This window comes from Rania fehmarnensis, from assembly GCF_056494185.1.
Genome location: NZ_CM151398.1, coordinates 7,340,891 through 7,456,233, shown reverse-complemented (window position 1 = coordinate 7,456,233; position 115,343 = coordinate 7,340,891). Strand labels below are relative to the sequence as shown.

80 protein-coding genes and 1 pseudogene (1 of these 81 cut by a window edge) are annotated in these 115,343 nt (G+C 55.4%); 41 read left to right on the top strand and 40 right to left on the bottom strand.

Going from position 1 to position 115,343, the window contains the following annotated elements:
• A protein-coding gene (locus SH573x_RS25355) for a hypothetical protein (protein WP_479350844.1) crosses the window boundary here: on the bottom strand, positions 1–1,558 show its 5' portion. 158 nt of this gene lie to the left of the window's left edge; 1,558 of the gene's 1,716 nt are visible here — the first part of the coding sequence; its start codon is at positions 1,556–1,558; its stop codon lies off the left edge, out of view.
• The gene (locus tag SH573x_RS25350; RefSeq protein WP_479350843.1) at positions 1,543–2,298 is read right to left on the bottom strand and encodes a glycosyltransferase family 2 protein; all 756 of its coding nucleotides are present in this window, start codon (positions 2,296–2,298) and stop codon (positions 1,543–1,545) included. The genes SH573x_RS25355 and SH573x_RS25350 overlap by 16 nt, the downstream gene beginning before the upstream one ends.
• 671 nt (positions 2,299–2,969) lie before the next feature.
• Between SH573x_RS25350 and SH573x_RS25345 the strand changes: the two genes are divergently transcribed.
• Positions 2,970–4,337 (top strand): Gfo/Idh/MocA family protein, encoded by a 1,368-nt coding sequence (locus SH573x_RS25345; protein WP_479350842.1) that lies wholly within the window; start codon positions 2,970–2,972, stop codon positions 4,335–4,337.
• Between the two features lie 247 nt (positions 4,338–4,584).
• Here SH573x_RS25345 and SH573x_RS25340 read toward each other — a convergent pair whose 3' ends face one another.
• Together SH573x_RS25340 and SH573x_RS25335 are read right to left on the bottom strand one after the other, a co-directional pair.
• Positions 4,585–6,177: a hypothetical protein gene (locus tag SH573x_RS25340; protein ID WP_479350841.1), complete on the bottom strand. Its 1,593-nt coding sequence runs from the start codon at positions 6,175–6,177 to the stop codon at positions 4,585–4,587.
• A 567-nt stretch (positions 6,178–6,744) separates the two neighbouring features.
• Entirely contained in the window at positions 6,745–7,146 is a 402-nt protein-coding gene (locus tag SH573x_RS25335) for a hypothetical protein (protein ID WP_479350840.1), read from the bottom strand.
• A 162-nt stretch (positions 7,147–7,308) separates the two neighbouring features.
• Between SH573x_RS25335 and eutB the strand changes: the two genes are divergently transcribed.
• Both eutB and SH573x_RS25325 read left to right on the top strand, forming a co-directional pair.
• Entirely contained in the window at positions 7,309–9,579 is a 2,271-nt protein-coding gene (eutB, locus tag SH573x_RS25330) for an ethanolamine ammonia-lyase subunit EutB (protein ID WP_479350839.1), read from the top strand.
• A gap of 49 nt (positions 9,580–9,628) precedes the next feature.
• Positions 9,629–10,765: a cellulase family glycosylhydrolase gene (locus SH573x_RS25325; RefSeq protein ID WP_479350838.1), complete on the top strand. Its 1,137-nt coding sequence runs from the start codon at positions 9,629–9,631 to the stop codon at positions 10,763–10,765.
• A gap of 426 nt (positions 10,766–11,191) precedes the next feature.
• Here the strand turns inward: SH573x_RS25325 and SH573x_RS25320 are convergent, their stop codons facing one another.
• Positions 11,192–11,905, bottom strand: a complete 714-nt coding sequence (locus SH573x_RS25320; protein WP_479350837.1) for an SRPBCC family protein — start codon at positions 11,903–11,905, stop codon at positions 11,192–11,194.
• Positions 11,906–12,229: 324 nt separating this feature from the next.
• Here SH573x_RS25320 and SH573x_RS25315 point away from each other — a divergent pair, with 324 nt between their 5' ends.
• From SH573x_RS25315 to SH573x_RS25295, 5 genes are all read left to right on the top strand, one after another.
• Complete coding sequence (locus tag SH573x_RS25315; RefSeq protein WP_479350836.1) at positions 12,230–13,564, top strand: outer membrane protein assembly factor BamB family protein; 1,335 nt, start codon at positions 12,230–12,232, stop codon at positions 13,562–13,564.
• A 168-nt stretch (positions 13,565–13,732) separates the two neighbouring features.
• Positions 13,733–14,770: a DUF3500 domain-containing protein gene (locus tag SH573x_RS25310; RefSeq protein ID WP_479350835.1), complete on the top strand. Its 1,038-nt coding sequence runs from the start codon at positions 13,733–13,735 to the stop codon at positions 14,768–14,770.
• A gap of 564 nt (positions 14,771–15,334) precedes the next feature.
• Complete coding sequence (locus tag SH573x_RS25305) at positions 15,335–16,441, top strand: hypothetical protein (RefSeq protein WP_479350834.1); 1,107 nt, start codon at positions 15,335–15,337, stop codon at positions 16,439–16,441.
• 23 nt (positions 16,442–16,464) lie between these two features.
• A complete protein-coding gene (locus tag SH573x_RS25300; protein ID WP_479350833.1) occupies positions 16,465–20,145 on the top strand; it encodes a cytochrome c biogenesis protein in 3,681 nt (1,226 codons plus the stop codon).
• Between the two features lie 446 nt (positions 20,146–20,591).
• Complete coding sequence (locus SH573x_RS25295; RefSeq protein WP_479350832.1) at positions 20,592–20,897, top strand: hypothetical protein; 306 nt, start codon at positions 20,592–20,594, stop codon at positions 20,895–20,897.
• Between the two features lie 166 nt (positions 20,898–21,063).
• Here SH573x_RS25295 and SH573x_RS25290 read toward each other — a convergent pair whose 3' ends face one another.
• The 11 genes from SH573x_RS25290 to SH573x_RS25240 form a co-directional block, all read right to left on the bottom strand.
• Positions 21,064–22,251: a 3-dehydroquinate synthase gene (locus tag SH573x_RS25290; protein WP_479350831.1), complete on the bottom strand. Its 1,188-nt coding sequence runs from the start codon at positions 22,249–22,251 to the stop codon at positions 21,064–21,066.
• A gap of 93 nt (positions 22,252–22,344) precedes the next feature.
• Positions 22,345–24,003: a M28 family peptidase gene (locus SH573x_RS25285; protein WP_479350830.1), complete on the bottom strand. Its 1,659-nt coding sequence runs from the start codon at positions 24,001–24,003 to the stop codon at positions 22,345–22,347.
• Positions 24,004–24,475: 472 nt separating this feature from the next.
• Positions 24,476–25,465 carry a hypothetical protein gene (locus tag SH573x_RS25280; protein WP_479350829.1) on the bottom strand — a complete coding sequence of 330 codons (990 nt, stop codon included), beginning with the start codon at positions 25,463–25,465 and terminating at the stop codon, positions 24,476–24,478.
• Between the two features lie 87 nt (positions 25,466–25,552).
• Positions 25,553–26,056 carry an ExbD/TolR family protein gene (locus SH573x_RS25275; protein WP_479350828.1) on the bottom strand — a complete coding sequence of 168 codons (504 nt, stop codon included), beginning with the start codon at positions 26,054–26,056 and terminating at the stop codon, positions 25,553–25,555.
• Positions 26,057–26,061: 5 nt separating this feature from the next.
• Positions 26,062–26,514: an ExbD/TolR family protein gene (locus tag SH573x_RS25270; protein ID WP_479350827.1), complete on the bottom strand. Its 453-nt coding sequence runs from the start codon at positions 26,512–26,514 to the stop codon at positions 26,062–26,064.
• A gap of 44 nt (positions 26,515–26,558) precedes the next feature.
• Positions 26,559–27,383, bottom strand: a complete 825-nt coding sequence (locus tag SH573x_RS25265) for a MotA/TolQ/ExbB proton channel family protein (RefSeq protein WP_479350826.1) — start codon at positions 27,381–27,383, stop codon at positions 26,559–26,561.
• 237 nt (positions 27,384–27,620) lie between these two features.
• Positions 27,621–29,072: an exonuclease/endonuclease/phosphatase family protein gene (locus SH573x_RS25260; protein WP_479350825.1), complete on the bottom strand. Its 1,452-nt coding sequence runs from the start codon at positions 29,070–29,072 to the stop codon at positions 27,621–27,623.
• 380 nt (positions 29,073–29,452) lie between these two features.
• Complete coding sequence (locus tag SH573x_RS25255) at positions 29,453–31,984, bottom strand: DUF1549 and DUF1553 domain-containing protein (protein WP_479350824.1); 2,532 nt, start codon at positions 31,982–31,984, stop codon at positions 29,453–29,455.
• A gap of 217 nt (positions 31,985–32,201) precedes the next feature.
• Positions 32,202–33,578: a DUF1501 domain-containing protein gene (locus SH573x_RS25250; RefSeq protein ID WP_479350823.1), complete on the bottom strand. Its 1,377-nt coding sequence runs from the start codon at positions 33,576–33,578 to the stop codon at positions 32,202–32,204.
• A gap of 168 nt (positions 33,579–33,746) precedes the next feature.
• Positions 33,747–35,222 (bottom strand): AAA-type ATPase lid domain-containing protein, encoded by a 1,476-nt coding sequence (locus SH573x_RS25245; RefSeq protein ID WP_479350822.1) that lies wholly within the window; start codon positions 35,220–35,222, stop codon positions 33,747–33,749.
• A gap of 218 nt (positions 35,223–35,440) precedes the next feature.
• Positions 35,441–36,748 (bottom strand): citrate synthase, encoded by a 1,308-nt coding sequence (locus SH573x_RS25240; RefSeq protein WP_479350821.1) that lies wholly within the window; start codon positions 36,746–36,748, stop codon positions 35,441–35,443.
• Positions 36,749–36,934: 186 nt separating this feature from the next.
• Here SH573x_RS25240 and SH573x_RS25235 point away from each other — a divergent pair, with 186 nt between their 5' ends.
• Positions 36,935–37,303, top strand: coding sequence for a hypothetical protein (locus tag SH573x_RS25235; RefSeq protein WP_479350820.1), 369 nt, complete (start codon positions 36,935–36,937; stop codon positions 37,301–37,303).
• 131 nt (positions 37,304–37,434) lie between these two features.
• Here the strand turns inward: SH573x_RS25235 and secD are convergent, their stop codons facing one another.
• From secD to SH573x_RS25205, 6 genes are all read right to left on the bottom strand, one after another.
• The gene (gene secD, locus SH573x_RS25230; RefSeq protein WP_479350819.1) at positions 37,435–40,824 is read right to left on the bottom strand and encodes a protein translocase subunit SecD; all 3,390 of its coding nucleotides are present in this window, start codon (positions 40,822–40,824) and stop codon (positions 37,435–37,437) included.
• Between the two features lie 71 nt (positions 40,825–40,895).
• On the bottom strand, positions 40,896–41,336 hold the full coding sequence (gene yajC / locus SH573x_RS25225; protein ID WP_479350818.1) for a preprotein translocase subunit YajC: 441 nt from the start codon (positions 41,334–41,336) through the stop codon (positions 40,896–40,898).
• A gap of 500 nt (positions 41,337–41,836) precedes the next feature.
• On the bottom strand, positions 41,837–43,540 hold the full coding sequence (locus SH573x_RS25220; RefSeq protein WP_479350817.1) for a vWA domain-containing protein: 1,704 nt from the start codon (positions 43,538–43,540) through the stop codon (positions 41,837–41,839).
• Between the two features lie 28 nt (positions 43,541–43,568).
• On the bottom strand, positions 43,569–45,002 hold the full coding sequence (locus SH573x_RS25215; RefSeq protein WP_479350816.1) for a magnesium chelatase ATPase subunit I: 1,434 nt from the start codon (positions 45,000–45,002) through the stop codon (positions 43,569–43,571).
• A 605-nt stretch (positions 45,003–45,607) separates the two neighbouring features.
• Positions 45,608–45,919, bottom strand: coding sequence for a hypothetical protein (locus SH573x_RS25210; RefSeq protein ID WP_479350815.1), 312 nt, complete (start codon positions 45,917–45,919; stop codon positions 45,608–45,610).
• 78 nt (positions 45,920–45,997) lie between these two features.
• Positions 45,998–47,956, bottom strand: coding sequence for a redoxin domain-containing protein (locus SH573x_RS25205; RefSeq protein WP_479350814.1), 1,959 nt, complete (start codon positions 47,954–47,956; stop codon positions 45,998–46,000).
• Between the two features lie 646 nt (positions 47,957–48,602).
• On the opposite strand from SH573x_RS25205, the gene SH573x_RS25200 reads away from it, so the two are divergent.
• The 3 genes from SH573x_RS25200 (at position 48,603) to SH573x_RS25190 (ending at position 54,441) form a co-directional block, all read left to right on the top strand.
• Positions 48,603–49,616, top strand: a complete 1,014-nt coding sequence (locus tag SH573x_RS25200) for a dockerin type I domain-containing protein (protein ID WP_479350813.1) — start codon at positions 48,603–48,605, stop codon at positions 49,614–49,616.
• Positions 49,617–49,708: 92 nt separating this feature from the next.
• Positions 49,709–52,135, top strand: a complete 2,427-nt coding sequence (locus SH573x_RS25195) for a BatA domain-containing protein (protein ID WP_479350812.1) — start codon at positions 49,709–49,711, stop codon at positions 52,133–52,135.
• Complete coding sequence (locus SH573x_RS25190) at positions 52,132–54,441, top strand: glutamine amidotransferase (RefSeq protein ID WP_479350811.1); 2,310 nt, start codon at positions 52,132–52,134, stop codon at positions 54,439–54,441. Before SH573x_RS25195 ends, SH573x_RS25190 begins: the two co-directional genes overlap by 4 nt.
• 31 nt (positions 54,442–54,472) lie before the next feature.
• Here SH573x_RS25190 and SH573x_RS25185 read toward each other — a convergent pair whose 3' ends face one another.
• The gene (locus SH573x_RS25185; RefSeq protein WP_479350810.1) at positions 54,473–56,173 is read right to left on the bottom strand and encodes a DUF6798 domain-containing protein; all 1,701 of its coding nucleotides are present in this window, start codon (positions 56,171–56,173) and stop codon (positions 54,473–54,475) included.
• Between the two features lie 333 nt (positions 56,174–56,506).
• On the opposite strand from SH573x_RS25185, the gene csrA reads away from it, so the two are divergent.
• Complete coding sequence (gene csrA, locus SH573x_RS25180) at positions 56,507–56,707, top strand: carbon storage regulator CsrA (protein ID WP_479350809.1); 201 nt, start codon at positions 56,507–56,509, stop codon at positions 56,705–56,707.
• Positions 56,708–57,019: 312 nt separating this feature from the next.
• Here the strand turns inward: csrA and SH573x_RS25175 are convergent, their stop codons facing one another.
• Together SH573x_RS25175 and glgA are read right to left on the bottom strand one after the other, a co-directional pair.
• Complete coding sequence (locus SH573x_RS25175; protein WP_479350808.1) at positions 57,020–58,270, bottom strand: galactose-1-phosphate uridylyltransferase; 1,251 nt, start codon at positions 58,268–58,270, stop codon at positions 57,020–57,022.
• Positions 58,267–59,778 (bottom strand): glycogen synthase GlgA, encoded by a 1,512-nt coding sequence (gene glgA / locus SH573x_RS25170; RefSeq protein WP_479350807.1) that lies wholly within the window; start codon positions 59,776–59,778, stop codon positions 58,267–58,269. The genes SH573x_RS25175 and glgA overlap by 4 nt, the downstream gene beginning before the upstream one ends.
• 284 nt (positions 59,779–60,062) lie before the next feature.
• Between glgA and SH573x_RS25165 the strand changes: the two genes are divergently transcribed.
• The 12 genes and pseudogenes from SH573x_RS25165 to SH573x_RS25110 form a co-directional block, all read left to right on the top strand.
• Complete coding sequence (locus tag SH573x_RS25165; RefSeq protein WP_479350806.1) at positions 60,063–60,626, top strand: DUF2617 family protein; 564 nt, start codon at positions 60,063–60,065, stop codon at positions 60,624–60,626.
• A 332-nt stretch (positions 60,627–60,958) separates the two neighbouring features.
• Positions 60,959–62,533, top strand: a complete 1,575-nt coding sequence (locus SH573x_RS25160; protein WP_479350805.1) for a GAF domain-containing SpoIIE family protein phosphatase — start codon at positions 60,959–60,961, stop codon at positions 62,531–62,533.
• A gap of 215 nt (positions 62,534–62,748) precedes the next feature.
• Positions 62,749–63,441 carry a ribulose-phosphate 3-epimerase gene (rpe, locus tag SH573x_RS25155; protein ID WP_479350804.1) on the top strand — a complete coding sequence of 231 codons (693 nt, stop codon included), beginning with the start codon at positions 62,749–62,751 and terminating at the stop codon, positions 63,439–63,441.
• Between the two features lie 26 nt (positions 63,442–63,467).
• Positions 63,468–64,046 carry a histidine phosphatase family protein gene (locus tag SH573x_RS25150; protein ID WP_479350803.1) on the top strand — a complete coding sequence of 193 codons (579 nt, stop codon included), beginning with the start codon at positions 63,468–63,470 and terminating at the stop codon, positions 64,044–64,046.
• 42 nt (positions 64,047–64,088) lie between these two features.
• Positions 64,089–64,946, top strand: coding sequence for an acetyl-CoA carboxylase, carboxyltransferase subunit beta (accD, locus tag SH573x_RS25145; protein WP_479350802.1), 858 nt, complete (start codon positions 64,089–64,091; stop codon positions 64,944–64,946).
• Positions 64,947–65,087: 141 nt separating this feature from the next.
• Positions 65,088–65,984 (top strand): serine/threonine protein kinase, encoded by an 897-nt coding sequence (locus tag SH573x_RS25140; protein ID WP_479350801.1) that lies wholly within the window; start codon positions 65,088–65,090, stop codon positions 65,982–65,984.
• 141 nt (positions 65,985–66,125) lie between these two features.
• On the top strand, positions 66,126–66,926 hold the full coding sequence (locus tag SH573x_RS25135; protein ID WP_479350800.1) for a class I SAM-dependent DNA methyltransferase: 801 nt from the start codon (positions 66,126–66,128) through the stop codon (positions 66,924–66,926).
• Positions 66,927–67,034: 108 nt separating this feature from the next.
• Entirely contained in the window at positions 67,035–67,496 is a 462-nt protein-coding gene (locus tag SH573x_RS25130) for a response regulator (protein WP_479350799.1), read from the top strand.
• A 34-nt stretch (positions 67,497–67,530) separates the two neighbouring features.
• Positions 67,531–68,790, top strand: coding sequence for a putative sugar nucleotidyl transferase (locus SH573x_RS25125; RefSeq protein WP_479350798.1), 1,260 nt, complete (start codon positions 67,531–67,533; stop codon positions 68,788–68,790).
• Positions 68,791–69,278: 488 nt separating this feature from the next.
• Positions 69,279–69,497, top strand: coding sequence for a hypothetical protein (locus SH573x_RS25120; protein ID WP_479350797.1), 219 nt, complete (start codon positions 69,279–69,281; stop codon positions 69,495–69,497).
• 140 nt (positions 69,498–69,637) lie between these two features.
• Positions 69,638–80,032, top strand: coding sequence for an RHS repeat-associated core domain-containing protein (locus tag SH573x_RS25115; RefSeq protein WP_479350796.1), 10,395 nt, complete (start codon positions 69,638–69,640; stop codon positions 80,030–80,032).
• A 53-nt stretch (positions 80,033–80,085) separates the two neighbouring features.
• Positions 80,086–80,394: pseudogene (locus tag SH573x_RS25110) on the top strand (ISKra4-like element ISRma1 family transposase); the annotation flags it as partial.
• Between the two features lie 199 nt (positions 80,395–80,593).
• On the opposite strand, the gene SH573x_RS25105 reads toward SH573x_RS25110, so the two are convergent.
• Positions 80,594–82,420: a phosphatase PAP2 family protein gene (locus SH573x_RS25105; protein ID WP_479350795.1), complete on the bottom strand. Its 1,827-nt coding sequence runs from the start codon at positions 82,418–82,420 to the stop codon at positions 80,594–80,596.
• A 750-nt stretch (positions 82,421–83,170) separates the two neighbouring features.
• Here SH573x_RS25105 and SH573x_RS25100 point away from each other — a divergent pair.
• Entirely contained in the window at positions 83,171–83,368 is a 198-nt protein-coding gene (locus tag SH573x_RS25100; protein WP_479350794.1) for a YgaP family membrane protein, read from the top strand.
• A gap of 53 nt (positions 83,369–83,421) precedes the next feature.
• Here the strand turns inward: SH573x_RS25100 and SH573x_RS25095 are convergent, their stop codons facing one another.
• The 3 genes from SH573x_RS25095 to SH573x_RS25085 are packed head-to-tail and all read right to left on the bottom strand — an operon-like array spanning position 83,422 to position 85,456.
• The gene (locus SH573x_RS25095; RefSeq protein WP_479350793.1) at positions 83,422–83,913 is read right to left on the bottom strand and encodes a TadE/TadG family type IV pilus assembly protein; all 492 of its coding nucleotides are present in this window, start codon (positions 83,911–83,913) and stop codon (positions 83,422–83,424) included.
• 11 nt (positions 83,914–83,924) lie between these two features.
• A complete protein-coding gene (locus SH573x_RS25090) occupies positions 83,925–85,022 on the bottom strand; it encodes a vWA domain-containing protein (protein ID WP_479350792.1) in 1,098 nt (365 codons plus the stop codon).
• Entirely contained in the window at positions 85,019–85,456 is a 438-nt protein-coding gene (locus SH573x_RS25085) for a TadE/TadG family type IV pilus assembly protein (RefSeq protein WP_479350791.1), read from the bottom strand. The genes SH573x_RS25090 and SH573x_RS25085 overlap by 4 nt, the downstream gene beginning before the upstream one ends.
• Before the next feature lie 367 nt (positions 85,457–85,823).
• Here SH573x_RS25085 and SH573x_RS25080 point away from each other — a divergent pair, with 367 nt between their 5' ends.
• On the top strand, positions 85,824–87,011 hold the full coding sequence (locus SH573x_RS25080; protein WP_479350790.1) for a BRcat domain-containing protein: 1,188 nt from the start codon (positions 85,824–85,826) through the stop codon (positions 87,009–87,011).
• A 16-nt stretch (positions 87,012–87,027) separates the two neighbouring features.
• Here SH573x_RS25080 and SH573x_RS25075 read toward each other — a convergent pair whose 3' ends face one another.
• On the bottom strand, positions 87,028–88,236 hold the full coding sequence (locus tag SH573x_RS25075; RefSeq protein ID WP_479350789.1) for a thiolase family protein: 1,209 nt from the start codon (positions 88,234–88,236) through the stop codon (positions 87,028–87,030).
• Positions 88,237–88,325: 89 nt separating this feature from the next.
• Between SH573x_RS25075 and SH573x_RS25070 the strand changes: the two genes are divergently transcribed.
• Positions 88,326–88,625, top strand: coding sequence for a putative quinol monooxygenase (locus SH573x_RS25070; protein WP_479350788.1), 300 nt, complete (start codon positions 88,326–88,328; stop codon positions 88,623–88,625).
• Positions 88,626–88,702: 77 nt separating this feature from the next.
• On the opposite strand, the gene SH573x_RS25065 is transcribed toward SH573x_RS25070, so the two are convergent.
• The 3 genes from SH573x_RS25065 to SH573x_RS25055 form a co-directional block, all read right to left on the bottom strand.
• A complete protein-coding gene (locus SH573x_RS25065) occupies positions 88,703–89,956 on the bottom strand; it encodes a competence/damage-inducible protein A (RefSeq protein ID WP_479350786.1) in 1,254 nt (417 codons plus the stop codon).
• An 11-nt stretch (positions 89,957–89,967) separates the two neighbouring features.
• Positions 89,968–91,284: an SMI1/KNR4 family protein gene (locus SH573x_RS25060; protein WP_479350784.1), complete on the bottom strand. Its 1,317-nt coding sequence runs from the start codon at positions 91,282–91,284 to the stop codon at positions 89,968–89,970.
• A 68-nt stretch (positions 91,285–91,352) separates the two neighbouring features.
• Positions 91,353–92,144, bottom strand: a complete 792-nt coding sequence (locus tag SH573x_RS25055) for a (Fe-S)-binding protein (RefSeq protein WP_479350783.1) — start codon at positions 92,142–92,144, stop codon at positions 91,353–91,355.
• Between the two features lie 175 nt (positions 92,145–92,319).
• Here SH573x_RS25055 and folD point away from each other — a divergent pair, with 175 nt between their 5' ends.
• Complete coding sequence (folD, locus tag SH573x_RS25050) at positions 92,320–93,198, top strand: bifunctional methylenetetrahydrofolate dehydrogenase/methenyltetrahydrofolate cyclohydrolase FolD (protein ID WP_479350781.1); 879 nt, start codon at positions 92,320–92,322, stop codon at positions 93,196–93,198.
• A 72-nt stretch (positions 93,199–93,270) separates the two neighbouring features.
• On the opposite strand, the gene SH573x_RS25045 is transcribed toward folD, so the two are convergent.
• Positions 93,271–94,122 (bottom strand): endonuclease/exonuclease/phosphatase family protein, encoded by an 852-nt coding sequence (locus tag SH573x_RS25045; protein WP_479350780.1) that lies wholly within the window; start codon positions 94,120–94,122, stop codon positions 93,271–93,273.
• A 114-nt stretch (positions 94,123–94,236) separates the two neighbouring features.
• Here SH573x_RS25045 and SH573x_RS25040 point away from each other — a divergent pair, with 114 nt between their 5' ends.
• The 3 genes from SH573x_RS25040 to SH573x_RS25030 all read left to right on the top strand — a co-directional run bounded on the left by SH573x_RS25040 (position 94,237) and on the right by SH573x_RS25030 (position 99,268).
• Complete coding sequence (locus SH573x_RS25040) at positions 94,237–97,227, top strand: hypothetical protein (protein WP_479350779.1); 2,991 nt, start codon at positions 94,237–94,239, stop codon at positions 97,225–97,227.
• Between the two features lie 168 nt (positions 97,228–97,395).
• Complete coding sequence (locus SH573x_RS25035) at positions 97,396–98,721, top strand: M48 family metalloprotease (RefSeq protein WP_479350777.1); 1,326 nt, start codon at positions 97,396–97,398, stop codon at positions 98,719–98,721.
• A 307-nt stretch (positions 98,722–99,028) separates the two neighbouring features.
• Positions 99,029–99,268: a BON domain-containing protein gene (locus SH573x_RS25030; protein ID WP_479350775.1), complete on the top strand. Its 240-nt coding sequence runs from the start codon at positions 99,029–99,031 to the stop codon at positions 99,266–99,268.
• 131 nt (positions 99,269–99,399) lie between these two features.
• On the opposite strand, the gene SH573x_RS25025 is transcribed toward SH573x_RS25030, so the two are convergent.
• Both SH573x_RS25025 and SH573x_RS25020 read right to left on the bottom strand, forming a co-directional pair.
• Positions 99,400–101,358, bottom strand: coding sequence for a hypothetical protein (locus SH573x_RS25025; RefSeq protein ID WP_479350773.1), 1,959 nt, complete (start codon positions 101,356–101,358; stop codon positions 99,400–99,402).
• 131 nt (positions 101,359–101,489) lie between these two features.
• The gene (locus SH573x_RS25020; protein ID WP_479350771.1) at positions 101,490–102,284 is read right to left on the bottom strand and encodes a TrmH family RNA methyltransferase; all 795 of its coding nucleotides are present in this window, start codon (positions 102,282–102,284) and stop codon (positions 101,490–101,492) included.
• 171 nt (positions 102,285–102,455) lie between these two features.
• Between SH573x_RS25020 and SH573x_RS25015 the strand changes: the two genes are divergently transcribed.
• On the top strand, positions 102,456–102,911 hold the full coding sequence (locus tag SH573x_RS25015; protein ID WP_479350769.1) for a flagellar protein FliS: 456 nt from the start codon (positions 102,456–102,458) through the stop codon (positions 102,909–102,911).
• 241 nt (positions 102,912–103,152) lie between these two features.
• Here the strand turns inward: SH573x_RS25015 and SH573x_RS25010 are convergent, their stop codons facing one another.
• Positions 103,153–103,605, bottom strand: a complete 453-nt coding sequence (locus SH573x_RS25010; RefSeq protein WP_479350768.1) for a thiol-disulfide oxidoreductase DCC family protein — start codon at positions 103,603–103,605, stop codon at positions 103,153–103,155.
• 11 nt (positions 103,606–103,616) lie between these two features.
• Complete coding sequence (locus tag SH573x_RS25005; protein ID WP_479350767.1) at positions 103,617–104,225, bottom strand: DUF4254 domain-containing protein; 609 nt, start codon at positions 104,223–104,225, stop codon at positions 103,617–103,619.
• 249 nt (positions 104,226–104,474) lie between these two features.
• On the opposite strand from SH573x_RS25005, the gene SH573x_RS25000 reads away from it, so the two are divergent.
• The 4 genes from SH573x_RS25000 to SH573x_RS24985 are packed head-to-tail and all read left to right on the top strand — an operon-like array spanning position 104,475 to position 108,334.
• On the top strand, positions 104,475–105,473 hold the full coding sequence (locus tag SH573x_RS25000) for a hypothetical protein (protein WP_479350765.1): 999 nt from the start codon (positions 104,475–104,477) through the stop codon (positions 105,471–105,473).
• A gap of 44 nt (positions 105,474–105,517) precedes the next feature.
• Positions 105,518–106,084, top strand: coding sequence for a DUF447 domain-containing protein (locus tag SH573x_RS24995; protein WP_479350764.1), 567 nt, complete (start codon positions 105,518–105,520; stop codon positions 106,082–106,084).
• Between the two features lie 56 nt (positions 106,085–106,140).
• Positions 106,141–107,406, top strand: coding sequence for a PQQ-binding-like beta-propeller repeat protein (locus SH573x_RS24990; RefSeq protein WP_479350763.1), 1,266 nt, complete (start codon positions 106,141–106,143; stop codon positions 107,404–107,406).
• Positions 107,407–107,419: 13 nt separating this feature from the next.
• Entirely contained in the window at positions 107,420–108,334 is a 915-nt protein-coding gene (locus tag SH573x_RS24985) for a peroxiredoxin family protein (RefSeq protein WP_479350762.1), read from the top strand.
• A 1,189-nt stretch (positions 108,335–109,523) separates the two neighbouring features.
• Here the strand turns inward: SH573x_RS24985 and SH573x_RS24980 are convergent.
• Positions 109,524–110,141, bottom strand: a complete 618-nt coding sequence (locus SH573x_RS24980; RefSeq protein ID WP_479350760.1) for a hypothetical protein — start codon at positions 110,139–110,141, stop codon at positions 109,524–109,526.
• Between the two features lie 206 nt (positions 110,142–110,347).
• Between SH573x_RS24980 and SH573x_RS24975 the strand changes: the two genes are divergently transcribed.
• Both SH573x_RS24975 and SH573x_RS24970 read left to right on the top strand, forming a co-directional pair.
• The gene (locus tag SH573x_RS24975) at positions 110,348–111,727 is read left to right on the top strand and encodes a DUF1800 domain-containing protein (protein ID WP_479350758.1); all 1,380 of its coding nucleotides are present in this window, start codon (positions 110,348–110,350) and stop codon (positions 111,725–111,727) included.
• Between the two features lie 2 nt (positions 111,728–111,729).
• Complete coding sequence (locus SH573x_RS24970; protein ID WP_479350756.1) at positions 111,730–113,037, top strand: DUF1501 domain-containing protein; 1,308 nt, start codon at positions 111,730–111,732, stop codon at positions 113,035–113,037.
• A gap of 51 nt (positions 113,038–113,088) precedes the next feature.
• On the opposite strand, the gene SH573x_RS24965 is transcribed toward SH573x_RS24970, so the two are convergent.
• Complete coding sequence (locus tag SH573x_RS24965) at positions 113,089–113,802, bottom strand: NUDIX hydrolase (RefSeq protein ID WP_479350754.1); 714 nt, start codon at positions 113,800–113,802, stop codon at positions 113,089–113,091.
• A gap of 62 nt (positions 113,803–113,864) precedes the next feature.
• Between SH573x_RS24965 and SH573x_RS24960 the strand changes: the two genes are divergently transcribed.
• Both SH573x_RS24960 and SH573x_RS24955 read left to right on the top strand, forming a co-directional pair.
• Positions 113,865–114,767 carry a hypothetical protein gene (locus tag SH573x_RS24960; RefSeq protein ID WP_479350753.1) on the top strand — a complete coding sequence of 301 codons (903 nt, stop codon included), beginning with the start codon at positions 113,865–113,867 and terminating at the stop codon, positions 114,765–114,767.
• Positions 114,764–115,342: a dual specificity protein phosphatase family protein gene (locus SH573x_RS24955; protein WP_479350751.1), complete on the top strand. Its 579-nt coding sequence runs from the start codon at positions 114,764–114,766 to the stop codon at positions 115,340–115,342. The genes SH573x_RS24960 and SH573x_RS24955 overlap by 4 nt, the downstream gene beginning before the upstream one ends.
• The last annotated feature ends 1 nt before the right edge of the window (position 115,343 follow it).

The window sequence follows — 115,343 nt, the reverse complement described above, 5'->3', positions numbered from 1 at the left end:
GTTGCTGTGCTCCCTGGTTTAGTTCCGCTAATCGCTTGTTGACACGCGTAATCTCGTGATGCCACTGCCACTTCTCGCCCCGCGGTGGAATATTGGCGAGCAATTCACGTTTCGCGTTCAGCAATTCTTCAATCTCACTGCTACTGGCATCGACAAACGCTTCGGGGTGATACCGCAGGTTCCAGGCGGTGGCTTGTTGCTGCTGGGTGGTGGCCCGATTGTCGTTGATCGATTCGCTCGGGCGATGCGCGCCCAATTGCATGTGCAACGTCGCAGTGGCCACGACCATCTGCGGCGGTGCGATTCCAAAGTATTGCGAAATAAGTGCGTCGGTCAGTTGGTCATATTTGCCGCCACCGATGCCATGCATGAAGAGATCGCTGATGACCAGTCGTGCAAACATGGTCGTGATCAAGGCCCGCGGGCGCAGCATTACATCATCGATCGCAAAGTTTTGCCAATCAGATACTGCATCAGCGCTATCGAGTGGGCCTTCAATTGTTGCTTGCCAGCCGGCTTGATCGCTCAGCAGCAGGTCATCGCCCTCCAAACGCACAAACAATCGTCGCCGCGTTGGTTCCGATTGCCGGTAAACCCACCAGGGTGCCTCCAGCCAACCGTGCCTGGAGGACAACACGGGCACTGGATGCGACAGACTGCGAATGTGATTGAGTTGGCGATAGCTGGCCAGTTGCTGGTTGTAAACCTGTTGAAAGCGGGCGATATCGGCAAGGATCGCCAGAGAAAACTTGGCAAAACCCGGCTGGCTGCAAAGTTGACTTAGTGGCAGTTCCAGCGACTTGAGTCCCAGTTCGCCTTCAAATGCATGTCGGCCTTGCGCAATGGCCAGTCCCAAGCGGCCTGTACGTTTGGCGGCTGTCATTACATGCGGCCATAGTTTGCCAACTAGTGGGGCAGGCAGATCGGCCATCAACCCGCGACCAATTCGCTGGGGGAAAGATGCCAACAGATCATGATTGAGGATCGATCGACATTCCCAGGCTATTGCCGGCGAGGGCGCGTCAAACGCAATGCTCTCCGTGCGAAACTGCTCTTGATAGGAATCGGATGCTGCTTGACTGCTTAGAACTCGAATAGCGGGCGAGCGACACAGGTCATTATCGATCACCAGATTCAGCGGTACGACGCCAGCATCGCCTGCCGCCTGGCTGAGCAAAAAATTCTTAAACCACACTCCGGGATGAAATAACTCCGGTTGATGTCCAGCCACTAACCAAGTTGCCGTAGCCATGGCATCGGACTTCTGGTCCTGCAACCACAGATCGCGATAACTCCGCGTGTACCGGAGGGCTGCCTGCCAGGCATCACGTCGCGCAAGTGCGCGCAAGTCGGCCAGCGCAGTACCAGCGATCTGCACACGCGCCATATCACGTTCAAACTCTAGCGGCTGTGGTGCAAACCCACGCCGGGCTCTCAGCATTGCTGCTAGAGAGGGCGTGATGAGTGACTGGCGATTGTCGCTGGGAGCGCGGTACTGAGGTGAGTGGCTTCGTTCAGGCGTGGACGATTTGGGCTTGGCCATTACGGACATTGACATTCTTTGCAAACTCGGTCGTGCGCAGGCAATTGGTATCCACGAGCTTGCATGGCGGCAATGCTGCGTTCCAGGCATTCATTGTAATATCGCAAACGCGTCTCAGCCTCGTCCAGGGCTCCGCCGAACGAACGATTCAGATCCAAGTAGATCAGTGGTACCGGCACTTCGATGATGCGCATGCCAAGCATCGAGGCTTGGACCCACAGTTCCAGTGGCATCGCATAGCCGAAGTCCGTGATATTTAACTGAGCCAAAGCCGATACGCGATAGGCTTTGAAGCCACAAAAGGCATCGGTCAGGCACAATCCCAATCGCTGATTGATCTGGCGCGTGATCTGACGATTGATAAACAACCGCTGAGCCGGCGGTTGGCTATCGCCTGGATATTTCTTCAGGTAACGACTACCCGAAACAATATCAGCGTTTTGACAAGCCGCCACAAATCGCGGAATGCGTTTGGGCTGATGCTGGCCGTCGCAGTCAAGCGTCACCAGGAACTCAAAGTCATGCTCGATAGCATACTGAAACGCGGATACTAGAGCCGCGCCATAGCCGCGATTCTGTGGATGATGAACCACGCGCAGCTGTGGGACCGCTTCCAGTTTTTCAGCCGTACCATCACTGGAACCATCGTTGATAGCTAGCACATTGTCCGCGTACTCGAAGACTTGCTGCAGAACGTCGGTGACGGTGTTCGCTTCGTTGTAGACCGGCAAGGCGGCCAGCCAATTACTTGCCATGACAGTTTCGTCCTCTACCCGATGGATGATTCAGGCGTGCGGTTCTTATATCTTCGGTGCACAGACTGAACAGCCCGCGCCACAGGACATTCTAGGTGACTGCCCCTGGCGGTCAACGAAAAACCACCTGGCACCGGGAGCAGAATCCCAACGGAGGGTGAGGCGACCCGTTTTTGGCCGAGAGTCACTGCAACTGGCAAAGTCAATCTTTGCTCTAATGTTAAGAATTGTTCCCTTGGGCGAATGTTGTCGCGAAAGGCGTCTCCGCTAGTTGCGAAAGGATCGCGATTGGGTTATCCTTTGGCAGAGTTGGCGGACGTGTTCCCTTGGTTGTTATTCGCGACGGTACCCATTCAGCGACTGACAGTTGGTATCGGTATCGTTGATTGTTCCCATTTCGAGCTGTCCCACCGACGTGCGAAGCTGGTATTGCCAACTAAAACTCTCTCTTATCACTCAGTGCAGCACCCCCGTTGCACGCTATCGGCTTCGCACGTCCTGTTTCCTCTGCCGCAACCCAGTGTGGCATTGGCTTCCATGTGGCATAGGCTTCCAGCCTGTGTCCATTAAAGTGGCATAGGCTTCCAGCCTGTGTCCGTTAAAGTAATACAACAAGACACCTCCGTCCGGAAAAATTTGACGTACTTGCCAGTTAGTTGAAGGTAAAAAAGATGACCGACCAAGCACCTCAAGCACCTGCCAGCGACAATAATTCCCAACCCGCTCAGGACAGCGCTTCGCGCCGCAGTTTCATTAAGGGTTCCTCCATGCTGCTAGCCGGTGGAGCGATGGTCGGTAGTTTGCCGATCGCGCGGGCCGCCCATGCGTATGGCTCTGACGTAATCAAGATCGGCCTGATTGGCTCGGGCGGTCGGGGTTCGGGAGCCGCCGAGCAAGCGATGAACACCACGGGCGGCGATGTGCGTTTGGTGGCGATGGGTGATGTTTTCGAAGATCGCTTGCAACAGGGCTATCGCGCACTGCAAGGCAATCACAAAGACAAAATCGATGTAACCGATGACACGCGGTTCGTCGGCTTGGATGCTTACAAGCGCGTGCTGGATACCGACTGCGATTTGGTGATTCTGGCCACGCCTCCAGGCTTCCGTCCGCTACACTTCGAAGCCGCCGTCGAAGCCGGCAAGAACATTTTTGCTGAAAAGCCGATCGCTACGGATGCTCCAGGCGTGCGTCGATTCTTGGCTGCCAACGAGAAGGCCAAAGAAAAGGGCCTGGCGGTTGCCATTGGTCTGCAAAGGCATCACGAAGTCGCTTACAAAGAAACGATTGACCAACTGAAGAATGGTGCAATCGGCGATATCATCTTCTGTCGTTGCTATTGGAACCAGGCTGAGTTGTGGGTGCGCAACCGACAAGAAGGTCAATCGGAACTCGCTTACCAAATGCGCAACTGGTATTACTTCAACTGGTTGTGCGGTGATCATATCGTCGAACAGCACATCCACAACATCGATGTGATCAACTGGTTGATGGACGGCCCACCTGAAAAGGCCGAAGGCATGGGTGGTCGCCAGGTTCGCACCGGCAAAGACTATGGTCAGATCTATGACCATCATGCCGTCGAATTCACCTACCCCAACGGTGTGAAGATGCTCAGCATGTGCCGCCACATACCGAACTGCTGGAATTCGGTCAGCGAGTTTGCTCACGGCACCAAAGGCTGGTGCGACATCAGCGGCGCCAAGATCTATGACAACAATAACAAGTTGGTGTGGAAGAGCGAAGGCAATCGCAACGGACACCAAGAAGAGCATCACGATCTGTTCCGTGAGCTTCGCGCCGGCAATAAGCCGCAGGAAGGCAAATACGGTGCAGAGAGCACGATGACCGCCATCATGGGCCGCATGGCCACCTACAGCGGTCGTGAATTGACTTGGAAGCAAGTGCTCAACAGCGATCTGAAGTTAGCCGACTTCGATGCCATCAAATCGCTCGACGATCCAGCACCGATCATGCCCGATGCCGATGGCTTCTACGAAGTCATCCAGCCGGGCGGCGACATCAAGAAAGTGCTGTAAGTCACTAGCCGCCAGCTAGGTACTTTTAGCTAATTGCCGCACACCCAACCCCAAACGCAAGTAGCCGAATCGCAAGATTCGGCTACTTGTGTTTGTAGCGGAAGCCGTCAAGGCTTTCGATGATACAGAGCGGTCGTCGCCAGCCATTTTGAACTCCAAAGCAATGGAGTCTTGTTTCGCAGACGGCAGGATTAATGCCTGCAAAAGTTTAGTAGCGACGAAAGCCTTGACGGCTTCCGCTACGATATTATTTGCTGGTGCGCGACTTGATGTATTCTTCTAGCGTGATGACTCCGTCGCCGTCGGCATCTTTGGGTTTAACGGTCATGGCAGACCATTCGTCGACGGTCAAGCGTCCGTCGTTGTTCTTGTCATACTTGGACATCATGCGTTGTCCCCACTTGCGCGTGGCTTCATCGGTGGAGGTGCCGGGCCCGCTGACGATCGAAGCCCCAGAGCCGCTGCTGGACGCCGGGCTGCCAGCTGCACTGCTCGAAGAGCTCGAAGCGATGGCTGGTACCGAGCTGCTGCCGTTCTTGAGCGATGTCAAACATTCGCGACTAGTGACGATGCCATCGTCATTGAGATCGAACTTGGCGAACTCGGCAACTTTATCGGCGTTCCAAGTAGGACTGTATTCGCTCATCAGGACTTGTCCATCGCCATCGGCATCGCTGCGCGCAAACCAATCGGGCAGTCCCTTGGTCGAGTCGGACTTGTCGCGGACACTCGCATTACGATAGCTCTTGGGCAGATCCTTCTTCTCCTCTTTGGCCTGGTCGCCGCCGGCATCGCGTGAGCCCCAGCCGCCGGCGTCGCCGCCAGCACCACGACCGCCCCAGCCGCCGCTGTCGCCACCCAAACCACCGCGGCCACCCCAGGGACTAGCTCCGCCACCGCCGCCCCAAGGACTCATTCCGGCAAATCGTGAGCGTGGATCATTGTTGTTGCCGCCTTGTGCGCCTTGTTCACCCAAACGGCGTTTGGCATAGCGCACGGCCAGTTCGTTCTTAGTTAGTTTGCCATCTTTGTTTCGATCATAGGTCAACGGATCCTCTGGCCAACGACCGCGCTGCAGCTCCTCAGTGGAGAGCATCCCGTCTCTGTCGGAATCGTAACGGCGAATGCGCTCTTCGGCTTCGCGCAGATCGCGTTCCTCGGTTTTGATCATGGCACTTTCGTCGGGAATGCCAAAGCCCGGCACGCCGACTTTCTCTTCGACTTTATCAAAGCCAGGTACCAGCGGTTCAGGTTCGGTCGGTTCATCGCTCTCGCCGCCCGGTGCCATTCCTGGAACGCCACCCATGCGGTCTGAACGCATGCGATCCATTTCTCCAGCTAGTCGATCCAGCGAAATGGGTTTGGATAGATCAATGCGTGGGTTGTTCTGAGCCATGCGGCTGAGAAAGAAACTAGCGGGTCCTTCTTGTTCTTCGGGGTCGAGCATGCCGTTGGCATTGCGATCAAAGCGACGCAGCATGTCGACTGGCGAGAAGCCTCCGCCGCCCATGGGTCCACCAAAACCACCGCCACCAAAACCACCACCGCCAAAACCACCGCCGCCAAAACCACCGCCGCCAAAACCACCGCCAGGAGGGCCGCCGAAACCGCCTCCGCCGAATCCACCGCCCGGGCCGCCAAAGCCGCCTCCGCCAAAGCCACCGCCGCGAAAACCGCCACGGTCCCCACCGCGATCGCCGCCACGTTCACCCCGGCCCCCCCGCTCACCACCGCGGTCCCCACCACGGTCGTCGCCCCGTTGCGCCCACAGATCAGGCGTGCCCAGTACTGTGCTCAGCGTCAGAACTAGCGTGCTTAGCAGGGTTGCTTTGGATTTCACCGTACCAGCCTCAAAATGCGAGAATGCCCGAAAAATTGTCGATCGGGCCTGTAGCCCATCTTACTCTCTAATGCTCCTAACACCACAAGAGCTAAATAGTTCCGGCGGCAGATCGCCCGTTTTGGCGTAGAGCAGCTGTCCTCAGCTGCTCAGCACCCTCTAACCAAAGTTTCTTCACACCGTGTGTCCGTGATGGCGATGCTGCGAGCCCTAAGATTCCCCGGGACTTTGTCCGTTTTCGTAGAGCAGCTGTCCTCAGCTGCTCAGCACCCTCTAACCAACGTTTCGTCACACCGCGTGTCGGTGGTGGCGATGGCGCGTGGGTCCCCGGGACTTTGTCCGTTGGCGTAGAGCAGCTGTCCTCAGCTGCTCAGCACCCTCTAATAAAGTTTCGTCACACCGCGTGACGCAATGGCGATGGTGCGAGCCCTAAGATTCCCCGGTACGTTGTCCGTCGTTTTGGGCGGTGTTGGGCTCAGGAGGACCTTCGCCCTCCCGGCGGCTATCGGTCGGTGGAGAATTTGGTTAGAAGGTGCTGAGCGGCTGGGGACAGCCGCTCTACTGCTGTCAGCGTACGCGCTGCATTTGTATTTGACCGGTGTCGCCGGCGGCGCTAAAGGAGCCGGACAGGGTCGAACTTTCCATGGTGGCCGACATCTGGTAGCCACCCAGCAGCGGTCCCAATTGCTTGTTAGCCGATAGACCCTGAACGGCGCCCGGATGGCCTTGAGCTTGCATCGAGACTTTGTAAGTAAACGGGACCACCAATAAGAAGCGGCCGCTGAAGCGCGCGTCGTAACTGCCGTCGGCTTGCGGTGTTATCCGCACCCGCATCGGTCCGCTATGGCCAGTCGACTGACTCTGCCAACGACCGCGATACACGCGCGGCTGGTCGCCCTGGGCCGCTGGCAACCACCAGCTCACTACGCACAAGAAACATACGCTTACCAACAATCGAGAGAACAACATGGGTAGCCTGATCTTACGTCAAAAAAGTGCAAACGGGATTTCAGTCAGCGTGGGGCGTTTTGATTGGAACGTTTACATTATGATTACAAGCGGCGGATTTGTCTGGTGGTCCAGCAAAGTACTTGATGTATAAACTATTTGATGGATGCGAGTTTAAATCTCATGGGCCTTCATCGTCGCCGTTTCTTGAAGAGTTCTGCGGCCACCACGGTTGGGCTGGCCGGTTGGCTCCATCTTAGTACCAACCTTCCGGCTGCTGGAGTGACGGTCGAAAAACCGCTGCCGGGTGAGGATGTGGAAAGTTACATTCGCCGGCTCCGCGGCGCCTGGGATGAAACTCTCTACAAACAATTACTGGGGGCCGCCAACGAGTTCAAAGAAGGCGATGCCACAGTCGGCGTAGCAGCCGCCGATCAGGAGTCCCGCGAGCATGCACGGCGATTGTTGGCAGCCACGCGTCTGAGAGTTTTCGACCAGCGCACGCCGCATCGCGACCAGGTGGCCACGACCATTGATCGCAGCCGCCCCGCACCCCAGCAAGCCTTGCCCGAGTCGATGACGCTGGGCGAACTAAAGCAATTCTTGCTTACTCAAAGTGAAGAACACATTCATGCGATCAAGCCGGGACTAGCGAGCGATTGTATCGCCGCAGTCGTCAAGCTGATGAGTAATGACGAACTGATTGCGGTTAGCGCAAAAGTTTTCAACGCGTTGCCCGGCAGCCAAATCGGAGCTCGTGGTTACCTGGGCGCGCGCATTCAACCCAATTCGCCCACCGACAATGTCGATGATATTCGCTGGCAGGTCTTCGATGGTTTTGCCTATGCCGTGGGTGATGTGCTGCTGGGTACCAATCCTGTGTCGAGCAATCCGGAAGCGGTGCTGGCTGTTGAGCGCACGCTGCAGGATGTGCTCAAGACGTTTGGCATCGATCAATTGATGCCGCACTGTGTGCTCGCACACATCGATGTGCAAGCCGAGGTTGAACTCAATGCCCCGGGTTCAACGGCGCTGTGGTTTCAGAGCATCGCCGGCAACGATGCGGCTAACGCAACCTTCGATGTGTCCGTGGACAAGCTGGTCAACTATGCTCGCGGTCGCACCGGTCCTTTTGGACTCTACTTCGAAACCGGGCAAGGAGCCGACTTCACCAACGGCCATGCGGATGGTTGTGATATGGTTTTGCTGGAATCCCGCAAATACGGCCTGGCCCGTTCGCTGACTTATGAAGTAGCCAAGGTTCGTGGTGGGGAGGCTTGGGTACACGTCAACGATGTGGCGGGCTTTATTGGCCCCGAGGTATTTCGCACGCGTGAACAATTGGTGCGGTGTTGTTTGGAAGACCTGGTGATGGGCAAGCTACATGGCTTGACCATTGGTCTGGATGTGTGTTCGACATTGCACATGGACGTGACGTTGGCGGATCTCGATTGGTGCTTGAATGAAATCGCACCTGCTTGTCCTGCTTACTTGATGGCCTTGCCTACCAAGATCGATCCCATGCTGGGCTACTTGACCACTGGCTATCAAGACCATGTTCGCTTGCGCGAAAAGTTTGGTACGCGGGTCAACGATGCCATGGCCAGGTTCTTCCAAGAGTTAGAAGTTATCGACGATCAAGGTCATCCGACTCAACATTTTGGCGATCCCATTTGGGTCTACGAAAAGTATCTGCGCAAGCAGGGCGACCAGCGCCCCTCCAGTGAGATTCGCGCCGAAGCCGAGCAACAATTAACCGCCGTGCGCGAGCGTGGAGTATTCATCGCCCGTGGTTCGGGCGCGCGGCCCTCGGAGTTGGCACCGCAGTTGGCCGCTGAGATCAACCGTATCTACACCGACGCCAAGCAGTGCATCTGGGAAGAGTGGCGCGAGGAGTTCGTCAAATCGATTCCAACGGCGATGCCGCTGGCGACCAATTCCAAAGATCGTACCGACTATATCTGGCACCCTGAATCTGGTGAACGACTGTCAGCTGATTCGGTTAACGCCCTGTTGTCACTGAAGAACCAGTACGCAGGCAAGTACGATACGCAGATTGTAATTTCTGAGGGACTGAACGCGTTGGCCTTGATGGATGCAGGCAATCTGCTGCCCCTGCTAACAGCGATTACCAAGGTAGCCGACGAAGTCGGTTTACAACTGGCGCCACATCATCTGGTGGTAACCAGTGGTCGTGTACGCGCAGGGTACCGCACAGGCGAAACACTCTTCGGGGGATTGGCTGGTCCGCGAACGATCGTGCATATCATTGGTGAACGACCCGGTAGCGGTCATCACACGATGTCTGTCTACCTTACCAAGGCTGAGGGCGCTGCCTGGTCCCAACCTAACCAAGTCGATCACAACATCACCCGCGTGGTCAGCGGCATTGCCACAACAGCACTAAAACCTGTCGAGGCGGCCAAGGAAATCAAGCGGCTGTTTGAAGTTTGAACGGCGAAAACAAACTTGGAACTGGCAGGCGGTCGACTATACTTCGTGCATGGACACAAACACCCTTGCCTTTTTGATTACGTTGGCCAGTTTCGCACTGCCTGGCCAAGTTGACTTACCTGCTTCTCCTGAGCAGGCCATTGCCGAAGCGGTGGCATCGATCACCGATCCTCCGCGGGTAAAAGTTTCACGCACGGGACTAACGCGAACCGTGCGGCATGGTAACGGCCAGTTGCTGCGCGGTATCTCGGTATCCAGTTATAAGTTTCAGCGGGATCAAGGTCTTTCGACGCATTTAAGCGACCCGAAATATTGGGCTGACATGAAGGCGGTTGGTATCAATGCGGTACGGCTGGTGGCCTTTGATGCTTGGCAACGTTCACATGGCGATCCCGGTACCAAACAGCCTTATCCGTATACGGATTTGTATGACGCCAGGCAAACAGCCGAGATGCTGGCCGAGTTCGATTTGATTGTCAATCAAGCAGCCGCGCATGGCATGGCTGTGATGATCAATTATCACGATGTCGGCAACTATCATGACCCTGATTACACGCAACCGGCTGATGAGGATGGTCAATTTCCGCCAGCTGCAACGTGGCAATACATCAATCGATTTTGGAATCTAGTCGCACCGCGCTACGCGCATCGCCCGCACGTGTTTTATGAATTGGCCAACGAGCCCGTAAAGTGGAGCTCCGATGATTATGATGCGACCGATATTCGCTATTTGAAGGTGTTGTTCCAAAAGGTGCGAGCCATGGCGCCGCGCACACATATCGTCGTGTGCTCGTTTGCAACGCATTACACCACCAGGGGCCGCACCATGTTCGACGTGGCTATGGAAATGAAGAGCGCCGGCATCGATTTTGGTAATGCATCGCTGGGTGTTCATCCATACAACTGGAACTACCCCGAAGACAACCAAAGCAAAACCATCTATCAATTGATGCGGAACTTTACCGTCATCAACACCGAGCAAAACTTTCCTGCCGGTTTGATCAACGGCAGCTACGATCCCGATGGTAGAGGTCTGGACGGCGATCGCTTTGGGGTTCAATCGATGGAACGCATGCATACCAGTTGGTTCCACTGGAATTCCGATTCGCCCACAGAATTCCGATTCAATTTCAGAGCCTACATCATTCGCGACGCCAAGGCCAAAGGCTATTACTGGGTAAGGTAACCTTCACTCTTGCGTTACAGGACTCGCCCCTCTCGAATCTCGCAAAGCCTCGATTCGACCTCCCCATGCTGCTCATGGAGAGATGAACGTCACCTCTCCCGCGAAGCGGGGGAGGTCGCTGACGCGGCGTTCAGCCGTCGTCGGCGGGAGGGGGCATAGCGCTACGGTTGACTCTTGTGTCACAGGACTCGCCCCTCCCGAATCTCGCAAAGCCTCGATTCGACCTCCCCATGCTGCTCATGGAGAGATGAACGTCACCTCTCCCGCGAAGCGGGGGAGGTCGCTGACGCGGCGTTCAGCCGTCGTCGGCGGGAGGGGGCATAGCGCTACGGTTGACTCTTGTGCCACAGGACTCGCCCCTCCCGAATCTCGCAGAGCCTCGATTCGACCTCCCCAAGGCGAAGCCTTGGAGAGGTGACTGGCGACTTAAGCGCCGCGCGATTCCAGACGTTTCTTGAACTGTTGCAAATCTTCGCGTATACGTTGGTCCAGGCCCATGTTAAAGAACTCGGCGACGGCCGCCACGGTTTTACCGCCGGGTGGATCGTATTGCATGGAGACTTTCATCTCAGTTTGCTTTTCACCCTTGGATTGGAAGTGGACGGAGCCGGCGGTGGCCACGTCGCCGTTGGTGCTCTTCCAGGAGACCATGCGATCAGCCTCTTGCTTGATGATCTCCGCATCCCAGGTCAAGGTCATGCCCAGGGGAGCACTAGCAGTCCAGCGCGTCTTCTTCTCACCGATGTTTTCTATCTTCTTGATATGCGGCAAGAATTCGGGCAACTTTTCCCATTGCGTCCAGATGTCGTACAGTTCATGGGCTGAACGATCGATGGTAAAGGTTTCTTCAACCTTGATACCGTGAACGCCTTTGTGCTCGGGCATAAATGCGGCCAGCGGACCACTAGCTGAGCTGCTGGGTGACTGGTCGTCCTCCAATTCGCACGTATTCATGCCAAGCTTTTGGTACAGCGCGCAATAGCCACTTAGGCCACGGTATAGCAGCGATGCACCGACAGCAGTCAATACCAGGCCTGGCAAACGACCACGCACAATGCCGCTGGCTACCAGTAGACCACCTAGCCCAGCTGAGACAACCCGCTCGGTTGAGCCGACGTTTTCACAAGTATTCGACCACATCGAGCTGTCACTAGAATGCGTTTCGTTACTGCGGCGCTGCTGAACCTGATTGCGTTCTGCGTTTGCTTGTCGACGGTTAGTCTGTGTGGAACCTGATCTGCTGGCGGATTGTGAGCGGCTAGACCCTTGACCTGAAGTGGAAGATGACTGACCAAACGACATGGTACTGGTGCTCCTTGCGGTGCGAAGAATTTGTGAAAAACCGACGTTTCTTTGCGAGATAGAGAAGCAATTCGAGGGCCCAACTTCGCTAAGTGCGACCTTTTTTCTATAATCGGAGGTCCAAGCCAGTTGTTTGTTACTAGTTATTGATCGGAGTGCAGCATGAAATCCAGCTTCTTCCTTGCCCTGTGCGCGGCGACTGCGCTGGTAGGTTCAGCTCCCGCTACGCATGCCGAAGATTGGCCGGGCTGGTTGGGCGCCAAGCGAGACAGCGTCATTCGCGAGACGGGTTATGTCACTTCGATACCCGCCGCTGGATTGCCCACGACATGGCGCGCACCGATCGGCGGTGGCTATGCTGGACCCGCTGTAGCCAACGGTCGAGTCTACGTGACCGACTACGTCGCGACTTCGGGCAAGAACACCAACAACCCAGGTGGTCGCGATATGCGCGAAGGCACCGAACGCGTTCTCTGTTTCGATGCCAAGACCGGCAAAGAAATTTGGAAACACGAATACAAACGCCCTTACAACATCTCGTACAGCAATGGTCCACGCGCGACACCTACTGTCGATGGTGACCTGGTGTTCAGCTTGGGCGCCGAAGGTGACTTGGTTTGCTTGGGAGCCAGTGACGGTCAAGTTAAATGGAGCAAGTCGCTGCCCACGGAATACAAGTCGGAAACGCCCATTTGGGGACATTCGGCTGCGCCATTGGTTTACGGCGACTTGGTCATTAGCCTGGCGGGCGGCGAAGGCAGCGTGGTAGTTGCTTTCGATAAACGCACTGGTAAAGAAAAATGGCGTGCTTTGTCGGCTAGCGAAATCGGTTATTGTGCACCCTCGATCATTGAAGTTGGTGGCAAAGAAGAGCTGCTCATTTGGCACGCTGATTCGATCAATGCTCTGGATCCCACTACCGGCAAAGTCTATTGGAGTGCGCCGCTGAAACCCAGTTACGCCATGGCGATCGCCGTGCCGCGGTTGGAAGGCAATCGACTCTACGCTAGCGGTATCGGCGAAGTAGGAGCGATGTTTGAAATCGGGGCTGACGGACAATCGATCAAAGAACTTTGGCGCGGCAAGGCCAAGTCGGCCATCTATTCGGCCAACGCGCCGACCATGTTTGTGGATAACACAATTTATGGAGCGGACTGTGGTAGTGGTCTATTCATTGCAGCCAGCGCTGCCGATGGTACGCGATTGTGGGAAACCTATGACCTAACGTCCAAAGGTGCAACGCGCCGCGTCAATCACGGTACCGCTTTCGTCGCTAAGCAAGCTGACAAGTATTGGATCTTTGCCGAGACCGGTGACTTGATCTTGGCCGACCTGAGTCCGAAAGGATTTAAAGAACTTGGTCGAGCGCATGTGATTGAACCTACCAGCGACGGCTTTGGCCGGCCCGTGGTTTGGACTCACCCGGCCTACGCCGACAAGCATGCCTTCATTCGCAACGACAAAGAAATAGTTTGCATTGATTTGTCTGCCAAGTAATGTGGCATGCACGTAGCGGAATGCGTCAAGCATTTCGTAGTTTACCCGTAGCGGAATGCGTCAAGCATTTCGTAGATTACGTATTCGACCTACCCGCCCTTCCCTGTTCGAAAGCCTTGACGGCTTCCGCTACACTCCTGACCCCATCCCTCCTTGGAGAACTCAACCGTGCGTACTTGGATTTCGATAGCCATTTGCTGTTTGGCGTTAGTAACTCTTTCACGCAGTGTGATAACCACCGCGCTGGCACCTCAAGAGGCCAGCCTGGTAGGCGCGGCGCAAACATTTGCACAATCGCTCAGCGGCGAAGCCAAACAGAAAGCCATGTTGCCATATAGCAACAAAGAACGCACCAATTGGCAATTTGTGCCCCTGCCCACCCGCAAAGGTTTGCCGATGATGGAGATGAACGAAGCGCAGCAAGCCGCCGCTCGCAATCTCTTGAAAGCTGCCGTTAGTCAAGCAGGTTTTGACAAGGCAACCAAGATCATGTCGTTGGAGGGGGTCCTGCGCCAGCTGGAAGGCCCCGACAGTCACGAGCGTCGCAATCCGCTCAAGTATTATGTCACCGTCTATGGAATGCCGGGCGAAAAAGAGCATTGGGGACTCAGCATCGAAGGCCATCACCTTTCGCTCAACTTCTCGATGCAAGGCAACAAGATCGTCGATTCCACACCACAATTCTTCGCCACCAATCCCGCTGAACTCAAGGCCAGCTATGGCGAAGGCTTTGAAAAGGGCTTGCAAGTCTTGCGTGAAGAAGAGACGCTCGCCTTTGATTTGCTAGGCAAGCTCAACGAAGAACAACGCAAACTCGTAATGCTCCCAGGCAAGACGCCCACAGAAATTCGTGGTGCTGCTGAACCGCAGCCACCCAAGACTGCTCCCGAAGGTCTGTCCGTCGCCAAGATGGAGGCCAGTCAAAAAGAGTTGCTCAAAGGTTTGCTGAAAGCGTACAGCGACAAGATGCGTAGCGAAGTCGCCGAGAACCGCTGGTCGCTGATCGAAGAAGCCGGCTTCGACAAGTTAACCTTCGCCTGGTCAGGGGCTGATAAGCCGGGCACAGGTCATTACTATCGAGTCCAAGGCCCAACGTTCTTGGTCGAGTTCATCAACGTGCAAGCCGATGCAGCTGGCAACCCCGCCAATCACATCCACTGCGTATGGCGGGACCTAACCGGCGACTTTGATTTGCCCATTCAATAACTCCTTGGAGTGCTGCGGCGCTAGCCGCAGCTTTGAGGTGATAACCCAACTGTACCGCAGCCTACACGAACCAGGTGACTCCAAACTTTCAGAGCGACTCAGGCGCGGCATGAGACTTCGCTTACATCAAAGCGGTGCCAGGTGGCACCGCACTCCATAGGTGACTCCTTGGAGTGCAGCGCCGCTGCGGCGCTAGCCGTAGCTTTGATGTGATAACCCGACTGTACCGCAGCCTGCACGCAGTAGGTGATTCAAACGTTCAGAGTGACTCAGGCTGCGGCTAGAGACTTTACTTACATCAAAGCGGTGCCAGGTGGCACCGCACTCCAAAGCAAAGCTCGATTTGTGAGTCCATATCCGGTCCTGGTTCGCTCAACTTACATCCCCACCACGTGACCAAGCCTGCCTACCAAAATCAATCACGTGAATCCCACCCCACCAGATCGAACAAATTGGCCACGCCAGCGGCTGAGAAAAGGCGTAGAATAGACGTGCCTTCGGTCGGCTGACTGGAAAGCCGTTTTCGGTCACCACGCCTTTCGATCCTTGCTCAAAAACCCGCTTATGACTCCACACAACGTGCCTGGTTTCGCCAAATACAACTTATGGGTGGCGTGTACGCTGCTTAGTATCATGGCGGTCCTGAATGGCTGTTCACCCGACGATGCCATTCGCCGCTACAAAGTGCCTAAATTAACTGAGCAGCGCGAGATGCTGGCGGCCATCCTGCCGCAGGAAACCACACCTTGGACCTTCAAGCTGACGGCTCAGCCGGAGAAGGTTGAGCAGTACCGCGAGGATTTTCGCAAGCTCGTCGAGTCGCTCAGCTTTGGTCCCGATGGCAAGCCGTCGTGGCAATTGCCTGAGAAGTGGAGTGAAGAAGCTGGCGCTAATGAGTTCGTCTACCGCGCTTTCAGTCCGGCGTCGGACAATCAGATACGCGTTACGCTGTCTCAGCTGAGCTTTCCCTTTGATCCCAAGGACCTCGACCAAAAGCGGTGGCAAGATTACGTGGCTCAGAATGTCAATCGTTGGCGCGGGCAACTGCAGTTAAACGATCAGCCCTGGGAAGAAATGGCCAGCGGGTTTGAACCGATTGAGAGATTGTCTAAACCTGAGCTACCTGCCTATTACGTCACGTTACGCGGACGGGCTGATGGCGGTTCGACCAGTATGGGTGGAGGACCGTTCAGCCGCATGGCCCCAAACGCTCCGCCAGTAGCACCCCAACAAACCAAGAGTCCTACGGCGACTGCTAAAGACAAGCTCAAGGTGAAATTGCCCGCAGGCTGGCAAGAGGTTCCTCCGCTGAACACGATGGCCATGCTCTCGTATGAAGTCACTGGAGCCGACGGCAAGAAAGCGGCCATTACCTTTATCGCTGCCGGAGGTGATCGAGAATCAAACGTGGCTCGCTGGAATGGACAGGTCCGTGGCGATCCCGAGCAAGTAGCCAAAGCGCTGGCTGAATGCGAGCAGCTAACAGTCAATGAGGCTCCTACGGAAATTTATCAACTGAGTGGCGCCGGAGAAGATCCCCAAGCTATCAGTGTGGCCAAAGTCGATTGGAGCAGCCAAGATTCGCTGTTCATAAAAATGATGGGACCAGCGGAACTGGTCAAGTCACAACACGCAGCCTTCGTCTCCATGGTCAAAGAGTTGACCTGGTAACCATACGAGGAAACGAATTTATTATGAGTGCAAGTTCTGTCCCCGGAATGAAGTCCGCCTTGGCCGGCGCGCGAACTGGCGCCCAGCCCATGACGGCTTGGGAAGTTTTAAAACTGGCCGGTTCATTGAAGATCACCGTAGTGATGTTCTTCCTGGCAACCTGGTTAGTACTGTTCGGCACGCTGGCTCAAGACGAACAGAACTTGAGCGAAGTCAAAGCCGAGTACTTCAACAGCTTTTTAGCGATCATACCCTTTGACGTCTTGCTGCCCATTACTGTCTTTCCGCACGATAACCCTATCCCAGGTGCCTTTCCGTTTCCGGGTGGAGCGACCATCGGTTTGATCCTGATGGCCAATCTGATTGCGGCCAAGTTGACGCGCTTTCACATGTCGGCCAAAGGTGGTCGATTGATTGGCGGAGTTCTCATGTCGCTCTTCGGAGCTGGGTTGGTCGTAGCTGTAATCATCGCTGGCAATCAAACCGAAGGGTTGCAAGGCAAGCCGCCCATCGAGTACGCACAACTCTGGGACATGCTGCGTTGGAGTATTGTCGCGCTAACAATCCTGTCGATTGCCGCCGCGCTGTTTCCTCGCAACTTGCCTTCGCTGGCCCGGATTACCCTATGGGTGATCGCTTCGCTCATGGTAGCGCTGACGGTGTTCTTGTTGGCTAGCGGCAATCGCGTGAGATTGGATGACCCAGGCCTGCGCATCGTGTGGCAGTTGTTGCAATCGAGCGTGGCGGCCATGGTCGTGCTGGCTGGACTGTGGATGGTCTTTGGCAATCGCGGTGGCAACGTGCTGATTCACATCGGCGTGGCCCTGATGATGCTGGGACAATTCATCTTCGGTGATCGTCAAGTCGAACAGCGGATGTCATTGTTGGAAGGTCAGGAAACCAATCTAGTTTACAGTCAGAACGAAGTCGAACTGGCCCTGGTCGATACCAGCGATCCAACCGCTGATGATGTTTTGGCGATTCCGGAAAGTCGCTTGAGCCGCGCCGCTCAGAGCGATCGCCCCATCGATGATCCTGCGTTGCCGGTGAAGGTGAAGGTGATCCGGTGGATGCCCAATAGCACCATGGTCAGGGTCGAAGATCCCGACAAGAATCTGGCCACCGCCGGCAATGGTCTGCAGATGCAGGCCGTCGAGGAACGCACCAGCGGCGGCGCGATGAGCAAAGTCAACGTCGCCTCCGCGTATGTCGAACTGATTGACAAGCAGACCGACCAATCGCTCGGGGTGCACCTGGTGACCCAGTTTTTGAACGATCAAAAGCAGATATTCATGGGCGCGCCGGATGATCGCAACGATCGGGTGACCATCGATGGCAAGCCCTATGAGATCGGATTGCGTTTTCGTCGTGAATACAAACCCTATTCGGTATTCTTGAAAGATGTTGAACGCAAAGATTACGAAGTTTCCGATCGCGTGCGTGATTATTCATCGCATGTGGTGATCAAAGATGCTCGCAATGACAATTCGGAGTTCGCTGGCCATATCTGGATGAACAACCCGGTACGTTATCGCAACGAATCGTTCTACCAGAGCGAATACAATTCCATGCGCGGCAATGACGGCCAATTGGTCGAAATGACGGGCTTGCAGGTTGTAGCCAATCAAGGTTGGGTTATTCCGTACGTCTCGTGCATGCTAGTACTCTTTGGCATGATCTCGCACTTCAGCGGTGTGTTCTTGCGTTTTGCCAATCGGTTTGAACGCGGTGCAATTCCGACGGCGCAAAAGCTGGCGAGTGAAAATCCTTATCAACCCAGCCACGATTCCAGGACAACTGCGGGCAACTCGACATCGATGCGGCGCATCGTGGTTGCCATGGCTGGCGTCTTTGTGATCGTCGGACTGACAGTTTTGTATGCGTCACAGCCACCCCGCTATAAAGAGAACCAAACGAACTGGTACACGATTGGCAAGATTCCAGTCATGCATGAAGGTCGGCCTAAGCCGCTGGATACGGTAGCCCGCAATGTGCTGCAAGTTCTGTATGAACCACTGTTTGGTTCCACTCCGCAGCCCAAGGATAGTACCGGTCAGCGAAACTCGGCCACCAGTTGGCTGCTGTCGGTCATGGCAGATAAAGAGTGGGCTGCGGATTCACCCGTCTTCCGCGTCTATTCGCAGGAGGCCCGTGATTACTTCGATTTGAAACCACGACCTGGTTACTTGTACTCGTACAATCAATTGAAGGACAAGGGTGAGCAACTGGGGCAAGAGCTGCAGGCCAAACGCGATGCCAATGCTAAGTTGACTCCCGAAGATGAGAAACTGGCACAGGTCCAGCGCAAGCTGCAACTCTACGACATCATCTCGATCAGCTATCGCATGCCGCCGCTGCCTAACGAGGCGCAGTTCGAAGATACCGAAGAGGGACGTAATCGCTTTGCCAGTCAATTGCGAGGTTTGATGGAGTTCGAGCGCCGCTTGGAACAAGCCAATCCGCCGGCCATTATTCCGCCCCAAGCCAACAAAGATGGGGAACAAGCGCTAGACGATCGCTGGCAAGCCTTCAGTCCCGCTTTCTTCACCAGCTACTTGGCCCTCAAGCTGGGCATGCGCAGCGAGCCCAATCCTGCCATTGAAAAGTTCACTGTCATCCTTGATGCCTATCGCGCGAACGATTCAGCAGCGCTCAACAAGGCATCCAGTGACTACCTGAAGTATGTCAACGAGCTCCCAAGTGTCGATCGCAAGTTTAGCGGTGTGCCCGTGGAAGTGTGGTTGAATCACTTCAATCCAACGGTCTGGGGTGTGTTGTTCTACATCGTTGCCGCGATCACTGCTTTGTGCGGGATCTTGGCTACGTCGCCGACAACGCGCTGGGCGACGTTTGCCTTGATCTTGATGACCTTTATCATTCACACGGTAGCCATCGTTGTACGCATTTGGATTTCGGGTCGGCCGCCGGTGGTCAATCTTTATTCGTCTGCGGTCTTCATCGGCTGGGCAGCGGTTTTTGGTTCGATGATCCTCGAATTGATCTATCCGATCGGTGTATGCAACTTGGCCGCGGCGCTTATCGGGGCTAGTACGCTCAGCATCGCGCGTTCGCTTGACACCAGTGATACCATGCATGTGCTCGAAGCTGTCCTGGACACGCAGTTCTGGCTATCGACGCACGTGATCACCATTACGCTAGGATACGCCGCCACGTTCTTGGCTGGGTTCTTCGGCATCATGGCGCTAGTGCATCGCATCAAGAGCGGCATGGATCGCCGGAGCGTTGATCAGCAATCCGCTTATGACCGCGACTTGCAAAACATCTATACACGCATCATTTACGGCGTGTTGTGTTTTGCGATTCTGCTCAGCTTCATCGGTACGGTTCTCGGGGGGTTGTGGGCCGATGACAGTTGGGGCCGCTTCTGGGGTTGGGATCCCAAAGAGAACGGGGCCCTGATGATCGTGCTCTGGAATGCCTTGGTACTGCATGCCAACTGGGATCGCATCGTCGGTCAACGTGGATTGGCGGTGCTGGCGGTGCTGGGCAACATCGTTACCAGCTGGTCCTGGTTCGGCACCAACCAACTGGGAATTGGTTTGCACAGCTACGGCTTCACTTCGGCCGTGCTCGTGACGCTAGCGGGTGTCGTAATTGGGCACTTGGCTTTTGTGATCGGGGCCCTGGCATTAACCGGAGGCATAGGTGGGAAGACGCCACCGGCCCTCGGGTCGAAAGGTTAAACAGTCACCTCTCCAAGGCTTCGCCTTGGGGAGGTCGAATCGAGCCATAGCGAGATTCGGGAGGGGTCTTGGCAGTGGAGATGATTAGTACCGCAGGAGTCTTACCTAGCGCTGAGCCCCCTCCCGCAGACGAAGGCTAAACGCCTCGTCTGCGACCTCCCCCGCGGCGCGGGGGAGGTGACGCGAGTTCAGCTACAGACAGGTCCTCGCTGCAGCTTTCCTACAATCCGCACTACCAGCCATCTTGCCGCATGCGGTTAAGCTTTTCTACGCAGAAAGGTTCAGCTGACCCGACCAAATCTCCAATTAGCGGTAAAGTTCTGATGCGTCCAGTGACAATCGCAGTTATGCGGGTCATTGCGCAATCACTTTCCCAATCATTACAGCACAATGGGGTCAGCATGTCCGTGTCTGAGTTGTCGAATGTAGGAGACACGCTTGTCGAGATGGATCGTCGACGTAAGGAACGCCGTCTGGAAGACAAGAGCACGGAAGTTATCACACCGAAACCTGAGAAGCGGGCCAAGAAGCAACGCCGCCGCCAGATCGACCCAACCACCTGCGAACGCGAATATAGCGACGATGAAATTGCCTTCATGCATGCCATCGACGAATACAAACGCCGCAGCGGTCGTATGTTTCCAACCTGCAGCGAGATTCTCGAAGTCATTCGCGAAATGGGTTACGTTCGCGTGAGCGACGCCACACCGGCTCCGGCAGAAGTCGCCGAAGAAGCCGACACCCCTGCCTAAGCCGCAGGCGTTAGCCTCGGTTGTTTTGCGTTTGAGTAGGAACCCGGGCTAACGCCCTGGGTTCGTGCAGGCTGCGAGATGGTTGGTTAACACATCAAAGCTGTGGCTAGCGCCACAGCATTCCAAAGAACCGTGGCTAGCGCCACCGAATTCCAAAGAACCGAGGCTAACGCCTACGGCTTAGGCTGCGGTTGCGAATGGATAGTTCGCTGATCGCTTCTTTCATCGCGGCGCGATCGATCTCGTGAACGTTGGCTGGCTGACCAATTTGCTCAATCAGCGTGATCGTCAGTTCGCCGCCCAAGTGTTGGCGAAACTCTTCCAGACCGTCGAAGACCGCTTCTTCACTGAGCGCTTCGTCGTAGATCGGCAACTTTAGTCGCTGCAGGATGTCGATGGTCTGATCAGCTACCGTGCGGCTAAGACCTAATCGCAAATGTGAGTAGAGCGTATCAAGCGCTACGCCAATGCCCACAGCTTCGCCGTGGCGCAAGCCATATTCGGTGAGAGCTTCTAATTTGTGTGCTGACCAATGCCCAAAGTCTAGCGGCCTGGCCTCCAGTAACTCAAAGGGATCACCGCCTCGGGTGATGTGCTGCAGATGCAATAGCACGGATTGTCGAATCGCCCATTGGCTGGTGGATGGATCACGCTGGGCAATTGAATCGGCATGTTCGGACATATACTCGAAAAGCGCTGGGCTCTTCAGCAGCGCTACCTTTACCGATTCGGTAAAGCCGCAACGGAAATCGCGATTGGACAGCCCTTCGAGCAATCGGGCATCGTTGATCACAGCCCAAGGACAAGCGAAGGTGCCCTTCCAATTCTTCTTGCCAAACCAATTGACGGCGTTCTTGACGCCAACTCCGGAATCACCCTGAGCCAGCGTGGTGGTCGGAAAACGCACCAGTCGAATACCGCGATGCGCGATGGAGGCCGCGTAGCCGACGGTGTCTAGCAGAGCACCGCCACCGACCGCCAGTACATAACTGCGGCGATCCAGATTGGCGGTGTTGATGGCCTTTAAAATGTAGTCCACATAACGCGGATCGTTCTTGATCTCTTCGCCACCGCTGAGGCTTTCAATCGGACTGGCCAGCAGGACATCGCTGGGATGTTTGGCCAGCAGCGATTCGATCCGCTGAAGCAAGTCCGAGTCGTAATCCACAAGCCCACTATCAACCCACACTTGCACGCGGGCTGGCGTACCTGGCGCGTGTTCCAACAGTTGCAGCACGGCTGCCGCATCGGTGCCAAAACAATCTTGCGTGAACCGCAAGCGATGTACCATCGGCACAGAGAAGTCGACATCGAGCTGATCAGCCGAATTGTCCGGCTGAAACGGGTCAATCATGTGGGGTCAACGGCCGAAGCGGTGGGACTGGCGGAGATGGTACTCAACTATCTTAACCCCAAAGCCGCGAATCACAACCCGCAAGCCATCCGCTTAGCGTGTCTCCAAGGCTTTGAGGCGGGCGGCCTCGAATTCGTCGCCGCGGTTCCAGGCTGGACGCTCCGGTTTGTTGGCGATTACCAGGCCAACATGGGCCAGCAAACGGATGTCGTCCAAGGCACCGGCCAGGTCCCATTTAGGATCGTACTGGTCGCTGGGTTGGTGATAAATCTTGTCGACCCATTCCTCCTGCTGCTGTTTGCCCCAGCCATCAGGTTTGCCGATAACGTTGATACCCGCATGCAAATAAATGCCCGGTACGCCAACTTTAGCCAGCGAGAATTGATCCGAGCGATAGTAGTAGCCGCGATCGGGGAAGTAGTCAGGGGTGACCACGCGGCCCTGCCACTTAGCCACGGCCTCGATAAGTGGATCCAGGTTGGACTTGCCATTACCAATCAAGTTCAAATCGCGTGTCTTGCCCAAGTGATTGATACCGTCGATGTTAATAACCGCAGCCATGTAACCAGCGTGAATGGGTGGATGAGCCGCCAGGTAACGCGAGCCTAACAGTCCTTGTTCCTCTGCACCCACGGCAGCCAACATGATGGATCGCTTGGGGGCGATGGGCAAACTGGCGACAGCTCGCGCAATGGACAGCAGGGCTGCTGTGCCCGACGCGTTGTCGATAGCGCCGTTATAGATGTTGTCGCCTCGTGCATCGCGACGCTCGGCCAGACCCAGGTGATCATGATGAGCCATGAAGATCACGGCCTCTTTCTTGAGCTCGGGATCACTACCGGGCAAAATGGCTAGAACGTTAGCCGTATTCTGCTCGCGCACTTTACACTTGATGTCGATCGACATCTTCACACCCAGCGGCACGGGTTTAAAGTCACGTGTTTCGGCCGCTGCCCGCAAATCGTCGAGCGACTTGCCGGCCAGCTCAGCGATCTTCTTGGCACTATCGTCGGTTACCCAACCGCGCAAGTCCATGCGCGGACCCGTTTCTTCTTTCAGCTCAAACTCTTCGCCACTCCACGAAGTTTGAATGACCTGGTAGGGATACCCGGCCGATTCGGTGGTGTGAATGATGATGGCTCCGGCTGCGCCTTGACGCGCGGCCGATTCGTACTTGTAATCCCATCGGCCGTAATACAGACGGCGCCTGCCAGCAAACAACTCTGGATCTTTGGCTGGGTCATTGTTCATCATGACCAGGATCTTGCCTTTGAGGTCGGCATCTTTATAGTCATCCCAAGCGTATTCGGGAGCTTGAATGCCGTACCCGACGAACACCAGTTCAGCGTCCTTGACCGAAATCTGCTCAGCTGGTCGGCCAGCGGTGAACATGGTTTCGTCATGATGCTTCAAGGTCAGCGACTTGTCTCCCAATCGAAACTCTGTGGTAGCCGGTGCGCTAGAAGTGACACCCACCAACGGCACAGCTTGCGACCACTGGCCATCGGGCATGAGCGGTTGAAACCCGAGCGATTCAAATTGTGTGGATAGGTAGAGCTGCGTTATCTCATCGCCCCGCGAACCTGGCCCGCGACCTTCCAATAAATCGTCAGCCAGAAAGCGAATGTGGGCTCGCAGTGACTCTTCCGTGACTAAGTCAATCGCCGTGGCATGTTCTTTGATTGGTCGCCACGCATCTTGAGCTCGAGCGGTTGAGATCAAGGCAACCATCGCAATTAGAAAGTACTTCATCGTTTAACTCGTAGCCGCAAACAGGGAAAGACACCAATGCCCACAGTGTAGCAAATCTGCTCAGCGCCTGTCCCGTGAGGGCGAAGCTCCTCCTGAGCCAAACAGGTGGTCTTGTGCTGTAGCCGAAGTCGCCAGACTTTGGATGCATGGCCATCAGTTTTAAAACGCAGAGTTCGCAGAGGCCGCAGAGAAGACCGTTCAAGTGAATCATTCAAATTTGGGATTCTCTGCGACCCTCCGCTTCTCTGCGTTTCTAAATTGGAATCTGCTAACCAAAATCTCAACCGACCGTGCGCTCGGGAGGGCGAAGGTGTTGTAGCCGAAGTCGCCAGACTTTGGACGCCTGGCCATCAGTTTTAAAACGCAGAGTTCGCAGAGGCCCGTCACATCAGAACGACTTGCCGGGTGCTGAGCGGCTGGGGACAGCCGCTCTACGTCTTCACCGGGTGCTGAGCGGCTGGGGACAGCCGCTCTACTCGCCGGCGTTGCGAATTTTGATGCCGCGGTCAATGTCGCTGAGGTTATCGGCCATGGTTTCGGGGTCGATTGGAGCCAGCGAACGACGTCGATAGTTGCGGTGAGTGGGCGTGGAACGCGTCATACCGCGCAGGTGCATCATCAACCGCAGCATGACAATGGTGCCAAAGCCAATGATCAAAACGATTGGCCAGTGGCCCAGCGGATCATTGGCGCGTTTGACAATCGGGCTGGAATCAGTGATGCGCCCCATAATTAGCGGAGCTACCAGATTGCGTTGATTGGGCTCCGCGTTGCCCGGTTGATAGGCTTGCATCTTTAAAAAGTAGCCAACCAAGTCGATGCGCTTGGATACATCACCTTCTCGAGGAAAGCCGGCAGGCAACTCGGGTACGACACAGCAATACATGTGCGCCTTGGCCTCTTCAGTCCAGCCCCATATCTCAAACACTTCTGTCAGATTGGCAACGTTGCTGACCTTTATCTGGATGGGAATGATTCGTCGCGCATTCAGATTCACATGCACCAATTGGCCACGATACTTGTCGGGATGCGCGTAGAGATCATTGAATCGCGGATTGGCTTCGACCTGGCTGATGAGCTGTTCGTTGGACCGATCGATGGCTTTCTTCAGCAATCCAAAGTACGCAGGGTTCTCACGCTTGTGAATCCCCAACGTGTTGTCCTTTACCAGGCTCAGCAGGTCATTTAGTCGAGCTTCCTCAGCTGAAACATCTGCACTGGCCGTCGTGTTTTCTGCAGGCTCTTGATCGACCGCCGCAGTTTCAGGTGCGGGAGTTTCAGGTGCAGGAGTTTCAGGTGCAGGAGTTTCAGGTGCAGGAGTTTCAGGTGGCAAAGCTTCGGCCGTCGATGGGGCCTGTGTGACGCTGGGCTCTTGTGGCGCTTCTGCCGTGGTGATGGTTGGCGAGGGTGCGCAGGCCGAGAGTGTGATGAGCATCAATGCTGGGAGGATAAGTTTATGCATGATGGCTCCTGGTGGTAGATTTCTCCGAACTCAAGCTGCTGGTATCAAAGTAATCGCGCGTGGCCATCGACCGGACACAGCGTTTGATTACTTGATACTCTCAATGGAAATCTTTGTCATCGGCTCGCCGTTGGGCAATGTCTGCTTGGAACACACGTCGAGCACCTGCATCATGCGTTCGTAATTCAAGTCATCGGCCACTTGCAACGAGATGCCTTCGAACTCGGCTTGTGTCAGTGCATCTTTCAATGTTGCTCGCAGAGCTCCGACGGCTTCCGCCACACCCTGGCCGGTGCCGAGCGTTTGTGGACCGACTTCGATTCCCGCGATATCACCGTCTTGGTTGGCATGGACCATGACCGTTAGTGTCAGCCCAGGTGCTTCCGACGTAGCCGAATCGCTGGTTTGGCCGGCGGACTGAGTCGCCGCTTTGTCGGGCATGCGTAGCGAGATCTGCGATTCAACCGGCGAAGGACGAAACGTCAAAATGAAAAACGCCAGCAACTGGAACGCCATGTCGAGCATGGCGGCCATGTTCAGTTCCACCTCGGCCGGTGTATTGGAGCGTCGTCTTCTTCTTCGTCTACGCATTGGGCTTACCCGCTCTGCTGCTGGCCGCCGCGCAGCACCATAAAGTCAAATCGCTTGAGGCCTTTATCTTTGCACGCGTTGACGACGCGCATCAAGAAGTCACAACGCAGAGCGCGGTCGGCGCGAATCACTACGATGATCTCTTCGCCACTTTCCGGCTTGATCGTCTGCAGCAAACGTTTGGCCTCGAATGCCAGAAAGCCTTCGACGTTCGGTTCTTCTTTGCCTTGGACTACTAACTTGCCACCGGTGCGCAAGTTCAGGACTAGGAACTGACCATTGACTTCGTCTTCTGCGGGAGCGGCCGAACCGACCACGGGCAGCACAAGCGAGTTGTCAAAGTCGGCAGCTCGAAAACTGATAACCATCATAAAGAACGTGATTAGCTGAAACACCATATCCAAGATGGGCGTCAGGTTGGGGTCCACTCGATCACCAGCATGCATTGCGCCCGACATGGTATACGGATTCCGCTAAAGGACTTCAATGGCCAACTGGACACTTACTGAGCTGGCTTGGGAGCTGAAGGCGCGGCCGGAGCCGTGGGAGCAGCAGGTGTAGCGGTGCGGGGACGCTTGAGCATCCGCACAATCGCGCGGAAGTAGTCGTCGGCCAGCATCGTGGTCTCAATCGAAATCTTGGCGATGCGACTGCGGAACATCGCATAGAAGTAAATCGCCGGAATGCTCAAGAGCACGCCCTCGAACGTCAGCACCAGAGCTTCCGAAATACCTTTGGCAACTTCGGCTGCATCCAGATTCTTGCCGCTCATCGCGATCGACATAAACGAGCGAATCATACCTTTGAGCGTACCAAGCAATCCAATCATCGGACCGAGCGTGCCGATGGTGGCCAGGATGCTGATCTTCTTTTCCATGTTGACGGTGCTGGCGTCAGCAGTCCGCTCGAGTTTATCGCGAGCTTCATCAACGCTATATTCCAGTTCCGATAGTCCAGCATGTAGCGAACGCGAAAAGAACGAATCGTCCTGCTCAACCAGCTTCACTACATCGCGAGCATTGCCTTCTTGAATCAGGCGATCGCATTCTTCCAAGACTTCAGGCGGGGCTGCCACGCTTGAACGCAACTCGAGAAACTGTTGGACCACCACGGCCACAAAATAAAACGACAAGCACAGTATGAACAGACCGATCCAGCCTGATACTTCGATCAACCAACCGAGGACATCGGTACCATCGGCCTCTTTTGTTTGCCCGCCAGCCTCTTGAGCCCACAGCATCTCGGGCTGTAGCGCGAAGTAAACAGCAACCAGCACGGTCGCTGCAAGACTCCAAACGAGGCTTCTTGAAGTGGCTGAGCGAATCATCAAGACTTCCTTTTTCAGTTCAGGCCCCAAAGAGACTAGTCCTTGGCCAGCGGCGCCAAGGGGTTCGGGCATCATCAGCCCCAACGATATTTTCAGACGAGAAGAGCACTAACTATCAATATGTCTGCCATTTCCCAGCCTCGCAAGTAGCAAGCCCGCGCCGAGTGTGGATTATTCACTAAGGGCGACTTGGCAGGTCGGATGATACGACGCACCCGAGTTGTTTTTTCGCTCCCCTTAGTTGCGACCAGCTATTTGGCCAGGCCGACCTCCCTCAATTGTCGAGAATTCGGCCCACACAGGCAAGTGTTCGCTCACGCTGACGGCTTGCTCTAGCGAAAGATTAAACTGGCGCAGGAAATCCAGCACCCCGGCACGACCGGTAAATTCGGCAGTACTGCTGTGCGGAAAGACGATGTTGTCAGCCAACGCAGTACCGCGCGTCGTAGTGGCAATTCCTTCGATGGCAACTCGAAAAGTACTCAACGGCAAGATCGAAGTAAGTTGCTGGCCGGCGCTAAAATCGCCCGCCAAGATAACGTCATCTTCACCTCGACCATCGCTGTAGATCGCGTCGATCAAATTTGGGAGCGCAGTCAATTCATTGCCCGCCAGATCACCATCGATGTGCATGTTGACCAGGCTAAACGTAAACGCTTCGCGCTCGTCGACCCTCTTGCATCGGAACCAACCAACCAGCGGTTCATGACTGAGCATGTCCTCGGGGTCGGCAACCGTATAGAGTTGAAAGCGATCAGTTTCGACACTGGCGGTATCAAATACAAAAGCTAACTGCGCCGTCCGCTGCCCGCGACCGATACGTGGACCAATCATAAAATCATACTGACGACCGGTCCGATTCAAACGCTCGATCAGATTGGGCATCAGGTCATCACGTGTGGAGCGAATATCTTGCAGAGCAATGATGTCGTACTGATTAAGCATGCGCATGATCAGTTCAGTCGCAGCGGTGTTGTCGCGTGTAGCATCGCCCCAACCGCTCAGATTGAAACTGGCAATGCGGATCGAATTGCTCGTGGGGCGCTGAGCTGTAGGCAATCCAAGGGATGGAGCAGCGCCTGCTATCGCGGTTGGACTACTGGTCATGTTGACCGGTGGTGCCGGCTGACGCGAGTTTTCCAGCATCCCCAGCTTTTCACCTACCGACAACAAACGCTCGAACTCAGGCCCCAGCACCTTAGCAGCGGGTCGCAGTTGATCGATGCTGAAGTTGCCGGGCAGTTGCAGTGGATTGGGCAACTGACTGGGGTTACCTGGCGGTGACGCGATCTGTCCTGGATAGTTGGTTTGATATCCAACCCCAGGCAGATTGGTCGCAGCGCTGGTCGATGGCAACATGGGAGCTGAGTTGGATAAACCGAAATTGCTACCGCCGCTGCCGCCGACATGGCCGCCGAAATTATTGTTGGCACTAGGCCACAACGGAGTTGGTGCCGTCGACGGCAGGTTGGGACCACTTGGAAAACTAGTGGGAAAGCCTAGCGGCGCACTAGCGTAGGGGTCTATGCCAGAGTTGGCGTAGACCGTGGGTTTGGGTTCCAGACGCAGACCGTCCAAGCCCCGAATGCTGTAGTTGTTCAGGAGCCACAACAAACCAGCCACTACCGTGGTCAGAATTGGCCAACGTCGTTTTAGCGCGGCGAAGAACAAGGGGAACCTCACAGGCATCAAACATGCCAAGGTGCTGCAGTGCCACGTTCCATGCACCGCCAGTCACCGAACCTGCTGAGGATCCATCCGCAGAGATAGTCTTTTCAAGCTGTCAGATTCTTCAATCTGATAATGCGGGAAATCTAGCTGGCAGGCTGGAAGGGCTCCCAGCCTTGACCGCACAGACTTCGCGCACATCGGCCTATCGACATACTCACACAGATGACTTTAGAAATTCCAGAGCGAGATTTTTGTTTTTCAATTCGAAGGTAGCGGAAAGCGTCAAGCATTTCGGGCATCACGGATGGTAGCGGAAAGCGTCAAGCATTTCGAAAGCCTTGACGGCTTCCGCTACGGAATTACGGGAGTTCGAAAGCCTTGACGGCTTCCGCTACGGCTTAGTGAGTGAACAAAAACTCTGGACTGGTCATGAGACTCCACAGTAAATCCTCAACCACTAAACGACGCTCGGCGCCGGTGGCCAGCGACTCTTGGGCGACGCTGAGCAGATGCTTGCGTTCGGCGGCTGTGGGTAAGCGCGACAGGGCGAGCAGATAAGACTCTTCGATGATTTCCTCCAGCGGTTTGTCGTTCTTGATCCACTGGGTAACGATCGAACGCGGGTCGCTCAGTTTTTCGTTGAGCGTATCACCATTGCTCAAATGCAGCACTTGCACGACCGTCGGTTGATCGCTGCGTTCACAATCGCAGGTGATGCGCCGCTGGTGACGTCCGAAGGTCTTCAAAAAATAGTTGACGACCGCTGAATCATGCAATTGCAGGGAACTCGTACCTTCTTTGTAAGCCTCCGTTTTTACTTTATCGGCACCATTGAATTCAATTTCGCTGAACTTGGTCGGCACGTCAGTGACCTGGCAGACGGCATCGTGCAGCACTTCGGCCATCAATCGTCGCGGCAAATGTCGGCAATAAAGTCGCGTATCATCTACGTTTGTCGGCAGCGCATCGGCTGAACGTTGATAGGCTTGAGAATTCAGAATCAATCGCATGAGCCCTTTGAGATCGAACTTCGTTTCATTCAAGTGTTCGGCCAGCGCAGCTAACAAGAGTTCACTGCTGGCTGGATTACTGGCGCGCATATCGTCAACCGATTCAACCAATCCGGGACCCATGAAGTTGGCCCATACGCGATTGGCGATCGAGCGTGCGAAGTACGGGTTGTGGCGATCGGTCAACCAATCCGCGAGCGATTCTCGACGATCGGCGGTTGAATTGGCATCGATCGGTTTGGCGTCCAGCGGCGCAGGCGGTTGTGGTTTGCCGCGCGAAGGTTGAATGAGGTCACCTTGATCCAACACCAGCAACGTGCGTTTGCCATCGCCGTTGCGCGCATCGCCCCCCCAGCCTTTGGCGCGGACGCGTGCATACAAGTTGGCCATGCTGTAATACTGATCGTTGGTCCACTTCTCTAGTGGATGATTGTGGCACTTGGCACAGGCGATCGATAAGCCGAGGAACGCTTGACACGTGTTTTCCGTCAGCGATTCAGGATCCTGATGGATCGCATAAAAGTTTGTGGCACCTTGTTCCATACTGTCGCCCTTAGCGAGCACGATTTGACGGACCATCTCGTCCCAGGCTGTATTCTGCTGAACGTTTTGGCGAACCCATTTATAAAACGCGGCCACGGCGTCGGGGCGTAACATCGTGCCGTTAATCAGTAGCAAGTCCGACCATTTGTAGCTCCAGTAGTCGACAAAGGCATCGCTGGCCAGCAGTTCTTCCACCAGCCGTTGTCTGCGATCGGGACTCGCGTCACCCAAAAACTCGCGCACGCGTTGGGGCGTTGGCAAGACACCGACAGTGTCGAGATACGCGCGACGGATGAACGTTTCATCACTGCAACCTGATGAAGGCGCCAACTTGAGACGTTGCCATTCTTCCAGCAAGATCTGGTCGATGAAGTTGGCTGGCCGGAACTCGGCATAGGCCGACGTTGGTATCTCGTTGGGATAGGGTGAGACGATTGCCGAGATGGCGATGCGACTGGCAAACGTGGCCACGATCGCACCTTTGCCATGGCCGACGATTTTCACTTGACCGCCGACGTCGACTTGAGCCATCGTCTCGTTGGCTGAATTAAACTGAGCCCATCGCGTGACATCTTCTACCCGGCCATTGGAATAGTGAGCCAAGACGATCAGCTGTTGCTGTGCATCGCGCGACAAATCAATCTGCGCGGGTAGAAGTTGAATCTTGTCCAGTTGCGGATCAGCGGACTGTCTGGGCGGAGCGCCGGCCGCAATCCAATCCGCCAAGATGCGATAGTCTGGCGATGACTCCTCCAGACGCAGTCCTCCTTTGTGACTGATTAAGCCAGTAGGTTTGGCCAGCAGCAAACTACGCCCAGGTTGTGCGGCATCGATTCGTCGACCGCGATCTTGTCGCGTGATCGCAAAGTGATCGCTCTGCGGATCGTAGGCGCGTAGCGAAAGCTTAAATCCACCTTTGCCAGCCAACGCACCGTGGCAGGCACCGCTGTTGCAGCCGGCTCGCGTCATGACCGATTGCACATGAGCTTCGAATTCCCAGCTGCGCGGACCATCAGCGCCAGTGACCGCGATGGGTACATGCACTTCGACGAGTTGGTTATCAGGCCGATTGATCTTGGCAACCAGATCCGTGGTGCCATTCTTGATCGCATGGACTCGGCCAGCTTCCCAAGTCGCAATGGTTGAATCCGCGATCGATATCTCGAGATTATCGGTGACCTGCGCGCCGACCGTATCGCCGCTGGTCGATTGAAATATGACAAGCGATTGCGCGCCCTGGCCGTCGAGTTTCACTTCGGCCGGGTAAGGGCGAATTTCTTCGCTCTTCACCGCCAAAGGAATCGCAAGTCCAATCGCGCAAGCAAGCAGTGCGATCAATGTGCGCGAGGTGTTGTGGGAGTATGAAAGTAATTGCACGGGAGACATCTCTTAAGTAGCGGAAGCCGTCAAGGCTTTCGGACGGTTACTTGTAGCGGAAGCCGTCAAGGCTTTCGGTCATTGGTTTCCTGGATCAACGAAATGCTTGACGCATTCAGTTACACAGGTTCGATCGGACACAGGCTGGAAGCCTATGCCACACAGGAACAGGCTGGAAGCCTATGCCACACTAAAGCAACTTGAAGCCTATGCCACACTAAAACAATTCGTGGATTTCGCGAAAGCCGGAGTCGACGATGGGAAAGGGGCGGCCGGCAGGACCGGGCAGAATGGTTTCGGGACTGAGTCCCAGGCTATGAAAGATCGTAGCGACAACTTCAGGCGGTTCGACCGGACGTTCGGCGGGCACGGCACCGATGGGGTCACTGGCCCCCACCACGCGTCCACCTTTGACTCCACCGCCAGCAAAGCCGACCGTGAAACACTGTGGCCAGTGATCGCGACCACCGGCAGGATTGACTTTCGGCGTGCGACCAAACTCGGCCAGGTTCACCACTAGCGTATCATCCAACAAACCGCGTTGCGATAGATCTTCGATCAAAGCCGCATAGCCTTGATCATAAGTGGGCGCCACGATGTTCTTCATCCCTTCGATCGAAGTGAACGGTTTGCTGCCGTGAATATCCCAAGTGATCTCATCGAAGACTGTCAAGAATGTATTGACCGTGACAAAACGCACGCCGGCTTCGACCAGGCGTCGTGCCAGCAAGCAACATTGACCGAAGCGATTCATGCCGTACTTTTCGCGGACCTGCACTGGTTCTTTGGAAAGATCGAATGCATCGCGGGCTTGGGGACTGGTCATCAATCGATACGCCGTCTCGAAGTGCTCGTCCATCAGCTTGGCACTTTCGCTGGCTTCGAACTGCGTCATCGATTCTTCGACTGCTTGACGCATGCGTCGACGTCGGTCGAGTCGGGCAGCTGGAATCGAGCTGGGCGGCAACAGATCGGGGACTTTGAAATTCTCTTGCGAAGGATCGGCCATCAAAGCGAACGGATCGTACGCTTTGCCTAAAAATCCGCCGGCCTGACCATTGGGCAAGTTGCCTCCACCGCGGCCCATCGTTTCGGGCAAGACCACGTGCGAAGGCAGATCACCACGCGGACCTTGCAGATACCAAACCGCGGAACCGACGTGCGGCGTATTGATTCCACCGGAAAATAAACGGCCCGTTTGCATGATCTGCCACCCCGCATCGTGCACCGCAGCGCCGCGATGAAAACACGATCGCACCAACGCGATCTTGTCGGCAATGCTGGCCGTGCGTGGCAGGATCTCTGAGATCTGCAGGCCACTTACTTTGGTCGATATCGGTTTGAAGGGCCCACGAATCTCCGCAGGCGCATCGGGCTTCATATCGAAAGTATCGAGTTGGCTGGGTGCGCCGAGATTAAAGATCAGAATGCACGACCGGTTATCTTTGGTGCGATCCGTCATACCGGCGGCCTGCGCTTGCATCAAAGCGGGCAGCCCTAAACCAACAGCGCCCAGCGAACCAACTTGCAAAAAATCGCGTCGCGTAACGCCGTTGCAAGTATGAGCACTACCTTTGCCGAGCAGATCCAGCATCGGAGCAATCCTTGTGAGGTGGGAGGACAGGCGAGTCGAGAGGTCTCCACCCAGTTTAGCTGAAATAGTGCGCGATGGCTAATTGCATCCAACTAAGCCGACGGCGTTAGCCGCGGTTGCGTCCGGCTGAGGCCGACGGCATTAGCCGCGGTTGCAGGCCGCTCCCGGCTATTCTTCTTCATCGTGGGAGGGCGCAGGTTGATCAAGGCCCAGCTGCGCGATGCGGCGGAGGAATCTGGGGCGGCTGATACCCAGCAGTCGGGCGGCGCGAGCGCGGTTGCGGGGAGACAGCTTGATCGCGCGCTGCAGCATGATCCGCTCCAAGTCCAACAGCACATCGTCCAGCAGAATTGGTTCGACCGCCGTCTGAGAGCTGCGATTGACGGTACTGGCAAAGGTGCGAATCTGCAGCGGCAAATGACCGGGCTGAATCGTGGCGGTCAGCACCGCATTGTTAAGCATATCGCTGGCGGCCGTTTGTACTTCTGACGCGTTGCCCGGCCAGGGATAGGCTTGCAGTAGTTCTTCGGTGCTGGCGGCCAGTGCCGGCAGACGCCGGCCGGCCTTGTTGGCCGCGGCAGTCAAATGATGCGCGACCATCGGTGTGACATCTTCACGCCGCGATTCGAGCGGTGGGATATCCAGCTCGATCGTGGCCAGCCGCTCGACTAGTTCGGCCAGAGGCGATCTCTGCTGGCGCAGCTGTTCGGAAGTTCGCTGGCTGGTTGCGATCACGCAGTAGTCACTGCGATGGTTATGCAACCATTCGACTAACATGCTGGCAGCCGTCGAGCTCAGGCAATCCACGCGATCGAGAATCAGGTGCGCCGCTGCAGCGGGCAAACCGACGCGCATGCGTGAGGCAAAGGCCTCTAACTGGCTGGCCAGCGACTCTTGGTCCATCAAGCTGCATTCGATATCGAGTTCGTGCATGGCGCTGGCTGGCAATTCCAACGGCCGCCGTCGCAGAGCGGCAATCGTGCGTGCCAGCCGCGATTTGCCACTGCCCTCGGGCCCCGAGATCAAGAGATGCGACATTGAACCTATCGCTAACTGGGCGCGGCGCATGGCCAACTGGATCGCAGACGATGTGCCCAGTAGTGGCCAGAGGCCGTCGAGCTGATCCCACTGGGCACGCAAACGTATCAGGATTTCATCAGCGGCATTTCCGCGCGGTGCCATCGCTGGAGCCAGCGGCATGAAGCGTTCACGCAGTACTTCAGATTGACCGAACAGAATCAGTATCAGACCTGTCGATGGATCTTCATCAATCAGCGGCAAAAAGGCTTGGACAGCAAACCCGGTAGGTTGTGCCGGGGGCCATGGCACTTGCCGCACGGCCGCCTGGCCATGCAACACAGCCGATGGCGGTGCCAACATCATCCGCAGCTGTGGTGGAATGGGCGTTCGCTGTGACTCGCCCTCGGATACTGCCGCCGCACTGGTCGAGTTCAAATCCTCCGCTAGTTCCGCTTGACAACTCAAGCCCACCAGTCGAGTCGCATCGACTTGCAGTAATTCGCACAAGGCAGCGCTGACGAATACGATTTGCAGCCGTTGATCCAATACCACGATCGGCCAGGATAGCTGATCTAGCTGCCGAGCCAGATTGCGACTGTTACCACCACGAAAAGTCTCCGTCATCGCAGCTAACCTTTCCCCAGTAGCCGAAGTCGCCAGACTTTGGACAACTACATCGCCCCGTAGCCGAAGTCGCAAGACTTTGGACTTCCCCAGTAGCCGAAGTCGCCAGACTTTGGAAAACAACAACGCCCAGTAGCCGAAGTCGCCAGACTTTGGAAAACAAACTGGTGGTCTCACCCCCGGTTAGCAGTCCAATTGGCCGACCTTCGTTGATCGACCTACGAGCGCTGGCTCATGGGCACCAGTTCTCGCACGGGCGAGCCGGTGTAGATTTGTCGAGGTCGGCCAATCTTGGCGGGCGATTGATGCATCTCGACCCAATGCGCGATCCAGCCGGGCAAACGGCCAATGGCAAACAGAACGGTAAACATCTGCACCGGGATCCCCATCGCGCGATAAATCACGCCGGAGTAGAAGTCGACGTTCGGGTAGAGCTTACGTTCAACGAAGTATGGATCGCGCAGCGCGGTCTCTTCCAGTTCTTTGGCCACGTCAAAGAGTGGGTCATCCAGTTGCAAACGAGCCAATAGCTTGTCGCAAGCTTTCTTGATAATCGTGGCCCGCGGATCGTAGTTCTTGTAGACGCGATGGCCAAAACCCATCAAGCGGAAATTGCCCTTCTTGTCTTTAGCCATATCGACGTACTTCTTGACATTGCCACCGTCGTCAGCAATCTGCTTGAGCATATTGACGCAGGCTTCGTTGGCTCCGCCGTGCAATGGTCCCCACAAGGCACAAATGCCTGCGGAAATGGAGGCGAACAAGTTGGCATTGGATGAGCCAACCATGCGCACGGTCGATGTGCTGCAGTTCTGTTCGTGGTCGGCATGCACGATCAGCAGCAGATTGAGGGCTTCGACAAAATCGGGGTCTGGCTCGTAGTGTTCCGTCGGTACGGCAAACATCATCCGCAAGAAATTCTCGCAGTAATTCAGGTTGTTCATCGGATAGATGAGCGGCTGGCCGAACGATTTTTTGTAGCTATACGCAGCGATCGTCGGCAGCTTGGCCAGCAAGCGGTGAATCGAAATCTCGACTTGCCGCGGATCATGGACGTTCAGCGAGTCTTGGTAGAAAGTCGACATCGCTCCCACGACGCTCGACAGAATTGCCATCGGGTGAGCATCGCGGGGGAAGCCATTGTAGAAAGCTCGCATATCTTCGTGAATCATCGTATGCCGACGAATGGATTCGCGAAAATCGGTCAATTCTTTGGTATTGGGCAGTTTGCCGTAGATCAACAAGTAGCTAGTTTCGACAAAGTCGCAATGGGCCGCGATGTCTTCGATGGGGTATCCACGATAGCGCAGAATACCCTGTTCGCCGTCGAGGTACGTAATAGCACTAGTCGTGCTGCCGGTATTGACGTAACCTTCATCCAGCGTGATGTAACCGGTCAGCCTGCGAAGCTGTGAAATATCAACCGCTTTCTCTTGTTCGGTGCCAACCATGGTCGGCAAGTCCACCTCTTGATCATCAAGGATCAATTTGGCGGTGTGGTTGGCTTCAGAAGAGGCGGTAGACATAGGCGTTCACTCCGCGGCGGACGAAATGACAGACTCCAGGAGAGGTGGAGCGTCACGTGATAACAATTTATAAGCAGAAAGAGCAGTTTACCCTTACAAGCACGCCCCGACAATTGACCTGCAGCAGCTATTAACGATCGGCTGAGCCACTAATTGCGAGACCGCACCCCGAAGGCAACCATAACTATGAGCGATTCGAACTCGACCAAACCCCAAGTACTATTTTTTAGCCGCGACATTTTTTTCGCGCCGAACGTCAAAAATGCAGCGTTGGCCGCAGGTTGCGATTTTCAAATTCACGGTGACATTCAGGCACCGCCTCAGATCGACGGGGCTCAAGTGCGAGCTTGCGTGGTCGACCTGACCCCGCTGAACCTGGTGCAAGTCGCTGAGCTGGGAAAAATGTTGACCGCCAATTTTCCTGACGCGCGCCGTATCGCCTTCGGGCCTCATGTCCAAACCGAGCACTTCGCCGCGGCCACCAAAGCCGGCTTCGATCCCGTCCTGGCCAAAGGCCAAGTCGCTATGATGCTCGCCCGATACCTGGGCGAGTAGCGCCTGGGAGGGTGGTGCCCGAAGCACCGCAGCCTGCACGAACTACGTCGTTGGCGTTGAGAGTGACTTGGGTTGCAACTGGAGACGTTACTTACATCAAAGCGGTGGCTGGGCCACCGCACTCCAAAGGTCTACACGGCTCGCGATTCGACGCGGCGAGCCGGGGTGGGGTTGTTGCTGGCCGCTTGTTGACGATTGGCAATCCACAACAGGACTGGGGAGGCAATGAAGATCGAACTATAAGTACCGACCACGATGCCGACAAACAGGGCGAACGAGAAACCGTGTATGCCTTCGCCACCGAAGAAGTACAACAAACCAATCGTTAGCAATGTCGTCGAACTGGTCAACAAGGTACGGCTGAGCGTTTGATTGACGCTGGTGTTAACCATTTGGCTGGTTAGCCGCGGACTCTTACCGCGCACTTCACGTATACGGTCAAATACCACGATCGTATCGTTCAGCGAGTAACCGATGATCGTCAAGAACGCGGCGACCATGATCAAGTCCATCTTGAAATCTTCGATCATCATGAAGCCCAGCGGGCCAGACAGCCAGTGGCACAGAGCCACAATGCCCAGCGTAATCAACACGTCATGCAACAGCGCGATCACCGCCGCCAAACCATAAGACAACTTTTGGAAGCGGAACCAAATGTAAGCGACCACGAAGATCAAGCTGACAAGCAGCGCGGCGATGGCCTTCTGTTGCATATCGCTGGCTACGCGATTGCCGATGTTCGACAGCGACAACCAGACAGGCTCTTTCTCGAGAGTTGACTTAAGTGTGTTGGCCAACTTTTCCGCAGTGGCTTGATCGGACTGCAATTCTACATTCCAAGTAGGCACACCTACGGCAGAATCCTTGTTCCAGTCGGCAGGCACTGGCACGGGAGTGAGAATCAGTTGAGCTGCCGTCAGGTTCATGCCGGCCGTCTTAGCGGCAGTCTCCAAATAGTTGGCCAATTGTTCGTAGTTGACCAAGGCTTGCGAATCGTTGGTATCAGCTGCGTTTTGCTTGCTGAACGTTACGCTGAATTTAGTAAGCGGCTTAGGAGGCTCCGGTTGAGCTGCCTCAGTTGTAGCACCTGGAGTGGTCGCTGCAGCAGCTGGCGTCGTGGCGGCCGGTGCTGGTGCACCGGGCTCCAATGATTCTTGGCCGCTGACTTCGGCGACCGGAGCGGCAGGTGCCGCCGGAGTGGCTGTGTCGGTTGCCGGTGGCGCTGGGTCAGCCGCTGGCGTTTGGACTGCAGGTGTTTCACTGGCAGGAGCTGGAGTTGCTGCATCTGGAGTTGCAGGCGCAACGGCGGGGTCTTGCCAAGCCACCAAGCGGCCGACTCGATTCAGCGGGGAACGCATGCCGGTCTTCTGTGGCATGGTTACATCAACCTTGTAGACCACCATCTTGACTTCGGGGTGCTTGGTGAGCCCCTCGGCCAATTTTTGTTTGAGCGATTCGATGTCGGTAAACGACGTGTCGATCTTGTAGATCGTATCGAGCGGTTCTTGCTCCATACGCTGCAGAGTCCATTCGATCGTTTGGCCTTCGGCATCTTTATCGAAGATGTCGTTCATGATCGGCCTCAGCACGTCAGCGGTCAGTGGTTCAGACAGCTGAACCGTAGCGCTGGTGCCACCGTTGAAGTCGATAGCCAGGAAATTCCGACCGCGCACTACCAGGGCACCCAGGCCGACCAGAATGATCAAGATCGAAACACCCACGTTGATTTTTTGCCAAGACATAAAGTCCAGGTCTTTATCACCGAGCATCGTTTTGCGGGCCCATGCAATTCCGTCGGACATGCTCAAGCTGAGTGCCCCAAGCTTTTCGCTGATGTCGAAGATAATGCGAGCACAGTAGACTGCGGTGAACATGCTGATCAGAATGCCCACGATCAAAGCGACCGCGAAGCCGCGGATCTGGTCGGTACCGATCCAGTACAACACCACCGCTGCAATGAGCGTGGTTAAGTTCGAGTCAACGATTGTGGTGAAGGCTCGATCGAAACCATTGCGAATGGCCATGCGCGGAGTCGAACCCTTGGCACGCTCTTCACGCATGCGCTCGAAGACCAGCACGTTGGCATCGACGGCCATGCCTAACGTCAAAACCACACCAGCCAGGCCCGGTAGCGTGAGTGGTTGCTGAATCAGAATCATCGTGGCCAGAATCATCAGGCCATTGAGCACCAGCGCAAACGTGGCCACCATGCCACTAAAGCGGTAGTACAGCAGCAAACAGCCGATCGTCACAAACACAGACAGAATCGAAGCGTAAGCACCTTTGCGAATCGTTGCAGCACCCAATAGGGCACCAATGCGATTTTCGCTGATCGGTTGAGGACTGAGGGCCGCTGGCAATTTACCAGCGCGCAAAATCGATACCACGAAATCGACTTCTTCGCGGGTAAAGTTACCTTCGATAATACCATTGGAACTAATGGGTGAGTTCAGCTGCGGTGCCGACAGGACTCGCTCGTCCAAAATGATAGCCATGCGGCGATGGAAGTTGCCATCGGGTGCATTGGCAGCAGTCAACTGAAACATGCGGCCCGAACCAACCGTGTTCAAATTAAAGCCTACAGCCGGCATGCCTTGACGATCGAACGTAAAACTGGCACTGGCCAGGTCGTCGCCAGAGACTTCGACATATTTCATGTCAGCATTGCGTTCGAGCGCCATCAGGACGTCGATGTTTTCAATGCCTTCTTTGACCAACCAACGCTCAAAACCATTTTCATCATCCTGCGAGAAGAACGGAGGATTGATGATTTGACCGGTTCGTGAGTTACGCAGAACATCGCCCAGCACAGGTGTGCGAACTTCGCGCAAACCTTCATCGCCAACAGGTTCCTTGCGGCCAACTTCATACCACTGGCCAACCATACGCCCTTCTTCGTTGAAGACATCGCGTTGGTTCGGAGCGGCAGACTGGGCTAGCTTCTGAGCCGCTTGGATGATCAAGCCGTGGTCTTTTTGATTGGCGACAATCCGGAACTTCAGCTGACCAGCTTCGCGAATCGCGCGCTTGATGCTATCAACTTCGGCGGATTCAGTGTTTGGCACGACGACTTCGATTTGCGACTCACCGTAAGGACGAATCGAAATTTCTTTGGTGCCGGACGGATTGAGTCGGTTTTGCAGCGCGGTTACTACCGCGTCGGGTTTGACCGGTTCGCCATCACCCTTGTTGTGGAGTACTTCGTACACCAGAATCGTGCCACCACGAATGTCGATGCCTAGTGGCAACGTCCAGTTGGCTTTGATGCAAATCGCCAAGGTGGCCGCGATCACGAAAGTCGCAAAGCCTACACGACCACCAATGGTCGGCATGCGCAAACGTCGGGCTACGAAGTTGCCAAACAGGAACGGCAATGTGAAGAGAGCCAAGACAACCGCCACGTTGACCAGCCAGACAACCCATGGATTGGGCGCTTCACCGGCGGACTGCACGGTCTGAGCAATTAGATTCAAGTCAAATTCCAACATTGCCGTAGGATTCCATGAAGGTTGCTGTGGCATAGGCTTCTAACCGATGTGGCAGGGGCTTCCAGCCCGTGTCAAACCAATTCTGTCTTATTACAAACAATCGTTTACGTTGTTTTGGCTTCCGGACTCTTACTGTCGCTGGCCACGACGCGAGCAATGGCATCGCGACTGACCGTCAGCTTGGCACCGGTGCCCTCGTCGATCTTGAGCGTGACTGTGGCGGCGTCCCCCGGGGCTTGCATCACGGTTCCGTGAATCCCGCCGGTGGTTACTACGCGATCATTCTTCTTCAGGTTGGCCAGTGCATCAGCCAACGCGCGTTGCTGAGCCTTCATTTGCCTCTGCTGCGGCCACAAGACCAGCAGAAAAAACAACATGAACAGCATCAGCATAAAATTGAGCGGGCTGAGCAGAAATTGAGCGAACGAATCCGGCGGCGCACCGCCTTCAGCTGCACCAGCAGGTGGTGCTTCGCCCCCTTCTGGGGCTACCTGCGCCAGCAGGGTGAAGGGCGTAGTCAGGTCAATGGCGCGCAACCAATTCATGCGAAAACTCAACGATTTGCCGTGAAACCAGCAATGATAGCGAAGCAATGATCGCGCTTACCGCTACCCCCCGAATCAACCCGGACCGGTTGCGAACAGCGCACAAAGTGTCAAATCGCAAATCATAAGGCTGGACAAAAACTGCCACAAGGCCAAGTAGACTCCCGCGGGAAGTCGGGAGATCAAACGTTTTGGGGTTTTGGGTGGCACTGTCAATGCGCAGCATGGAAAGTGCTCCGAACGAAGCGGTGCCCTGGGCGGGCCCCTTCACCGTACCAATGCCAGCGAAGTTTTGGAAACAGCATCCCAGGTTTCTGCCTGTGACGGGTTCGTTCGTTGGCCAATGAACCATCGCAGGGCGCTTTGAAACTTCAGTTTCATTTGCCAGGTCAACTAAAGTCCGAATATCAACCGCTTCGTTTTGAGCCCTGGCTATGCTGCGCATTGCCAGGGCCACTCACAACTCAAAACGCATGGAGAGGTGGGCTTCGAGGGTGGCCCTACAGTATCTCGCGTTTGCGATCGATGTAGTCCCAAATGACATAGCGATCCAGGTCGCGTCCGGCCGTGAAGAACACTCGGCCTTTGGTCTGCTGGGCCAGTCGATGGGCGAAGCGAATATCCTCTTCCGACTGCGACCAACTAGGTACCAAGAACATGTTGATCACAATCCCGTCCCGTTGGCACATGGCACCCTCGCGCATGGTAACCGCTTCGGTGCGTTGGTCCGGTGGATAGAGCAGGAACAACTTTGAATCTTCGAAGTGAGCCGTCGGCAACCCGTCGGTAATCAGAATGATTTGTTTGTTGGGAGTATCGACCGTGGCTAAGTTTTGCCGGGCTAAACGGAGCGCGTGTTGAATGTTGGTGAAGTGCGGCGGAATCTGTTCCTCGCTGATGTCGTCGCGCGATAGATCGGCCTGCAAGCGGACCCACGGATCGTAAATCGTCACTGGCTTGGGCATCATGTCCACGATCTCGCCAGGTTTGCGCATCTTGGCAAAGGTGTACATTTCGATGAAACGCAGGAAGTCTCCGGGATACTCCGATGAGATCAGCCCTTGTAGAGCCAGCCCCATGCGTTTGACATTCATGTACTGGCCGTCGTAGCGCATCGAACCGCTCATATCCATGATTACGACTGTGGCACACTTGGGCGAATTGCGTGTGCGATGCACTTCGATGTCGCCGGTGCGCAGCTGAATCTGCGATGCCGTGGGATCTCGCAATAACGCATTGATGACGGTTTGCGTCGTATCCATGTTGGCTAACGAATCACCAAACTCATACTGTTTGGTTTGAGGCAGTTCGACACTGCCTTCACCCACGATGCGACCGTGATGTCGACCGGAGCGCCCCGGTTGCAGTTTGGCAAAGATGCGTTCGAGCAACTTGCCTTGAAAGATTTTGTAAGCCTTAGGAGTTAATTTGAACGCGCCGCTTTTGTCGTTGCGTTCCAGACCCTGGCGTTCGGCCATCTCGCGGACCATGTTTTCAACTTGACGTTGCAGCTCTTCAAGCCCTTGCATGTCGGCTGGTTCTGCAAACTCGCCGAGGGCTTCCATATCGATCAAGCCGATCTGGGCTGTTTTGGCAGCTTCTTCCAGTTGCTTGAGAAGTTCATCGATCTTCTCGAGCTCTTTCTTGATCTCGATCGCCTGAGGCACGGTCATGGAATCCTGACCGGTAAAGGTGTACTTGGCGACCAGTTCGTCAATCTGATATTTGTCGCTCAGTCGTTCCATGACTTGCACTAGTTCACTAGCGAATGGATGCGTATCGTCGCCCAGGCGATAGTACAGACGCTCGAGCAGATAAATCTGCTTCTCCTGAGTCGCTTGGTTGAACATCTTGCGCAACTCGCCGGGTGGTCGACTGCGCGCGACCCGTTTGTTGTACGTCTTATCAGCCGTTTTCTGGACTGAATCGGTTTCGTACTTTTCGAGAATCTTGCGCTTGCGTTCTTCCAGCATCGCTTTGAGCATATCGAGCGATGGCCCCAGTCCTTTGATCTGGCTGGGGTCCAGACGCACGGCCCGCGCTAACTCTTCCTCGGTCAGCTCGCGATAGCTGCCATACATCAACGCGTGTTCGAACGCGGTCGAAACAAGGTCTGGCGGTGGCTCAGTGGGACTGGGGAACTCGGCAGGGTTATAGCGTTGATAAGTATGTATAACGCCGCCCAGCGTGCGTTTGTTGGCCATGCAATTACCCCAATCCCTTGTAGAGCGATCAGACTTCGTATTGGACCTTGCCGTGCTTCTGAGCCCGGCTGATACGATCCATGGCATAGAGACCGGCCAAGACAAACTCAACGCAAGAAGCCCGCACGGCGGGGCTCTCAGCCGCGTTGACTTCGAAGGCTTTTTCCCAAGCCGGCGGAACGCTCTTGAGACGTTCAGCGTAAACAGCGCTGGGTAACATGTCACCCACTTCAATGCGCACGCCTTTGCTGAAGATGTCGGCGATTTCATTGAGGCCGAATTCTTCGACGTACTGGTCGAAGACCTTCTTAATCGCTCCGGCGACCAGCGCATCGAGCACTTGCCGCTCGGACATTTGATGGCTGCCCATCATGTCCAGCTCGAGCTTGCCCAGCGATGAACTGTACAGATGGCCCAGATCGCTGATGCGCGGGACAGCTGGTGACTCGCCCAAAATGATTGCCCGCTGACGAGCGCTGGCGATCATGGTCCGATAGTTGGCCAGGCTGAAGCGGGCCGATACGCCCGAAGCCTGATCGACATACTTGCTGCGCCGCGCTTGCAGCGTGACCTCTTCAATGATCTCAGCCATGAAGTAGGGCACCTGCACCGGATACTCGCCATCCAGGTCGATGTGAGCCTCCTGCTGCAGGATCTCGATGCCCAAGTTGCGCTCGCGCGGATAATGCGTATGCACAATCGAGCCGATACGATCCTTCAGCTGTGGGATGACCTTGCCACTGCGATTGTAAGTGCTCGGATTGGCCGAGAAGAGAATGAACACATCCAGGTCGAAGCGAATCGGGTAGCCGCGAATCTGCACATCGCGCTCTTCCAGAATATTAAAGAGGCCTACTTGCACCAGTTCGTCCAGTTCCGGCAGTTCGTTCATCGCAAAGATCCCGCGATGCATGCGCGGAATCAGACCGAAGTGCAGGGCTTCTTCAGCGCTCATGCTTACGCCGCCTGTCAGCTTCGATGGATCGATCTCACCGATAATGTCTGCGAACTTGGTACCGGGGCTCAGTCGCTCGGCGTAGCGTTCTTCTCGCGGCCACCAGGCGATCGGTACATCTTCTTCGGCATGCTCAGCCAGGTACCGCTTGCCTAACATGGTGATCGGCTGCAGCGGATCCTCGTGAACCGGCAAGCCCGGCACATCCAAATAAGGGACTATCGGATCGAGAAACCGCACCAAGCCACGCATCAGTCGGCTCTTGGCTTGACCCTTCTCCCCAAGAAATAGGATGTCGTGTCCAGAAAGGATGGCAATGTTGATGTCGGGAATAACGGTGTCTTCGTATCCGACAATGCCCGGAAAAAGTTCTTCCTCAGCCGCCAGCATGCGCATAAAGTTCTCGCGCATCTCTTGCTTAACGCTCCGCGAACGCCAGCCGCTCTCCCGCAAGTCAGCCAGATTTGCAGGTCGATTGAATGGCTCTACCGTCTTGGTCTCGTTCATGTCAATTGGTCTCCCCGAGACAGATTGTAGCGGCTCGTCAAGCGAAAACCGACAAAAATTGGCTCGAATCGGTACGGGGTTTTTTAACCTAAGGTGTGCGCTGCAAAGAAGTTACGTTTCGCCACCTCGCGCGGTGGAAGAATTTTTTATAGCTCGACACTGTGGCTGAAATGTCAGAATTGCACTGGGTGCCGGGAGGGCGAATGCGAGGGAGGGCGAATGCTCCCGCTGAGCCAAACACCGCCGTGAGCAATGGACATAGACTCGGGGACTAATCCGTTTGCATCATCGCCTACCAAGCTGATGCTGCCATCGCCACAATTCCCCGGAAGTATGTCCGTTGTGCATAACGGTGTTGGGCTCAGGAGGACCTTCGCCCTCCCGGGACCAATGGTCGGTTGAAGATTGGGTTAGAGGGTGCAGAGCGGCTGGGGACAGCCGCTCTACAGTTCAAAATCTTGTTGCCCGCATTGCCCCCGAGTCTATGTCCGTTGTGCATAACGGTGTTGGGCTCAGGAGGACCTTCGCCCTCCCGGGACCAATGGTCGGTCGAAGATTGGGTTAGAGGGTGCAGAGCGGCTGGGGACAGCCGCTCTACATTTTCACTACTTGCGCGTAATCGTAGCGGCGCCGGCGTAAATAAGGTCGCGTGGGGCGGGCACAGCGGTACCTCGATAGTGCATGCGACGAACGGTATTACCGTAGAAGTGCAAGGGTCGATACGGACGCTCGGTCATGGGCAGCGATTTAATCTGTTCGCGTTCCTCGCCGACGCGGACCACGCCATGAGTCCAACCGGGTTCCTGGCCACTACGACCCAATTGATCCGCAGCTTGGGCATCTGATTGGATCATGCCGACGGTCAGCAGGCCCACTGCGCCCAAGATCAGGCCTGCCTTTCTGGTAAAGCTGTGCATTGTTTCCCTCGAGTGATGATTGGTCTGTCTGACAGTTTTCGGGCGTCTTCAAGAAGCAGTTGTCGACAGACTCGTGTGCTAGTCTTTCAACTCTTCCGCCGTGATTACGCCATTGCCGTCCGCATCGAGCAGGTCGAACTGTTTGTTCCACCGTTTCGGTACCTCGTCGCGCTCTAGCTGGCCATCTTTGTTGGCGTCCAGTCGCTCGACGATGCCATCGCGTAGCATACGACGTACCAATTCGCGGCGTGCGCCGTGACCGTTCTCAGCCGGTGCGCTACCCTTGGGAACCATAATATCGAAATAACCGATCATCATCTCATCGGTCGTTTGGTCGCCCCAGCGCACCCACGCGTTGGGGTCCGGGTTGTTCAGATTCTTCTCAGAATTATCAAAGGCGGCTTCGCAATAAATCTTGCTGCCAGCGGCTAGCTTCAGCGGCTCCTCAAAGCGATAAGCGGTTTGCCAATTGAAGTCGTAGCGAGGTACATCCAGGATGATTTGCTTGGTGCGATCCGGCGCGATGGCTGTGTAGCGAAATGACTTGCCGCGCAAGTGCATGTGCGGCGCCATCCCGAGCATGGTGCATTCAGGCAACTCTTCCGGCAGCATGGCATCGACTTGATAATTGTTGTCTTTGGGTGGAATGTTCAATCGCAGTTGTACGGCGCTAGTAGTGATGACTTCGCGCTCGATCTCACTGGGATCGGCAAACAGGAAACCAATCTTACTGGCATCGGTTTGGGGAGTACCTACCGGCGTATAGTGGACCTGAAAGACCAATTCGCTGTTGGCGGGGATGCGTTTGGCAGCGCCCTTGGGATACGCCTGTGCGATGGAGCCCGGCACATAGCCGACCAGGAAACCACGCTCGCCGCCCAATTCGCCTCGCGCACCCTTGGGGCGCACGAACACGAGAATATGATGCACAACGCTGTGATTGCCGGGCACGATCTGTGCAGAGCTGATCCACTTCTCTTCAGTAAAACCTGGATCAACCTTGAAGTATTTGTATTTGACTTCGCCGGTGGCCGGTACCTCAAAGGGCTGCTCGTTAATAGCCAGCACCAGGTCTGGCTGCCGTGATAGTTGCCAGCCTTCGATGTAGTGGCGGGGCTCGGGCAAATCAGCCGCATCGCCTTCGGGAGCACCATCAGCAACCCAACGGGCGATCAGTTCGCGCTGAGCTTGAGTTAGCGAGATGTCGTTGGCAAAGTGGCTGTACTCTGGATTGGCATGCCATGGTGGCATGCGCTGCTCGGCCACAACTTCGCCGATCATCTCGGCCCAGCCCGCGACTTCTGCGTAATCGGTCATCGCGAATGGACCGATCTCACCAGCGCGATGGCACTGCACACAGGCGTCGCGAAAGATGGGCGCGATGTCTCGCGAATAAGTGACTTGATTGTCGCTGGCGGAGGTCGCCGGTTTGGGCTTACCAATCAAACATCCCACCGCCGGTTCATGTGTGACCAGGAGAGGTTTATCCGCAATCAGCGACTCGATCGCATCCTTCAAGAACGACTTTTCGGGTTCGGTACGCGTGTAGCCGATGCCATATTGATCATCGACGCGGCCTTGATAACGAACGCTGCGTTGGGCATCGAGCACGAAGACTTCGGGTGTGCGGGTGGCACCCAGTTGCGCGACCACGGTTTGTTGTGGATCGCGTACCATCGGAAATTCGATCTCGAATCGTCGCGCATGGGCAGCCAACTCCGCCAAGCTATCTTGCGGATTGGCATCGATCGCCACAAACGCCACGCCTTGAGCTTCGAACTGCTTAGCCAACTCGGCCAAGCGTTGTGAATAGAGTTTCGCCAGCGGGCATTCGACTCCTAGAAACGCGACGACCATCACTGGTCGATCTTTCCACTGGTCAAGCTGCCAGACCTTGCCGCGATAGTCGGTCAGTCCAAAGTCCGTCAGCCGCTTGCCGGTCTTAGAAAGGCCTTTGTCATCCGCCTGTAAGAGCGAGATGGACTCCAGGCCAGCGAAAATCAGCAGCAGTGCCAGCGCGATATGCTTCAAATTCATGTTGGGTTACCGAATGGAATGTGGCGAATGACTTCTACAGTGTAGACCGTTCAGTTCGAAAGCAGCAAGGTTAAGTGAGCCACAATCGCGAATCGTCCTGCGTATTTGGGAGGCAGCAGATGAACGATTTTAGGCTGCCCCAGCCGTGACATTGTTGTGGCAAAATCATCCTCTTAAGCATCACCCCGGCGACTGGCTCTTGGGTTGGTACTCGTCTGAACATATTGTCTGGGGGTAGCAAAAAAGGGACTGGCTATGAAGATCGCGTGCAAGAAAACTCTGTGGCTGTTGGCCTGCTGCTCGTTAATGATCGGTAATACCGCCTTGGCTCAGTGCCAAGGGCTGTAACATTGGTTCATTGGTCAGCAGAAACTTCGCACTACGTAGTTGGTCGGAAGGAGCTTTGGTTAGCAGGTTCTGTTTTTAAAACGCGGAGACGCAGAGGATCGCAGAGAAGACAGGGTTTTCTCTGCGTACTCCGCGGACTCTGCGTTTCGAAACTCTGGTTAGAGGGTTCAGAGCAGCTGAGGACAGCTGCTCTACGATGGTTAAGAAACTTTTTACTTGCCGCGAGCGGTTGGTGTGTGATATCGTACATGCCCACCCTCCGGCACTGAACAATACTTTTTTCGGTGATGATCAAATCATGAGTCGACGTTCACTTCGCAAATTGTTCGCGGAAAGCCTTGAAAGTCGCCGTCCGTTAGCAGCTGATCTGGCAGCCCTGGATGTGAACAACGACATGTTGATCTCGCCAGTTGACGCGTTGATGGTGATCAACCGGATCAATCAAGCGTCCACTGGTGGTACCGTGGCCGAAGCGGAAGCAGGCATCGATTGCGATACCAACGCCGACGGTGTGGTCAGTCCCCAAGACGTGCTGGGCGTCATCAATGCCATCAACTCAGGGCTCACTGCAGTACCGGCCATCGAGTCGGTAACCGAACAAGTTGCTGTGCCTGACGATGGCACCAGCGACCAACCTATCGATTCAACACCCAGCGACGATGCGCCGACCGACGGCACGCCTGAGAAGCCGGTCGAAGAAACGCCTGTTGATGAGACGCCTGTTGACGACACTCCGGTGGATGAAGGCGATGGCTCGGATGACACTTCCGATGACACCGAGGAGTTTCCTGCTGACGACGATTCGCCCGATTCCGGCGATGACAACTCTGGCGAAGACAACTCTGGCGAAGACAACTCTGGCGATGATACGTCGGAGGATGATCCAGCTGATAACGACGATGGCTGCGAGCACGATCCGGTGGCCGATGGGCAGAGGCTGCGAGAGACGCTCCGCGATGGTCTGCGTGGCGTAATGCGTCATCGAGGTGATCTGCTTGCAAGGCTTGATGCTAACGATGATGGTTCGCTGACCAGCGATGAAGTTCCCGAAGCGGTGTGGGATAAGCTGGTCGCAGCCGATGCCAACCAAGACGGTGGCGTGACTGAGACGGAGCTTAGCGATTATTTGGAAGCTCGACGCCTGGCAGCCATCGAGGAGTTCTTTCATCAGCTCGATCGCGACGATAGCGGTCGGCTGACCTCCGACGACTTGCCGCGACTGGCCTGGCGCTTGGTCTTGCGCGCAGATGCTGATGCCGACGGCCAAGTATCACTGGCCGAGTTTGTGGCGGCTGCGATTCGCCATCTCTGATGGGCAGCGGATCGTTCTGTAGATTTGAAAATTGAGATTTCGAATCTGCAATTGGTAATTCTTCATGCCGATCAAACGTATACAATATCGGCATGAACTTTTTGCATGTGTCACTGTTGGCTGGTCTAGCTGCCATGGCGATTCCAGTCGCCATGCATTTGCTCAGTCGGCGCCAACCTAAAATGGTCGCCTTCCCGGCGCTGCGTTTTGTCAAGCACACGGTTGCCCAGCAACGTGGCAGTTGGCAATTGCGACATTTCCTGCTGCTCTGTTTGCGGGTGACCATGTTCGGCGCGATGGCGTTGGCTCTTGCGCGGCCGCGGGTGCATTCGGCCATGATGACCACGGCCTTGGGTTTGGGCCTGGTCGCATTGGGAGCGATCTTCGCCTCGCTGGTCGCAGTGGTGGCTGTCATCACTCGGCGAGGAGCCGGAGTGTGGTTACCGGCCGGCATCATTGCTGGCTGTCTATGGTTGACTGCGGCCATCTGGACGGGACTATCAATTACGCGCGGACCGGTTGTGCCCAGCAGCGATCAGACGGCGCCGGTGGCCGCAGCCATCATCATCGACAGTGGGCCATCGCTGGATTATCGCGCGGAAAACGACAAGCGGTTCGAGGCAGCCAAGAAAATGGCTACCTGGATCTTGGGCAAGTTACCGCTGGATAGTCGCGTGGGTGTGCTGACCGGCGCACCGATCGGCGCGCTGTCGCTCGATCCAACCACGGCCAAAGGTCAAGTTGATCTGCTGCAACCACAAGCCATGCATATCGATCTGGTGGCTCGGCTGCGCACGGCGATTGATTTAGTGCATGCCAGCGATTTAGAACGCAAAGAAGTTTACGTGTTGACCGATCTAATGAAGCCCGCCTGGTCGGCCGCGGATGCATCGCTGATGGAATTGATGAAAGAGCATCAATCCGAAGTCTTAATCCAAATCATCGACGTCGGCGCGGAGAGTTCGATCAACTGGCGTTTGGGTGACCTGCAGTTGGAATCGCAGAGTGTCCCCAATGGTGGCTCCGCCTCCTGGCAAGTCAATGTGACACGCGAAGTCAAATCTCCGGGTGGACCGGTCACGGTCAAACTAATTCAAGAGCAGAGCGGTGTGCCGCTGATCAGCGATGATACGCTCAAGGTTCCGCCGGCCACGACGGTTGATCAGGCTATCGTCGATCTAAGTCAATCGACCGACGCGGCGGTGACACTGAAGTCGCCAGCCTTGACGCCGGGAACGCACAACTTCCGAATCGAACTATCGACGGCCGATCCGTTGAGCATTGACAATGTGCGCTATAGCACAGTCACTTGTGCGGCCGAAGCACCAACGCTCGTTGTCGCCGACGATGCCGATGCGGCCCGACTGCTAAAGTTGGCTTTGTCACCCGGCGGCAGTGATCCGGCAGTGATCAATAACGCCAATGATTCAGGCCCGCGAGCTGCTCAGATTCGCACGTCTCAAATCGATCAAGCCGAGTTGGATCGTTATGGAGTCGTGTACATCAATGATCCGCCGGCCCTAGCCCCATCGACCGTGGCGGCGTTGGAAACGTATGTTGAGCGGGGTGGTGGATTGTTCCTGGCCTTGGGGCCAGCCCTTGGGAATGTCGATGAACTCAAGCAAGCGGCGGTCGAGAAGTTGTTGCCTGGTCCGCTGGCGCGGGTGGCGAGACGACCACTGGAAGATGATTCGCTCTTTCTGGTGCCTGTATCGACTACGCATCCCTTGTTTCAAGTTTATGAATCGGTGGCTGCCGATGTGCCGTGGAATTTGTTTCCACTCCATCGCATCTGGGAGATCGATGAACTCAAAGCCGGCGCGCAGGTGTTGATTAATACCACCGATCGCGCTCGGGCCGCGATGATCTTGGAAAACCGCGGGGCTGGTCAGATCATGACTCTGCTGACACCCTTGCCATCGGCCACTGGTGATCAAGCCTGGAATGACTTGTTGGCTGGATCTGATCCATGGCCCGCTTATGGTTTAATAGTCGGCGCGGCCCGCATATTGAGCGGCAATACTCAATCGCGTTTCAACTATGCAGCCGGTGAGACGGTTGCCCTGGACAATGATCCTAAACAGTTTCCATTAAACTATGTTTTGTTTGCGCCCAACGGTGCGCGGCGCAATTTGCAAGCCGACAATGGAACGGTGGTGGTCGGTGCGCTTGACCAGGCGGGCACCTATCGATTGCGAGGTTTGCAAGAGAGTCAAACCGTGCGTGGCGTCAGCGTCAACACGCCGGCAGCCGATACGCTGCTGGACCGCATGAGCACTGCCGATCTGGATGCTGTACTGGGTGCCGGTAATTACCGACTGGCCCGCCAGGAAAGCGAAGTGGAAAGCAGCGTGGGCCAGGCCCGCTATGGTCGCGAGTTGTTTCCACTGCTGATGGCCTGCGTTGCCGCTTTGTTTCTGGCCGAGCAAGCCATGTCCAATCGCTTCTACAAAATGCGCTTTGCGCCTGGTGACGCTGTTTCCGCGATACCGCGACGATCCGCGAGGTCTTCAGCATGACGCAGTGGAGCGCCGAACCAGTCTTCGGCTGGATGGCAGTAGTGCCTCTGATCCTTCTGATGCTGGCCAGTTTGTGGTTCACGATGACGGCCGAAGGTCTAAGTTGGCTGGGTCGAGGCTGGTTGGTGCTCCTGCGCTTGTTGGCCATCGTGCTATTAATGCTCGGCTGGTTGCGGCCAGGCATTGTCAGCTCGGTTCAGCGCGATAGCGACTCGGCGATTGGTGTGGCCATCGATGCCTCGCAGAGCATGACCATGCCCAGCGGCTATGGTGAACAGAATCGTTGGACGATGGCTGAGAAGGTATGGCAAAACATTCAGCGTGAGTCTCAGCGCGGATTCGGCAAGACGCGCTTTGTGCCTTATATGTTTGACTACAGTTTGCGAGCTGTTCCGCCCGGTGCAGACAAGGACGCTAGCGCCGCGGTTTCTAAGTTGTTTCAATCGCCACCCAGTGGACGCGTGACCGATCTGGGTACGGCCCTGGCAGATCTTCAAAAGCAGCAAGTTGATCCACCGCTGAGGGCTGCGATCTTGATAACTGATGGCACGCAAACGTTAGTACCTGCGCCCACCGACGCCACGCTGATGGCTCGGCAAATGGAGCAACTCGATCAACCGCTGATTGTGGTTGGCCTGGGACCACGCTCGGACAAGAGTCAATTGCGTGACCTGGCCATCAGTGGTGTGCCCGAGCACGTCACGGCTTTTGAAAAGAACAAGGTCAGTGTGCCGGCAGTGGTGCAAGCCCGCGGCATGCAAAACTTGCCCATCAAAGTGGCGATGAAGTTGAAAGCGGCCGGCAAGCCTGACATTGTGCTCAAGCCTATCGAAGTGCTCGCCAGTGGGCCTGATCAAACTCTGCCCATGAACATTCCGGTCGAAGCTCCTGAAGCTGGCGAATACTTACTGGAGCTGAAGGCCACGGTTGATGCCAACGAACTGATCACCGCGAACAACTCGACCTTTTCGTTCGTGACCGTTCGCGCTGGAGGCTCACGCATTCTGTACATGGAAGGTCAGCCTCGCCACGAGCAAACGTATTTGAGGCGTTCGATAAGTTCACTGGATTTTCAAGTCGACTATACTTGGCTGGCTGAAAGTGATCGCTCGAGGTGGCCGCTGGATCTAACCAGCAAGTACAACCTTTCGAGCTACGACGCGTTTATTCTGGGGGATGTCGATGCGCGAGCCTTGGTCAATCCCAACGTAGCCCGTACCAAGGCGACGATGACGGAGATTCGCAAACGCGTTGAAGGTGGTGCTGGCCTGCTGATCTTGGGTGGATTTCACAGTTACGACGCAGGTGGATATGCAGGCACGCCCTTGGCAGATCTATTTCCCGTGGCGCTCACGCCCGGCAAGCCGCAAGAGTTTGGCGATGTCTCGATCGATCAGTCCTATCACTTGACCGGTCCGCAAAAGATGATCCCCAAGCGACCGCACCCGATCACTCAGCTAGCCCCCGAGCCTGAGAATACTCAAGTCATCTGGAAATCGCTTAAACCGCTACAGTATGCCAATCGGTTGGGCAAGCTCAAGTTGGGTAGTGGTGCCCTGGAGATCGTGGCCAGTCCTGAAGGTGCTCCGCTGTTGGTGACTGGCGAATTCGGCCGCGGTCGAGTGTTGGCCTTTGCCGGTGATTCTACGTGGCAGTGGTGGCTGCAGGGGCAACAGCTGCGGCATAAACAGTTTTGGCGTCAGGCCATGTTGTGGCTGCTGGGGCGAGATTCACTGCAAGAAGGTTTTCGATTGTCGCTCGACCGGCGACGCCTGCAGCGCGGTGATGAAGAAACAGTGGGCATTGAATGGGTTGGCGGTAGCGAAAACAAAGCGATGCCCGCACAGATCAATCTTGAACTGCTGCGCGAAGGTCGCGTGCTGGGTAACTTGGAAAGTCAAGCGCTAGGTGACGGGCGTCGTCAAGTGCGACTGAAGGAATTGAACGAACCCGGACTGTATCGTCTGGCATTAAAAGCCACCGACAGTGCTGGGAAAGAATATGCCGCTGACGTGGCCTTCATTGTCAGCGAGGAATCTCGCGAGCTGAATACACCGGCCGCCGATTGGCAGATGATGCAGAACCTGGCTGCCGCATGTGAGAAAGCTGGCGGTCGCTTGATCACGCCGGATGAGATCGGCGATGCCATGCAGTGGTTGCGCGATCGGCAAGCCAAGTCGCGCGTGACTACGCTCGAAAAACGGCGTTTAGGCGATGGCCTGTGGGATTCGTGGTTGTTTCTAGTGCTATTCTGCGGCGTGCTCTCAGCTGAATGGGCCACGCGCAAACGTTGGCAATTGCCTTAGTGCTTATTAGCGATGCCTCAGCGCTCCGGTTTTAATTCGCTGGCAGTTGGTAGATGGCATAGGTCCCATCGATGATCTGCATGCCTCGCGCTTCGGGGTAAACCAGTTTCAGCAGCGGTGGTTGTTTTTGAATGCGCCGGTCGACGATGATGTAGTCGAACTTGTAACGTCGGTGCAATGACAAGATTTGTTTGTCGGTCCAACCCAAGGGCTGCAACTCTTTATCGCGCGGCGGAGCGATACGCCCGATACGATCGTACCACTCCAGCAGCGAAGTAGCATCTTGAGGTACATCCTTGAACGTCGCCACTTCCGCGCGCTCCGCATACCACTTGAAAGTCTGCTGAGCGCGAGGGGTCAAGAATAGCGCGTCGGGCGGGGTGTTTTCGCGCACCCAGTTACACAGGGCCATCCATTCATAAGCGACCTCCGGGCCAGAAGCCAGTGTCGAACTATCACTCATCAGCAGCGTGCGGTCGGCCGGTGCCAGGTTGTTGCTCAACAAATCACTGACTCGGTTCCACGTGACTGCCAGCAGAGCCAGGGCGCAGGCTGTACTGAGCACCAGTCCGCTAACACGCATGCTCCTTGATGAAGGCCTCGATGCAGAGCTTGGCCAACTCTGCCAGGCCAGACCCAATAACCAGGCCGTGGAGACCCACGCCAGCGGTACCATGATGTCGGACCAACGGAACCAATAAAACCGCAGCAGGCTGGCGGCGATATCTGGTCGCACTTGCACCCCAACCAAGTCGATCACCAAGCCGATCGCGCTGACGGCCACGGACAACCAAGCCAGCAGAGTCAGACGCCACAGGGCTGTCAGGCAGGCTGTCGGGTGGCGACGGATCGTCCAGTGCAGGGCCGCCGAAGTGCAGGCAAATAGCAGCAGCGTAGAGGCGCCGGCAATGTGTTGACGAGCCCAAAACAGATGCGGCGTTTGATGGTGTGACAATCGATAGAAAGCATGGATCTGGGCGACCACAATTTCGCCCTGGCGATTGGGCCCGCTGATCATGCTCACCGCTGGTAAGAGTCCAACCAGCGCCAAGAATCCTGCCAAGATCATGGCGGGTAGTTGCTTTGGCAGTTGTGCCAGCAGGGGAGCTGTCCCTTTACCCAACCAAACCCAGGCGACCAGCAGCGTCAGACCGGCCCACCCGCCTACCAGCGGATGGAAAGCGACGGCCAGGCCGCAAAAAATCCAGACACGCCGCCACGAGTTAGCCAGCATGCCGTCAATGGCCAAAACGACCAAGGGATAGGCAATCGACTTGGCTTCGAAACCACCGATAGCCCACTCGCCGGCCCAATTGCCCACTCGCGTGGCCAAAATCCAGCCGGCCAAGACGCAAGCAGATTGGGTAATGGGTAGGGAAAGTCGATAGGCACAACGTGCCCAGGCCAGGCTCATCAGCGACCAACAACCTAGGCGACCAAGCCAAGCCACGCCCGTCAATGGTAGCCAAGTCGACATCCACCCAGCCAACTGTGCAAAGAGCCAGTGAGCGTTGCCGGAGGCCAGGAAAATATCGCCGGGCGCGAAGCTCTGGTCCCAGGCATGTTTGGCCTTGGGTAAGTAGTGGGACTCGTTAATGCTGGGCGGCAATTCGGCACTGAGGAGCCAGATGACCAACAGGTTCAGGCCGGCGGCGGCCCCGAGTTGGTGGAGAGTCAAATTTTGGGCGACCGGAGCAGCCTCCACATCGCAATTAGGGACAGCTTGGCTCATGTCAAATTAGCCGTGGGGAGGAGCCTGGTGAACGGCAAAGGGGCAAAAGAGAATTCACGCGGCCAGATTCTCCAAACGGCGTCCGAGAGCCCAAACCGGCACAACCTGCAAAAAGTCTGCCAAAAAATCTCCATTTCACGCCGCAATTTCTTGACTGCAGCGACGTTGTACGTAGAGTGAAGGTAGCACGCCATGAAAAGTAAACTGGTGTAAAGACCGTTACCGCTTCACATGTTGTACGCCGAGACGCCTTGATTTGAACACCGCGAGCGGTGACCAGAAGGATTCGGCAGCTATTTTGCCAGAGGGCTATTTTGCCAAAGGAAGGGTCCGATGTTAGTCCTATCACGTAAGAAGAACGAAAGCATTGTCATCAATAACGACATCACAATCGTTGTGGTGGAAATTCGTGGTGACAAGGTGCGATTGGGCGTTGAAGCTCCTCGAGAAGTTCCCGTCCATCGTCGCGAAGTATATGACGCGATTCAGCGAAGCCAGCGTACTGATGACGCTGCCGGTGCTTCGCAGGATTAGAACATAGCGCGACCGCTTTCGCAACTACTTTATCTTCCGCCGCGCTATTTTGTTCTGTCTGCTGAACTAGCGTTTGACGGTCGCCATTGTCGTAGCCGAGTATCGCAATCTCTTGCGCGCGGCCTGAAGGTGCTCGCCGCTATGGCGTCGAGTTCCAAGCGGTTGACTTGCATCCATGTAGCCGAAGTCGCCAGACTTTGGATGCGCTATCTTCGTAGCCGAAGTCGCCAGACTTTTTGATGCCTCGTCTTCGTAGCCAAGGCGCCAGACTTTGGATGCGCCGCGCTTCGGTCGTGGCCAACCCTCCTGGAGTCACTCAAAGCGCCCTCGCAATCGAGTAGCCGCTAGTTCTGGGGGCAAAGGGTTGATAAAGCAATCGCTTCCCCATTCGAAGCCAGCTACTCGGGTCAAGCGAGGAAAGAGTTCCAGCCGCCAATGGAAGGCGGGTGAATCATGCTTGCCTTGCGGAGCTGTGTGCAGCACATAGTTGTAGGCAGCTTGCGGATAACAGATCTCGACCGACCGCAAAATGCGCTGTACCAGCCAGGCCAGTTGTTCCAAGCTCTCGTCGCTGGTCGTCTCAAAGGTGCTCTCATGGTCGCGTGGTAAAACGGTCACTAGCGATGGCAAGCGACTAGCGAAGGGACAAAACGCGACAAAGTCACTCGTTTGTGCAACGATACGCACGTTTTCTTCGAGTTCATCCCGCAACATGCTGCAGAATAAACATCGTCCTTGCGTGCGCTGAAACAACTCCATCCGCTCGACATTGCGACGAACGTCTGTAGGCAGCATGTTGGTGGCGATCAACTGGCTGTGGGTGTGCACCAGCGATGCGCCTGCGTCTTGTCCCACATTCTTGAAGACGACCGCATAGGCAATATCCAGGCATTGACTCCAGTATCGCAACCGATCGCGGTATGCTCGAAAGATCAATGTGGCCGTGCAGCGATCCAGTTGAGTCAGTGAGCATAGGTGTAGCGGGCTTTCGATGATAACTTCATGCGCGCCGCTAACATGTCGCGCATGGAAGAGATCGATGGCCGGGTTGGATGATGCGTGGTTTTCGCTGGGGCTCTGATCAACAGTGGCGACTGACTGTACCTCGCCTGCTGTTTGTTCTTTTTCCACGCCCTGCCAACGTGGACTATCGGGCATCGAGGTCAGTGGATTGCCTTCCAGCAAAGCACTGACGCCCTGCACGGCTACCGCGGGGAACTTCAACGAACGGACGCCATTGACTGCCGGGAATTTGTTGGGCACCACCCGCACCAACCAAGGCTCGGTCGTCGAGCTTTTGGCGTCGTGGCCCTTGGTATCTTGATGGGCGATCTTGGAGTAGACAGCCAAGGGAGGCGGAGTTTGATTCTCGTGACCACGGCAGAATGGACAAGAGGCCTGAGTTGGGTCTTCCTGAAAGGGCGTTGAGGAGGGCTCCATAAAGCGCGCAAAATCATCGGGGCGATCAGTGCGTTGAGGCGCGATGATCACCCAGCGATCCGACAACCAATCGTGTCGAAGTTCGCTGGTCGATGGTTCGGTATTGCGCTGCCGATTACTCATCCCTTGCTCCGCTTCTGCGCCACCGTTTGCTCATACAGCTGCGAATACTGCAAGGCACTTCGTTGCCACGACCAGTCTTGTCGCATACCGCATTCTACCAGTTTGGACCAGATGCCTGGCTCAGTGCGACAAACATCCACGGCTCGCCCGAGTGTATGCTCTAACGCCTCCAAACGGTAGCCTTCAAAAGCAAAGCCGGTAGCAATTCCCTGGCCAAGCGTCTCACGATCGGCATGAACCACAGTGTCTGCCAGACCTCCCGTGGCATGTACAACCGGCACGGTTCCGTATCGCAAGCTATAAAGCTGATTTAAACCACAGGGCTCATATCTGCTCGGCATTAAGAAGATATCGCTGGCCGCTTCAATCAAGTGCGCCACTGGTTCCGAAAACTTTAGCTCAATGGCCACTCGGCCCCGGTAGTGGGCAGCCAATCGCCCCAACTCCTGCTCGATCGGCTCCTCGCCCGTGCCCAAGATGGCCCACTGCACCGGTCGCTCCGCTTGCAACCAGCGATGCATCAGCGGCAGGATCAGATCCCAGCCCTTCTGCGAAGCCAGTCGGGACACTATTCCGATCAGCACTGTATCGGTATCGGCCAGCCCCAATTGACTTCGCAATTGTTGCTTGCAGATGCGCTTGCCTAATCGCCAGCTGCCGACGTCATAGGTCTGCGGCAAAAGGCGATCGGTCGCAGGATTCCACACCGTGTAGTCGACGCCATTGACGATCCCCACCAAACTTGGCCCGCGATCGCGGAGGACGCCATCCAGTGCGCATCCGTGTTCGGGAGTGCGAATCTCGTTGGCATAAGTTGGACTGACCGTCGTCACGACATCGCTGAAGACCAGTCCTGTTTTGAGGAAGCAAAGATCACCATAAAACTCCATCTGTTGCCAGTTGAAGTATTGCCAGTCCAAGCCGGTATGCACCATGTCATAGTGCCAATACCGCCCCTGGTAAGCCAGGTTGTGCACAGTCATGATCGATGCGGCGGATTTTGCCCAGCTATATCCACCGCTACCGGTGGCCACGTACGCTGGAATCAACCCGGTCTGCCAATCGTGACAGTGCACGATATCGGGCCGCATATCCATTTGTTCGATAGCATGCACCACGGCGCGATTAAAGAATGCAAACCGTTCGCAATTATCGCGATAATCGCCTTGCGCATCGCCATAGAGCGCATCGCGGTCGTAGTACTGAGGTTGATCAATCAAATACAGATCGACATTGGATCCGGGCAACTTCGACTTCAGAATGCGACAGGCCACGTGACGACCGGCCATCGGTATGGCGAAACCAACGTTGGTAACTTCCAGTGGCAAACCGGCCGCCAGTGCTCGGCGATAGCCTGGCAAAAACAGGGAACACTTGTGTCCCAGGTTTGCCAATTCGCGCGGCAGTACACCACACACGTCAGCCAGGCCACCGGTCTTGGCCAGCGGCACAGCTTCCGAAGCGACGAAGATGACTTCCAGTGGCGACGCAGGGGTTGGCTGAGTCAAAGTGTGTCCTAACGCAGTCGATGATGTAATTCAAGCAATTTGATCACAAAGGCTTCGGGCGAAATGGGATTCGATGGTCAGCTAATGCTAGCAACAATTTGACTTGTCTTTCCCACAAGATTCAAGCTGGCGCGGGAATTGGGGAAAAGTTTGGGGGAAAGGTCGACCACTATCTGAACTCCTCGATTGTTGCCCTTGGTGGAGTCGGGGCAGTCGGACTATAATCGAAAGCTGCCTTATCACCACAATCAAAATCCACGCCCGAAGTCGATTGAGATACGCTGATGTCAGTTTCTACTATTCGTCCTCGAGTGGCCGAGTTGACCTTTCAGGTCTTCGGTCGTTCGTTACATCCCGAGCTTTTTCAGGTCTACAAATCGGCTCAGATCACGCGTAGCAATTTCTCTGCCAAAGTGGATATCACCAGCGATGGACATTTGATTACCTGGTCTTCTGGCACCGTTACCTTGACGGAAGTGGCTGCCTCGGCCAGACAATTACTTCCCCAGCGACGGCGCCTGGCGGCGCACAGCTTGGATGGCACGCTCAAGGAACGCATCGAGTATCACTTGGGCGTCCAATATCGCTACGAATATGCGCTCGAAAGGGTTCCCGCAGAAATGTTCTGGATGATCCAGAACCAATTGGGCGAAGCGGCGAAGAATCATGAATTGATTCAAGTCTTCGAAAATTCCGGTCGCATGGCCATTGGTGGCCTGAGCTTCGTGCACGTCGAAACGCGTCAACGCAGTTTGCTGGTGCAAGCCATCCATACTTTTCCGGATGATCTGGCTCTGGTAAAGACAGAGTCGTCTTTTGCTCTCGGGACTGAGCCCCAGCTTTCGTAAAAATGTTCCGGTTGTGCCGACGATGCGCAGCTTGAAGGCTATCTGCAAGCAACCGTGAACCAAGTGGGGATTTTGCGCGCTAAAATTCCAATGCTTGGTCGATGAAAGTAATACGGTTGTAAAGGTAGGACATTCAACCGTCTGGCTGCCTACGTGACCTTTTTAGCCAGCGGCGACGACATTCATCAAGGAAGATACTGCTCTCCCCCTCGGGGCAATCCCGACGGCTTTCGCGCTGCGAAAGCCGAACATGACTGATTGGCTCGCGTAAATCGCGGCCAGTCAATAATCTATTCCAGACGAAGCGTATCCTCAGCAACGGAAGACCCGTGGTGCCTCGTAAAAACATTCCCCATCTGCGGTTGCATCGAGCCGATCAAGATCAGTCTGTCAGCTCGAGCAAACAGAACCCGACCGCACAATTGCTGCACAACTTTGCCGAAGCTACTGGTTGGGAAGTTGCGCCCGTGGCTGGCTCGCAGCCAACGGATCTATCAGAGGCCTTTGGCTGGGAAGCAGATCAACTGGCTACCCGCGTGCGCTTGGTCAGCAACACGCCGCTGGATGGCCTGCTGGATGAAAGCGACTTCTTCGAGCAGACCATGACATCGGAGGATGCAGCCTGGGGATTGCTGCAGTCGCTCAACGAGATGGTATTCAAGTTGAAACAATGTGAAGACGCCATCGCGCGTCAAGAGGCTGAGTTGGCCGCTGGCCTAAGCGTTACGCTCACCGATCAGCCGAGCGAAGAGTCGCTCTACACAACCATGGAAGAGGCGCTGGAAAGAGCCGTCATGGCTTCCGGCAGCGACGCCGCGGCCGTGTATTTGCTGGACGATACCACGAGTACGCTGAAAATGCGCAGTTGCTATGGTATCTCCAAGAACAACCTGGCCAAGCCGCCCAGATCATTGCGTGGGGCGCTGGCGGACCTGGAAGCCCTGCTGGGCAATGCTGTGCTGCTGGAAAATATTTCAGTGGCCCCCGACTGGAATTGCCCTGAAAAGTTTGCCGCGGGCCTGTGTGTACCCATTGGCTCTTCGAACATGCCCCACGGAACATTGTGGCTGTGGAGCGATCACGTGCGCGATTTCTCGCATGTGGATATCGAAGCGGCCAAAGGCGCAGCTGATAAAATCCTGGCCGACATCGAACGTCGAGTGCTCAGTAGCGAAGTACTGCGCGTACGTGGTGCCGCTCAGCAACTCGAAGCAGCCAGCCTGATTCAGTCCTCATTGTTGCCCGACTCGCAACCGCTACATCATGATTACGACGTCGGTGGCTTTACGCATCATGCGCATTCAGTTGGCTCGACGTTCCACGACTGGAGCGTTAACGCTCAAGAGCAAATCATTGGCGCCATCGGTGCGGCTCAGTGCCAAGGCGCGGCGGGCGCTCTGATTGCCGCTCGTTTGCAGACAATCGTTGACTTGCACGAAAACTCCAAGCGTACTCCCAGTGAAATCGTGCGCCGCGCCAACGATATGATCTGGAAGTTGCAGGACGCCGACTGGCGCAGTTCGCTCGGTATCTTTTCCATCGAACCGGCCTGCGGAACGACCACCATTGCCTGTGGCGGCCACATTCAAGCGTTCCTGATTGGCGCTCGAGGTTATCGTCCGCTGATGGTCAGCGGACCTCTCTTGGGGTTGCAGCCCGATTCCATGTATCGTCAATTATCGATGCATCTGGAGCCCGGTGACATCCTGGCGCTGCTGCCAGCTTCGCTGCTGGCCGGGGCAGAATTGGGAGGTCTCAATCAGGACACGTTCTTGCAAACGATCAAAGATCGTTACGACGAACCTTTGGCGGAACTCGCCGCTGAACTCTCGCAGAGTCTGCCGCTTGGTCCAACCCGACAAGTTCAGGCCGACCAAAGTCTGCTGCTGATTCGTCGTAAGTTCTGACCCGTAGCCGATCTCGCCAGAGATTGGATGAGTCTTGTAAGGTGCGTCCAAAGTCTGGCGACATCGGCTACGAGGAGTGACCCGTAGCCGATCTCGCCAGAGATTGGATGAGTCTTGCTGCGTGCGTCCAAAGTCTGGCGACTTCGGCTACGAGGAGTAGCCCAGGGCGCATTAAGGCTGGAACCCAATGCCGCAGGCGAGTAGAATAGCAGGGCATGGGAACAAGACTTGGTAGAGCGGCCGTAGAGCGATTGCGGGGCAAAGAGATTATCTTGCCCAGTTTGCTGCAATGCGACTTTGGCAACTTAGAGCGTGAAATCCGCACGCTTGAAGCGGCTGGGGTACACGCTCTGCATCTGGATGTAATGGACGGGCACTTTGTGCCAAATTTGACCTACGGCATGCCGATTGTCGCCGCAGTTCGTCGTTTGACCGACTTGCCGCTCGACGTCCATTTGATGATTTCTCAACCCCAGAAGTACGTAGCTCAGTTCATTGAAGCGGGTGCCGACATCGTCACCGTCCACGCCGAAGTGGCTGAGAACATTCGAGTTACGCTCGATGCCATACGTTCAGGGGGGGCTGGCGTAGGTCTGGCGCTGAATCCGGCGACTGACATAAATGTTGTCGAAGCGCTCTTGCCTCTATGCGACTTGGTGTTGATCATGAGCGTTAACGCGGGCTTCGGCGGCCAGGCGTTCAATCCGGTGGCTCTGGAAAAGTTGTCCTGGCTAAAGGCCAACTGTTCCCCGGATGTTTTGCTAGAGGTCGACGGTGGAGTCAACCTGTCGACAATTCGAAAGTGTGGAGAAGCTGGGGCGCGACTGTTCGTGGTAGGTTCGGCCATCTTTGGCCAGAGCGATTACCGCGCAGCGATCGACCAGTTAGGCGACCAACTGCGAATCTAGCTCCTTCGCTGCTTTTAAAGGACTGTATGTTAAACGTGTTACTTGTCCGTCCCGGGTCGACGACCTTTGATGAAGAGGGACGGATTAAAGGGGAACTGGACATTCCATTGAGCCCCTTAGGTCAGCAGCAAAGTGTGGCTGCGAGTGAACAACTCAAAGAGATGCCTGTTGAATGCCTCTATGTCGCCCCGTGCGAATCGGCACAATCGACCGGCAAGATTCTGTCAAAGTATTGCGGATGGAAATCACGCACCATTGAGTGCTTTCGCAATGTCAATCATGGTCTATGGCAAGGCAAGTTGGTCGACGAAGTTCGTCGCTTGCAACCTCGACTGTACAAACAGTTCCAAGACAACCCGGTTGGTATCTGCCCGCCCGATGGCGAGATGCTCGGATCGGCAGTAGCCCGCGTGGAGACGGTGCTAGACAAACTAGTGCGCAAGCATCGCAATGGCACCATCGGTATGGTGATCCCCGAGCCGTTGGCTTCGGTGGTTCGCTGCCATCTGTTGGGTTGCGATTTCAGCGACGTCTGGACGCATCAACTCGATGCCGGTACTTGGGAATTAATCGCGCTGCATCAACGGGATGCAGTTGGGGTGTGAAAGTTAAGGCTTAAGGCTAGAGACTTAAGGCTGATCCATTCGATGTCCGTCCTTCAACAAATACAGACTGATCTGACGCCCCGGGCTTTGACTGCGGAACAAAAGCGTGGTGTTCCCGATGGCCTGTGGATCAAGTGTCCAGGATGCGACAAGACAATCTACCGCAAAGAAGCGGAGCGTCGGCAAAACGTCTGCCCCAGTTGCCAATACCACTTCTACGTATCGGCTCAACAGCGCGTAGCGCAAGTGCTGGACGATGGCACCTTTGAAGAGTGGGACGCTCAACTGCGTTCCACCGACCCGCTCGAGTTCAAAGACAAGAAACGTTACAGCGAGCGCTTGGTCGATGAGCAACTGCGAACTGGTTTGAATGATGCGGCTCTCACGGGCACAGGCATGATTCGCGCTCGTCGCGTAGCTCTTGGAGTGACCGACTCGGCCTTTATCATGGGCAGCATGGGCTCGGTCGTCGGCGAACGCCTGGTGCGGCTGGTTGAACGAGCCACTGCACAAGATCTGCCGCTGATCATTATTAGTGCTTCGGGTGGCGGAGCTCGCATGCACGAAGGCATCTTATCTCTGATGCAAATGGCCAAAGTTTCTGCGGCCTTGGCCAAGTACCATCATCGCGGCGGTCTGTATATTTCGGTACTGACCAATCCGACAATGGGTGGCGTGGCTGCCAGTTTTGCCTCGCTGGGTGACCTGGTGTTTGCCGAACCCAAAGCGCTGATCGGTTTTGCTGGCCCGCGCACGATCAAAGCCACCATCAAGATCGAACTGCCGCCAGGTTTCCAGACCAGCGAATTTCTGCTGGAGCATGGTTACATCGATCGGATCGTCGATCGCACTCGGCTGAAAAGCGAAATCGCCCGCGCGATCGACTACTGCGGTAAGTAGCCGGTCGCAGCCCCAGTGGCAGAGCGGTAGTTTGTACAAATGCCTTCCCTTGCAGTCGCATGCCCGGACTTGCCAAACGAAGTACAATAGAACAGATCTCTTCTGATCGGGTCGAGTCTTCTAGTTGGCGATTGTGCTGCGATGGGTTTGTTTGACAAGCTAAAAGGCATGATGGGTGGCGGTGGCGTTCGTCGCCGTGTTTCCGATATCGATGCTCGTTTTGAGCGTCTGAAGTCGGCTGTCAGCGGCACCATGAGCAATTTCATCGTGGCTCGTGACCGTGAAAACGATCAGATCGTGGGCGTGAAGCTATGCGACATCGAAAAGGTCAACTTCTTCGAGAGTCGCTTCAAAGGAATGAATAAACCCACCGAAGGTGAAATCGCTACCTCGATGCATCACAAGTACGTGGTGCAAACGATCGAATACGGAGTGAGTACCAAGGGCGCTCCGTACCTGGTCATGGAATTTGTGGACGGCCCCGGACTGCAAACCTTGATCCACAACCAAGAAGCCGAACTGCTCAAGGGCAAGCGGTTGATGCTGATGAACCAGATGGCCGAAGCTTTGCACTATGTGCATACCTCAGGCTATATTCACCGCGATATTTGCCCGCGCAACTTCATTTGCCAGGCTGACATCAACTTGATCAAGTTGATCGACTTCGGTTTAACCGTGCCGGCCACCAAAGAGTTTATGGCTCCAGGCAATCGCACTGGTACGCCGCTATACATGGCCCCGGAAGTCGTTCGGCGCCGTTCTACCGATCAACGCGTCGACATCTTTTCCTTCGGCGTAACTTGTTACCAACTGTTTACCTTCACGCATCCGTGGCCGGGCAGTGAAACCAGCGGCCTGGCGGCTCTCAATCACGATACTGCCAATGCCACTGACATTTTCACGTATCGCCCCGATCTCAACAAACAGCTCGCTGGACTGATCATGCAATCGATCAAGGCCAAGCCGGAAGAACGCGTGCCGTCGATGGAGCAATTCTTGCGTGTGCTCAAGCAGATCCCTGGTGAAACCGAGAATTAAATCGTAAACTCGGTGTCAAAGCCACGCATTGTCTCCTTTCGCTCCGCGAAAGGCTACGTGTTTCTTGCGCAGCCAAACAATACTCAGTTTGCTATGCGCTCAGCGTGAACGACACAGTAACCCATATCAGAAGGACCTATCTTGACGCAAACCCTGGAGAAGCAAACCAAGGAATGGTATGACTACCCTGAATACTACGATCTGTTTTTTCAAGAAGAAACGCCCCGCGAAATCAAGTTTCTCAAACAAGCGTTCCAGCGCTTTGGCGAAGGTCCAATCAAGCGCATCATCGAACCGGCGTGTGGTTCTGGACGGCTGGTCTTTGAACTGGCCAAGTTAGGCTACGATGTGGCCGGCTTTGACTTGAACGAAAATGCGCTCGAGTTTCTTAAAAAACGTCTGGCTAAAAAAGAGCTGAAGGCCAAAGTCTACAAAGACAACATGGTCGGCTTTGCAGTCGATAAACCGTATGACGTGGCCTTAAACACTTTCAATACTTTTCGTCACCTGCTGACCGACGAGGATGCTGTGGGGCATCTGAAGGCGGTCTCCCGTGCACTGCGACCGGGTGGATTGTTCTTCTTGGGCTTGCATATCATGCCTCCGGATGCTGACGATCATTGCATCGAACGCTGGAAGGGCAAGACTGGCCGCACGCAAGTCAGTTTCACTCTGCGGGTGGTCGAATGGAAACGCCGCCAACGGCACGAGACGTTGCGCGTCAATATGCTGATTCGCAAGGGTGAACAAAAGCCAATTCGTGTTCAGAATGAAATGGTTCTGCGATCCTATACGCTGCCCCAACTGCGCAAAGTTTTGGCTCAGGTGCCCGAATTTCAATTGGTGGAGTCGTTCGACTTCTGGATGGAAATCGACGAACCGATCAAACTTAGCCGCGATTCCTGCGATAGTTTGCTGGTCCTGCGCAAAGTCGGCAGCTAAAAACCGCCTGACGCGGGGTTCGATTTCTGGTAGACTGTGTTCCACCCGGTTCGCTGCCGACTGACCGTCTGCAGCGCAATCACAATTGTTCACGGCAAGGAGACGAGCATGGCATTGGGAGATCTACAATCGACCACAGGCAAGGCCATGGAGATCATGCTGGTTGAGGACAGTCTGATGGACGCGCGGATCACGATCGAATCCTTGCGCAAATGCGGAATCCATCATCGGGTGACCCTGTTCCGCGACGGCACCGAGGCCGTCGAGTTTCTGCAGCAAAAGGGCATCTTCTCGCGAGCTCCGCGGCCCGATGTAATTCTCCTCGACCTGATCCTGCCCCATACCGACGGCGTCGAACTGCTGAAAGTCCTCCGCGGGTCGGCCAATATCGAGTCGATCCCGGTGGTAGTTTTGACCAGTAGTGACGATGGTGCGGACAAACAAGCCTGCGAGGCCTTGGGCGTTACGACTTATATTCGCAAGCCCTTCAACGAGGTCAAGTTCCTGAGCGTCATACGACGATTCAAAGAGCTATCGCTGGTCGGCGACTTCGAAGAATCTTCCACGTAGGTCGACCCGGCACCCGCGTTTGAAGAGATCGATCTTGATTCTAGTCTTTGAAGATGCGCACGTAGATCAACTGGCACCCATTACAACCGGCCGACCAGCCTGTTGTATCAGCGTCGCTTCGTATCGCCTGATCGATCTTCTGATGCAACTCGATCAACCGATGTGTGGTGTGTGGCGCGACTATTTGCGGCAGATTCAACAAGCAGATTTTCCGCAACTGAAATTGCCGGATCAGATGACTGGTTCAGCCAGCCCGCGTCCCGCTTTGGCGCTCAACGCGCGACTGGTGCCTTCGGCTACCACCCTGCAAACGCTCAAACAACTGCTCAGCCAAAGCTCCACCAGCGGCGCTGTGGGCGTCGTCTGGGAAGGTTCGCAAGTCGCGGCCGTCGTCAATCCGCCTTGGGATTGGAACGCCATCGCTGCCAGCAGCAATAATATCGAGAGTCTGCTGTTGAGCTGCAAAGACTTGCCGCAACTACCGCTTACCCTGGGCCTGATGTCTTATCCGCATGAAGTCATCGCTGCCAACATGCGCGTGTTCAACGAGAACATGCAATTGAGAATTGCGTCGCAGCGCTATCGGCAAACCGAAGATGGTCTCTACCTGGCCGATGGTGCGCAACTAGGCCAGTATGTCATCTGTGATACCCACACAGGTCCCATCATCATTGACTCCGAAGCCCAAGTCGGTCCTTATACACTGCTGCGCGGACCACTGTACATCGGCCCCAAAGCCAAGATCCTCGAGCATGCAGCCATCAAAGATGCAGTTGCCCTAGGGCACACGACCAAAGTCGGCGGTGAAGTCGAAGCGGCGATTATCGAACCGTATAGCAACAAACAGCACCACGGTTTTTTGGGCCATAGTTATTTGGGAAGCTGGATTAACTTAGGCGCCGGTACCTGCAATTCGGATTTGAAGAATACCTACGGTACTGTGAACATGGAATACACCTGTGGCAAAGTGGCCACGGGTATGCAGTTCTTAGGCTGTGTCATGGGCGACTACAGCAAGACGGCCATCAACACCGGTATCTTCACCGGCAAAGTGATCGGTGTCTGCAGCATGATGTACGGCTTTGTGACCAGCAACGTACCCAGCTTTGTAAACTACGCGCGGCTGTTCGGCCAGATGACCACCTTGCCACCAGACATCATGACAGCCACTCAGCAGCGCATGTTTGCGCGACGCAAAGTCCAGCAGAGGGCCTGCGACATGCAATTGGTTACCGACATGTATCGCCTGACGCAAAACGAACGCGATCGTTTCGGCGACGCCCTGGCATTTTGAGGAGGTTATGTCACTTCCTGCGGCGCAGCTGCGTGAGGGCCACCGAAGATATAGTGACCTCAGTATCTCTCAATTGATTGCTGGATCTAACTGAAGGTTCTCCCTCGCGGTTAACTATTACTTTATACGTAAAGTAATTGGCCTCCCTTCGGATTGCGATTGCTTTATATGTAAGCTAATGCAACGCCCTCTGGTTCTCCCCTTCTCCTCCAATGTACTGATAGGCGTTAGCCTCGGTTGCTGAACCTGTGAGCACCCAGGCGGTGGTTCACTCCCGAAAGACCAAACCGGTCGCAATAGCGCCCCCAAAAAGGTGCGGTCACAACTTCGCTTGCATTGGCTGCTCCAGCAGGCTGGCCAAGGGCACCACTTCGTTGCATGCACTGGCAATGCTGCGCATAGCCAGTGCCACCCTCAGGCCTTTGTATTTCGATAGTTAACAGCTGTAAGCCCCCGACGCCGATTCGCCAAATGCGCAGACTCAAGAGATGGTGACCGGACAAGTCGCTGCTGCGGAGGGTCAGACGGCCAGCGATCAGAAAATCATCGACCTGGAGGCGACTAAAGTGAACGCAGTGGCTCGCGAGGAAGACGAACCGCCGATGGTTCGCACTTGCGAGCCTCGTTACTGCAAGGGTGAGGCTGTGGAGATTGTCCGACTCAAGGGGCAACAAACGATTCGCATCATGTTCGCAATTCAAACATAACTCCAGTGACTTCATGGTTTTTCGCAGCGAAAAGTCTTTTTAGTCAGCAACTTCACGGGCTTGGTTTGGTTATTATTGAAGCCTTCGAACTTTCCTGCCCTAGCCCTAACCCTCCCGCCGCTTTTCGTCTGGAAATCACCATGAATCGCCGCTCATTGTCTCAACGGACTAGAACGCGCCGCATGCAATTCGAATCTCTCGAACGCAGAAACTTGCTGGCTTCACTTTGGCAGAATGCGTTGGATCCGTTGGATGTCAATGACGACAAGTTTATCTCGCCGATCGACGCGCTCTTGGGAATCAACCAAATTAACTCCAATGGAAGTGGTCCGCTGAGCGGTCAACCGACTCGCGGAGAATCTCTCACGGACACGAGCGGCGATCGATTCTTGTCTCCTATCGATGTCCTGCTGGTGATCAATCATATTAACAGCGGCAGCAATTCGAACGGAAGGGCCCAGCCACCTTATCTGCTCAGTGAAGATGCTGGCGTAAAAGAAATCTATGTCCCGATTGAGCTGGGCGAGTCAGGCGGTGTCCGGCGACTACGTCTTGGCATAGATGCGAACTTCGACCTGTCGGATGAAGGCTCCGCGCTCGAAGATAGTTTTGCGATTTATATCGTCGATCGATATTCTCGCGAGACGATCGTCGATCGCGGCACGCCAGGCACCGCTCTCTTTACCCTGTCTGGAAAGAAAGCAGATTTCCTTCCTGGGCAAGCTCGATTCGATGGCCGCACACTCGAACTGGACATCAGTACTGGTTCAACCATCCAGGATGCTGCGTTGTTATTGCAGTTGATTAACACCGACAATGACATCGGATCGAGTCTAACGGTTACACCGCTCGAGAACGTGGTGATTGAAAATGCAAATTCATTGGGGGGCGTTGTCCCGTTGAGTTTCCTGTCTGCGGCTTCGACGGCGATTCAATTGAACACGTTGCAAGAAAGCACTAGCATTGTTCCGCATTTTGAGAACCTTCGCTATGACGTGCTGCAAGATGTCTTTACAGCTGAGGTCTACCTTGAAAACGAAGGGCCCGCCATCGGACGCGATGTAGTGCTCATACTTCCGGAAATAGACGCCAGTTCTGTTCGCTCGACTGTCTCAGGTGAGACCGCAAATGGCAAAGCGTATATCAACTTCCGTGGTGCGATCGCTTCCGGCGGGCTCGATCACGGCGCTCGCACGGACAGAGTCTTGATAGCGATCGACGCTCGAGTCAATCCGCTGCGTTTTACTTATCAAGTGTTAGTGGGAGCGGCCAATCAAGCGCCCGTACTTTCGCCCATCGACCCGATCAACATCGTACCCGGTGAGGTTGTAACGCTGCAACTTGCGGCTGCGGATGTTGACGGCGACAACATCCGGTTTTCTATTGGCCTCAGTGAGTCAACCCCGAACGTATTCTTGGATCGAGAAGGCGTGTTGAAGATCGCCCCCTTACCAAGTGATATCGGGACTCATCAATTGCAGATCGTCGCTTCCGACGGCCTACTTTCTTCGACGCAGTCATTGACTATCAACGTATTGCCGAGCGCTGCGACAACGACGCGCGTTCGTGGAAAGGTATTGGATGTTGACCAAACACCCCTCGTAGGAGTGCGCGTCGAAATTGGGGCCATTGAGGCACTAACGGGTGCCGACGGATCGTTTCTCTTAGACCTAGGAAGTGGTCCGCTAGCGGCAGATACGCTCAGAGTACGCGGCGAGCTGCTAACATCAGCGGCCTATCCGTTCATCGCGGAGAAGTTGCCTTTGGTGCTCGAGCACGACATTTTTGTCGGTTACGAGAACATTATCTATCGGCCTATCTATTTGCCGAAGTTGGACATAGCCAACGGAATGACCGTCAGTCCCACGCAAGACACACTAGTTACGACAGCAACTATTCCTGGTGCCTCGGTAATGGTTAAAGCCGGTACCCTGTTGGACCAAACCGGCACTCCATTTTCAGGCAAGCTGACCATCACCGAAGTTCCTCGCGAGCTGACCCCTGCCTCGTTGCCAGACAACTTGCTCCCTGACTTGGTCGTCACCATTCAGCCTGGCGAGATGGTCTTTGCCAGTCCAGCGCCTTTATCGCTACCCAATCGCGCTGGTTGGCCGGCCGGCACGGTTATGGACTTGTGGTCGATCAATCCCGTGACCGGTGAATTCGAGATCGTCGGCGCGGGGGCAGTAAGCTCCGATGGGAGCGTGATAGAAACCACCGAGGGTGGTATTCGCAATAGTAGTTGGCATGCGTGGATATTGCGACTTACAGATGTGATTGCAAATTTCTTTGATCCTCCCTGCCAGAAGTGTCACCCCAACTTTACCTCAGCCTCCCGTGTTAATCTCTTCAATGGTGCCATCACCGAGAAACACACGGTATTTGCTTATTCGTCTCAAGGTCAATCTCGCAGCATTGACCTGACCTACAATTCGCTGCGGGCAGACGTTCGGCCAGCAGTAGACTTTGTTGCATCGCTTCAGTGTGTGATAGTTGGAGGACTAGGCAGAGCCGATCAGAAGATTTCCGCCGAGTTGCTTGCGTCACGAAGCAGTTCTCCCGGCGGCGGTAATTCGAGCGGTGGTGGCATAAAAACGTCTTTAGCATCGGGCGTTTGGTCCCTGCCTTCATGCTCCGGTGGCGGAGTAGTAGAGCTGGGCGGCACATTGATCGGTAATATGCAAGACTTTCCATCGGGCCAATACGACTTTGAATTAAAAGTAGGTGTAACGACGACTGGCGCGGGGGACGTACCCTCTGGTGCATCTCTGGTCACACCGATGCTTATGCCGATTATCAACTACTCGCTGAGCCCTTTCGGCAGCGGCTGGGGAATCGCGGGCCTGCAGCATATCATTGAGAATCGCGACGGTTCGTTGCTGTTGATTGATGACGGCGGTTTGAGCTTACGTTTTACACCTCCATCAAGCCCGGGTGCCGCTTATGATCCGCCACCGGGCGACTTTTCGCGTATGGAAAAAATGCCCGATGGCACTTTCCGCCGTACACTCAAAGATCAGACCGTTTTCGAATTCAACGCTGATAACAAATTGGCCATCGAGCGTGACCGCAATGGCAACGTGACTGAGTACCGGTATACCAATGGCCGTATATCGGAGATCGTCGATCCGGTAGGGCTCACGACCCGATTCGAATTTAGTGGCTCGCGACTCTCGGCCATCATCGATCCCTACGGTCGCCGAACTGAAACACGTCATGACTCGGCAGGCAATTTAACTCGTATCATTGCTCCTGATGGCTCGCAGACTTCCTGGACTTACGACAGCTACCATCACACAACCAGTATGACCGACGCCAATGGAAACGTTGGCCAAGATCATTTCGACGGACTGGGAAGAGCGATTGGTGTCTCCTTCGCGGATGGCTCAACGGCTACTGTACGACCTATGCAGTCGAAAGGCCTTTCGCGCGTAGAAATCGGTGACGATTCTGTCACACCCCCTCTGCCATCTATCGAGCGCTCCGCAGACTACGTTGACTCCAACGGCAACGCCATCCATATGATCTTGGATGGAGCGGGGCAACCCAAGCTCATTACCGATAGCATCGGTCAAGTGTTCTCGAGCATTCGCAATACTGACAACTTAATTAGTGAGTATTTCGACGGGCGCGGCAACCTAACATCGTATGAATATGACGATCGAGGCAACCTGACGCGAGTTACAGACGCCATTTCCCGCATCAATTTCGACGCCGACGTCACGTGGATCGGTAGCTCCGGAGATTGGCACGATCCCAGCAACTGGAGCACGGGTGAAGTCCCTGGTCCTCAAGACGATGTTCTGATTGACTTAGCGAATTCCAATGTCACTGTAACCATCAGCGCCCAGGCATCCGCCAACCGTCTCATTATAAATGAGGAACTGAACATTGTGAGCGGTTCGCTAACGCTCACGGGGGAGTCTCTAGTTTCTGCCCGACTGCACGTTTCACCGGAGTCGAGTTTCGTCGCCAGTGGTCCGCAAGCTGACGTCACGCTTCTGAATGTGCAAGATGGTGGACAATTTCAAACCGAGAATGGCGCCTTTCTTCGATTTTCGCGAGCAGAACACTTTTATGATGGAGCGTTTCGTGTCGTTTCTGGCGGGCGACTTGAGTTGCCGAGAGTAACGGACATAATCGGATCAACTTTCACCGTCAGCGGAGCTAACTCGAGTTTCGTTCTTCCAATGTCCGTTACGAGCTACTCCATTGCCACGGAGGGTGATCGCACCTTTGTTGCCGAAGACGGCGGACTTTTGGATTTGAGCGCTCTGACAACACTCTTTCCAAATGGACAAGGTTATACGATTCGCTTTGTTGCCAACACAGGTGGTCGAGTTCTACTGCCGAACTTGGGTGCCATAACGGAAAATGCTGTCGAAGTACGCGCCGAAGGTGTAGAGAGTTTGGTCGACCTGGGATCCCTCGCCAGTTGGAATGGACAGTTTGTAGAAAGGAACTGGCAGTCAGCGCTCATCAGCCGCGATGGCGGACGCGTCGTTGCACCTGTTTTGACCTCATTGCAAGGTGTTTATATTGAGCTGAGGGGCGCCGGTAGTTTGCCCACCGCGCAGATCTCATCGCTGCGCGAGAGCTGGCTGTTGATCGCCGACCGAGTTGTTGATTTGGGCGGCCTGACCAGTTTGATCGATTCAACCCTTGAGCTGAATGCCGGTAGTTCCGTAACGACACCGCTACTAGCGGATATCACCGGAGCATCATTTTTTGTCCGTGGCTCAGATACCAGCTTCGTTTTGCCAGCTGCCATCACATCTTTCCAAGCGGGAACCACTACAGGAGATCGCTACTTTCAAGCAGAAGATGGTGGTCTGCTGGACCTGAGCTCGTTGACAGTACTCCATTCGAATTCGCTAGGATTTTTCACTCACTTCATAGCGACCACTGGGGCCCAAGTGTTGCTGCCCAATGTAGTGGCGATCACGGACAACCCTGTCGAGGTGCGCGCCGATGATGTGGAAAGTCTGGTGGATGTGTCGTCCCTCACCAGTTGGACTGGCCAGTTTGTCGACGCAGGCTATCAGTCAGCGCTGATCAGCCGCGATGGCGGACGTGTCGTTGCACCAGCCCTGACCTCTCTGCGAGATGTTTATATTGAGCTGAGGGGCGCCGGTAGCTTGCCCACCGCGCAGATCACATCGCTGCGCGAGAGCTGGCTGTTAATCGTTGACCGAGCTGTTGATTTGAGCGGGCTAACCAGTTTGATCGATTCAGCCCTTGAGCTGAATGCCGGTAGTTCCGTAACGACACCGCTACTAGCGGATATCACCGGAGCATCATTCATCGTTCGAGGGGCAACAACCAGCTTCGTTCTTCCGTCGGCTATCACCTCCTACTTTGCTGGAGGCTCTAGCGGTGATCGCCGCTTCCAAGCTGAAGATGGTGGGCAGCTCGACCTAAGCTCGCTGACGTCGCTCAATTCGAATTCGCTGGGCTTCATGACAAACATCGTGGCCATTACTGGTGGCCAAGTGTTGCTGCCCAACGTGGCGGCCCTAACAAAGAATACTGTCGAAGTACGCGCCGATGACGTTAATAGTTTGATCGACCTTACATCCCTCGCCACTTGGACCGGACAATTTGACGATGCTGGGTTTCAGTCAGCGCTCACAAGCCGCCATGGCGGTACTGTCCTTGTCCCTGCTCTGACCACGATGCAAGATGTTCAAATTGCGTTGATCGGTGCCGGCAATTTGCCCACTGCGCAGATCACGTCGCTTCGCGAGAGCTCGCTATTGATTGCCGATCGAGTAGTGAATTTGAGTGGCCTCACCAGCTTGATCGATTCCGCCCTTGAGTTGAACGCTGGTAGTTCAGTGACGACACCAGTGCTGGCAGATATTACTGGCTCATCGTTCTACGTCCGCGGCGCAGGGACGAGCTTCGTTCTTCCGTCGGCTATCACTACTTACTTTGCTGGAGGCTCAAGCGGTGATCGCCGCTTCCAAGCCGAAGATGGTGGTCTGCTCGACTTGAGCTCGCTGACAGCGCTCAATTCGAATTCGCTGGGCTTCATGACAAACATCGTGGCCATTACTGGTGGCCAAGTGTTGCTGCCCAACGTGGCGGCCCTTACAAATAATACTGTTGAAGTACGTGCCGATGATGTTGATAGCCTGATCGACCTTACCTCCCTCGCCACGTGGACCGGACAATTTGACGATGCTGGGTTTCAGTCAGCGTTGACAAGCCGCCATGGCGGTACTGTCCTTGTGCCTGCTCTGACCACGATGCAAGATGTTCAAATTGCGTTGATCGGTGCCGGCAATTTGTCCACTGCGCAAATCACGTCGCTTCGCGAGAGCTCGCTATTGATTGCCGATCGAGCAGTGAATTTGAGCGGCCTCACCAGCTTGATCGATTCCGCCCTTGAGTTGAACGCTGGTAGTTCCTTGATCACACCAGTGCTGGCAGATATTACTGGCTCATCGTTCTACGTCCGCGGCGCAGGGACGAGCTTGGTTCTTCCGTCGGCTATCACTACCTACTTTGCTGGAGGCTCTAGCGGCAATCGCCGCTTCCAAGCCGAAGATGGTGGTCTGCTCGACATGAGTTCGCTGACAGCGCTCAATTCAAATTCACTTGGCTTCATGACGCATATCGTGGCCATTACTGGTGGCCGAGTGTTGCTACCAAATGTGACGGCAATTACGGAGAATTCGGTCGAAGTACGCGCCGATGACGCGGATAGTCTGATCAACCTTTCATCATTGGCGGCTTGGACCGGACAATTTAACAACTCTGGATTTCAATCGGCCCTCTTCAGTCGCCATGGCGGAACGGTCATGCTGCCTGCTCTGGCAACAGTGCAAGATGTTCATATTGAGCTGATTGGCGAGGGTGGTTTATCGACTTCGCAGATCACGACCCTTCGCGAGAGCTGGTTGTTAGTTGCCGATCGAGTAGTCGATTTGAGTGGCCTGACCAGTTTGATCGATTCAGCTCTTGAACTGAACGCTGGTAGTTCAGTGACGACACCCTCGCTGGCGGATATCACTGGGGCCTCATTCTTCGTTCGAGGCGCGGGGACGAGCTTCGTCCTGCCTTCAGCTATCACTACATATTTTGCTGGCGGCTCTAACGGCGATCGCCACTTTCAATCCGAAGACGGCGGTCTGCTCGACCTCAGCTCGCTGACATCGCTCGATTCGAATTCGCTCGGTTTCACTACAAGCATCGTGGCCACCACTGGTGGCCGAGTGTTGCTGCCCAACGTGGTTGCCATTACGGAGAATTCTGTCGAAGTGCGCGCCGATAACGCAGATAGTTTGATCGACTTTACATCGTTAGCGACTTGGATGGGGCAATTTGCCGGTGTTGGGTTTCAATCAACTCTTTTTAGTCGCCATGGCGGTACTGTCATGTTGCCCGCGCTAACCACCTTACAGGATGTGAATGCAGAACTTACGGGCGACGCTAACTTGACGATTTCCCAGATCGTTAGTTGGAAAGAGAGCACGATTGGCTTTGTGGATGGTACGTTTACTTTCACCAACCTGCTCGATGCCAACGATACGAATCTAAACATCAGTGCAGCGCGTGTTGAAGCACCCGTCTTGTCCAATATTGGGAACGGTGTTGTCACGCTCAGCAACGGTGGTTTCCTGGACGCTCCCAATTTGCCAGGGTTCGGCGGTGGCGGTGAAGGCCCCGATGGCGGCGATGGCCAACGTAATCCAAACGGCGGTAGTGAAGGTGAAGAGCCGCAACCAGCCCGAGTGCAATCGCGGACCTTCGCCTATGATCCGACGTTCAGTCAACTGGTCGAGGAAATTGATGAACTGGGGCGTCAGACTTTGCACACTGTCGACGCCGCCAATGGTAATCGTCTACAGACACGCATTGTCGTGGGCTTGAGTGATTTACTCAGCAGCGAAACCGACGACCAGGTGACTACCTTCACCTACACGGCCAGCGGTCTGCTGGACGAGATGACCGATCCACTGGGGCGGGTGAGCGACTGGGACTATGACGCACTCGGCCGTGTAGTGCGAATCACGATCGCCAAGGGGACTGCGAATCAAGCGGTGATGCTGACCGAGTACGATGCGTTCGGCAACATCTCGGCTCAAGTGGATGCTAACGGCAATCGGACCGAATACGAATATGACTCACGAGATCGGCTTACTCTCGAGCGTGATGCGGTGGGTAACGTAACGCGATATGCCTATGATTCGTTCGGTAATTTGATTCAGCAGACCGACGCGCGCGGAAATGTATGGCGATACCAATACGACCGCAAGCATCGGATGATTGAATCGCGTGATCCACAAGGTGGTGTCACCACGTATCAATATGACCTGGGCGGTAATATGGTCAGCACCACCGATCCGCTTGGCAATCGCACGCGTCACGAATACGACGTACGCGGCCGTCGCGTGAGGTCCATCGATCCAGACGGCGGGGTGACCAGTTTTGCTTACGACCTCGACAACAACATGATCAGCCTGACCGATCCAGTCGGCAACACGACCACGTTCGTTTACGACGCACGCAGTCGTCAAGTCTCCGAGATCGACCCGCTTGGAAAGGCGATTCGATATGATTACGACGCGGTCGACAACCTGGTTCGCAAGACAGATCGGCTGAATCGCGTCACCAACTATCAGTACGACCAGCTCGATCGTCTTGTAAACGAAACTTGGGTTGGTGGCGGTAACCAGATTTTTTACGACTATGACTTGGCCGACAACCTGGTGCATGTAAAGGACGCGTTCAGCGAGTTGACGTACACCTACGATGCGCAAGATCGTGTTACTTCGGTCGATAACGCTGGCACACCCGGTGCGCCTCAGGTTGTGCTTCGGTACGTTTACGATGCAGTCGGAAACGTATTGTCGGTAACCGATTCGATCGAAGGCACTCCCAATGCGGTGACCGGTTATCAGTACGACGCCTTAAATCGTTTGGCCACGCTGACTCAGACCGCCGCACCAGGGGCCGCAGCGACCGACATCGCGTTTTTACCGTCGGACAAACGTGTTGATTTCACTTACAACCCGCTCAGCCAGTATCAGAACATTCGCCGTTACAGTGATTTGTCAGGTACCAACTTGGTCATCAACACTGCCTATGCCTATGACACGATGAGTCGCCTGGCCAGCATCGATCACTTGAATTCCGCTGGCTCAGCCGTTTCGTTCTTTCATTATCAATACGACACTTCCAGCCGCATCACGCAGATCACCGACATCGACGGAGTCACCAACTACTCTTACGACGATCGCGATCAGCTCACGGGAGCCAACCACACCGACCCCGATAATCCCGACGAATCCTACACCTACGACGCCAACGGCAACCGTATCAACTCGCATCTTCACGGCGACGGCTACGTCACCGGTCCCGCCAATCGCCTACTCTCCGATGGCACCTACAACTACCAATACGACGACGAAGGCAGCATGATCCTACGCACTGAAATCGCCACCGGTGCGACGCGGGAGTTTCAGTGGGATTATCGAAATCGGCTGGTTGCGGTGATCGATAAAGACTCTAGTGGGGCAGCTACGCAAGAAGTTGGGTTTACTTATGATATGCTTGGCCGACGAATCGCCAAGTCAGTGAAGTCCAGTCTACCAAACTCTGCTGATGCGATTATCACTCATTTTGCTCACGATCGCGACAATTTAATACTGGCTTTCGTTGAACCGAATATTCCCGTTTCTGGCCGCACAATGGTAGTAGCCCGATATCTACACGGCACCGAGATAGACCAAGTCTTGGTGAATGAGATAGAGACTAGCTCTTTCCAATGGTTCCTGAGTGATCATTTGGGTTCTATCAGAGCAGTTGTAAATCGAACTGGTGACCAAATTCAGCTGTTAGACTATGACGTTTTCGGTAATCTGCTTAGCGATATCGAGGCATTTGGAAACCTAACTTTTCGTTTTGCAGGTCGGGAGTTTGATACGGAGACAAATCTTAATTTCAACCGTGCTAGATATTTCGACTCACAGCTTGCACGTTTTGTAAGCGAAGATGTTTGGCGTTTCGCCGATGGTCCAAATGCATCAATTTATGGTCGAAACGCGCCTCTCCGTTTCACGGATCCGAGTGGAAAGGCAGTGCATCTTGTCGTCTTGGTGGGGATCGCAATGGGAGGCATTTATTTGCAAAATTATTTTGTTCATGAGGAGGAGTTTATACGTCTTCGAGAAGAGGATGATGGTTCCGGAAAAATACAGCCTGCATTCTTTAACATCGATGACGTTGCAATTTGCCTATTGGGAGGGATTAAGGCGTCGCAAGTCCCGAGAAGAAAACCGAAACCTGCGAAAAATTTCACGCCCCCCACTAATCCTCATCAGAATCCCACGTTGACCATTCCCCCTGGCTGGCGAATCCGAAGACAACCCGCAACTAGCCAATATCCCACAGGTTATTGGAAACTTGAAAAGCCGATGTTGAACGGAAAATGGCAACCGATTGACCCATCGACGATGAAACCAGGAAAGGGAGCTTCCGACACACACGTTCCATTCCCTGGATTTAACCCCTTCAAGTACGAATAAAAGTCAAGCTGCGTCCGGGAGGCCGCAGCACTGCTGTGCGACGAGCGTACGAGCGCGAAACCTTCACTCGCGATCGACTTTGAGGATACTCACGGGAGACGTCGCCTCTGTCATCCGAGGTTCACGGCGAATGGGATCGCTTCAAAGTTGAAGGGCGACAAGCTTCGAGAGCTTGAAAAAATCTGCAACTACTTCCAGAAAAACCCTCTCGCATGCAATACGACTTGTATCTTAAGTCAGGCTATCCAATCGCCACAGGGGGCATTGAAGGTGCCTGCGGTCACTTGGTTAAAGATCGGATGGAACGTAGTGGCATGATATGGACGCTTGAAAGTGCCAGAAGATTGCTTAACGTTCGAGCTTTTCCATCAACAAAGAGTCGCAGAACTAATCAAAGCAACATCCACACCGACAATTGGTGGCAGACTATTGCCCGCCTACCCTGCATGTTAACCTGCGGACTGCCGGTCACGCTCCCTTAATCAGCTCTGATCTCTGGAGAGACATGGCAGTGTTCAACACTTTTCCATTCCTTGCATTTTCGCGCAATTCGCTAGAAATTCACAATGCCATATCAACAACATAGCCTCCGACATCAGCACCGACCGTTAGCCCTGCTGCATTATCAAACGAAAAATGAATCCCGCCATAAATCCGACTGAGTCCTGCTTCCTGCGCAGCGTGGTTGAAACTGGTGAAGCTACGGGTGACGATTAGCGATTCGTCGAGCGGGCGTTGGCCGGGGGCGGAGTGGGCGTCGGTGGTGCTGGTGAAAGCATAGTTGTCACCGAACAGATGCGTGAGTACCGCTGACGCGGCGCCGCTGAAGGTGCTGTGACCGGATGTGTACGAAGGAAACGGTGGCGTGCGCAGCAAGGGCAGCCAACTCGCATCGGCAATGGTTTCGCTATTGCCATCGGTCTCAGCCAAGCGAATCGCATCAATGGGCCGCCAGAGATCGTATGTGTACTTGCTGTCCCAAGAAACGATACCCGCGTCGGCCAAAGCAAAATTCAAAAGTGCCAACGTGCGCGCACTGTTGATCAAGGTCAGTGATTGCTCGTTCACAACGTCGGTTGCGATGCGGTTCCAATGCCCCGGCGGAGTTGCTGTGCCACCGCCATCGGCCCAGAAGATCGCAATTTCTGTTTGTTCGGTTGTACGTTCAGAGCTGTTGACGGAGCCGAATCGCATGACTTCGTCCACGGCTGCAGCGTACTCTGGGCTGGTCAGCGCCGGTGGGGCTTCGACGCGAAAATCGATTGGATCGGCGATCACAAACGGAGTCACGGCAGGCCACTGTGGTAACAGTGGTGGAATGAAATCGGGAAGCGTCCGTTGCCACGCACCTGGCTCACTTCCATATGCATATGCTGTGGTCGCAGTACTGCCATCGTTGGCTCGCATCGCCAGAATCGTTTGGGCGATTGACTCGCCTAGCAGAATTCCCTTCGCGCGTGCGGCATCGTCGGGAATGGTCGCGAGCGATTCGGCCAACGTCGCATTCCACACAGCCAACTCATCGGACGCTGAGTACAAGGCTGCTGCCACGCGGTAAGCCGCCGATGCACCGGCGGCGACTGGCGAGGCGTCACTCACGATCGAACCTGTATAAGCATACGATTCATACTGACCGGCGGTCGCATTGATGGCATCAAACATGGCCGCGTGAATCATGGCCAGATTGCGAGCTACTTCGGGTGGTCGCGCTGTTACTATTCGATTTTGGTAGGGATCATTCGAAGTGGTCGACCACTCGCGAATCACGTTCAGTACTGCCGCATTCCAATCCGTGACAATATCGCCGCGTCGTAGTTCTCGCGTCGCCGCTTTGATCCGGCCAAGCTCATCTACGATTTCGATTTGGAAACGGTTGACTCCAAACTCCATGGGTACTTCGAATACAAAACGTCCACTCTGATCGGCTCGCAGCGCCCAAGCGCCTGCATGCGGCGCGGTAGCTCTGTCACTGCTAAGCGAGACTCGGGCAAAGGCCGATGTTTGCCCAAGCAATCGCAATCGATCGCCAGTTACCAAACCGTTGCCGTTCGGGTCGCTGGCCGAATCAATGCTCAGGGCCAGCGGAACATCCGGCAGAGCATTATTGAGGGTGTTGACGATCAACAGCACATCAAGGGGTGACAGCATTTCATCGTTCGAAACATCCAAGAAGGGCGGCGCCGCACCGTCCGGCCGCTCCGGTAATTCATGACTTCCAGCGTCATTAATCGCGTTGATTACCAAGAGGGCATCGAGCGCCGAGACATATCCCGATGCATCAACATCACATTGCAGTGAGGAATTGTGCCAATCGCCGGCCAATAAATGTCGACACTCCAGCGTTTCCGAGTCTAGTTTTCGACATGCGTTAGGTCTCTTGATGCGCATAAGGAAAATTCCGCTGGTTCCGCAAGTCAATTCGGCAGCTAGTTATTATAGTCTGACCCTGAGGCGCGACGCGAACTGATGCGTATTTCATTTTTCTCTGGTGACTGCCTAAGCACGTCGACACGTCCAATTCGGGATTAGGGCACTTATTGGGGGAGAAGGGGCCGTACAGCTTTTAAGTCGTGCCACTGCATATTCGGTCTTTCGGTTGCATAGACCAAGGCGAAGCCGTAGGCGTTAGCCTCGGTTGCTGAACATGTGAGCACCTAGGCAGTGGTTCACTCCCGAAAGACCAAAACGGTCGCAATGGCGTCCCCTCAAAGGTGCGTGCACAACTTCGATTACATTGGCAGCTCAGCAGGCTGGCCAACCGCTCCACTTCGTTCCATGCACTGGCAATGCTGCGCATAGCCAGTGCCACCCTAAGGCCTTTGTATCTTGGATACGAAGGTATGAGTTTGCAGCATTACCTCGCGTTCCCGGGTATGAGGTAACTCGCGAAGACGGTAAGGCCCATGACTGCATCTGGGGGCCCCTGCGGTTAGCTCTTGCTTTATGCGTAAAGTAATCAGGCTCCCTTCATCTGCGGCGGCGTCGCAATTTCAGGGTGATCCCCATGAATACTCGATCGCCATGTGCAGGTGACCGCGAAGTCATGAAATACAACTACGCAGATGCGCACTTGTAACTTTTTCGGCTATCGCGGCTCTATCCTTATGTATTGGGCAAAAAACAGTTCAGGAGAGCACGATGATCAAGTCAAATGTTGGAAATATTGATCGAGCTATACGAATCCTCGCAGGAGCTGGATTGCTGGCCCTGGTCTTCATTGGTCCGCAGACACCTTGGGGGTACCTTGGCGTGGTTCCTCTGTTGACCGGTGCTATTGGATTCTGCCCAGCTTATTGTCCATTAGGCCTGAGCACTTGCCGCATACCAAAACAATAGCGCTGGTTCCAGCAAAGCCACATAGACAATCATCAATCATCAATCGTAAATCTTCAAAGCCCTAGTCCTAGAGCGCTAATGCCTAGCAGGCCGCTGCTGGCTCCGTCCAGGCCGGAGAGTTGAATGGCGGCGGGGCGTTCGGTGATCAGCATGACATTGCTGGTGACATGAGTCTCTTTGAAGAAGAACGGCGCGATCCAAGTATTGCCGTTGATGGGAATGCTGACAGTGACGCTGACCAGGGCGGTCGTTTCGGTAAACTCGCTGGGGCTAACATCGATCCGCCATGACTTGACGCCTGAAGCTCGCAGCAGCGATTCGCTGGCGGTGCGGGCTTCTGATGGCAAGGCCCCGGCCACGATCGCGGCGCGAGCCCCTTCGTAAGCCGCGGAATCGGCTGACTGCTTCAGCATCCAAGCCCGCGACAGCTCAAGAAACGCGGCCAACATCATCAGCATGATCGGCAACAGCAGGGCTAGTTCCACTAGCAGCGCACCGGTAGAGTGCGATCGTCGATAGCGGAGGGCAATATTTCGTTTCAACATGTTGTGGTCGACTAGCGCGTGATGAGAATTGGCAAGTGTTCGTTGACATCCTGGATCAGCTGTACAAAATCGTCCGCTGATTCGGCGTGAATATGTTTGCCGTGAGACAAGTCGGCGATCTGTTTCATCTGAACCCGATTCGCATCGACGCCCAGGCTGAGCGTGTAGATCATGATCTGCCCGGCAGCAGCATTGCGGGCAGCGGTTAACGGATTGGGGCCAAAGTTGTCTCGGCCATCGGAGACCAACAAAATGACCCGCGATGCCCAAGGTCTGGCCAGGCCTCTCATGTTCAACATGGTGACAGCGCTGTTGAGTCCATCGCCGATGCTTGTCCGACCGCCAGTGTAAAGTTGACTATGCACCGCCAGGCCGGATTCGATCAACGCATACTGACTGGTCAGTGGCGTGTTGAGCAGCGAGACATTGTTAAAGGTGGTCAAGGCCACTCGTTCGTGCTGTGGAGATTGACGGAACGTATTGAGCATGGCTTGTATACCGGTCCGCACGGTGCTCCAGCGCGAGCCAGGCGGCACCGGCAGAGGCAAGACGAGCAGCCCTTCGGGTAGTGAATTAGTGCCTGCGGGGCTGAGCATGGAACTTGAACAGTCCAGTACGATAGCAATGTCCAGTTCCGCCTGCGCGGCGGTGGCTTCTTTGAATGGTTTGAATTGAGTCGACATCGAATATGCGGGCATCAGCATCGGCAAAGCGTTGCGCGACCGCTGAAAGAAGTTCGCGCTGAAGCGCACGGCATTGGGATGATCCTCTTTGGTGAAAGAGTATTTCTCGGCGGCACTCATTCGAGTAGCGGCAGCCAGTTCGAGATCTCCTGCTTCGACCGACAAGACCTTGCCCGCAACTTTGTTAACATTGGCCAGCCGCTGCGCGCCGGCGTACGCGGCTGACTCGGTGCCTGAATCGACCAAGGCTCGACACGCGGCTCGCGTAGCCAGGTCGGTCGCAATCTGAAGTTCCGTGCGTGTGTACTGCATGTAGGCCACATTGATAGCCAACGCCGCCAAGGCGATGGTGGCCATCAGAATGCCAGTCATGACCAGCAACGCACCACCACGACGATCAATAGAAAGTGTCCGTCGGAGGCTCATTGTTCCACCAAGATTGAAACCGATTCGTTGAACGTGCGACCACGATAGAACCAAGAGGTGCTCAGCGCATTGCTGTCGGCTGGTACCGACACGCTCACTGTCAGTAGGTCACCTTTGGAAAGTTGTGACAATTCGTTTACCGATAGCGACATCGTAGCGGCGCTGACGTTGCGGCGAGTCATGATGGAGTCGCACAGCCGAGTTAGTTGTGCCCTGGTAACGCCGGGCAAGATGCCGATGCGTGCGCATTCAAAGGCCGCGATCTTGGCGCTCTGCTTAACGAAGATGACTTTGCAAGTGTCGACCGTGGCCAGGCTGATCAGTACCAAAATCGGGAGCGTCAGGGCGATCTCGATAATCGCGGCCCCGGTGAGTCGGTGCCGCCGACGACTGCGCTGATCAAAGGATTTTGGCTGCGAGCATCGCTTGGCCACAAGAATTGCCCCACTTCCACAAATGAACCGAAACACTCTGCTGGGGCGTTTGGAAGTTTAGTACACACAAAACCCATCGGGAGTGGACTTGAGCCGCGATTCCATCATTCCCCCACTGCGGGAGGGCGTTGCAATCGCCACAGCCGTCTCAGCTTGCGTGTTGCAGAGTTTTTCACAGGGGTATGCAACGTGGGCGACGTCTCCGGCCCGTAGCGTTCAGCTTATGTGCGTGGCACAAATTTCCAGTCGACACGCCCGGCAACCTGTCCCACAGGAAATTTCGACTTGTCTCTCACATTGGTGGGTTACAATATACAGGTTCAGTTACTGGCGATTCCCCTCACGCGTTTTTGAGCAGTTGATAGTTATGGAACGGCGCATCCGAGTCAAATGCCCCGATTGTGAAGCGGCCATCGAGTTGAAGGTCGACCAGCAACAATTGATCGATGTGCACTGCCCGCGATGTCGAAACGAATTCACGGCTCGCGTTCCCGAACCAGTCGTTGAACCGACTCATATTCAATTGGTTCAAGTCGACGAGGCCGAACCTACGCCCGAGCCAATTCGCCCCAAGCGAATCAAGAAGATACCCAAGAAGCCCGCTCAACATCAACCAGCCCCCGCACCACAGTATCAACCACTGCCACCGGCAGCTGGTTATGGCTATGGTAACTACGCAGGTTCTGCATATACGCCGCCACCGGCGCCGGCATCCGCTTTCAGCCCTAAAGCTTTCATCATTGCCACCGTCTCGCTGTTGTCGATCGGTTTGCTGATAGGTTTAGGTATCTTTGTCACGACGCTGATATCGAGGTTGGACTTTGGTTCTTCAACTCTCGCATCGAATACGGCCTCGGATTTACCACCCACCACAGCGCTGCCGCCTACAACGGCTGCAGGCAATAGCGTGAGTCCCATCAGTCCGTTGGGTGGGGTGAGCAGCAATGCGTCCAACAGCACAGCTCCGATTAGTGCCTTACCATCCAGTCCCGTACCCGCGACCACACCTCAACCATCGCGGGTTGATTCGTTGCCGATGGCCAGTGCAGGCAGCACGAATAGCGCGACCCCCAACTCTGCACCTGATACCAGTGGCGAATACAACGGGATGACGCGGCGTGTGATCGAGCAAGCTCAAATTCTTGGCAAAGCTACCATAGCCGGTGATTACGAATTCATTGCGGATCAAACCTATCACGGATTGTTGAAGCGCATGGGCGGCCGGGCTGGACTGGTGGCTACGACTCGCAAAGCGTTCGAGGCCATGAAAACGACCGGCACTGTTATTCACAACTATGAAGTTGAAAACAATGTGACAGTCAAACGCAATAACAACAAGATCTTTGCCGTCGTGCCGGTATCGAGCGAGATGAGTGTGCGTGAGCGCCGTGTACGTTCCAAGTCTTACTTGCTGGCCATATCGGAAGACGAAGGAGTGACATTTGCGTTTCTAGACGGCAACGGCTTGAAAGACGAACAGGCTCGGCGCACAATCGTGCCCGATTTGCCCAATGACCTATCGCTACCGACCCCTAACGCCATCGTTGGTCAGTAGGACGTGGCGACACTGCTTAGACGCGTTCGATCAGCATCGCCACCGCTTCGCCTCCGCCCAGACACAAAGCGGCGATGCCGGTGCTGAGATTGCCTGCCAGCAAGGCATGGATCAACGTCACCAGGATTCTCGTGCCGCTGCATCCCAGGGGATGACCCAAAGCGATGGCCCCGCCATGCACGTTGACTTTGTCGCTATCCAAACTCAAGATGTTTTTGCAAGCCACAATTTGCGCAGCGAAAGCTTCGTTGATTTCGATCAAGTCGATATCGGCCAGCGATCGACCGGTCTTTTCTAGCAAGCGGGTGATGGCATGGGCTGGTGCGGTAAACAGATGCTCGTGGGGACCGGCGAAGGTCGTATGGGCCACGATGCGAAATGCCCAACTTGGGTTCAAGGACTTGGCCGTCGACGCATCCACCACCGCCACCGCAGCCGCACCATCGGCCAAACTCGAGGAATTGCCCGCAGTGACTGAGCCAACATAATGGCCGGTGGTCTCGTCTCGATGGGTGAGCGTCGCGACCGAGCGCAAGTTGGATAGCGACGGAAGCGAACAGTCGGAGCGAGGGCCTTCGTCATGTTGGATTCTCGACGGCGACTTTCGGCTTTCGACAACGACTTCGACGATCTCCGCTTGGAATTGGCCGGCTGCTTGGGCCGCGCAGGCTCGTTGATGACTACGCAGAGCCCAAGCGTCTTGATCGTCGCGCGAGATCTGCTGGTCCCAGGCCAGGTGCTGCGCGATGTTGATCATCGATTGCCCGCTGGACGCGCAGTGCAGACCATCGATTTCCAGCGCATCGCGCAAGACGCTGGGACCAAACTTGCAACCAGTTCGCGAGTTACTCATCAGATGCGGCGCCTGGCTCATGCTCTCCATGCCGCCAGCGATCACGCGCTGGTACTGGCCGGCGCGAATAGCCATGTCGGCTAACATCACTGCATACAGTCCCGAGCCGCAGACTTTGTTGACCGTGACGGCACCGACGGTGGGCGGCAGGTCTGCTTGCGTCGCGGCTTGTCGCGCGGGGGCTTGGCCTGCACCGGCCGATACGACTTGCCCCATAATCACCTGATCGATCGTGGACGGGTCCCACCCTGCGCGCTGATTGAGCGCTCGCATGGCGTGCGCGCCCAGGGCAGCTGCGGACAAACTGGACAGGCTGCCCAAGAACTTGGCTTGTGGCGTACGAACGGCGGCAATGATATGGGCATGAGTCATGGCAAGTGGACTGTCATCTTTGTGTCGAAGCACGAGTCAGATATGATTGGCGGATTGTACGAGATCAATCGCCTACAGGATAATCATCGATGACCAAACCCACATGTGCTGTCTGCGTGATGTTTACTGTCAAACCCGAAAATGTTGCCGACTTTCGCGAGGCGGTCCTTTTGCAGGCCAAGAATTCGCTTGAAAAGGAGCCGTGGTGCCATCAGTTCGACGTGAGTTTTGACCCCGAACGTCCCAATATGGTCTTGCTGTACGAGACCTACGATGATCGCGCAGCCTTCTTCGAAAAACATCGCACGACTGCTCACTTTGCCCAGTTCGGCAGTCAGATAGCCGACTGGGTGGAATCCAAACAAATAGGCGTGTGGGACATCAGTTAACAGCATCTCCCTGTAGCGGAACGCCTCAAGCGTTTCGTAGTCCGTGCAAATTCCGAAACGCTTGACGCGTTCCGCTACTAGAGCCGTCGTTTGAGCAGTTCCAAGCGCAGCGTATCCAAGGCGGACTTGGCGACGCGATCGTTCAGAATGTCGGGGTGACCAATGATGGGGCGCGAGCGAACCTCGGTGGGCAAACCTGCGCCGCTGAGGGCCACGTCGACATCGGTTGCGGGACGGCGAGTTTGCAATTGAGAGGGCGATGCATAAGTACCAAAGGCCATGCCAATATCGCACCCAAGCAGGTGAGCCACCGCTCTGGCCAAGTCGGGCAAGGTTAAATCTACATCGGCATGGGTCAGACGTGCGATGCTCTGCTGAGCCTGCCAGAGCGAGTCGAAAGACATGACGCGCACCCGACCGGCATCCTCCCCTTCCAGTGCAGCCAACAACCAGTTGCCGGCCAGCGCGCAAGGACCAATTTCCAGCACAGCCAGGCTGGAGTTGCATTGTCGAAGCTCTCTAATGACGGCGTGTTCCAGTTCGTCGTCGCCGGTACCAAAGATCAATACACCCAAGGCCGCTTGGATCTCGGCGACTGTCGGGGCGATCAGTTCATCAAACTCTGCTTGGGAACGCGCCTCGGCAACGATGCGCAGCGAGATCGTAGCGCGACTGACGGTAATACCGACGCGTGGATGACGATCGCGACGCATCATATCGGGCAGATGTACTTCGACATCACTTTCGCCGATGCCGAAGACCTTCACGGTATGAAACATGACTTGGGAACGATCCGGGCCGAGCATTAGTTCAATGCGCCCTTTGACGGTACAGTTCCACATCTCGACCATCTCTGCTGGCACGCCGGGCAAAGCGAAGATGCGACTGGGTGTTGTACCAGCTCGCGCTACTGTCATATCGATGCCAGGGGCAGTGCCATGCGGATTGGGAATAACCGCGGTCCCGCGGGGCAGCATTGCTTGAATGCGATTGCGCTCGGGCATTGGGCGTTTGCGTTGGGCAAACATGCCTTCGATGTGCGTCAGTGATGGCTGGTCGAGTTCTAGCGGAGCATCAAAGGCGGCGGACAATGCGTCGCGCGTTAAATCATCTAACGTTGGCCCCATTCCTCCCGTGGCCACCACGATGTCCGCTCGCCCAGCGGCGCTGGCAAAGACTTCGATGTTCGCATCGAGGTCGTCGGCTACGGTGGTGTGACGAATTGTGGTAACACCCAGATCGGCCAACTGTTGGCTGAGCCAGCGACTGTTGGTATCCAGTCGCTGACCGCTGGTCATTTCATCTCCAATAGAAATTATCTCGGCCTTCACTAGTACTCACCTTATCTAATGTTCAGACGTCTGCGCAAACATTCGGCGTGGACACCGGCCACCGCGGCTCGCGCGGTCCACCCGCAGTGCGTCGCGCTGCGCACTAAACCGTCCAGGATCTCGAGGTAATCCGACATACGCTCGGCGCCCAAATCCCAACCGGCGAGCATGTAAAACCGATAACCATCGGCGTATTGCTCGCCTTGCATCGCCTGCCGAGCTTGAGTTAACCAGTACTCGCGAATCGCAGTGCGCGTTCGACTAATCGGTTCGTGCCACAACAACTGCAGATAGGGATCGTTGACCTGAGCGTCGCTGAGGTGGTCCTTCAACTTGGCCAGTTGCGCAACCGAGAACTTGCCGTAGTGTTCCGCGAACCAGTGGCTGCGCAGACGCACCGATTGATCGGTAAAGGCCGATGCATGCCGATTGTCGAAGAACTTGTGAGCTGCTGCTGTGTAATCGCCCCGACGTAGGGCAGCCCAGCCCGCAATATCGCCCGGCCAGCTCAAGTCGCGACGGTGGCTGGCGAGTAAGTTGGTCCAGTGCTCAGCTGTTTCCCAGTCCTGGTCGAACTGCGCGTCGGCCGCAGCCTCGCGAATGAGTTGCTGGGCCTGGGCAGGAATGCGAGCTGTATCGAATAGCCAACTCGTGTATTCCGGAACCCAGTTGATGCCACAGTGCACTGCCAAGCGACTATCGGCCAATCTGGCTAATTGACCTTGCAGTGCAATCTCCACCAGTTCACAGATCGCTGCCGTGCTGGCCCACGCCTGCCGAACCAACAGTTCCAGCGCTTGACGATAGTTGCCAGCGCTGAGCATGTTCCATAACTGCTCGATCTCCGTGGGGCTGCCGAGCACTTCCAAGAGCCAGGCCTTGAGCAGGTTATGATCCTGGGCTTGGATGGCTGGCATCTGTGGTCGAGTTGGATATTCGTAGGCAGCTTGCTCGACAGCGATAGCCGGAGCCCGCCAATGCTGAGCAAAGTCCCACAGAGCCGCCTCGGCCATCGACTGTCCGATCGGCAACCAATCGCCTCCGCCATGGGACCACTGAATAACCTCAGTGATTTCACCTTGCGGGCCGACACGCATACACCACCAGTCGCCGTAATCATTGCCGACCACCGGCAGGCTATCGGGCAACATAAAGCCTGGCCAGATATCCAGCGGAGCTGGCTGACAAAGATCGAGCGGATCTACCACAGCGCGAAACGGACCGGACAGTACTCCACGTTGGGAATCGACATCGAACCATTGGCGCCACTGAGGGCTTTCGCCTAGTGCGTAACGTTCGGCTAGTCGTTCCCAGGCGCTGGACGCCATAGAGTAACTTTCGCAGGGGCCATAAAAAGATATTGGGATGAGGCGGACGGCGACCGATAGTATGCAAACTAAGGGCCGGCTGTGGAACTGCCAGGCGAAGTGGATTGTGGAACTTGTGGCAGCGGGCGACCAGCTAGAATTTGTGCGATGTGCATCGTTGCCAGCGGGAGGTGACGACGCCGGATGATACCTTCCATGTGCATCAAGCAACTAGTATCGGTTGCGGTCATGACTTGACTGCCAGCGGCGATATGATCTGCCACCCGGTCGATGCCCATCAGTACCGAGACCGCTTCTTCGGCAACGGCAAACGTACCACCAAAGCCACAGCATTCATCGACACGCGTCGGTTCGACCAATTCAATACCCTCGACGTTCTGCAATAGCCGGCGGACTTTGTCATTCTGCGGTCCCATACGCTCGCTGCATGCGCCCAATCGCAACTCGCGCAAGCCGTGACAGCTCGAGTGCAAGCTCACGCGATGCGGGAATTTAACCGGTAGTTTTTCGATGCCTAAGACATCCACCAAAAACTCGCACAGCTCCCAGGTGTGCTCGCGCATCCGTTCGAACCGCGCGTCGTCATGAAACAAGCCTTCGTAGTGATTGCGCACCATCGAGATGCAACTACCCGACGGGCAAACGACATGATCAAAGTCGCCAAAGAGCTCGACAAACCGATACGCCAGTGGTCGCGTATCATCGATGCAGCCCGTGTTGGCCATAGGCTGACCACAACACGTTTGCTCCGCGGGATAGACGACTTCGATTCCCTGGCTTTCCAGGATCTCAAGTGTAGCCATGGCTACATCGGGATAGAACTGGTCGATGTAACACGGCACAAACAAGCCAACACGCATAACTTACCAATCTCGACGGATCAACGCGGTACAACTCCGGGCTCTACTAGTTCACCAAGAATGCCGCAAGGGCATCCGCGGACACCGTTGCCAGGCGGAGGGGGAGATGACGATTTCGATACGAGACGCTAGAACAAAGGAGTTGCAACTCCTTTGTTTCTAACAGGATTCACTCGTGTCCCCAATTCTACTCGACGGCAAAACAACCGCAGAGGCCATTCGCGCGGAGATTCGACAAGAAGTCGCCCAGTTACAGGCCGCCAGCGGTCACTCGCCCACTCTTGCAGCAATTTTGGTGGGCGACGATCCGGCCAGCCAGGTCTACGTGCGAAATAAGGAGCGGGCTTGCGCTTCAGTGGGCATTCACAGCCGCCTGGCTCGCTTGCCAGAGAGCACTTCAACTAAACAACTCTTGGATCTGCTGGCGGAATTGAATCATGACCCAGCCGTCAATGGCATCTTGGTGCAATTGCCACTGCCGCGGCATATCGATGCACAAGCGGTACTCGATGCGGTTTCGGCACTCAAGGACGTGGATGCCTTTGCGCCTGAAAATGTGGGTCTGCTCTCTCAAGGTCGACCGCGTTATTTGCCCTGCACGCCGCATGGCGTAGCCCAGATTTTGGCCCGCTACGATATTGAAACCAGCGGCAAGCATGTCGTGGTGGTCGGACGCAGCGATATAGTCGGCAAACCGATGGCCATGATGCTCATGCAACGCGACTATGGACTCGGACCACGCTTTGCCAATGCCTCGGTCACGGTTTGCCACAGCCAAAGCCGAGATCTGGCTGAACTGACCAGGCTGGCGGACATCTTAATCGTGGCTGTCGGTAAACCCGCGTTTATCACCGCCGAGATGGTTCGCGTGGGCACGGTTGTCATCGATGTCGGCATCAATCGCGTCGGCGACAAGTTAGTCGGAGATGTTGACTTTGAGGGCTTGCAATCAGTCGCTTCAGCCATCACCCCTGTGCCCGGAGGTATAGGCCCGCTGACCATTGCCATGCTGCTTCGCAACACCCTCACCGCCGCCCGGACCCAGCACCCGTAGCGGAACGCGTCAAGCGTTTCGTTGGGCACCACGTCTGATTCATCGAAAGCCTTGACGGCTTCCGCTACGGGGCTATTTGGGTGGGCTTAACGATAACTTGGCAGAGATGGCGCGATGATCCGAGGCGACCGCCTCTTCGATGACTCGAACGTCTTGGCTCTTCCAACGATTGGCCGGCCAGGAGAGGATAAAGTCGATCTGCCTGCTGGGCTTGTCGACGGGGATCGTCGGTAGAGTCTCTGTGTTGGCGATGCGCCACACAGTGACGGCTCGCCGCAGAACGTTGCTGTTGAACTCTGCATTCAGGTCACCCATCAGCAACGTGGGCTGATTCGTACTGTCGTGCACAAATTTGTTAATCATCTCGATGGACTCCAATCGCTCGCGCGGATCCTGGCGATGATCGAAATGCGTGGCCAGTACTCTAATGGTTTGGCCTTTGAATTCGATCATCGCATCGATCACGCCGCGTTGTTCGCCATCTTCGACATTGGGCAAAGCATGATTGATCGACTTGATGACTTTGCCACGCGTTAAAAGTGCGTTGCCGTAGCGGCCACCCTGCAATTCGATGTTACCACCAAAGATATGCGCCATGCCGGTCAAGCGCGCCAGTTCAGTGGCCTGGTCGACTTTCTCAGAACGTTCGACGTTCACATCGACTTCTTGCAAAGCCACGATCTCCGCATGGCTCTCGTTGATAACCCGGGCGATCCGCTCGAGGTTTAAACTGCCATCGACCCCTTCGGCATGATGAATGTTGTAGCTCAGCACCGTGATCTCGACGGCGTTTGGTGTCGCATTTGCGGGAGCGTCGGAACCGGGAGTTGTCTGAGGCGTTTGAGCGAGACAGAGCCAGCAGGGTGATATCAATAGGGCCAGGCCAACCAAACCCCAACTGCGAATTAGACTTGCAGGGACCATTTTACTGTATATTCCAAGGTAAGCATGACTCAGGTCCGGCCCGCCTTTGCCACTGTGACGACACAGGCTCGGATAGCCTATGCCACTTTACACCTTTAACGCTGCGTACCAACCATGAAGCATAACGGATTGTCCGCTCATTCCATAGTTGCCGCCTTGCCGCGCGTCGTGCTCGCCTGGAGCTTGGCTGTCGCGCTGGCTGGCTCACTGCAAATGGCACGCCTGAATGCCCAGGGACCGGTACCTGGTTTGGCTGGTCCGCCGCTACAGCCAGCCCTGGCCATTAGTGGCCAGCCCTTCGGCGTGTTGTCAGTTGAATTTCCAGTGCCGCCTGGACTGTCCGAGGACTCCTTACGGATTGTAGTCAGCGACCCTGAGAATCGCGTGTTTTATCCGGCCACGAGTATTCGCACGGTCGAGGTCAAGGAAGCCGCACCCCCGCCACCACCGGGCCGATTTCGGCCGGGCGGATTGATCGATCGCGTACGCACCGCCATTCGTGGCGAGAAGTCGCGTCGCGTGCCCGTAGCCATCACGGTAATGGCTCTGTTTCGTGGTGGGCAAACGCTTGAACTGTACATTGATGGTGATGTGCGGGGACGGATCAAACTCCAACCTGATCAATACGTACCCGCCACACTTGATCCGCTCTCGCCACCAGGCGCCGCCCCGATATCGCATGCCGCGTTTCTCAATCAATGGTGGCGCATATATACGCTGCAGATTGAACGAGCGCGTCGAACGGGTGACCATCCGCTGCTGGTTCAAGATTACTTAGCGAACATGCTGGCGCGTCGCTTGAACTTGCCTTGGCCAGTGGTCAGTGCTGATCCAGATGAAGCCAAGCAATCTCAATCGAAAAAGTTAGTGGAACCGCTGGGCACGCTTGCGCTTCTGTCAGGCATTGAACCGCTGCGCGATGAGATCTTGCAACAGACTTTCATGCAACCGACCAGCGATGCGGCGGCCAGCTTGCCTCTGCCACCGCCAATCACTTGGGCGCCGACGTTACTACCCCCGGTACCACCCGAAATCCAAGTTGAATCGTTAGCCTCGCTAGTTCCACCCGAGTGTTTTTACTTGCGCTTCGGCTCGTTTAGTAACTACATCTGGTTCCAAGATCTCTCGGCCCGCAGCGGTGGAGACTTGGCGCAGATTGTGTTGGTGCGTGGTTTCAACTACGAGACGTCGCGGCGCATGGAACGCATGCTCAATACGCGCATGACTGCCGTGGCCAAAATGTTTGGTGATCAGATCATTAGTGACATGGCGATTATCGGACGCGACCTGTACATGAAGGAAGGGGCCTCGCTGGGCGTGTTGTTTGCTACCAAAAACCGTAGTCTGCTGATGTCGTCGCTGGATAGCGAACGCAAACAGGCTATCGGCAAAGTCCCTGGCGCCAGCGTGCAAACGATAAAGATCGCCGGCCAAGATGTTTCACTCTTGAGCACACCCGACAATTCGGTGCGTTCGTTCTTGGTCAGCTCGGGCGACCATGTGCTGCTGACGACCAGTCGCTACCTGGTTCAGCGCTTTTTAGAAGTGGCTCAAGGTGAGCCTTCGCTGGGTTCGCTCGATAACTTTCGCTGGGCGCGTCAATGGATGCCAGAGGCGAACAACTATAGCGTGTTCGGATACTTTTCACCGGAGTTCTTTCACGGGCTGGTCGAGCCGGCCTACCAGATCGAACTGCGTCGTCGTCTGGAAGCGATAGCGCACATTGAGTTGGCTGAGGTTGCCTCGCGGGCAGCTGGGGCCGAAGGTGTGGAACCTACGATCGAAGGCATGATCGCCGCCGGACTGCTCCCCGAGTGGTTCGATCATCGCGCCGACGGGGCGCGCACGCTGAAAGCTGACGACAAGTGGATCGATTCACTGCGCGGTGCACGCGGCAGTTTCTTGCCGATCGTGGATGTGCCAGTCGAGCAGATCAGCGCGGTCGAAGCGGAACGTATCCAACGCTTGACCAGCTTCTATCAATCGAAGTGGCAACAAATGGATCCGATGTTGGTCGGTCTGCGGCGATTCAAAGGCACGGGTGATGAACTGTCGGAACGCATCAGCCTGGAGGCTTATGTCGCTCCATTTGCGAAAGACAAATACGATTGGGTGGGCGACATGTTGGCCCCTCCAGCACCTGTAGCTATTGCTACACCAGCCGACGATGTTGCGGCTGTGCAACTGTTGATGAATGGAACTGCACCGTTAACGCAACCCCGTCTACCCTATCATCTCTTTGCAGGTGTTAAAGATATGACGCCCCCCGAACCAGAAGATATGAAGGGGCTGATAAAAACATTTCGTGCATTGAAGGCCACGCCGGGCTATTTAGGCGCGTATCCTCAACCAGGTTATCTCGATCAACTGCCGCTGGGACTGGGCGGTGGACGTCCCGATGCGTTCGGTATTTCGCGTTCGCTGATTGGACTGTATCGCTGGCAACAAGGCGGCTTTAGCGTACTATCGTTCAATCGCTTAATCCTCGAGAGCGTGCGCGCGGTTGTCGCGCCCATTCAAGCGGAGGATTCGGCTCAGGTTCGACTGACCATCCGTAACCTGGAAGGTTCACGTTTAAGTGGTTGGGTCAACGCTCAATGGTACGATCGCGCCGCCCGAGCTTCGCACGGTAATGCGGCCTTACTGGACGCGATGATCCAGCAATTGAAAGTGCCTGGACCGGAAGCACTCGCGGCAGCGGAAACTGTTTTGGATGTCAAACTGAATTGCCCTATGGGTGGCCAGTTTGTTTTCAAACCGACCGCTGAAGGGGCAGCAGCTGAGAAGAACCGTGGCTGGTGGGTTAGTTCTGCCTGGTCGGCAGCAGTGCCCTCATCGACAGCGTCGCTGGGGGTGCCGGCCGGTTACACCGCGCCGTGGCTCAAGTGGTTTCGAGGTGCTCAGTTACACTTGACGCAATTCACGGATCGCCTGGCTGTAGTCGGCACCATCGATGTTCAGCGCCAGCCACTGCCGCCCGAAGCGCAGGCTGCCGGGGAGGGTTCATCCCTGCCTGCCATGAACTTTGATTTGTTCGGTTTGCCCTTGAAACTGTTCGGGGGTGGTGAGAAGCCAGCGGAAGCGCCCAAGAAAAAACAATTCTGAAGCCTGCGAGCTTCGCTGCCGCCCCACTTCCAACTCGCCGCTACCGGCACAATCCAACGCGGTCGGCGTCCATCTTCATTTTCTCTGTAACTTTGACTCTCGAAATGCGGCCAGTCAGTAGTTAGGCTGAGCGAGTTCGTACGCTTGGCTTAATCGGGGACCTGCTCCATGGTAACTCTGCGCGCTTTCATTCTGGTGATGTCGATCATTGGTCTGAGGCATGCAGCCCTGAATGCCCAGTTGGTTCAAGTCGATGTACCGCCCGCCGTTGTGCCCGAGGGTGGTACCGTCTATCCAGATACGCTGATTGCGGTTTGCGTACTGTTCTGCGTCGCAGCCAAATTATTGGCAGTCTTGTCGGCGCTGCATGCCGAGGTAGTGGGACGGAGTGCCGCTGGGCGACGATTTGCTTCGCTGCGCGGTGGCTTGGAATGGGCCTGGATTTTGATGCATGCGTTGGCCGTGCCGGCCAGTAAGGTAACTGTCGCCTTGGTGGGCTTGGAAGCCAGCGGAACTGTGCCCAGTTGGACGATTGCTCTGTGGTTTATGCCCAGCCTCGTCTTCTTAAGCGCGCTTGAGTATTGCTCGGCCGAACTGGACCAGGACATGCTCGTGACCGAAGCCAGGTTTCGTCGCAAGAATCTAACCGAAGGGATCAGTTCGGTACCGACCACCAGCCTGCAATCGATGTGGCTCCAACGCCTGCGTTTAGGCGTGATGGGACAGGTGCTGACGTGCGCGATGCCTATGTGGATGTTATTGGCTATCAACGATCTGCTGATTTGGCTTGCACCCGCACTATCGGAATGGATGCGACTGTGCATCAGTTTGTCTGGGTTGGGAGTGGTGTGTCTGACCTTAGCGCCACTGTGGATGCGCTGGTCTATTGGCGCTCGACCGCTGCCGATAGATGATCCGCACAGCATTCGATTCACGCAGTTCTGCGCTCAGTTAAATGTGGTCAAGCCGCAGTTGTTAGTCGTGGGAGCGGACGGCAGTTGGAGGGGCGCGGGGCTGGTCGGTTGGACTCCCCTTTTTCGACAGCTGTGGGTGGGACAGGCACTACTAACGAATTTAAGCGATCGGCAGTTGGACATGCTAATGCTGCATGAGCTGGCCCACTTGAAGCGCGGACATTGCTGGTGGCGAATTGTGCCGCTGTTGGCAGTGGGTGTAGGACTAGCCGGCGCGATTAACGGGACTACCGGTCATGCCTGGCAGCTTGAACAGCAATGGAGCGTCCTGGCGATCGCCGCCGGTTTGGCTTGGATGTTGGGTTGGATATCGCGGCGATGCGAACTGGATGCGGACTGCGTTGCTTGTCTGCAGGCCACTGCCCTGTGTTCATGGACCGATGGTCGACCAACTCGCGCGGCCGAAGCGCTGGCCAGCGCGCTTACTACACTCCATGACCCTAACCACTCTCCTGAAAGTCGATACTGGTTGCACCCTTCGTTAAAGACGCGCTTGCATTGCTTGACAGGCTCCTCGTAGGGCATTTGTCCTGCCGGCGGTGAACGTGGGCTGAGCACAATGGAGAGTTAGCATAGATAGCTCTTGGGTAATTTTGGCCAATGTCAAGCTAATCGACAGTATCAATCTTGTGAACTTTGTGAACAACGGCTTAAAGTTGGAATAAGCCTTGCACTTCGCTCGGTGCCTCTGATTCTTGAGCTAGCCTTGAGTTTGTTTCCAAAGTTTTAGGTGGTAGGCGTTCGATAATGCAAGCGTGACGTTCCAACGCACATACTCTGCGCCAATTTCCCACCCTGATCTTCACCATCATCGCTAAAGGTGCCTTGTGCCCGTTGCGCAAATTTCGTCCACTGAACTGCAAACTCGTATCGACCACGTTCTCAAACGTAGCCCACACTTCTTAGGCAAAGATGTTATGGGCACCAATGAGGAAGGCGTGGTTGTGCTGCAAGGCCGAGTGCAAACCTTCTATCACAAGCAGGTAGCTCAAGAATTGCTGAGAAAGCTCGACGGCGTCGAGCGAATCGTGAACTTGCTTGAGGTTCACTGGGGCCAGGATTCGTAGTTTATGGCCCATCTCTAGTAGCCGATCTCGCCAGAGATTGGATGAGTCTAACTTGATTCGTCCAAAGTCTGGCGACTTCGGCTACGGAAGTGATCTCGTAGCCGATCTCGCCAGAGATTGGATGAGTGGTCTTATCGATTCGTGGCTGCATTTTGGACTGGCTTGTTGGCTGCGTTGGCTGCGCCACCTCCGGTGGCTTCTTTGGTTCTCGCTAGCAGCATCGATCCGTAGCTCCAACCGTTATCCAACGAGCGAACGTAAGCACCGCTTGGTTCCAAGTACTTGCTGATCTTTTCGAAAGCAGGCAACTTGGTCCCATCAACGATCGGTTTCTTGGGCTCTTGTGGCATCTCGGATTTGCTATCGACGAGATTCTCGAGGATCATTGCATACATGCCTTTAGAAACTTGCAGTTTTCCAGCTTTGAACAGTTCGTATTGGGCGCGGTAGGCCAGAGCGCTGCGGTTGATGCGCCAGAGGCACATGCCACCATCTTCGACTTGGCTCTGGAAAGCATCGACGACGCGACGGAAGTCTTCTTGCTCGGCAAGTTTCGAAGGCTTACCCGACTTGGCCAACTGGATGGCTTCATCGATCAATTCTTCGTGCGAGGCGAACAGCAAATATTCACCAAAGACAGTGATGGCCCAGTTACTCAATAGCGGTTCATCTTTGCCGTCGCTGCCATTGGCGCCGGCATTTTCTACTTTCAAATCTTCGAAGCTGTCGCCGAAGTCCATTTCCTCTTCGGGCTCATGTTGAACTTTCCAAATCTTTTGTCCATTGCTCTCGGTCATTTTGGCGTCGGGCTCGCGCTCCATGGCACGATCCAAGATTTGGCTCATCTTCTTGGCGTCGGTCAGTCGTAGAGCGATCAGGTTGCGTTTGGAGTCCACATCGATCGGCAGCTTGGCGTCGCTAATGGCATAGATTTCGTTGGTCAGCAGGGGCATGACTTCTTTGCGGATATCAATCTGCGGTCCCGTGGGGTCCACGCGAATCCCATCGATGATCTCTTTGAAGACATCTTTCTGTCCGGCCATTGCATCGACCAGGCCTTCGGCTTTCCAGAACGCCTCTTTCGCATTCCAGCAGACCGCCACTACCGACGAGACCTTATCGGAAACCCAGCCAGGTAGTTCGCTGCGTACATCGTTGGGGAAGTCCAGGATTTGCACCGAGTTGGGCCGATCCTTTAGTTTGCCATCAGCTAGGATAAAGCCACGATGGATCATGTCGAATTGATCGGACCCGAGTTTTACTTCGCCCACTACGGCTTTCAGGGCACCAAAACCTTGCTCTTGCAACACTGCCAGCACATCAGCTTTGTTGCCGCTGCGCTTTCCACTGATAGCTCGCAATACTCTTGCAAATCCTAGTGGACGAGCGAAGTACTCCAGTTGACCTTCGCCCAGGTCGGCTAGTTGCTTGCGAGCTTCTACGAAGACTGGTTCGCTGCTGAGTTTTTCATCGGCTGCTTTACCTTGCGAAGCATCGATGAGATCTTGAAGCGTCACCAGGTCATCGCTGGCCAGCAACTGTTCGTTGATGACCGCATAGAAAGTCTCCTGTGGTAGAATCTCACCTCCGGCCGGACGCAAGGTGTGCTGGACGATCTCAATACCAGCATGCGATAGTTGGTTCCGCTGCGATTCGCGTTTTTTTAGCTGATCATCCAGCTTCTTCAGAAAGTTCTTGGTTTGATCTTCTTTGCCGATCACATCGGCAATCAATACCAAAGCGTATGGCTTGCGCACAACTTCCTTGCGTTCGATCCAGGCCAAGGCGACTTGACCGGCCACAACATCCGAAAGATCGCGCGGCTGAATATGCAATTTCCAACCGGCGCTGGTCAGCTTTTCTTCGATCTGACCCTGTTGATCCTGCCAAAAATCTTTGATCGAGGGATCATCGGCCAACTTGGAAAGCTGAGTGCGATTCCAGCCTTCGGTTAAGATCTCCGAATCGGCCATCCACACGACCGCTTGAGTCGATTGCGGCAATAGCTCATAAGCGGGCTTAGGGGCCGCAGCCTGTAGCGTACTGACGCACGCTAGGATAGCAACATATGTGAAAAGAGTGCGGACCACCTAAAATCTCCTTGTTAAAATCGCGTCCCTGCGAACCAGATTCTGGCCCGGAAAAGTTGCATCATCTTACCGCACAGCCGACAACCGCGAAAAGCCAGTTTCACTTGATTATCAGCCCAGTTTCACTAAATTTATTCCACTTTTGGGTGGTTTTGTGAGCGTTGCCGCAAGGCTTCGTAGCACAAAACTGCCGCACTGACCGATAGATTTAGACTATCGGCAGCGGGTGCCATCGGAATTTGAATGGCAGGCCAAGTGGCTCGATTCCACTCTGGTCCCAGTCCCCAAGCCTCGGAACCCAAGGCTACGGCCAACGGACCTGAGAGGTCAGCTAGCCACATAGTTTCGCTGGCATCCACGCAGGCTCGCACCAGTCGAATAGCTTGCCGTTCCAACCAATCGCTCAGCTCAGTCAAGCTAGCCACGGCAACGGGCACAGAAAATATCGTTCCGAGACTAGCCCGAATTGCATTGGGATTGAAAACTTCGCATTGCGGATCGATCAAGATCAATCCACTGGCCCCAGCAGTGGCCACGGTTCGCACGACCGCGCCGATGTTCCCTGGCTTCTCCGCGCGGTCCAAGATCAAAAACAGTGGATTGGATTGCGGCTGATAAGCCACCGTCAGTCGTTGCAGACTCAACTCTGGCGGGCGAGCGACGGCCACAGCATCGACGCGGTCGCCATAGCCCAGTTTTTCAAAGACCTTGTCGCTGACCGGCTGGACGAGTTCCTCTGGCCAAGTCGAAAGAGCTTCCACATGAGAAAAGATCTTCTCCAGGTGGATGCCGGCGCGCTGGGCCACGCCGATTTCCCGCGACCCATCGATCAAAATCAGTCCTGCCTTGCGACGCGCACGGCTGTCTCGCAGACGTATGGCCCATTTAATTTGCGGATTCTGCAAGCTTTCGATGATCGGTTTCATAGTCCAGCGTAGTGTGCCACAGGCTGGCTGGGCGTGTCTAGTAGTGCGGCTGGTGACTCTAACGCCTAAGCGCGTTTTGCTCAATTTTTGCTGTGGGTTGAATCGACACTGAATGCTGTACAGGAGAGCACTCTCCCAATCGATGATCACTTATTTGATCGAAGCCAAGCTATGAATGAACTGCCGATCAGTCCCTACTTGGAACAAGAAGTGTTGAGCGCTTCGCCTGCCAAGCTGCGATGGCTGCTGATCAATAAAGCGGTGCAACTAACCCGAGTGACCCAGCAACTGTGGCAGGAAAAGAGCTCGGATTCCGCCCAGTGGTCGATTTGGCTGCGCGACGTTCTGACTGAATTGCTAGCAGGCGTGCACGGCACCGATGAACTGGCTAAACGAGTCACCGACCTGTACATCTTCATGATCAAACTGCTGACCGAAGCGGAACGCGATCGCAATGCCGAGCAATTGAGCCAGCTCCTGTCGCTGCTGGAAATCGAATCCGATACCTGGATGATGGTTCAGCAGAAAATGACAGGCGGCCACTCCCTGTCTCCAGCCGCTGGAAACATTGCTCCGACTTTCGAGCTGGCCTCGGGCTCTGACGGTGCATTTTCCATCGATGCATAGTTGGAAATCGGTCCTGTTCCCGATGTCGAAGCCAACAGTCATGTTTTGGGGAGCGGACTAGACCGCATATTTCACGCAAAGGCGCGAAGATGCCTGCGTCAAATTCTTTGCGCCTTGGCGCCTTTGCGTGAGACAGTCTTCCCTCAAGCCGTGTTGCCTCTCGCTGATGAAACACCGGGAATCAAGCATTGGACTGCAGCCGCGTTGATTGCCGCCTTCTCAGAGATGTTTCTAGCATGAGCTATCGGCGCGAGCGCACATGCAAATTGCAAGTTCCGCTCTCGCAGTTCTTGCCGGCAATGCGATAGCGGCGATTGGCAATCCAGCGATACAGGCTGCGCCACAACGGCTTGGAAAATGGGAAATGCATGATCGGTGCCAGGAGCCATAACGTGGGCATCTTGAGGCTCAAGTAGCCAACCGCATCGGCTCCACCCAATTGCTGACCCTCAGGCGTTATCAGCCACATCTGCTCCATCAGTTGATCGGGCGTCAGCTGTGGATATCGCTCCGCGACGCGCGGGTCATGCAAGCTGATAAAGGCAAGCTTGCCAGTCCAATCGAGTCTATAGAGGTTGCCGACCTGACCCCGGCAAAAGTTGCACTGGCCATCCCAAATAACGACGTTCCTGCCCGGAAACTGGTCGGGATCGGGCAGGCTGTTGGCGTTCGTTTTGTCGGCTTTTTTGAGCACATTGGCTTCCGTTAGGGGACGCCGGCCGTGGCTTTAGGTTTGTACAAGTACGGGTTCAGCGTAGCATCATTATACATCTTCATCTGGCGATACGTCTTATGTCGTTTTTCGCCTGCGAAGATATCAGTCAGCAATTCACGCAATCCTTGCGACAGATCGCGTTGCTGTTCGCGGCACATCTGAATGCGGGCACCGACTTTATCCAGGTGGGCAACGTCGACATCCGAACGTTCGATCTGCTCTTCGTAATGAAACAAGCGCAGGGCCATGATGCTCAAGCGATCGATGGAGCTCCCAGGCGTTTCCGTGTTCTGTCTAGCGCCGGGTTTTAAGACCACTTGCGATTGGCGGACCATTTCCGTGAACGCATCGTCCAGTTTTTCGATGGCATCGTTGCGTTGTTGGTTGAAGCGGTCGATGCGCCGCTTGACTTGCGCGATTTCGGCATCGCTGACTTCGGGGCTGCGCGCGATATCTTCTTGGTGCCACAGTTCGAAATTGAAAATGTGTTGTTGGCAGACCAGTCCCAGAAAGCCTTCGTAACCATTGACGATAGGCTGCTGATGCCATTCCACGACAGTCACAGCGTGCAGTTTCATGATTTCATCAACGTCGACCATCGCGGTTTCCTCCTAAAAAGTCGTCTGGCTCCTGGGCACTACTCTGGTGGTTGTTCCACCCAAGTGCGATCAATCCATATCTATCCTAAATCTTCCCGCACGCACAATACAAGTGGAAAATGCTAAGACGCGCAGGTTGCATTGACCTTGAGGGCTGGCGCAAAAAGGGCAAGTGAATTTGCCAAATTTGCGGTTGTTGACGGTCGATACAAGGGAAGGCTTATCTCTTCGTGGAAAAGGATTTCCGCCATGCGTATCCGCAATTTCGTTCAGGTCGCCGTGTTTGGCCTCAGCGTGTTCTCTTGGCAATCGGTTTCAAATGCTCAGCGGCCTGTCGTTCCGGGCTCGGGCGTCGAGCTGACTCAAGTTGGTGACGACTTCGAAGACCCCAAATGGGGCTATATCTATAACAACCCGAAGAGCACCGAAGACATTAACGAAGCTCAGAACAATCCGCTGGGCAAATCGACCAACGGTCGTTGGTATGAAGGTATCAAACGCGGACAACCTGACGTGGTCAAGCGCGTGCCTACACCCGATGGCGGGCTGCCAGGCAGCCAAGGTGCCATGTTGATGCAATCGCTGTTCACGGGGATTCCCAACAAACCCAGCCGTCAGATGCATCAAGAAGACTTCATCGCCAATGTGCAGTATCGCATCGGCGGTCCGATCGCCGTTTCCAAAACTCCTAGCGTAACCACGCGAGTGTTTCTGCCACCGATCGCCGAATGGGAGCGACGTTCTGGTCCCCAATTTGCGTTTCGCGCCGCAGTGGAAACGACCAAGATGAGCGACAAGCAAGTTTTCCTGTTCTCCTCCAAACAAGAAGAGAATGAAGTCTACTGGCCCGGTCTGTTTATCGTGCTCGATAGCAAACATCAAACGGGTAAGCCGGACGATTACGCCTACTTTCGCGTGCGAGCCAACCGCGGCGGAGGCGACTTCAAGGGGCCCCAAATCACGCAGACTGGTTGGTGGACGCTCGGACTGTCTTTTACTCCCGATGGCATGGTGCACTACTATGCTCGGCCCGGCGTGGAAGAACTAACGGAGAGCGATTACATCACTTCGCAGTATCCCTACGGATATCGCTGTGAACGCTTCCGCACGTTCTTCTATAATGTGGTCAACGGGGATGATGGTCGAACCTGGTCGACCGCTTGGATCGTGGACGACCCCAAAGTCTACATTGGTGAATCACCTCGCACTGCCCGCGTCCAAGGCGGCTCGCCAGTTCGCGTCCGCTAAGCCAAACCTGAAGCCTGAAGCCTGAAGCCTGAAGCCTAGTATTGATGATCATTGAAGGTTTGATCACCTGTGCTCAAGAAAACCCGGCGGTCGGTCGACCGCATGTGGCGGCGCTGGGGCCGGTGGTCAATCCCGAACTGACCGAGTGGACGTTGCGTCCGTTTCAATCGTCGCGCATTTTCAGCTTGCTGCAAGCGCATCGCACCTGCGTATTCCATGTCATCGACGACCCTTTGCCTGTGATTCAACTGGTGCTCGGCCAGCCCACCGATCTTGCCTTTGAGCAGTTGGATGACGAGTGCTGGATCATTCGCCAGGCTTGCGGCTGGTATCAGTTGCACATCGATGCCTGGAGTACCGAGCAGGCGCGCAGCGAGGCACGCGCTCGGCCGATCGCGCAAGCCGTGCTGCGACCATTTTGGGGTTGGAATCGAGCCAAACACGCTTTGCTGGAAGCGGCCATTCTGATTTCTCGCGCCTCGATCTTGCCGGCCGAGGAAATTCGCCAGCAGCTCTTGGCCCTGAAGTCACCGATCGAAAAGACGGCCGGCCCGCGCGAGCTGGAGGCCTGGCGGCTGGTCCAAGACTGGCTGAGTGTCAGCCACCGCTAAGCTGGTGTATCATGAAGGCCCTTCCCGTTTGTAGGCCTTCACTCTCGGATCTTGCCATGACCGTTGCCCCGCGCCGGTTCGCTTTAATAATGTTTTGGTCGACCATGCTGAGCATCAGCGTCGCTGCTCGCTTGCAGGCTGACGACTGGTTGCAGTTTCGCGGCACAGCCGGTGACGGCGAAAGTCGCGTCGGTGACTTGCCCACGACCTGGTCCGCCAAGGAGAAGGTCAAGTGGCGCAGTGAGATACCGGGCGAAGGTTGGTCCAGTCCTGTCGTGTTGGGCAAACGCATCTACGTGACTTCCGCTATCCCCAAGACCAGCGAGGCTGAGACCGAGCGCGACCTGGCCTTGCTGATTATCGATGCCGACAGCGGCGCTCTGCGCGAGCGTGTCACTCTGTTCATCCAACCAGCCAACGCGCCGCGCATTCACTCCAAGAATAGCCACGCCAGTCCTACACCCATCATCGATGGCGATCGCGTGTATGTGCATTTCGGACATGCCGGCACAGCCTGTACATCGCTCGATGGTAAAGTCCTGTGGAGCAATGACCAACTGGAATATCCGCCCGTACACGGCAACGGTGGTTCGCCGGCATTGGTTGATGGACTGCTGATCTTCTCTCAAGATGGCGCCGATCAAGCCAAGGTTATCGCGCTGGACGCCGCTACCGGCAAAGTGGCGTGGCAAAAAACTCGCGAAGTCGAAGCCAGCAAAAAGTTCTCGTTCTGCACGCCGCTGGTAATGAAGGAAGGCACGCGCAACGTGGTTGTGCTGCCTGGATCCAACGTCGTGCAAGCTCTCGACACCAAGACCGGTGACGAAGTGTGGCGCGTGCGTTATGAAGGCTACAGCGTGATACCGCGACCGATCGTGGCCGCTGGATTGATCATGGTCTGTACGGGCTACGATAGCCCCATGCTGCTGGCGATTAAACCCGGAGGTCAAGGCGACGTTACCGATACACATGTTGCCTGGCAAACCAAGACTGCCGTGCCGCATACGCCCAGCCTGATCACTCGCAACGGTTTGTTGTTTATGGTCGACGACAAAGGTATCGCGTCTTGCTTGGACGCCGCCACGGGGATCGAAGTATGGAAGAAACGCATCGGCGGAAACTTTTCAGCTTCGCCACTGCTGGTGGGTGACGACCTGTATCTACTGAGCGAAGAAGGTGTCACTACCATTGTGAAAGCGGAGCGCGAGTATCAAGTGGTTGCCAAGAATCAGTTGGAAGAACGCACCCTGGCCTCGATGGCCGTGGTCGATCATGACTTGTTGATTCGCACCAAGTCGGCCATGTTTCGCATAACGAAATAGGGAAATGACGACGATGAAGCGATTACATCCGGCGCTCAGGGTTGGGCTATTGCTGACGTTATCGTTGGTAGTCATTGCGGTGATACTGGCTGCCTTTGAATGGCAGAAGAGTCCCGATCTTGGTTGGATGGTCCTAAAGCGGCTTTCGCTAATGGGCATTGCGATTGGACTGGTCGGCGCAGTAGCCCGCGGGCTGCAACCGACTGGCGCCGACGGTAAACCGATCGGTTTAGACTGGGCCAGTATGGGTGCATTGGTCGGGATGGTCTTGGCCGGCTATGTTACCCAGCAAGGGTTGACGGCCAGTCCAGCCATGAAACAAACTCAACCAGGTGAAGTTCTGGAAATTACCGGACCCACGCTTGATGGTCAACAATTCTCACTTGAGCAATATCGCGGCAAAGTTACGTTGATCGACTTTTGGGCCACCTGGTGCGGACCGTGTGTTGCCGAGTTGCCGAACGTCAAAGATGTATACGGGCGTTACCATGATCAAGGGCTTGAAATCGTGGGAGTCAGCTTTGACCAGGATCGCGGCGCCCTGGCAGACTTCGTGCAAGAGCAGCAGATGCCCTGGCCGCAAATCTTTTTTGCCGACGAACAACAGCAGGGTTTTGCCAATCCCAACGGCGTGCGTTATCAAGTCGACGGCATTCCTTGTATGATGCTGGCCGACAAAGAAGGGCGACTGATAGCCAGAGACCTCCGCGGTTATGATGTGTCCACTGCGGTTGCCAAAGCCCTTGGCGTGAAACCCAGTCTTGGTGAGCGCCTCGGTCAATTACCTTGGCAACTGTTGAACTGGCTGGTCATCAGCATCATGTCCGCCAAGTGGTACATCCTCATTGGCTGTATGCTCGTCCCGACCACAGTCGTGGCACTTCTGCAACGCGCTCTAAGCGGCAGGCAAGCCCCAGGTAACCGCTGACTTGGTTAGCAGGTTCACCTCGCCTGTCGGCTACATCGTTTAACCCGTGGCCGCAGGCTAGGGGACCGCAGCGATTGTGCTCGCATGGCTAGGTGATTACGTTGAGCACGCAGCCGCTCAGGTAAACGCAGAGATTGGTTAGAGGGTTCACCTCACCTGGCGGCTACATCGTTTAACCCGTAGCCGCAGGCAAGGCGACCGAAGGAGTTCACGTGCCGTGGCGAGTCTCTGTCTTAAGCACGTAGACGCTCAGGTAAACGCAGCGTTGGGTTAGGGGGTGCACCTCGCCTGGCGGCAAATCGTTTAACCCGTAGCCGCAGGCAAGGGGACCGAAGGAGTTCACGTGCCGTGGCGAGTCTCTGTCTTAAGCACGCAGATGCTCAGGTAAACGCAGCGTTGGGTTAGAGGGTGCACCTCGCCTGGCGGCAAATCGTTTAACCCGTAGCCGCAGGCTAGGCGACCGAAGGAGTTCACGTGCCGTGGCGAATCTCTGTCTTAAGCACGTAGACGCTCAGGTAAACGCAGCGATGGTTAGAGGGTTCACCTCGCCTGGCGGCAAATCGTTTAACCCGTAGCCGCAGGTTAGGCAAACGAAGGAGTTCACGTGCCGTGGCGAATCTCTGTCTTAAGCACGCAGACGCTCAGGTAAACGCAGCGATGGTTAGAGGGTGCACCTCGCCTGGCGGCTACGGGTTAAACGAGTCGCTCAGGTAAACGCAGCGTTGGTTAGAGGGTTCACCTCGCCTGGCGGCTACATCGTTTAACCCGTGGCCGCAGGCAAGGGGACCGAAGGAGTGGAGATGGCAGCCGTAAGTTACTCTCTTGAGCAAACCGTCGCTCAGGTAAACGCAGAGATTGGTTAGCGGGTTCACCTCGCCTGGCGGCTACATCGTTTAACCCGTGGCCGCAGGCAAGGGGACCGAAGGAGTGGAGATGGCAGCCGTAAGTTACTCTCTTGAGCAAACCGTCGCTCAGGTAAACGCAACGCTTGGTTAGCGGGTTCGCCTCGCCTGGCGGCTACATCGTTTAACCCGTGGCCGCAGGCAAGGGGACCGAAGGAGTGGAGATGGCAGCCGTAAGTTACTCTCTTGAGCAAACCGTCGTTCAGGTAAACGCAGAGATTGGTTAGAGGGTTCACCTCGCCTGTCGGCTACGGGTTAAACGAGGACACCTCGCCTGGTAAACGAGATCATATCATGCTGAAGTCCATGTCATCGCCTTCGGCAACGTCTTCAGTGGCTTCTTCGTCGACGGTGGCCGCGACTTGTTGCAGGCCGATGAAGTCGATGGCGGTAGCGCTGCCGACGGCCATGAACACATCACCCGCGTCATTGCACAGCAGGAAAGCCACGTCGGCTTCCAGTCCTCCGCGGTAACTGTAATCGAACTTGTAGATCGCTCCGTCGCGCAGTGACTGGACCAGTTGACTATCAAGCGTGCTGGTCTCCATGGCATAGATACCGCGGATCGAATGTTCCAGGTAATCGTCAACGCTGGTCGGGGGCCCCAGTTCGATCGGCGCGGTGAACGAGGAAGGAACCGGTTCGATGGGCTGGCCACTCAAGTCGACCGGTTGCAAATCGGATTTTTCACACCAGCGGCCGTCGGCTGACAAGTAGCCCAAACCTGTGCCGCCTTTGCCGATGATGGTGTGACCATCTTCGGCCAGCGTAGCCATTTCGCACTTCTGCCCATGCTCGTCGATCAGTTCCAAATCTTTATAGCCATACAGCTTGGCGCGGTCGACTTTGTTCATCTCGAAAGCCACATCGGCGCCGTTGAATTTGAATACAAGTGGTTTGGCCATGAGTCATCGCTTCCAGGTGACAAGTGTGGAGATCGATACTATAACTCGAAGTAGCCCCCTATTGTCTCCGTTCGCTCCGCGAACGGCAGGGTTCCTTTTGCGGAGCAGAAGGAGACGGCAGGGTTCCTTTTGCGGAGCAAAAGGAGACGGTGGAGACGATCGTGTTATACTGAGGGGGGCCTCTTCACCCCGCCTGCGAGTTTGTTATGCAATCGATGCACGCTGCTAATCCGTTTGATGCAGTCGATCCGGCTTGGGCTTGGGCTCCCTGGCAACCATCGGCCACTGAGCCCTGGAACGCTCGTCGAGCCGCTCATCTCTACCGCCGGGCCGCCTTTGGAGCCGAGGCTGAAACGATTCGCCAGGCTGCCCAGTCAACCTTTGACGATGCACTAAACAGGTTGCTGGATACAAATCATCAAGATGTGGCCTTCGAAAAATCGTCCAGCCAATTGGCTCAAAGTGCGCTGGCCGGCGGTGAAGCCAAGTCGCTGGCGCACTGGTGGTTGCATGCGATGTTGCAATCGCCCACTCCGCTGCTGGAAAAGTTGACACTCTTCTGGCACGGGCATTTTGCAACCGGGGCCGAAAAGGTCAAAGAGACGCAGATCATGTACGCGCAGAATCGCTTGCTGCGCAAGTACGCTCTGGGCGACATCACACAGCTAGTGCAAGCCATTGCCAAAGATGCGGCCATGCTGATCTACCTCGACAGCGCAGTCAATCGCAAGGCGCATCCCAATGAGAACTTTGCACGCGAACTGATGGAACTATTTTGCCTGGGTGAAGGCAATTACAGCGAGAAAGATGTGCAAGAGCTGGCGCGCTGTTTCACCGGTTGGGAAGTGCGCCGCAATCAATTTCGATTCAATCGCTTTCAACATGACGAGGGCCTGAAAACTCTCTTGGGCCACATGCAGGTTCAATCGGGTGAACAAGCGGTCGATATTGTCGTGGCCGACCCTCACGCTGCTCGTTTCCTGGCGGCGAAACTGTTTCGTTTCTTTGTCGCCGACGAGCCCTCGGCGCCGCCGCAATTGATCGAACCACTGGCGGATCGGTTAAGACAAGACAAAATGCAACTGGCCGGTACGATGCGCATGATGTTGGGCAGCCAGTTGATGTTCGCACCGGTTATCGTTGGGCGCAAGATTCGTTCACCCATCGATTGGGCGATCAACTGGATGAAAGCTTGCCAGCTGACTACCAATCTCATCAAGGTCAGCCAATCGCTAACCGAACTTGGTCAAGCGGTCTTTTACCCGCCCAACGTCAAGGGATGGGATGGCGGACGTGCTTGGATTAATTCATCGACGCTGGTGGGCCGAACCAATTTGATCAGCCAACTGGTACACGATGAAGCCACGCGTTTTGGCGGTGGCTCGATCACTGATTTTTTTAACCAGCAACGTATCAAGTCGGTCGATGCGCTAGTCGATTGGGTCGATGAGAATTTGTTGGCGGTGCCCGTGAAGTCTGCTAGTCGCCAGCGATTGAGCACGCTGATGAATCAAGCAGGTGGTATGGAACGAGTGGCGGATTGTTTGGTCCTGGCAGCTTCGCTGCCCGAAATGCAACTGATGTAATCATGACACGTCGCGAGTTTTTGCAAAAAACGCTGATCGGTACCACAAGTGTAGCCATGGCTACATTTTCTCCTCAGCCCTGGCTGCAACTGCTGGCCAGCCAGGCCAGCGGCCAAGAGCGAATCCTGGTCGTTATTCAACTCTCCGGTGGCAATGACGGTTTGAATACTGTCGTGCCCTTCAAAGATGAGGCCTACTACCGAGCGCGACCTAAGCTGGCTATCGCGGCCGATTCGATCATCAAGCTTAACGATTCGCTGGGACTATGTCCGGCGCTCAAGTCGCTCGAAACACAACTCAGCGACAATCGTCTGAGCATCGTGCAAGGGGTTGGGTATCCGCAGCCCAATCGCTCGCACTTTGAATCGATGGATATTTGGCATACCTGCCAGCGCAAAACCAATCGCGCAGGGTATGGCTGGATAGGCCGCTACTTGAGTAGTCTGCATGAGGCTCAGGCCGACTTCTCACTCGAATCGCTGGCCTTGCATCTGGGCCAAGAGCAACAACCCTTAGCGCTGGTCAGTCGCGATGCCACGGTGCCTTCGATTGCATCGCTGGAACAATTTCGACTTAAACTGGGCGATCGAGACTCACTTAAACAAGCCGTGCGCGACCTCGTCGACGCCGCCGCTGGGTCACAGTCTGCCGGCGCTAGTGCCAAAGATACTGCTATCGCGGAGGCCAGTGCTATCGCTGAAACCAGTGTCGAGGCAGTTGCCAGCGATCTGCTCAACTTTGTGCAGTCCAGTTCGCAAACGGCGCTTGATGCTAGTCAGCGGTTGGAGCAAGCCACGCGCGGTGCGGCCGATGATGCGCTGTTCCCCAAGACGCAGTTGGGTGAGAAGCTGCAGGTCGTCTCGCAGCTCATCGCCAGCGATTTGCCAACTCGGATCTACTACGTGACGCTCGACGGCTTCGATACGCACGCTCAGCAAGCTGCCGCGCATGTCGGTCTGCTGCGTCAATGGTCCGAGGCGCTCAGCGCGTTCCATGCTCGCATCCAGCAAGCGGGACAGGCCGATCGCGTCTTGGTGATGACCTTCAGCGAGTTTGGTCGACGCGTAGCCGAAAACGCCAGCGAAGGCACCGACCACGGCGCTGCCGCCCCTGTATTTCTATCTGGTCCCAAACTGAAACAACCTGTGCATGGAGCATTGCCCAGCCTGACCGATCTGGATGATGGCGATCTAAAGTTTCATACCGACTTTCGCAGCGTGTACGCGACCATCATCGAAAAGTGGTTCGCCGGCGGAATTGACAGCCAGCAGGTATTGGGCGAAAAGTTTACGACGTTAGATTTGATCTGATAGAAGGTTTGAAGTCAGAGCATTCAGACTTCAGAATCCCGACTTCAACCTTCAGACTTCAAACTGAAGCTTCAAAATCTCGGCCAACTCGCCCAGCACGATGGCGGTGGCTCCCCAGATGTGCACACTGGTTGCATCGATACCTAAGGCCTGCCAAGTGGCCAATCCGCGCGTGTGCTCGCGCTGAACGTAGTTGTTTTCGTCAATCAACTGAGTCAGTGGCAGATAGGCTAACGAATCAACTTCAGCGGCGCAGGGGCAGTAATCTAGTGGCACTGAGCTAACGGCCACGCAAGGTGTCAGACAAAAGTCGCTGTTGTAAACATAGATGCTCTGCAATTGACCCAAGGTGCGGGCTGGAAAGATCGCCAAACCTAACTCTTCACAGAACTCGCGCTGGGCCGCTTGTTCGATCGTCTCATTGGCTTCGACGCGGCCGCCGGGCAAGCATACCTGGCCCGGGTGGTCGGGCAGATGATTCGGACGCACTGTCAAGGGAACAACCCACTGCCCATCGTGCGGCTGAATCATGATCATGACTGCAGCGGCTCGAGCGGATGGAAGTGGTGGACCAAAATGTCGACCGTATGACAGCGAAGGACTAAATCGGTTGCGACCAGCCTGGCGTCGCGAATACTCAGCGCTAAGTTTGAAATCAGGATGCAAACGAAGCGCACAGGCATGCTCGAGCAAGTTTATCAAGCGTCCAGCCGCAGTGGCGGTCGATTCGTCCAGGACGCAGTCCGTTTCCCATTTGGCGTTCATTCCATGTATCATAAAGACCCGGCCGATTTGGTCTAGATGAATTTTTTCAAGTGTGGATAACCGTGACGTTCTTGCGCACTCTGTATTGGCTTGTTTTGATAGCATTTTCGAGCTCGAGTGAGTTACTAGCTCAGCCGCCCGGGGCTGATCCAAAACTTCGATTTATTACCAATGGCCAGATCACTGTCGGGCTGAAAGAAGATTCTGGTGCAGCCATCGCCTGGATCTCTGCTGGCAATGACGCTCCCAATCTGGTCAACGCCTTCGATCGCGGACGCTTGATACAGCAGTCCTATTATGGTTCGACGGATGGTTCGATGTGGAACAAACAGCCCTGGCGCTGGAATCCAGTGCAGGGTGGCGATTGGCGTGGCCAGTCGAGTCGTTTGCTCGAACTGAAAATCGAAAGCACTACCGCTTATGCCAAGACCTTGCCTAAACACTGGGCCAGCGGTGACGATATTCAAACCGCCACGATGCAGCAGTGGATTTCACTCGAGGGTTCGGTCGCCAAAATCAAGTATCGTTTTGACCAGCAAGGCGGTGCCGACCATCCGCCACATCATCAGGAGTTGCCCGCTGTCTTCGTAGCGCCTCGGTTGCATAACCTCGTGCTCTACACAGGCGATCAACCGTGGACCGCGGGCGAGCTCACTCGCTGCCAACCTGGTTGGCCCAACGAGTATCGATCGATGACCGAACACTGGGCCGCTTATGTGGACGACGGTGACGAAGGTCTGGGCGTGTATGTTCCGGTGGCCAGCCAACTGACATGTTATCGCTACGGCAAAAGTGAAACCGCGAAAGATGCGTGTTCGTATTTCGCTCCGATCGCAACGGTGGCTATTACCAGCGACTTCACTTGGGAATACGACGTCTACATAACGCTTGGCAAACTGGCTGATATTCGTCAACGTTTTGCAGAATTAGCCAAACAAACCACTATAGCGGAGCCTGCCCAATGAAACGCTGGCAAGCTCAACTGCTGTATTGGCCGACACTAGGTTACAACTACTTCCTGGGTCGAGTCTTAAAAGTTCGACGCTGGTGGGATCATGTTGATAAGCAAGTGATACTGGGAGCTCGTCCCTTTCGACGCGATGCAAAACGCCTGCGCGAAGTCGGCGTCACAGGCGTCGTGAATATGTGTGAAGAGTACTTCGGCCCGATGCGCGAGTACGAACGCTTGGGCATCGAACAGTTGCACCTGCCGACGGTTGACTTCAACCATCCCTTAGAAGAGCACGTCGAAGCTGGCGCGGCGTTCATCGAAAAACATGTCAGCCAAGGCGGCACCGTGTATGTACACTGCAAAGCCGGTCGGGCTCGCAGTGCAACCATCGTGCTGTGGTGGCTGGTCAAGTTTCGCTACATGACCCCGGCCGATGCCCAAGCTCACCTGGTCAAGTTCCGCGACCACATCAATCCGCGTGTGTACCTGCGACCGGTCATTCAGGCACTCTACACCAAACTACTGTCCGAACGCGGCAGCACAGACCCCGTCGGCCAAGCCAAAGTCGAAGTAGAGAAATTGCCTTAGG

Coding starts and splice junctions, on each gene's coding strand:
- eutB (WP_479350839.1), top strand. CDS start 7,309: ATGGGCCTTCATCGTCGCCGTTTCTTGAAGAGTTCTGCGGCCACCACG.
- SH573x_RS25220 (WP_479350817.1), bottom strand. CDS start 43,540: ATGGCCAACAAACGCACGCTGGGCGGCGTTATACATACTTATCAACGC.
- SH573x_RS25105 (WP_479350795.1), bottom strand. CDS start 82,420: ATGCGCATCAAGAGACCTAACGCATGTCGAAAACTAGACTCGGAAACG.
- SH573x_RS25090 (WP_479350792.1), bottom strand. CDS start 85,022: ATGAGCCTCCGACGGACACTTTCTATTGATCGTCGTGGTGGTGCGTTG.
- SH573x_RS25070 (WP_479350788.1), top strand. CDS start 88,326: ATGACCAAACCCACATGTGCTGTCTGCGTGATGTTTACTGTCAAACCC.
- SH573x_RS25235 (WP_479350820.1), top strand. CDS start 36,935: ATGAGCGATTCGAACTCGACCAAACCCCAAGTACTATTTTTTAGCCGC.
- SH573x_RS25295 (WP_479350832.1), top strand. CDS start 20,592: ATGGATCGTCGACGTAAGGAACGCCGTCTGGAAGACAAGAGCACGGAA.
- SH573x_RS25205 (WP_479350814.1), bottom strand. CDS start 47,956: ATGAATTTGAAGCATATCGCGCTGGCACTGCTGCTGATTTTCGCTGGC.
- SH573x_RS25350 (WP_479350843.1), bottom strand. CDS start 2,298: ATGGCAAGTAATTGGCTGGCCGCCTTGCCGGTCTACAACGAAGCGAAC.
- SH573x_RS25200 (WP_479350813.1), top strand. CDS start 48,603: ATGAGTCGACGTTCACTTCGCAAATTGTTCGCGGAAAGCCTTGAAAGT.
- SH573x_RS25275 (WP_479350828.1), bottom strand. CDS start 26,056: ATGCGTAGACGAAGAAGAAGACGACGCTCCAATACACCGGCCGAGGTG.
- SH573x_RS25120 (WP_479350797.1), top strand. CDS start 69,279: ATGGTGACCGGACAAGTCGCTGCTGCGGAGGGTCAGACGGCCAGCGAT.
- SH573x_RS25290 (WP_479350831.1), bottom strand. CDS start 22,251: ATGATTGACCCGTTTCAGCCGGACAATTCGGCTGATCAGCTCGATGTC.
- SH573x_RS25300 (WP_479350833.1), top strand. CDS start 16,465: ATGAGTGCAAGTTCTGTCCCCGGAATGAAGTCCGCCTTGGCCGGCGCG.
- SH573x_RS24970 (WP_479350756.1), top strand. CDS start 111,730: ATGACACGTCGCGAGTTTTTGCAAAAAACGCTGATCGGTACCACAAGT.
- SH573x_RS25245 (WP_479350822.1), bottom strand. CDS start 35,222: ATGACGGAGACTTTTCGTGGTGGTAACAGTCGCAATCTGGCTCGGCAG.
- SH573x_RS24965 (WP_479350754.1), bottom strand. CDS start 113,802: ATGAACGCCAAATGGGAAACGGACTGCGTCCTGGACGAATCGACCGCC.
- rpe (WP_479350804.1), top strand. CDS start 62,749: ATGGGAACAAGACTTGGTAGAGCGGCCGTAGAGCGATTGCGGGGCAAA.
- SH573x_RS25195 (WP_479350812.1), top strand. CDS start 49,709: ATGAACTTTTTGCATGTGTCACTGTTGGCTGGTCTAGCTGCCATGGCG.
- SH573x_RS25100 (WP_479350794.1), top strand. CDS start 83,171: ATGATCAAGTCAAATGTTGGAAATATTGATCGAGCTATACGAATCCTC.
- SH573x_RS25305 (WP_479350834.1), top strand. CDS start 15,335: ATGACTCCACACAACGTGCCTGGTTTCGCCAAATACAACTTATGGGTG.
- SH573x_RS25000 (WP_479350765.1), top strand. CDS start 104,475: ATGCGTATCCGCAATTTCGTTCAGGTCGCCGTGTTTGGCCTCAGCGTG.
- SH573x_RS25015 (WP_479350769.1), top strand. CDS start 102,456: ATGAATGAACTGCCGATCAGTCCCTACTTGGAACAAGAAGTGTTGAGC.
- SH573x_RS25020 (WP_479350771.1), bottom strand. CDS start 102,284: ATGAAACCGATCATCGAAAGCTTGCAGAATCCGCAAATTAAATGGGCC.
- SH573x_RS25005 (WP_479350767.1), bottom strand. CDS start 104,225: ATGGTCGACGTTGATGAAATCATGAAACTGCACGCTGTGACTGTCGTG.
- SH573x_RS25285 (WP_479350830.1), bottom strand. CDS start 24,003: ATGAAGTACTTTCTAATTGCGATGGTTGCCTTGATCTCAACCGCTCGA.
- SH573x_RS25280 (WP_479350829.1), bottom strand. CDS start 25,465: ATGCATAAACTTATCCTCCCAGCATTGATGCTCATCACACTCTCGGCC.
- SH573x_RS25250 (WP_479350823.1), bottom strand. CDS start 33,578: ATGCTGGATCTGCTCGGCAAAGGTAGTGCTCATACTTGCAACGGCGTT.
- SH573x_RS24955 (WP_479350751.1), top strand. CDS start 114,764: ATGAAACGCTGGCAAGCTCAACTGCTGTATTGGCCGACACTAGGTTAC.
- SH573x_RS25040 (WP_479350779.1), top strand. CDS start 94,237: ATGAAGCATAACGGATTGTCCGCTCATTCCATAGTTGCCGCCTTGCCG.
- SH573x_RS25210 (WP_479350815.1), bottom strand. CDS start 45,919: ATGCACAGCTTTACCAGAAAGGCAGGCCTGATCTTGGGCGCAGTGGGC.
- SH573x_RS25055 (WP_479350783.1), bottom strand. CDS start 92,144: ATGCGTGTTGGCTTGTTTGTGCCGTGTTACATCGACCAGTTCTATCCC.
- SH573x_RS25260 (WP_479350825.1), bottom strand. CDS start 29,072: ATGCCTGTGAGGTTCCCCTTGTTCTTCGCCGCGCTAAAACGACGTTGG.
- SH573x_RS24980 (WP_479350760.1), bottom strand. CDS start 110,141: ATGGCCAAACCACTTGTATTCAAATTCAACGGCGCCGATGTGGCTTTC.
- SH573x_RS25240 (WP_479350821.1), bottom strand. CDS start 36,748: ATGTCTACCGCCTCTTCTGAAGCCAACCACACCGCCAAATTGATCCTT.
- SH573x_RS24995 (WP_479350764.1), top strand. CDS start 105,518: ATGATCATTGAAGGTTTGATCACCTGTGCTCAAGAAAACCCGGCGGTC.
- SH573x_RS25045 (WP_479350780.1), bottom strand. CDS start 94,122: ATGGTCCCTGCAAGTCTAATTCGCAGTTGGGGTTTGGTTGGCCTGGCC.
- SH573x_RS25345 (WP_479350842.1), top strand. CDS start 2,970: ATGACCGACCAAGCACCTCAAGCACCTGCCAGCGACAATAATTCCCAA.
- SH573x_RS24990 (WP_479350763.1), top strand. CDS start 106,141: ATGACCGTTGCCCCGCGCCGGTTCGCTTTAATAATGTTTTGGTCGACC.
- SH573x_RS25115 (WP_479350796.1), top strand. CDS start 69,638: ATGAATCGCCGCTCATTGTCTCAACGGACTAGAACGCGCCGCATGCAA.
- SH573x_RS25060 (WP_479350784.1), bottom strand. CDS start 91,284: ATGGCGTCCAGCGCCTGGGAACGACTAGCCGAACGTTACGCACTAGGC.
- csrA (WP_479350809.1), top strand. CDS start 56,507: ATGTTAGTCCTATCACGTAAGAAGAACGAAAGCATTGTCATCAATAAC.
- SH573x_RS25095 (WP_479350793.1), bottom strand. CDS start 83,913: ATGTTGAAACGAAATATTGCCCTCCGCTATCGACGATCGCACTCTACC.
- SH573x_RS25035 (WP_479350777.1), top strand. CDS start 97,396: ATGGTAACTCTGCGCGCTTTCATTCTGGTGATGTCGATCATTGGTCTG.
- SH573x_RS24975 (WP_479350758.1), top strand. CDS start 110,348: ATGCAATCGATGCACGCTGCTAATCCGTTTGATGCAGTCGATCCGGCT.
- SH573x_RS25175 (WP_479350808.1), bottom strand. CDS start 58,270: ATGAGTAATCGGCAGCGCAATACCGAACCATCGACCAGCGAACTTCGA.
- SH573x_RS25185 (WP_479350810.1), bottom strand. CDS start 56,173: ATGAGCCAAGCTGTCCCTAATTGCGATGTGGAGGCTGCTCCGGTCGCC.
- SH573x_RS25315 (WP_479350836.1), top strand. CDS start 12,230: ATGAAATCCAGCTTCTTCCTTGCCCTGTGCGCGGCGACTGCGCTGGTA.
- SH573x_RS25150 (WP_479350803.1), top strand. CDS start 63,468: ATGTTAAACGTGTTACTTGTCCGTCCCGGGTCGACGACCTTTGATGAA.
- accD (WP_479350802.1), top strand. CDS start 64,089: ATGTCCGTCCTTCAACAAATACAGACTGATCTGACGCCCCGGGCTTTG.
- SH573x_RS25140 (WP_479350801.1), top strand. CDS start 65,088: ATGGGTTTGTTTGACAAGCTAAAAGGCATGATGGGTGGCGGTGGCGTT.
- SH573x_RS25320 (WP_479350837.1), bottom strand. CDS start 11,905: ATGTGGTCGAATACTTGTGAAAACGTCGGCTCAACCGAGCGGGTTGTC.
- SH573x_RS25130 (WP_479350799.1), top strand. CDS start 67,035: ATGGCATTGGGAGATCTACAATCGACCACAGGCAAGGCCATGGAGATC.
- secD (WP_479350819.1), bottom strand. CDS start 40,824: ATGCCACAGCAACCTTCATGGAATCCTACGGCAATGTTGGAATTTGAC.
- SH573x_RS25270 (WP_479350827.1), bottom strand. CDS start 26,514: ATGTCGGGCGCAATGCATGCTGGTGATCGAGTGGACCCCAACCTGACG.
- SH573x_RS25080 (WP_479350790.1), top strand. CDS start 85,824: ATGGAACGGCGCATCCGAGTCAAATGCCCCGATTGTGAAGCGGCCATC.
- yajC (WP_479350818.1), bottom strand. CDS start 41,336: ATGAATTGGTTGCGCGCCATTGACCTGACTACGCCCTTCACCCTGCTG.
- SH573x_RS25215 (WP_479350816.1), bottom strand. CDS start 45,002: ATGAACGAGACCAAGACGGTAGAGCCATTCAATCGACCTGCAAATCTG.
- SH573x_RS25165 (WP_479350806.1), top strand. CDS start 60,063: ATGTCAGTTTCTACTATTCGTCCTCGAGTGGCCGAGTTGACCTTTCAG.
- SH573x_RS24985 (WP_479350762.1), top strand. CDS start 107,420: ATGAAGCGATTACATCCGGCGCTCAGGGTTGGGCTATTGCTGACGTTA.
- SH573x_RS25075 (WP_479350789.1), bottom strand. CDS start 88,236: ATGACTCATGCCCATATCATTGCCGCCGTTCGTACGCCACAAGCCAAG.
- SH573x_RS25325 (WP_479350838.1), top strand. CDS start 9,629: ATGGACACAAACACCCTTGCCTTTTTGATTACGTTGGCCAGTTTCGCA.
- SH573x_RS25265 (WP_479350826.1), bottom strand. CDS start 27,383: ATGATTCGCTCAGCCACTTCAAGAAGCCTCGTTTGGAGTCTTGCAGCG.
- SH573x_RS25335 (WP_479350840.1), bottom strand. CDS start 7,146: ATGTTGTTCTCTCGATTGTTGGTAAGCGTATGTTTCTTGTGCGTAGTG.
- SH573x_RS25190 (WP_479350811.1), top strand. CDS start 52,132: ATGACGCAGTGGAGCGCCGAACCAGTCTTCGGCTGGATGGCAGTAGTG.